This is a genomic window from Streptomyces sp. 3-6 (assembly GCF_056323165.1).
This window is the reverse complement of the sequence record NZ_JBWHZP010000005.1, coordinates 57,224-164,279: the sequence shown is the minus strand read 5'-3', so window position 1 is coordinate 164,279 and position 107,056 is coordinate 57,224. Positions and strand designations below refer to the sequence as shown.

Sequence of the window (107,056 nt, the reverse complement as noted above, 5' to 3'; positions counted from 1 at the left end):
CGATCTCGCCGGTGAGGATGAGCGAGCCGTGGTGGCCGGCGAGGTAGTTGTCCATCCACGCGCGGATGTCGTGGCGGAGTTCGCCCGGGTCGGCGAAGGCGGCTGGCCGTCGGTCGAGGAAGGCTTGGAGGCGGTGGGCGACGGCTTCGGCTTGGGCTTCGGCCAGCCAGGCGTCGTGGTCGGTGCTCATGATGCGAACAGGTCCTCCACGGATGAGTTGGTGTAGTCGTCTGCGGTGTGCGTGTCGGCTCGGGAGCCGGTGCCTCCGACGGAGTGCAGCTGGGGCCGCTGCTGCCGGCGCTCGACGGTCCACTTGTGGGCGCGTCGGATCCACTTCTGCCACTCGTCGTTCCAGTTGCTGCGGTGCTGACCGTTGGCGCGGAAGTGGCTGATGAACTGGGCGGTCTCGTAGTCGATGTCGACGAGGTCCGAGTAGCCGTCGCGCTTGGCCCACCGGCGCAGGCCGTCGCTGACCGCGAATCCGCCGTCGAGATCGATGGGGGCGTCGCCGTAAGGCGGCGTGGCGCTCAGCGCGCTACTACCTGAGGTGTCTCCACCCCCCTCAACCACAGCGGGGTTTGGGGCAGGGGTAGGGGTAGGGGCAGGGGCAGGGGCAGGGGAATGCGCGCGTGATGTGCGCGCGCGCCCGCGCGTAGAGGGTTTCGGACCCCCTTCGGCAGGGGGCTGCGAAGGGGTATCGGAGGGGGTTGCCGAGGGGGTTCTGGAAGGGGTTCCGTTACCCCCTGCGGAAGGGTCCGGGCTGGGGGTCCCGAACGCCTTGCGGAGGGTGTTGATGTGGTCGGTCACCTGCTGCCGAATGGACGGGCCTTCGGTGCCGTTGCGGAGCTTGGTCGGATCCGCGCTCAGCTCTTCGAGAGGGATGCGGTCCATCTCCATCAGCAGGGCCTGCTGGAGCTTGCGAGAGGAGATCTCGAGCGCTCCGGACACCATGGCACCCATGACCTTCGGCATCCGCCAGACGCCGTCGTTGCGGACGAAAGAGCGGATGAGGAGTTCTTCGGTGTCGTCGTCGACGACGACGAATCTGGTCTCTTCGAGCCGGCCGATGCGCTTCTCGAGCTCGGCGACCGTGAGGCCGCGGGCCTTGCGCGCCCACCGTCGCAGGGTGAGGTCGAGCAGGCCGGCGTGGTTGAGATTCGGCTGCGAGATGAGGAACAGGTAGAGGCGCTGTTCCTCCTCTTCGAGCGCGATGAAGTCGGCGTCCTCCCAGATGCTGGTGAGGATCCGGCCGTGGCCACGAGCCATGAGTCGTTGTCCTTCGGAAAGAGTGCTGGTTGGGGGTATTTGGGCGCGCGAAACCAGGGCGTCTAAGGCGGCTTGTCACTACCGCCCCGCTCGTAGCCATCATAGCTAAGACAGCGAAGCCGCTGTGGTGTGTGGCGTGACAAATCCGCTACGCTGTTGCCATGACCGCGACCCCCACCGAGCACCGCGCCAAGATCGCCGAAGCCCGTAACGTCCTCGGTGAGGTCATCTCGCGCGCCCGCTTTGGCAATGAGCCGACGATCCTCATCAACCGCGGCAAGGAAGCAGCCGTGATCGTCAGCCACCCCTTCTACGAGCAGGCGAAGCGCGACCGCGCGCTCATCGAGCTGCTGAAGCGGCGCGCCGAGGAGGGGCAGGCCGGCGACACCGCGGACGCCCGACTCAAGGGCGAGGCCCTGCATGTGGCGCTGGCTGCCGCGGAACGCGATATCGACGACTGACATCTCCCCCTCCTCTCTCCTCCGTGGGCCCCGCCGTGTGGCGGGGCCTTTGCCGTGCGGGTCAGGCCGCGGTCTGCTGGGTTGCGGCTTGGCGGCAGGGCGGGCAGACGGGGGTCCGGGTGCGGTAGTGGGCGCGGCGGCCTCGGGGGGTGCCGCACCAGCCGGTCCAGTCGGGCCAGGCGTCGGGGTCGTCAATCTGGTCGTCGTCCCAGGCGCCGACCGGGGCCCAGCGGTTGGAGACGGCGATGAGGCGTGCGGCTGCGGCCCGGTGCTCGGGGACGCCGGCCGTTACCGGGTCGACGTGCCAGAGCTGGTCGTAGAGGGCGCTGACCGCTTTGGCGGTCCCAACCTCGATGAGGTTGCCGACGAAGATCCGGCTGAAGTTGGCGCGGTTCATGCCCATGCGGCGGGACAGCTCGGCCTGGGTCCAGCCCGCGGCGACGAGGGCTTGGAGTCGGCGTCGTGTTCCGGTGCCGTCGATCGGTGTGCGGTCGCTGAGGTTGTCGAGGGTGGGCTGGACGGCGAGGATCTTGCGTGCGGTTTCGGGCCGGACTCGCCGTGTGGGTGGCAGGTCGCGGCGCCGGTCTCCGTACAGGAGCTTGCACACGGCACCGGTGGAGACGCCGGCCAGGCGGGCGACGCGCATCCAGCCGATGCCGAACTCGCCGAGCGCGCGCACGTGAGAGCGGACGGGTTCGGCGTCGACAAACGGCTGCCAGCGCCCGTAGGCCATGGCGCGGTACCGGTTGTTCTCGTAGTCGCGGACCGCCTTGCGGCATGCGAGGCAGCGGCACTTCTCGAGGTGGTACTTGGCGTTGCCGTGCGGGCGGCGGGTCTGGCGGGTCATGCCGCCTCCTGGAGCGCGTGGTGGGTGACGCGTCCGCGGGCGCGGGTGACGGTCCGCTTGTGGCAGCCGAGCCGCATGGCGATTTCGGCGGCGGTCATGCCTGCACGGGTGAGGCGGGCGACCTCGAGCGGGTCGACGGCTTCGCGCCGGCCCGGTCCGCCCTGTCGTCGTTCGCAGGTTTCGGGCTGACAGTTGGGGTCGTCGATGTCGTCCCAGGCGAGGGGCCCGTGCCAGCCCTTGTTGCGGGCGAGGGTGGCGGTCTGCTGGCTCGGGCCGGGGATGGCGGACAGGCGGCGGTACAGGCGGGCGATTGCGGCGGCTTCTGCCGGGGTGACGTACTTGGTGTTGCCGTTGGTGATGTGCTTGATCCGGTCGGCGGTGATGTCGAGTGCGGCGGCGAGGTCGTAGCGCCGGTGTCCGAGGACGCGGAGGGCCTGGAGTCGGCGGCGGGTGCCGGTGGCGTCGATGCGGTGCGTGTTGGGGGGCGGGGTGGTGACGGGGATGGCGAGGATGGCGGCGGCCCGCCACTTCGCGGTCTTTTCCTGGGCGCCGACGTAGACCTGGTGGATGCTGGCGGCTTCGACGCCGCTGGCTCGGGCGATCTGTCGTTGGGTCCAGCCGGCGGTCATGAGGTCTTGGATGCGTTGGCGGGCGGGTCCGGCGTGGGTCATGCGGTAGTGGCCGCGGGCGTGTTCGACCCGGAGCTGCTTGGTGTAGCGGCTGGCGGCTGTGCGGCAGCCGTCCGCCCGGCAGCCGGAGAGGTAGCAGTTGCGGGACGGCGGGTGGGCGGTGGTCACGGGTTCTCCTTCCGGGGTTGGGTGTCGGTGTTCCAGGCGTCCCAGCACTGGTTGAGGAGGTCGTTGTCGGTGCCGGGTTGGGTGGGGATGAGGGGCGCGGTGTCGATGGCGTCGCGGAGCCGGGTCATCTGTGCGCGTTCGCGGGCGATCTGTTGGCGGCGGCAACGGGTGTGGTGCCGGTAGTGGAGGTAGGCGCGGAGGGTGCGGGCCGCGCGAAGGCACGCGACGGCAGCCCAGTAGCCGGTTGTGATGGTCAGGTAGGCGGCGCAGGCGGCCATGAGACCGGCGGAGACCATTGCGGCCCAGAACGCGGCCTCGACGGTGTCGACGGCGTGGTGGGTCACGGCCGCCTCCCGCGGGTGGCGAGCGCGAAGATGACGGCGGCGACACCGATGGTGAGGCCGTAGCAGGCGAGGAACAGGACGGCGGTCACGACGCCTCCCCGAGGTCGAAGGTGAGCTGCTCCTCGCGCGGCGCGGGCAGGTCGACCACGTCCGCTTCGGGGGCCTGTTCGGCTCGGCTGATCGGGAGTGCCAGTTCGCGGGCCAGGTCGTCCATGATCAGGATGGCTTCCCGCAGGTGGTCGGCGATCTCGCGGGCGATCTCTGCCGGGTGCTGGAACTCCGGCTCCGGCACGGCGGGCGTCCTCCGTGCGGGCCAGATGGTCGGCTGGGCGTTGGCGGGCCGGGTGGCGGGGATGGTCACGATGACGGTGGGCACGTCGGTGCCGGACTCCCTGAACGCTCCCTCGGCGACGGCTTCGACGGTCCCGCCGCGGGCTTCGACCAGGGCTCGGAACGCGGCGGTCTTCCTTCCGTGTACGGCAACGGTCCACGACATGACCGAGACGAGGAGCCCGTCGGGCTTGAGGAAGCGAAGGGCGTGTTCGACGTGTTGCATGTCGGTGCCGCGGGTGAACGGCGGGTTCATGACCACGCGGTCGTAGCGGGGCTCGGCAGGCACGGTGAGGAAGTCGGCGACCGTGAGCGTGCGCACGCATCCGGCGTCGGCGAGGACGGCCGCATACCCGGGGTCCTGCTCGATGCAGTCGAGGACCGCGCCCCGCTCGGCTGCCGCGGCGGCGATGGCGCCGGAGCCGGCCGACGGCTCGAGCACCTCCAGGCCCGGCTCGATCGCGGCGAGGTCGATGACCCGCTGGACAATCGCGGCCGGGGTGGGGAAGTACTGGGCTTGCTGCCGCTTCTCCCGCAGCGTCACCACCGTGCCGGTGGCGAGCACGGGGGCGAGCGCGTCGGCGGCGTCGACGGGGAACACGTGCGCCTGGGCGCCGGTCGTCCACCGGCCGCCGACTGCTTCGAGGACCTCGTTGACGCGCTGGTACAGCTTCGGGTCCATGCGCGGGCCGGTCAGCACCAGGTGGGTGCCATCGGTAGCGACGCGGGTTGTCAGCACGGTGAGGATGTCGTCGGTGAGCTTCACGCTGCCCGCCTTTCGGCTGCGCGCGCTGCACGTGCTGCGGCGCGGTCTTCGCGGCGTCGTCGTGCGACGGCTTCGCGGTGGGCGGCGGGGACGCCGATCCACACGTGGACGAGGCTGCGGCGGCAGCGGGCGGACTGCCCGTAGCCGTGGTGGCGGATGATTCCGGCGTCCTGGAGCCGGCCGGGGAGGCCACCCCACTGGCTCTTGGGCGAGGGCGGGTCGGGGAGGTTGTGGGTGCGGCTGATCTCGTCGACGGTGAACGGGCGGCCGGTGTCGGCGGCGGCCACGAACGCGGGCCACACCTCGTCCACCCACGCCTCGAAGTCGTCGACGCGGCGGCGGGACTTCGCCGGGGCCGGGGCGGCTATCTCCGTGCCGTCGAACGCGGGCTGGATGAAGCTCATGAAACGGCGCCTTCCAGTTGGCGGGGGATGAGGGGCCAGGCGCCCTCGACGACGGCGTCGGGGCGGGTCTTCCGGAAGTGCTCCTGCAAGCTCGCGGCCTGTTCTGCGGCCCACCAGATTTGGGCGTTGTGGAGCTCGTCGAGGCTCATGGCGGCGAGCTTCGGGTGGGTGGCGCCCTGCCTCCAGGCGATGCGGCATGCGGCGATCGCGTCGGCGTCCGCGGAGTGCGCCGCGTCGAGAGGGACCCGGTAGTGCTCGCATAGGGCGGTGAGGGTGCGCTTCCCGGGTCGGTACCGGTCGACTTCCTTGTCGATGACGAACGGGTCGATGACCGGGCCTGCCGGGAGCGAGTCCAGGCCGTACCGTTCGGCTTCGCGGTCGAGGAGGGTCAGGTCGTAGCGGGCGTTCATCGCGACGATCGGGATGCCGGACAGGATCACCTGGGTGAGGGCGCCGTGGATTTCCTCGACGGCGAGTCGCAGGGCGACGCCCTGCTTGTGGGCGTGTTCGGTGGTGATGCCGTGGACTGCAGTGGCTTCGGCGGGGATGTCGTGCCCGTCGACGTCGGTCAGCCAGTTCGCTGCCTGGGCGGGCTGCTTGTCGCCGACTTGGATGATGCAGGCGGTGACGATGCGGGCGGTCAAGGGGTCGGGGCCGGTGGTCTCGAGGTCGAAGCCGGCCATGCGGCCGAGGTGCCAGGCCATGACGTGCTTCCTTCCGTGTGGTGTGCTGGGTTCCGGGGGCCGTTCGCATTACGGGTGCGAGCGGCCCCCGATCGAGGTCGGGCTAGGTGGCGGCCGAGGTGCCGTGCTGCTCAAGCTCGGCGTCGGTCATGAGGTCGTGAGGGATGCGGCCGGTGCGGAGAACATCGCGCAGGTCGGCGGCGGCTTTGCGGTAGGCGGGGGCGCGGGTGGCCTGCCGCTCCTGTGCCTCGGTGAAGTGGGCGTAGAAGCCGGTGGGCAGTCCGGCGGAGAGGGCGTCGGCGTGCTCCTCCCAGCGGTCGGCAAGCGTGGCGAGCGCGGTCCGCAGGTCTGTCTCGGCTCGCGTGGGCAGGTCGTAGCCGGGGCCGCTGTGGGTGAGGGCCGCCCGCAGACGGCGCCAAAAGTCGGTCATCGCGTGGTCTCCTTGTCTGGTGGCGGCCGGCCGTATTTCGGGTACGGCCGGCCGCCGTGCGGGGTGGGCTAGAAGGGGACGTGGTCGCTGAGGGCGGGCTGCTGGAGGGTCATCCGCAGGAGGTGGCGGCCGATGTCTCCGGAGAGGTCGAACAGCTCTCGCTTCAGTTCGTGGGCGAGCTCCCGGGCCCAGAGGTGGACTTCCTCGTTGTTGCTCTGGATGAAGGCCTGGGCGATGTGCAGGGAGACGACGGAGAGGGCGGCCTGCTCGGCGGTGACGCCGGGCCCCCACCACGGGCCGGTGGTCGGCTGCTTCTTGGTGTCGCTGTTTGCCTCGCTGTAGGTGGCGGTGTGTCGGGCGGTCCACGGGTCGTTGGCCGGTGCGGTCTCCGGTGCGGCCTGCCCGTGCTTGTCGTGTTCGTCTGCGTGGTTGCGTCCGCAGTCGCCGCGGCGGCGTTCGTCGTTGTTCATGAGGGAGCAGGGCATGCGGCCGGTGTCGAGGAGGTGGCGCAGGTCGCGGATGTTCCGCAGGTAGATGTGCCGGTAGTCGGTGTAGCGGCGGGTGAGGTCGTCGTCGAGGTTGTCGGCCTTGGCTTGGTAGGCGTCGGCGACTTCCTGCCAGCGGTCGATCAGCGTGTCGAGGAGCTCGCGGGACAGGGCCTGCGTGGTGTCGGTCTGGTTGATGGTCATGGGGCCGTGTTCTCCTGATCTGGGCCGGGGCCCCGCTTGTTTGCGGCGAGCGGGACCCCGACCCGCGGGTGTGGGCTACTGGGTGGGGGTGTCGGCCGGCTTCGGCGTGCTACCGCCAACGAGCTCGTCCGCGGTGACGCGGGGGGCCGGGAACTCGTCCTCGGCGGTGACCTCGCCGCGCTGGATCGACTTGTAGATGACGAGCAGCTGGGCGACGTCGTGCTCGGTCCACTTCGCGGACGGCCGGTCGAAGCGGTTCTCGATGCGGTCGACGGTGATGCCGATGCCCTCGAACGTCTTGATGGCGTCGGCGACCCGCTGGGCGAGCGGCTTACCGCCGCCGTCCCGCAGCGTCTGGTTGCACAGCTCCTTCGCTTCCTCGACGAACCAGGGCGGGAGGATCGCGAAGATGGCCTCGCGGACGCGGCGGGCGCCGTTGTTGGCGTTGTTCTCGTAGATGTCCCGCATGTCGGTGAGCTGCTTGGAGCCGTTCTTCGTGTCGCGGCGGTGCGGGACGATGAAGGTTGAGGAGTTGCGGGAGTTGGTCTGGACGTCCCAGGCGAAGGCCTGCATCTCGGACTGGCCGTAGTCGTCGTCGCGGCGCATCTCGACGAGGCCGTACTGCACGTTGCCCCAGACGCGGGCGAGTTCGCGGGCCAGGTGGACGGAGGCTCCCGTGACGGTGGAGCCGCCGCGGGAGTAGCGGAAGAAGGCGCGCTCGGCGAGGCCCTGCTGCTTGCAGGATTCGCGCATCTCGGCGACGGCGGCCTGGATGTTGCGGGGGCACTGCTGGGCGACGACGACGGCGGCCTGGACTTCGGCGGCGGCCCTCGACTGCTCGACCGCGGTGCCCTGCCCGATGCGGGCCGGGGCGTTGTTGGACGGGACGGGGATGGGCTGGTTCACAGGTACTCCTGTTCGTCACGCTTCTCCGCGTAGGGCGGAAGGGGCAGGTAGGTGATGGCGTCGTTGAAGCCGGGCCAGGTGTCGGTGCGCTGGCATTCGGCGTAGATGGACAGGGCGCGGTCGTTGCGGGCCGCGCCGAGCGTGAGGGCGGGGAAGTCGAGCTCGACCAGGTGCACCAGGTAGGGCGCGGTCTTCGCCTGGAACACGAAGATGAACGCGGGCTCGATGTCGCCGGCCAGGCCGAGGGCCTTCACCGCGTCGAGGTACCAGGCGGCCTGGGCGTGGTAGCCGTGCTCGTAGACGGCCCGCTGGAGGGCGGTGGGGTCGACGGCGCGGGCGGTCTTGTAGTCGACGACGACGAGCCGGCCGTTCTCTTGCCGGTGGGGCATCCAGTCGGGGCGGGCTCGCCGCCACACGCCGTGCTTGTTGTCCTGCCAGAACAGGGACTGTTCGGCGATGCCGTTGCCGGGGGCGAACAGCTTGCCCGCGGTGGGGTGCTGGCGGATGGCGTCGGCCATCGCCGTCACCTGCTCGTACTCCTTGCGGAGCAGTGGCGTCTTGCCCTCGTCGTAGGCCAGGTCGCGGAGTTCGCGGGCGGCGACCTTCTTGTAGTCGGGGAAGTCGATCACTTCGAGTTCCGGGCCGTCACCGAGCACCAGCATGTGGGCGGCGTGTCCGATGTCGAACTCACGCTTGTGCGGCTGCTGGTTGTCGCGGTCGTGTTTGAACTGGGCGGGGCAGCCGGGGTCAAGGAGCTTGCGGGCGCCGGAAGAGGAGAGGCTGCCGCCGGGCACGGGGTCGCCGTGGTAGACGTCGATCGGCATGCCCGAGTAGATGCCGGGCTCCGTGACGACCTGCGCGTCGACCTCGACCGCGGCGGTCACTGCTGGTCTCCGTCGGCGCAGGTCTCGCAGAGGCCGGTACGGAGGTCGTGGGGTCCGGTGGTGTCGCCGCAGAGGGGGCAGCCGAGCGGGCCGGTGGTGTTCTGGCCGGTGGCGATGTTCTGGAGGTGGGTGATGCCGTCGCGGTCGTACTTGGCGAGGAGGACGGCGGCCCCGTAGTCGGGGAACGCGGTGGCGAGCTGCTTGGCGGCGGTGAGGTCGGCGCGGTCGATGAGGGTGATCAGGGCGGCGTGCCAGTCGCCGGCGGGGATGCCTTTGTGTCCGTAGTGGAAGAGGACGTGCGCGGCCACGTGGGCCGGGATTGCGGTGGTTTGGGTGGTCATGTCTCCTGCTTTCGGGTGTGGTTGTTGTGGGCCGCCAGCCCTGACCGGGGGGTGGTGCAGGGCTGGCGGCCCCGGATGCCGCGGAACCGGGGGGAGGCTCAACGCGGCTGGTATGGGAGGTGCGGGTCAGGCGGTCAGCGTGATGACCTGCGAGGTGCCGTCGGCGTAGTTCTCGTGTCGGCGGATCTCGCCGCTGTGGCCGAGGACCCGACGCACCGTGGCGTCGATGGAGTCCTGCAGGGCGGCGATGAGTTCGGCGCGCGTGGCGTCGGTGAGGTCGTCGCTGGTGGCGATATGGACGGCGGCCTCCCACCCGCTGGTGGCCAGGCCGTAGCCGAACGTCGGTCCGGGAGTGAGGCGCGCGGTGTCGAGGGCGTTGGACCACTCTTCGGCGGTGACGGGCTTGAGGGTGCTCATGAGTTTTCCTCCGTGGGATGCTCGGGTGGGGTGCCCCGCCGGATTCCGCCCGGCGGGGCGCTTCTCGTGGGCGGTGGGTCAGTTGGCGCCCGCCGCGGTGACGATGCGGTCGTGGGCCTCGTTGAAGTCGTTCGTGTCGAGGCCCATCCACGGCACGGTGCTGTGCATGGCGGTAAGGATGTCCACCGCGCTGTAGCCGTCGGCGGTGTACTGGGCGGCGGCCTTCTCGATGTCCGCGTCGTTGTAGGTGCCGTTACGGGAGACGTCGCCGCGCATGTACTCGGTGTTGATCGGGAGGCAGTCGACGTGGGCGAGCCGGTTGAACAGGGCCCGGTGGTCGACTTCGGCTTCGAGGGTGGCCGGCTGCTGGGTCCAGTCGTGCAGGCTTGCCATGATCTGGGCGCCCTTGAGTGCGTTCTCGCGGCGCATGGACTCGGCGATGCAGCCGCCGGAGTGGTGTCCGATGTTCCAGCGGCAGGGGTTGTTGAGGGCGAGGTCGTGCGGGAGGCGGAAGACGACCAGACCGGGCGCGGCCTGGATGGCGTCGGGCACCTCGTAGTGCTCGCCGTGGCGGCCGAGCATGGTGTAGGTGGTGATCTCGTCGATCATCGGGAATCCCTCCGTGGGATGCTGGTGTCGGATCCCCGGGCGGTCGCTTCGCTCGGGGGTTCTTGGTTGCCGTCCCGGGCCGGCCTTGGTCATCCGGCCCGGGGCGGCGGTTCAGGGGGCCGGGATGGGCTGGGTGTCGTCGTCGGGTCCGATGTGGCCGGGGTCGGTGACGGGGCCGAGGCGTCCGGCTGCGGCGGCTGCCCAGAGGGGGCGGACGTCGATGGGGCCGGTCGCCTGGTCTTCGATGGCGCTGGTGTCGCGGACCATCGGCGGCACGTCGATGCGGTTGGTGTTGGCTTCGGCGGCGAGTTGCGGGCCGAAGCGGGCGCGTAGGGCGAGTGCGTCGTCCCGCCACGTGTCCCGTTCGGCGGTCAGGTCGTCGATGTCGGCCTGCTGCTGGACGACGATCTCTTCCGCTTCGGCCTGCTTGCTGTGGGCTTCGGCGAGCTGCTGGTGGAGGAGGGCGAACGCGTCGTCGGCTCCGGTGATGAGCGTGAGCAGGCGGCGGTTCTCGTCGCGCAGTTCGGCGACCTTGTCGACGGCGCGGCGGCGGCCGGTGCCCTTCAGGGCCGGTATCAGGTCGGTGAAGCTCACTGCTGCTCCTTGCGTGCTCGGATGCGGGCGGAGATGGGTTCGCCGTGGAGGAGGAGGAAGACGGTGGCGGCGGCGATGAACACCACCGCCACGCTGCTCACGGCTCCCCCGTGATGTCGTCGATGGTCATGAGTCCGGTCTCGATGGAGGCGATGAGGTCGGGGTCGGTGATCCAGGCGGGTACGGTCCGGGCCGGCTCGCCCGCCGGTGTCTCCGGGGTGGGCGCGGTCACCGGGTGACCCTCTGCCGCAGCACCTGCCGGTAGATCGAGGCGGTCGCCTTACGCGGGGTCGGGATGAGCGGCCCGTGCCAGGCGTACAGGTCCGGCAGGGACAGCACGCCAGGCTGGAAGAAGCTGCTGCCGCGCATCGTGGCGCCCATCAGCGGCTCGCCCGCCGCGTTGCGGTCGCCGGTCCACTGCCACTCGACACCGGTCACATCCGTGTAGGTGACGGCCAGATCGAAGACGACACCGTCATGCAGGTAGGTGCTCATCGAGTGATCACCCATCCGGGGTCGAGGCGGGCTGCCTCAAGGTTGTGGAGGTAGTCGCGCAGCTGAGGGCCGGTCCAGGTCCGCTCGTCGGGCCCGTACTGGCGGCGGGCCTCGACGTCGATACGGACCAGGGCCTCCTCGACCACGTCAGCGGGTGCGGTCACGGTGGCCATGTCACGCCACCTCCTTGAGGGCCTGGCGCTGCGTCCAGGCGAGGAGTCGGGCGGCGGCCTCGGCGAGGTCTGCGACCGCTTCCGGGCTGGCCTGGGTGACGGTGATCGCGATCGAGCTGCCGGGCTCCCCGATGACGAGGCGGGCCTGCTCCCGGCCGTCGAAGCCGCGGTCGAACTCGGCGCGGACGGGCCCGTCGTTGAGGTCGACGTTGATCCCGCCGTAGATGTCGGCGCTCACGGGGTCTCCTTGGGGGTGGGTTTGGTGGCGCCGCGGGCGGCGCGGCGGGCGAGTTTCCTGCGGCTGCGGGCCGACGACCGGCGCAGCCGGCCCGTCGGATTGAGGCCCACCCGCGGGTTCGTCGGCGCGGGCGACTTGGGCTGGCCGGTCACGACGGCTCCTCAGTGCGGTCGTCGAGCCCGACGTGCCGGTGCACGTCGTAGTCGTCCTCGCCGTAGGCGTAGGGCTCCCACTCGCCCCGGGAGTGCCGCCAGCCGAGGGCCGTTCGCTCGCCGTTGTCGGGGTGCGTGGTGACGGTGTCGACGCGGAACTTCCAGTCGGTGTCGTGCTCGGGGTTGGTGTAGGTGTGGCCGGGCTCGTAGAAGTCAGCGGGCAGCATCCGGGTGTTGTTGGCACGGATTGCGCCTCGTTCGATCTTCGAGGCGAGAATCGAAGCGGTGTCGCCCTGCACGGTCTGGTTGGCGGCCCGGAACTCGCGAGCCTTCTTCACCAGCCACGTGGTGACCTCGGTGAGGACTTCGGCACGGTCGACGGCGCGGGCCTCCAGATCGGCGACGCGGGCAGTGGCCCCGCCCAAGTCCGAGTCCAGGCGGGCGATCTCCTCCGTCGCCTCCCTGAGCGAGGTGCGGCAGCGCTCCCAACCCGCCACGGCGGCGGCGTGGTCCTGCCCCTTCGCCGCGAGGTCGGTCTCCAGCTCGGCGACCCGGGCGCGAGCCCTCGTGAGTTCCGCGTGCATCGCGTGCAGACGGCTCTCCAGATCGGCCGTCACCTTCGTGGCGTCCCACCGCGAAGACCTCATCCGCTGGACCTCGGCCAGCAGGGCGGGGACGTGGTCGGCGACGGCGTGCGCGGTGCAGCAGGCGAAGCCGAGATCCGGGTGTGCCTCGTAGGCGGCCAGATCCTGCGCCATCTTCGAGATCGCGGCACCGTTGACCTTCACAGCGAGCCTCCCGCGTCGTGGCGGGCCCACATCTCCCGGTCGGCGGCGTGCGCCTCCCAGTACGTGTAGAGCAGCTCGTCCAACGCCTGCTCCTGCTCGCACTCGGGCAGCCGCTTCAGGGCCAGCCGGCCGATCTCCTCGACCTCGAACCCCTCGGGGCGGGTCGCCAGCAGGGTTTCCTCCGCCGCGCGGAACATGGTCTCCAGCGGCGACAGCATGCGGACCTGGGAGGTGATCCGGTCGAAGTCATCCAGCGGGAAGCCGGGCGTCAGGTCACTCATGCCGCACCGCCCTGGCCGTCGCGGGGCTGGATGACCATGTTGTTCTTGTCGGCCCACGTGCGGGCCTGCTTCTCGCTGGACTGCTTGCAGAACTCGATGAAGTCCGCGTAGCCGTAGGCGACGTACTGGATGGAACCGAAGTGGAGGACCGCCTCGGTGTTGCCGTTCGCGTCCACCTCGACGTCCAGGCCGTGCGTGGCGGCGAACTCCCTCACAGCCTCGTTCGTGGTGAGGGGCAGCAGGAAGCGCTCGGACATCGGGGTCGAGACGTCGGGGTGCTGCTCCAACCAGTCGGTGAACTTCCGCAGGCTGGCGATGTAGGCGTTCCGGTCTGAGATCATGGACACGGTGGTCCCTTTCGTTGCGTGCTCTGGATGGGGATCACGAGGCCGGTCCCGTAGGCGCGGGGTCGGCCTCACATGCGCTCAAGCAGCAGCGCGGGCCGGCTCAGGCGGCGACGGGCTTGGCGTACTTGTGGGGCACGCGCTCGCCCTGGCTCTGCACCCAGCGGATGTGGGCGGCCGTCATGCGCGGCGACTTGCCGATGTACGTGTGCGGGATGCGGCCCTGCTGGATGTTCTCGACGACCCAGTTCTCGGTCTTGCGGAGGGCCTTAGCGGCTTCCTCCGGGGTGAAGCACTGGATCTCCGGGTCGACGGCCGCCTGCCTCACGGCGAGCAGCTCGGTGACTGCGGCGAGCTGCTCTACCACTGCGGCGAACTGGAGGATGAGCGCCGGTTCGTCGACTGGCTGCCGGCGGGACTCAGTGGGGGTGTTGTCGTTCGGGGGTCCCAGGTTCTTCCTGGTCACGGGGTCTCCTTGTGGGTTATGGCAGTGATGGGCACGTTCAGACGTTCGGCGTAGAGGTGGAGGGTCCGGTCGCCTGCTCCCTGTTGGTCGCGTTCGACCCGGGAGAGGTAGCCGGGGTTTCGGCCGATGTCTTTGGCGAGCTGCTGAAGGCTGATCCCCCGTGCCTCGCGGATGGCCTTCATTGCCGCTCCGTTGGGTCTCACAGGACCCAACGTAGACCCATTTAGCGGCAGCAGGCAAGACGTTGGTCCGGGTTTATTGGGTGTTTCTCTGGCTTCATTGGGTGTCCGTTGGGGCGTGAGCGGCTAACCCGTGGCCAGGGGTGCACGGCGTGCACCGGCGCACTCACGTTGCGGAGGCGCAACGAGGGGCTAACAAGGCAACAAAAATGCGCCCTCTAAGACCGATCAATCCTGGTCAGTTGGGGGATGTGCTAGGTGCGCGTTGCCAAACCGTGCGGCATGATGGGGTGCCATGACAGAGGACCGGACCAACCTGCAATGGCCGCGGCTCGCCACCGCCATCCGCGTGGCCCGCGAAGCCCGCGGCCTCACGCAGTTCGCCCTCGCAGAACTCGCCGACATCAGTGAAAGCACCGTCCAGAACCTCGAGGACCCCAGCCGCCGCCCCAGCCGCATCCCGCCCTCACTCGCCAAGGTCGAACCCCACCTCGGCTGGGCAGCCGGCTCCGGCAGTGCCATCCTCCACGGCGGCGAAGCCGCCCCCACACCGCCCCCGCATCAGAGCGCAGCCGACCGGGCCGCCAGCAAGGGCACGCTGCGCGACAAGCTCCCCCTGCGCGTCGTCGACGAACTGGAGAGCGACGACCCCCTGCTTGAAGCGCAAGTCATCCAACTCCCCGGAGCCAAGGGAGTCCGCATGACCGTCGTCGTCCATGGCCAGCCCGACGCCACACCCGAGCAGATCCAAGAAGCGCTCATCGCGTGGCGCAAAGCCGAACGAAACCTCCACCGCCTCCCTGACCTGGACGACGAACCCAAGAAGGCCAACGGGGCGTAACCGAATCCACACTTGTCGCGTTCTTTCCCTCCCGCCGCGGCCGGACATGTGCTGTCATTAACTGACCACAATGGGGGGCGCCCGCGGTGGTATTGGGGGACACCTATGCCCGTGCGGGTAGTGTCAGTTTCACGCATGCCTCACAACGTGCGCATCTGGGTCGAAGACTGCGCCGACAGCCGCTTCAACGTCTACATCGACAGCCGCCTCGTCACACCCGAAGGCGCACAAGCACTAGAGAAGATCCTCACCGCCACAGTCCGCGGATGGCGCCGGCTCGACGACATCACCGTCTACCGGGCCCTTCGGACAGTCACCGGCTGACGGCCGCAGGCATCCGAGGCGACCATGGCATACGGCGAGAAGCGGGGCTACGACAAGCGAGCCCGCAAGTGGCGGTACCGAGGCCGATACAAGCTCCCCAACGGCAAGTGGGGGTCGGTCTCCAAGGACGAGAACGGGCAACCGTTCTACAGCGAGCGGGCAGCCGAGCAGTACGCGCACGGCCTCGAGGTCGATGTGCGCCGCAAAACGTTCATCAACCCGAACGACGGCCGCATCACACTGGCCGACTGGACCGAGCGGTGGATGACGACCCTCGACCTGGCCCCGCTCACCCTCAGGGAGTACCGGCTCCGGCTCAAGAACCGGATCCTGCCCGAGTGGGGGTCAGTGCCGATCAAGGACATCACCCCGTCAGCGGTAACCGCGTGGACCCTCAGGCTGCGCGACAAGGAAGGGCTGTCGAAGAACTCCGTCGAGGGCATCGTCTCGGTGTTCCGCATCCTGATGGAAGACGCAGTCGCCGAGCGGCTGCGCGCCGACAACCCGGTCGTCGCGGGCCGGAACCGACGGCGTGGGCGGTTCCAGCCGAGAGTCAGAGTGGAGAGGTCGATTGCCACGCCGCGGCAGGTTCTGCTGATCGCCCTGAACGGGCTGGCCCTGCGCGGCCTCAACGAGTACGCCCTCGTGCTGGCGACCGCGTACACGGGGCTGAGGATCGGCGAGGTGGCCGGCCTGCACCGCGACCAGCTGGAGCTGGAGGACACCGGCCGCGGGGCGCGCCTGCACTCGGTCGAGCAGGCCCAGTACGTCGACGGTGAGTTCACGCAGATCGGCAACAAGTACGACTCGGGTCGTGGCCTCATCATTCCGCCGTTCCTTGCTGAGCTCCTGCGGCAGCTCATCGAGTCTCGGCCGGACAGCGAGTGGGTGTTCACGGCGCCGAAGGGCGGCCGGCTGCTGCGGGGTGGGGACTGGTATGCGGGGACCTGGCGTCCGATGGTGGCCGGCCGGGCGCCCCGGCCTGTCGTCCGTGGGGCGAAGGAGCGGCCGGGTGTGCGTCCGGTGCTGGGGGTGGAAGGGCTGACGCCGCACGGGCTGCGGCACAGTCAGAAGGTGTGGCTGGACGAGGGGAGGCATCCCCGGGTGGCTGTTGAGGCTCGGATGGGGCATGAGCTTCAGGGCATTGAGGGGGTGTACTCGCATGTGACGCTTGCTATGGAGCGGGCGATCGCGGACCATCTGCAGGAGTTGTGGGAGGCGTCGCAGCGGGTTGTGGTGGACCGGCGGGAGTTCGGTCCGTATCCCCCGCTGACGCCGACGAAGGACCAACTCCGTAAGCGTCGATACCGGGAGAGAAGTCGATCTCCCATTAGTCTCCCAGACGTGGTTAGTTCTTGATCAGTTCGGCGAAGGCGGCCCTCTCGGTGATCCGGGAGGGCCGCCTTCGTGGTGCTGATCTACGCGTGTCCTGCTGGTGTGACGGGTCAGCGGATGGGCATGCCCGACAGGGTGCGGGCGATCACCAGGCGCTGGATCTCGCTCGTGCCCTCGAAGATCGTGTAGATGGCGGCATCGCGGTGCATCCGCTCGACCGGGTACTCCCGGGTGTAGCCGTTGCCGCCGAGGATCTGGATCGCCTGGGCGGTGACCTGCTTGGCGGTCTCGCTGGCGAACAGCTTGGACATGGAGCCCTCCGCGGCCGTGAACGGCTTGCCGTTGACGGCCATCCAGGAGGCGCGCCACACCAGCAGGCGGGCGGCGTCGATCTGGGTGCGCATGTCGGCGAGCTGGAAGGCGACGCCCTGGTTGTCGATGATCGGGCGGCCGAACTGCTCCCGGGTGGTGGCGTACTCCAGGGCGACCTCGTAGGCGGCGCGCGCGGTGCCCACCGCCATGGCGCCGACCGCGGGGCGGGACGCCTCGAAGGTGGCCATCGCGGCGTTCTTGACGCGCTCGCCGCCCTGCTTCGCCTTCTCCCGGGCGCGGGCCAGGCGCTCGTCCAGCTTCTCCTTGCCGCCGAGCAGGCAGGAGCCGGGGACGCGCACGTCGTCCAGGACCACCTCGGCGGTGTGCGAGGCGCGGATGCCGTGCTTCTGGAACTTCTGGCCCTGGGAGAGGCCCGGGGTGCCCGGCGGGATGATGAAGGAGGCGTGGCCCTTGGAGCCGAGGTCCGGGTCGACGACCGCGACGACGACGTGGACGTTGGCGATGCCGCCGTTGGTGGCCCAGGTCTTGGTGCCGTTGATCACCCACTCGTCCTTGGCCTCGTCGTAGACCGCGCGGGTGCGCATGGAGGCCACGTCGGAGCCGGCGTCGGGCTCGGAGGAGCAGAAGGCGGCGACCTTGACGTCGCTGGCGTCGCCGTACATCTGGGGGATCCAGGTGCCGATCTGCTCCTCGGTGCCGTTGGCGAGGACGCCGACGGCCGCGAGGCCGGTGCCGACGATCGACAGGGCGATGCCCGCGTCGCCCCAGAACAGCTCCTCCATGGCCATGGGGATGCCGAGGCCGGTGGGGTCGAAGTACTGCTGGGCGTAGAAGTCGAGGGAGTAGATGCCGACCTTGGCGGCCTCCTGGATGACCGGCCAGGGAGTCTCCTCACGCTCGTCCCATTCGGCGGCGGCGGGGCGGATGACGTCGGCGGCGAAGCCGTGCAGCCAGTCCCGCACCTCCTTCTGTTCGTCGTTGAGTTCCATGGTGAACTCGGCCATGACTCCTCCAGCGGCGGCACACGTACGATGTTACTTGCGGTAACCGCAGTCTGTTACCGGGCGGTAGGGAATGTCAACTCCCCGGGACCGCCCGCATCCCGTCCGGGGCCCCGGACACCGTCAGTGCTAGTTTGCGCAGGCGTCACCGAATCAGCACGGGTGGGGAGAGCTCATGAACACCACACAGCGGACCGGCCAGCAGCGGTCCGCCGACCGCCGCCGGCGCGAGCTGCTGGAGGCCGCCGACCGGGTGGTGCTGCGCGACGGCCCGGGAGCCTCGATGAACGCCATCGCCGCCGAGGCCGGCATCACCAAACCGATCCTCTACCGGCACTTCGGTGACAAGGGAGGACTGTACGCCGCCCTGGCCAAACGGCACACCGACGCGCTGCTGTCCTCGCTGCGGGCCGCGCTGGACGCCCCCGCCGACCGCCGCCAGCGGGTCGAGGCCACGCTGGACACCTACCTCGCGGCCATCGAACTGCGCCCCCAGGTGTACCGCTTCCTGATGCACCCGGCGGAGGGCACGCCCAGCGAGCAGGGCTTCGACGTCGGCAAGCACTCCGCGCCACTGCTGCGCCGGATGGGTGAGGAGCTCGCCCAGGTCATCGAGGAACGGCTCGACCTCGGACCGGCCAGCCACCAGCTGGCCCGCGTCTGGGGCCACGGCATCGTCGGCATGATGCACGCGGCCGGGGACTGGTGGCTCGGCGAACGCCCCTGCACCCGGGCCGAGTTGGTCGCCGCCCTGGCGGACCTGCTGTGGGGCCGGCTGGCGGCGGCGGGCGACCGGGTCGGCGGACCCGGCTTCTGACGGCTCAGCGACCGCTCCAGGGCGCCCGCGCGGCCCGCCGCAGCAGCCGGCGCCGGCGCCACCCCGTCAGACGGTCGGCGTAGACCCGGCCGTCCAGGTGGTCGCACTCGTGCTGGAGGCAACGGGCGAAGAACCCGGTGCCGTGGACGGTGACCGGTGCGCCGGTCACCGTGAACCCCTCGACGACCGCGTGGTCGTGGCGCTCGGTGCCGGCCTCCAGTCCCGGCAGGGACAGACAGCCCTCCGGACCGCGCAGCACCACACCGTCCGCCGTGGTCAGCCGCGGGTTCACCACGTGGCCCAGGTGCCGGACGTCCTCGTCGTCGGGACAGTCGTAGACGAAGACCCGCAGCGGCTCGCCGATCTGGTTCGCGGCCAGGCCCACCCCGTGGGCGGCGTACATCGTGGCGAACAAGTCCTCCACCAGGCGGGCCAGTTCGGGACCGAAGTCGGTGACCTCGCGGCACGGGGCGTGCAGCACCGGGTCGCCGAGCAGGGTGAGGGGCCGCACGCGCCCCCGGACGCCGGGGATGGAACCGTGTCGCATGGCGGCAAGGGTACGGTCCTTGCGGCAACGCCCGTCGTACGGCGGTGCCGCCGTTCTGGAGCGCGGAGCGATCTCGATAGGCTGAGGCCCACACCACGTGGCCGTCCCCCACCGGCGCGGCGCGTACGCAAGGAGGATCGAGAACTGATGGCAGGCAACTCGGACCCGCTCACGCCGCGGGCCAAGCTGGCCGTGACCGCCGGCAAGGCGGTCGCGGCCGCATCGCGCGCCGCCGGGCGGGGCAGCGGTTCGGTGATCGGCGGCCGGGTGGCGCTGAAACTCGACCCCGACCTCCTGGCCCGGCTCGCCCAGCACCTGGAGGTGACCCTCGTCTCGGCGACCAACGGCAAGACGACCACCACCCGGCTCATCGCCGAGGCGCTCAAGGCGGCCGGCCCGGTCGTCTCCAACGCCCTCGGGGCCAACATGCCGGCGGGCATCACCTCGGCCCTCGCGGCCGGCGCGGAGTCCCGGTTCGGCGTCATAGAGGTCGACGAGAAGTACCTGGTCGGCGTCGCCCAGGCCACCGACCCCAAGTGCATCGCGCTGCTCAACCTCTCCCGCGACCAGCTCGACCGGGCCGCCGAGACGCGGATGCTCGCGGAGAACTGGCGCGAGGGCCTGGCCGGCTCCAAGGCCGTGATCGTCGCCAACGCCGACGACCCGCTGGTGGTGTGGGCCGCGTCCTCCTCCCCCAACGTGATCTGGGTCGCCGCCGGCCAGATGTGGAAGGACGACGCCTGGTCCTGCCCGTCCTGCGGCGGTGTGATGCAGCGCCCCGGCGACGACTGGTTCTGCGGCGAGTGCGGCTTCCGCCGCCCCACCCCGAGCTGGGCCCTGTCCGGCGACCACGTCCTCGACCCGCACGGCTCCGCGTGGCCGATCCACCTCCAGCTGCCCGGCCGCGCCAACAAGGCCAACGCGGCCAGCTCCGCGGCCGTCGCCGCCGTGTTCGGCGTGCCCCCGCAGGTCGCCCTGGAGCGCATGTACCAGGTGCAGGCCGTGGCCGGACGCTACGACGTCGTCCAGTTCCAGGGGCGCGACCTGCGGCTGCTGCTCGCCAAGAACCCCGCGGGCTGGCTGGAGACGTTCTCGCTCATCGACCCGCCGCCCACCCCGGTGATCCTCTCCGTCAACGCGCGCTCCGCGGACGGCACCGACACCTCCTGGCTGTGGGACGTGGACTACACCCGGCTGACCGGCCACCCGATCTGCGTGGTCGGCGACCGGAAGCTGGACCTCGCGGTGCGCCTGGAGGTCGCCGACCAGCAGTTCCAGGTGTGCGAGAACCTCGACGAGGCGGTGCGGCAGTGCCCGCCCGGCCGGATCGAGGTCATCGCCAACTACACCGCCTTCCAGGACCTGCGCCGTCGCGTCGGCAACTGACGTCCCGGCACCCCCGACGCACGACGTACTCACAAGGACAGTGACTTCATGAGCGACAACAGTCTGCGGGTCGTCTGGATCTACCCCGACCTGCTCAGCACCTACGGCGACCAGGGCAACGTGCTGGTGGTGGAGCGCCGGGCCCGGCAGCGCGGGCTCGACGTGGCCCGGCTCGACGTGCGCAGCGACCAGCCGATCCCGACCTCCGGCGACATCTACCTGATCGGCGGCGGCGAGGACCGCCCGCAGCGGCTCGCGGCGGAGCGGCTGCGCCGGGACGGCGGACTGCACCGGGCGGTGGAGAACGGCGCCATCGTCTTCTCCGTGTGCGCCGGCTACCAGATCCTCGGCCACGAGTTCATCAACGACCTCGGCCAGCGCGAGCCCGGCCTCGGGCTGCTGGACGTGGTGTCGGTGCGCGGCGAGGGCGAGCGGTGCGTCGGGGACGTGCTGGCGGACATCCACCCGCAGCTGGGCCTGCCCCCGCTGACCGGCTTCGAGAACCACCAGGGCGTCACCCACCTCGGCCCCACCGCCCGCCCGTTGGCCCAGGTGCGGTTCGGCAACGGCAACGGCACCGGGGACGGCACCGAGGGCGCGTTCAACGACACGGTGTTCGGCACCTACATGCACGGCCCGGTGCTGGCCCGCAACCCGCTGATCGCGGACCTGCTGCTGAAGCTGGCGCTCGACGTCAACGCACTGCCGCCGACCGACGACCGCTGGTACGAGGCCCTGCGCAACGAGCGGATCGCCGCCGCGCAGCAGCCCGCGTAGCCAGGCGCCGTCCGCCTGCTCGGCCCCGCGCCGGGCCCGCCGCACCGGGCCCGTCTGACGGCTGGTCCGCACAGGTGAGCGGAGTCGTCCAGCAGGCGGACGCGCGCTACGGCACGGCCCCCCGGTGGGGCTAGGGTGGCGGGGATCGAACCGGACAGCGCGGTCCGGTCCCGGCCCACTCGAGAAGGTTGTTGCGGGCTATGCGCATTGGTGTCCTCACGTCCGGCGGTGACTGCCCCGGACTGAACGCCGTCATCCGGTCGGTCGTGCACCGTGCCGTCGTCGACCACGGCGACGAGGTCATCGGTTTCCGGGACGGCTGGAAGGGCCTCCTGGAGTGCGACTACCTCAAGCTGGACCTCGACGCGGTGGGCGGCATCCTGGCCCGCGGCGGCACCATTCTCGGTTCCTCCCGCGTCCGCCCCGAGCACCTGCGGGACGGCGTGGAGCGGGCCCGCGGCCACGTCGAGGAACTCGGTCTCGACGCGATCATCCCGATCGGCGGCGAGGGCACCCTGAAGGCGGCCCGGCTGCTGTCCGACAACGGCCTGCCGATAGTGGGCGTGCCGAAGACCATCGACAACGACATCGCCGGCACGGACGTCACCTTCGGTTTCGACACCGCCGTGGGCGTGGCGACCGAGGCCCTGGACCGGTTGAAGACCACCGCCGAGTCCCACCAGCGGGTGCTGATCGTGGAGGTCATGGGCCGTCACACGGGCTGGATCGCGCTGCACTCCGGCATGGCGGCCGGCGCCCACGCGATCGTGGTGCCCGAGCGGCCGTTCGACATCGACGAGCTGACCGCGAAGGTCGGCGCGCGGTTCTCGGCCGGCAAGCGGTTCGCCATCGTGGTCGCCGCCGAGGGCGCGAAGCCGCGGCCCGGGACGATGGACTTCGACGAGGGCGGCAAGGACGTCTACGGCCACGAGCGGTTCGCGGGGATCGCGCGCCAGCTCTCCCTCGAACTCGAGTCGCGCCTGGGCAAGGAGGCGCGGCCGGTGATCCTCGGCCACGTCCAGCGGGGCGGCACGCCGACGGCGTACGACCGCGTGCTGGCCACCCGGTTCGGCTGGCACGCGGTGGAGGCCGTGCACCGCGGTGAGTTCGGACACATGACCGCGCTGCGCGGGACGGACATCGTGACGGTGCCGCTGGCCGAGGCCGTCGAGACGCTCAAGACGGTGCCCCAGGAGCGGTACGCCGAGTCGCAGTGCGTGCTGTAGCCACGGCGCGCGGACGTTGAAGCCGCCCCCGGTCGCAGCCGCGGCCGGGGGCGGTTCTAGTCTGGGTCCGGACAGACAGCGCACAACCCCACGAAACAGGAGCCGGCGGATGGACCACAGCGGGCACGGCATGACGATGGATCTGCCGCCGTTCACGCTGGGACGCGGACTCGCCTGGTCGGCGGACCCCTTCTTCCTCGTCGCCTGCCTCCTGGGGCTGGCCCTCTACGTCTGGGGCGTGGTGCGGCTCACCCGGCGGGGCGACAAGTGGCCGGTCGGGCGGACCGTGTCCTTCGTCCTCGGTGTGCTGAGCGTCGGACTGATGATGTGCACCGCGCTGAACGACTACGGCATGGTCATGTTCACCGTGCACATGGTGCAGCACATGGTGATCAGCATGGTCTCGCCGATCCTGATCCTGCTCGGCGCCCCCATCACGCTGGCGCTGCGCGCCCTGCCGACGGCCGGCCGGGGCCGCACGGGAATCCGCGAACTGCTCCTGAAGCTGCTGCACAGCCGGTACATCCGGGTGATCACCCACCCGCTGTTCACCATCCCGATGTTCATCGCGAGCCTGTACGCGCTGTACTTCACCCCCGGGTTCGACTTCCTGATGGGCTCCCGGGTGGGGCACATCGCGATGATGGTGCACTTCCTGGCCGTGGGTCTGGTCTTCTTCTGGCCGATCATGGGCGTGGACCCCGGCCCGCACCGGCCGAACCATCTGATGCGGATGCTGGAGCTGTTCGCGGGCATGCCGTTCCACGCGTTCTTCGGCATCGCGCTGATGATGGCGTCCACGCCGCTGGTCTCGACGTACGCGAACCCGCCCGCGTCGCTGGGCATCGACGCGCTCGCGGACCAGAACGCGGCGGGCGGCATCGCCTGGGCGTTCAGCGAGGTGCCGTCCGTCATCGTGCTGATAGCGCTGCTGTTCCAGTGGTACGCCTCCGACAAGCGGCAGGCCAAGCGCCAGGACCGGGCCGCCGACCGGGACGGGGACAAGGAGCTCGAGGCGTACAACGCCTACCTGGCCTCGCTGCACGCCCGCGGCGGCTGAGCCCCCTCCCCGCCCCCTGCGCGGGGAGGGGCCCGAGGCGTGCGGGCGGCGCACGGCCCGTCCGGCGACGGGGGCGGACGGGCCGCTGTCCGGCCCGCCGGGCCGCCGGTCCGGCACCGGGCTCGCCGGCACCGCGACGCTGCCCTGCCGCACCGGGACCGTCCGGACGGGGCGCTCGGCGCAGCGGGGCGGCCGGTGCCCGGCGGGGCGATGCGGCCGGTGCCGGGGCGCGACGGTACGAGGAGCAGGTCCCCGGATTCACCCGACCGGGTGAGGACGGTCGCGCTGTCCGCCGCCCGGTCCGGAACGGCCGTCGCGGCCTGCTCGCGGGAGGCGCCGCCGCGGGACCACGGCGTCGCCCCCTCGCCGCACGGTCCGGGGCCCACGTCGGCGACAAAGCGGGGCAAGGCGGCCCGCACGCCGTCGTGCACACCGTGAAGCGGCGGAACGGGGGCACCATGGAGGGAACCGAACCATGAGGAGGGTGTCGCGATGCCCGGTTCTGCGAACGGTTCCACCCAGGTGAAGACCATGGGAGCGCTCACCATCGGCGCGCTCGTCGCCGTGACGGCCTACACGGTGGCGCTCGGCAGCAACGGCTGGCTGTGGTTCGGCTGGGTCGTCCTGGGCGTGATCACGCTCGGAATGGCGGCCACGCGCAGCTGAGGCCCGCGCGTGGCGGAACGGTCCTGCTCACCCCGTCCCCACTCACTTCCGTCCCCGCTCACCTCGTCGCTGCTCACCTCCTCCCGCTCACTTCGGGGCGAGGCGCCCTCCGGAATGGACCCCGGGCTGGTACTTCGGCAGCCGGACGGTGATCTTCATGCCCGCCCCCTCGGCGGTCTCGATCACCAGTCCGTGGTCGTCGCCGTAGACCTGCCGGAGCCGGTCGTCCACGTTGGACAGGCCGATGCCGCCCGTGGAGCCGGCCTCGCGGGCGAGGATCCGGCGCAGCAGCTCGGGGTCCATGCCGGCGCCGTCGTCCTCGATCACGACGAGGGCCTCGGCGCCGGCGTCCTGCGCGGTGATGCGGATGTGGCAGGTGTCGGCCTTGCCCTCCAGGCCGTGCTTGACCGCGTTCTCCACCAGCGGTTGGAGGCAGAGGAAGGGCAGGGCGACGGGCAGCACCTCGGGGGCGATCTGCAGGGTCACGGCGAGCCGGTCGCCGAAGCGGGCGCGCACCAGGGCCAGGTAGTGGTCGATGGCGTGCAGTTCGTCGGCGAGGGTGGTGAAGTCCCCGTGCCGGCGGAACGAGTAGCGGGTGAAGTCGGCGAACTCCAGCAGCAGCTCCCGGGCGCGCTCGGGGTCGGTGCGCACGAACGAGGCGATCACGGCGAGCGAGTTGAAGATGAAGTGGGGCGAGATCTGCGCGCGCAGGGCCCGGATCTCCGCCTCGATGAGCCGGGTGCGGGACTGGTCGAGGTCGGCCAGCTCCAGCTGGACGGACACCCAGCGGGCGACCTCCCCGGCGGCCCGCACCAGCACCGCGGACTCCCGCGGCGCGCAGGCGACCAGCGCGCCGTGCACCCGGTCGTCGACGGTGAGCGGGGCGACGACGGCCCAGCGGACCGTGCAGTCGGGGGTGTCGCAGACGAGCGGGAAGGCCTCGCCGCGGCCGGAGTCGAGCGGGCCGGTGAGGCGTTCCATGATCTCGGCGCGGTGGTGGGAGCCGACGCCGTCCCAGGCCAGGACCCGTTCGCGGTCGGTGAGGCACAGGGCGTCCGTGCCGAGCAGGGAGCGCAGCTTGCGGGCCGCCTTGCGGGCGGTCTCCTCGGTGAGGCCGGCGCGCAGCGGGGGCGTGGCGAGGGAGGCGGTGTGCAGGGTCTCGAAGGTGGCGTGCTCGACGTCGGTGCCGAGACCGGCCAGGCCGGCCGGGCGCGCGGTGCGCCGCCCGAGCCAGAACCCGGCGGCCAGCAGGGGCAGGACGGCGACCAGCAGCCCGGCCAGGAAGCCGCTCACGTGGAGACCTCCGTGCGCAGTTCCTCCGGCAGGTGGAAGCGGGCCAGGACGGCGGCCGTACCGGGCGGTACCCGGCCGGGGGTGGCCAGGGACACCACGATCATGGTGAGGAAGCCCAGCGGCACCGACCACAGCGCGGGCCAGGCGAGCAGCGCGTGCCAGGCGCCCTCCCCCGGGTAGCCGGCCATGGTCGCGGCGACCGCGAGGAAGGCGGAGCCGCCGCCCACCAGCATCCCGGCGGCGGCTCCGGGCGGGGTGAGGCGCCGCCACCAGATGCCGAGGACCAGCAGCGGGCAGAACGACGAGGCCGAGACGGCGAAGGCCAGGCCCACGGCGTCAGCCACCGGCAGTCCGCCCACGAGGAGGCTGCCGGCGAGCGGGACGGCCATGGCGAGCACCGTGCCGAGCCGGAAGTGCCGCACGCCCCGGGACGGCAGCACGTCCTGGGTGAGGACCCCGGCGACGGCCATGGTGAGCCCGGACGCGGTGGACAGGAACGCCGCGAACGCTCCCCCGGCGACCAGCGCGCCGAGCAGGTCGCCGCCCACTCCCCCGATCATCAGCTGGGGCAGGAGCAGGACGGCGGCGTCGGCGTCGCCGGTGAGGGTGAGTTCGGGGGCGTACAGGCGGCCGAGGGCGCCGTAGACCGGGGGCAGCAGGTAGAAGGCGCCGATCAGGCCGAGGACGGCGACGGTGGTGCGGCGGGCGGCGACACCGTGCGGGCTGGTGTAGAAGCGCACCACGACGTGCGGCAGGCCCATGGTCCCGAAGAAGGTGGCGAGGATCAGGCCGTAGGTGGCGTACAGCGGGCGCTCCTCGCGGGACTCGGCGCGCGACGGGGAGAGGGCGTCGTCGGCGCCGCGGCCGGCGGAGGGCACGTCGGTGCCCTCGGCGAAGGTGAGGCGGGTGCCGCCGGCGATGTGGTGGGTGCCCGCGGGCAGGGCGACCTCGGCCCCTGCGTGACGGCGGCCGTCGACCGTGCCGTCGACGGTGACGGTGAGCGGTTCGTCGAGCCGGAGGGTGAGGGCGTCCTCGACCCGGACGACGCGCTGCTCGCGGAAGGCCGCCGGTTCGTCGAAGGCGTGGCGGGGCGCCCCGTCGCCCTGCCAGGCGAGCACCAGGAAGAGGGCGGGGACGAGCAGGGCGGTGAGTTTGAGCCAGTACTGGAACGCCTGGACGAAGGTGATGCTGCGCATCCCGCCGGCGGCGACGATCGCGGTGACGACGACGGCGACGCTCACCCCGCCCAGCCAGTCGGGGGCGCCGGTCAGCACGGTGAGGGTGAGTCCGGCGCCCTGGAGCTGGGGCAGCAGGTAGAGCCAGCCGACGCCGACGACGAAGGCCCCGGCCAGCCTGCGCACCGCCTGGGAGGCCAGCCGGGCCTCGGCGAAGTCGGGCAGGGTGTAGGCGCCCGAGCGGCGCAGCGGGGCGGCGACGAACAGCAGCAGGACGAGGTAGCCGGCGGTGTAGCCGACCGGGTACCAGAGCATGTCCGGGCCCTGGACGAGGACGAGGCCGGCGATGCCGAGGAAGGAGGCGGCGGAGAGGTACTCGCCGCTGATGGCGGCGGCGTTCAGACGGGGGCCGACGGTGCGGGAGGCGACGTAGAAGTCGGAGGTGGTGCGGGATATGCGCAGGCCGAAGGCGCCCACGAGGACGGTCGAGACGAGGACGAGGGCGACGGCGGGGACGGCGTAGCTGGAGTTCACGGCGGACGACCGGGGTCAGCGGTCCTCGACGAGCCGCACGAAGTCGCGTTCGTTGCGTTCGGCGCGGCGCACGTACCAGCGGGCGAGCAGCACGAGGGGGACGTACAGGCCGAAGCCCAGCACCCCCCACTCCAGGCGGGCGTCGGGGGCGGCGGCGAAGACCAGCGGGAGCGGGCCGATGAGCAGCGCCAGCACGGCGAACACGGTCAGTCCGGCGCGCAGTTGGATGCGCATCAGGGAGCGGACGTAGGTGTGGCCGAGGGTGGTCTGCTCGTCGATCTCGGTGCGCGGGCGGTAGTAGCCGAAGGAGCGGCGCGCCCGGCGGGGCGGGCCGGTGACGACCACCCGGCGCTCGGTCGGGTCCTGGGGCATGGCGTCTCCTCCTCCCCTAGCCCGCGGTCCGGCGCATCAGCAGGTCGCGCAGTTCGCGGGCGTGCCGTCTGCTGACCTGGAGTTCCTCGGAGCCGATCAGCACGCTCACGGTACCCGCGTCGAGGCGGAGTTCACCGATGTGGGCGAGGGCGACGAGGTGGCGGCGGTGGATGCGCACGAAGCCGCGCGAGCGCCAGCGTTCCTCGAGGGTGGACAGGGGAATGCGCACCAGGTGACTGCCCCGGTCGGTGTGCAGGCGGGCGTAGTCGCCCTGGGCCTCGACGTGGGTGATGTCGTCGACGGCCACGAAGCGGGTGACGCCGCCGAGTTCGACGGCGATGTGGTCCGGGTCGGGTTCGTGGACCGGGATGCGGGGGGCGCTCTCGCGGGGGGCGGGGACGCGCCGTTCGGCGATCCGGCGGACCGCCTCGGCCAGGCGTTCCCGGCGGACGGGCTTGAGGACGTAGTCGACGGCCTTGAGTTCGAAGGCCTGGACGGCGAAGTCCTCGTGGGCGGTGACGAACACGACGAGCGGCGGCCGGGCGAACCCGGAGAGCAGCCGGGCGAGGTCGAGGCCGTCCAGGCCCGGCATCTGGATGTCGAGGAAGACCACGTCGATGGCGTCGGGCCCGTCGGGGCCGGACTCCAGTGCGCGGTTGATGCGGCGCAGCGCCTCGGTGGCGTCACCGGCGCCCTCGGCGCTGTCGACGCGGGGGTCGGCGTTGAGCAGGTAGAGCAGTTCCTCCAGCGAGGGGCGTTCGTCGTCGACGGCGAGGGCGCGCAGCATGGCCGGGAGTCTAGAGCCGATCGTCACGTCTGGACACGTCCCGGGGCGGACGTATCCGCAGGACAGGGTGGGCCGACGCGGTTGCCGCTCGCGGCGGGCCGGGCTGGATACAGTGCCGCCATGAGCAGCAGGCCCACGCCGTTCGACGACCTCGACCGCAAGATCGTCAATGCGCTGATGGCGAACGCCCGGTCGTCCTTCGCCGAGATCGGCGCGGCGATCGGGCTGTCGTCGACGGCGGTCAAGCGCCGGGTGGACCGGTTGCGGGAGACCGGGGTGATCACCGGGTTCACGGCGACGGTGGAGCCCTCGGCGCTGGGCTGGCGGACCGAGGCGTACGTGGAGGTGTACTGCGAGGGGGCGGCGCCGCCGCGGCGGCTGGCGGAGGTGGTGCGCAACCACCCGGAGATCGCCGCGGCGATGACGGTGACCGGCGGGGCGGACGCGTTGCTGCACGTGCGGGCCCGGGACGTGGAGCACTTCGAGGAGGTGCTGGAACGCATTCGTGCCGAGCCGTTCGTGCGCAAGACGATCAGCGTCATGGTGCTGTCCCACCTGCTGCCGGACAGTCCGGAGGCCGGTGCGAGCCAGCCCGCGCCGGACCACGCAGCAGACGTGCGCCCGAACGCCTGAAGACGCAGCGTTCGTGCGTGGACGCGCAGCCGTTGTCGCTTGTCGGCGTCCCGGCCCGCTTCCTACCGTGGACTCACCCCCGTCGTCACCGTGTGGAAGCGGAGGAAACCCTCTGTGTCCGATCCCCGTGTGCCGAGCCCGCGGCGCTACCTCGTCTGCGAACCCAGACACTTCGCCGTGCGCTACGCGATCAACCCCTGGATGCACCCCGACCGTCCCGTCGACGTCCCGCTGGCGCGGCGCCAGTGGCGGTCGCTGGTCGACGCCTACCGGGACCACGGCCATACCGTGGAGAACGTGAAGCCCGTCCCCGGTCTGCCCGACATGGTGTTCGCCGCCAACGCGGCGGTCGTCGTGGGGGGCAGGGTGTTCGGGTCCCTCTTCCACGCGCCGGAACGCCGTCCGGAGTCGGCGGCCTACGAGGCGTGGTTCAAGGCGGAGGGCTACGAGGTGCACCACCCTGAGTCGGTGTGCGAGGGCGAGGGCGACCTGGTTCCGGCCGGGCGCTGGATCCTGGCCGGCACCGGCTTCCGCACCACGCCCGAGGCGCACCGCGAGGTGCAGGAGCACTTCGGGGTGCCGGTGATCGGCCTGACGCTGGTGGACCCGTACTTCTACCACCTGGACACGGCGCTGTTCGTGCTGGACGACGAGAACGTGGCGTACTACCCGGAGGCGTTCTCGCCGGGCAGCCGCGAGGTGCTCGCCCGGCTGTACCCGGACGCGGTGCTCGCCACCCGCGAGGACGCGATGGCCTTCGGCCTGAACTCCGTCTCGGACGGCCGTCACGTGTTCATCTCGCCCGGGGCGACGGCCCTCGCCGGCCGGCTCGCCGACCGCGGTTACGTTCCCGTCCCCGTCGACCTGTCCGAGTTCCACAAGGCCGGCGGCGGCATCAAGTGCTGCACTCAGGAGATCCGCTCATGACCACTGCCGCCCGCACCCGTTCGTCCGCCGGCCTGATCGGCGCCGAGGAGCCCGTCCTCGCCCACAACTACCACCCGCTGCCCGTGGTCGTGGCCCGCGCGAAGGGCACCTGGGTGGAGGACGTGGAGGGCCGCCGCTACCTGGACATGCTGGCCGGCTACTCGGCGCTCAACTTCGGCCACCGGCACCCGGAGCTGATCGACGCCGCGCACCGCCAGCTGGACCGGCTGACCCTGACCTCGCGGGCCTTCCACAACGACCGGCTGGCGGAGTTCGCGGAGCGGCTGACGGCACTGACCGGGCTGGACATGGTGCTGCCGATGAACACCGGCGCGGAGGCGGTGGAGAGCGCCGTGAAGGTGGCCCGCAAGTGGGCCTACGACGTCAAGGGCGTCCCGGCGGACCGGGCCACGATCGTGGTGGCGGCGGACAACTTCCACGGCCGGACCACGACGATCGTTAGCTTCTCCACCGACGAGGTCGCCCGCGGCGGCTTCGGCCCCTTCACGCCCGGTTTCCGCGTGGTCCCCTACAACGACCTGGCGGCGCTGGAGGAGGCGGTCGACGCGACGACGGCGGCGGTGCTGATCGAGCCGATCCAGGGCGAGGCCGGCGTGATCATCCCGGACGACGGCTACCTGGCCGGGGTGCGGGAGCTGACCCGCCGGGAGAACTGCCTGTTCATCGCGGACGAGATCCAGTCGGGCCTCGGCCGCACAGGCCGGACGCTGGCCGTGGAGCACGAGGCGGTCGTCCCGGACGTGGTCCTGCTCGGCAAGGCGCTGGGCGGCGGCATCGTCCCGGTGTCGGCGGTGGTCGCCCGCCGCGAGGTGCTGGAGGTGCTGCACCCCGGGGAGCACGGGTCGACGTTCGGCGGCAACCCGCTCGCGGCGGCGGTCGGCACGGCGGTGGTGGAGCTGCTGGAGACGGGCGAGTTCCAGCGCCGGGCGGCGGAGCTGGGCGTGGTGCTGCGCGGCGGCCTGGAGTCGCTGGTGGGCAAGGGCGTCGTCGGCTTCCGCTCGCGCGGCCTGTGGGCCGGGGTGGACGTGGACCCGGCGCTCGGCACCGGGCGCGAGGTCAGCGAGCGCCTGATGCGCGAAGGCATCCTGGTCAAGGACACCCACGGTTCCACCATCCGGATCGCGCCCCCGCTCACGATCACCGCGGACGAGCTGTCGGGGGCCCTGGGGACCCTGGAGAAGGTGCTGAGCCGGGGGGCCTGACCCCGGTGCCGACGGGGCGGCGGGCACGGGGCCGGGCGGCCCGCGGGTCCGCCGGTCCCGGCGTATGCGGGCGGTCCCGGCGCATGCGGGCGGGAAGCGGTCCGCACCCCGGAGCTGCTGGTCGGCGAGCCCGTCACCCGAGCCGCCCGGTACACCGCGGGCCCGGCCGGCCCCGGTTCGTCCGGCGCCGCTCACCGATCTGCGAGGGGTCGACGGCGGGGCCACGGACGAGGGCGGGCGCGGACCGCCGACGTGCCGTCAGTGCGCCCGCGTGGTGTCGAGCTCCTGGACGTGCCGGACATTGCCGCGGTCGTCGGCGTCCTCGCTGGGCTCCCCGGCGAACCAGGCGTCGAGGATCTCCTCCAGCAGCGGAGGGGACGTCAGCCGCAGGCTCAGGGCCAGCACGTTGGCGTCGTTCCAGCGGCGCGCGCCGTCCGCCGTGTAGGCGTCGGTGCACAGCGCGGCCCGCACGCCCGGCACCTTGTTCGCGGCGATCGAGGCGCCGGTGCCGGTCCAGCAGCACACCACGGCCTGGTCGGCCGTTCCCGCGGCGACCTCCCGGGCGGCGGCCTCGGAGCAGACCGCCCACTGCGGGTCGTCGCCCGGCTTCAGGGCACCGTGCGGGCGCACCTCGTGGCCGCGCTCCCGCAGGGCGGCCACCAGAGCCCGGGCCACGGGTTCGTCCATGTCGGAGGAGACGGAGATCCGCATACCGTCGAGCCTAACGCCTGCCGCGCGGACCACGCCGGGCCCCGGACCCCGGCCCCCGGCAGGCGGGCGCGCGCCATCCGGGAGGGTCGCGGCGGGCGGTGCCCACGACCGGAGCGGGCGCCTACACCCGCAGCGACCCCGGATCCCGGCACCCCCGCCCCGGCGGAGCGTCCCCGCGTGGTCACCGCGCCGCACCGCACCACCGGCCGGGGCGCGCCCAGCCGCGCCGGCTGCCCCGCGATCCGCGCCACGCGGCACGGCAGGGCACGGCACCACGCCGGACGCCCCCGGCGCGCGCCCGGGCCCGGCCCCCGGGCCCGGTCCGGATACGGCCTCGGGCGCGGAGCCCGCACCGGCATCCGGCGACAGGGAACCGGCCCCCTCCGGCTGCCGCGGCCACCCCTCGGATCCGGTCACCCGTGCGGGAGCGGGTTGCCGTCGGCCCCGGTCCGGCACGAGGCTGTGCCCCGCGGACCACCCCAGCCGCACAAGTCCCCACCGGCACACGCGTGGTCGGGCGTCGTGCCGCGCGTGGGCGGCACCGCGCGCCGCCCCCGTCGGACCTGGTGCCGGGCGGCGCTGCCCGGACCTAGACTGACACCCCGCCACGTGCCGGTCGACCTGCTGGAGGACGGCGGCCCACCGGTCCGCCGGAGCCGAGGAGCGTGCCTTGTTCTACTACCTGCTCAAACACGTGCTGCTGGGGCCGCTGCTCAGACTCGTGTTCCGGCCCCGCATCGAGGGCCTGGAGAACGTGCCCTCGTCCGGTGCCGCGATCGTGGCGGGCAACCACCTGTCGTTCTCCGACCACTTCCTGATGCCCGCCGTGCTGAAACGGCGCATCACCTTCCTCGCCAAGGCCGAGTACTTCACGGGCCCCGGCATCAAGGGCCGGCTCACGGCGTTCTTCTTCCGCAGCGCGGGGCAGATCCCGGTCGACCGCTCGGGCAAGGAGGCGGGCCAGGCGGCGATCCGGGAAGGGCTCGGGGTGCTGTCCAAGGGCGAGTTGCTCGGCATCTACCCGGAGGGCACGCGCTCGCACGACGGTCGCCTCTACAAGGGCAAGGTCGGGGTCGCGGTGATGGCGCTGAAGGCGGGCGTCCCGGTGATCCCGTGCGCCATGATCGGCACGTTCGAGGCCCAGCCGCCGGGCCGGGTGGTGCCGCGCCTCCACCCCGTGGTGATCCGGTTCGGCGAACCCCTGGACTTCTCGCGCTACGCGGGCATGGAGAACGAGAAGGCGATCCTGCGGGCGATCACGGACGAGATCATGTACGCCATCCTCACGCTGTCCGAGCAGGAGTACGTCGACCAGTACGCGGCCGTGGCCAAGGCCGCGGAGGCCGAGCGGAAGGCGGCGGGCGAACGTCGCGCACGGCGGCTGCCGCTGCGCTGAGCGCACCGACGCCCAGCGCACCGACCGCCGAGCGCACCGAGGGGGAGGGACCGGCCGGACCGCGGCCGGTCCCTCCCCCGCCGCGTGCTCCGGGCTGCCCCGTGACCCCGCCACCGGGCAGCCCCGTGATCCCGCCGCTCACGCCCGGCCGGCCCGCCGTGGAGGAACCGCCGGACGCCCGCCGGACACGCCCGGCCTCCCGTGTCCACGGCACTGATGGCGCCCGAAGCGACGGACCCACCCGACCCACCCGACGCACCCGACGCGGCGACCCGCCCGCGGCGGCCGACGCACCCGAACGGTCAGCCGGAGCCGGGTGCCACTGGGATCAGGACGGCGCGGGCCCCCGGTGCTCCGCGGTGATCCCGAAGCGGTGCTGTTCGCTCGGGGCGGACGCGACCTCGCGCACCCCGGACAGCGTGCTGACCACCTGCTCCCCCACCTCCTCGGCGGTCTCCGCCTCCCGCTCCAGTTCTTCGAGACGGCGCAGGTCGTCGGCGGGGACGAGGGCGACCAGGGGCTTGCCGTGCCGGGTCACGACGACCCGCTCGGCGCCGTACACCACGCGGTTGATCAGGTCGGCGAGCTCAGCCCTGGCTTGCGTCACCGGAATCTCGTAGGCCATCCCCCCATCCTAACGGGATGTACGTCCTGTACATTTTTTACTCCCACAGCCTGCCAGGAGGGGGTTCGCCATGACCCTGCCGTCCGCCCGCCACGCCCTGCCGGAGTTCACCGAAGGCACCGCGCCGGGGCACCGGACCACGGATCCGTACACCACGCTGTGCCAGGAGCGGATCGTCTTCCTCCGCCCACCGTTCGACGAGACCGCCGCGCACGACGCGGCGGCGCAGCTGATGCTCCTGGAGCACCAGGCTCCCCAGCGGGACGTCTCGCTGTACGTGAACGCGGCGGGCGGCTCCTTCCACGCCCTGTCGGTGCTCCACGACACGCTGCGCTTCCTCACCTGCGACGTGGAGACGGTCTGCCTCGGCCGGGCGGAGGGCACCGCGGCCCTGCTCCTGGCGGCGGGCACCCCGGGCAAGCGGTTCGTGCTGCCGGGAGCGCGGCTGGTGCTGCGTCAGCCGTCGCTCCCGGAGCCCGTGGAGGGCCGTCCGGACGACCTGGCCGTGCACGCGGCCGAACTGGAGCGGGTCCGGGCGCGCACCGAGGAGATGCTGGTCCGGCACACGGGCCGGAGCGCGGAACAGGTGCGGGCGGACCTCGAGCGCGACCTCGCCCTCGACGCCGCGGCGGCGGTGGAGTACGGCCTGGCGGACGGCGTCGTGCCGGAACGTCGGGGCACGCGGGCCACGTCGTCCGGTGCGAGGTGAGCCGTCCGTGCTGCTTCCCGACCTGCCGCCGCTGCCGGCCCTCACCCGGGCCGAGGCGGAGCTGATCGACCGTTACCTGCAGACCGTCGACCTGGTCGGCCGGATCAACCCGGCCCGCGACGGTGACACCTACGGCGCGCTGCGGGCCGCCCAGGCGCTGGTGGGCGCGGCCGCCGCCCTGCGCGACGCGCTCGCCCTGATGCACCGTCGGGGCGAGAGCGACCTGCACGCCGCCACCCTCGCCCGGGCCCTGAGGGTGCTGGACGGCGAGCGGCGCACCGGACGCGTCACCCTGCCGCCGGTTTCCGGGAGTTGACGCGAGGCCGGGTCCGCCGCGCCGCTCCGGGGCGCGGCGGCTCGGCGGCACGTCGGGGCCGGAGTTGAAACGGACCGAACGGTGTACCCCCAAGCGGCGTAGACGCACCACCGGTTTCCGGCCCGTCCGGCTTGCGCACCACGCGCGGACCGTGGCCGGAATGAGTCGTTCCGCCGCTGGTCCGGGACTCCTCCAGGCCGGTGACGCACCCTCGAACGCACAGGTGTCCACCCGAACGGGTGAGTGGTGAGTAACAACACAAACCCTAGGTTCCGTTGGGAAATCGGGCACGGCATGAGCCAAGATCCCTGACTGACGACAAGACCCCGCCGCCGCGGCGGGGCGATCCGGGCGGACGCCGAGTCCTGCCGCCGCCCGGATGACCGGTCGACACGGAGTGGATCGGCAGGAGTGGAGGACCCAGCACGACGGGTTGCCGGGCCGTCAGGTCCGAGCAGTCCTTGGGGTGAAGCCGCACGCGTGCGGCCGGGCAACTTCGCCAGCCCGAATCCGACAGGTCATCCTTCACAGGCGGCTGACGAAGGGTTGCGCATGTCTGCGCTCAATCGTGTCCCGTCCTTCATGGTCCGGGCCGGCACGGCCTCGGCCCTCACCCTCGCCGCCGTGGGCGGCTCGATCGCGGTCCCGGGCGCCGCCACGGAGGCCGCCGCCGCAAGTCACGGCACCAAGGCCCTGAAGGTGGCCGCCGCCAAGAAGGGCGCGCCCTACCGGTGGGGAGCCACCGGCCCGAACCGGTTCGACTGCTCGGGGCTGACCCAGTACGCGTTCAAGAAGGCCGGCAAGAAGCTCCCGCGCACCGCCGCCCAGCAGTACAACAAGACGCGTCACATCTCCGCCAAGAACCGCAAGGCGGGCGACCTGGTGTTCTTCCACTCGGGCCGCAACGTCTACCACGTGGGCATCTACGCCGGTAAGGGCAAGCTCTGGCACGCCCCGAAGACCGGGGACGTGGTGCGTCTGCAGAAGATCTGGACCGGCAGTGTCTGGTACGGCCGGGTGAAGTGACGCGTGGGGGCGGCGGCATCGGGAGAGCCGCCGCCCCCGCCGCGCCGCGCGGTCGCAGGGCCCGGACCGGCATGAGACGGCCGATGCGGGTTACGCGTTCGGGATGGCCGAGCATCCCCCGTGCACGGCGCGCGGCGAGACCCCGCTGCAGCGCGCCGACCGCAACTTCGTCGAGCTCCTCCAGGAACTGCGGGTGACCCAGACGGGCGTGCAGATCCTGTTCGCCTTCCTGCTGTCGCTCGCCTTCACCTCGCGGTTCACCTCGCTCGACACGGTGCAGCGCGCCACCTACGTCACCACCCTGCTGCTGGCCGTCCTGGCCGCCGCGCTGTTCACGGCTCCGGCGGCGCTGCACCGTTCGCTGTTCCAGCAGGGCGCCAAGCCGCTGATCGTGCAGGTCTCCTCACGGCTGGCGACCTGCGGCCTGGTGGTCCTCGTCTTCGCCTTCAGCGGTGCCGTGATGCTGGTGGTGGACGTGACCACCCACCGGGCGGGCGGGATCGCCGCCGGTGCCGGAACGTTTCTGGTCTGCGTCGGGCTGTGGGGTCTGCTCCCCCGGATGGTGGGCCGCGCGGTGGCCGGGGACGGCCGCACGGGCACCGCGTCGCCCACGCCCCGGGCAGAGCCCCTGCGGGACACCGTCAGGCGGTCGTCCGGCCTGCGCCCGCCCGCCCCGCGCGGGGCGGCCCGGGGTCGTTGACCTCCGCGCGGGAGCGTAGAGCCGCGCCGGGCCGTACCGCGGGGCCCCCGGCCGGCCGCCGGCTACGGTTCCTGCTGCCCCGCCGCCGGGACCGGTTCCGCCGGCACGGCCCAGGGGAGCTCCACGGACACCGTCTTGCCGCCCTCCCCGGTGGGCCGGACCCGCATCCGGCCGCCGCACTCCGCGGTCAGCCACCGGATGATGACCAGCCCGCGGCCGTTGTCCTGCTGGACGGCGGCGGGCAGTCTCCGGGGGAACCGCGGGTGGCTGTCGGTGACGGCGACGTACAGCCGCTCGTCACGGACGAGTCCCACGTCCACCCGGAAGGTCGGCGACTGGCCGAAGGTGTGCTGCACGGCGTTGGTGGCCAGTTCGGAGACGATCAGCCGGACGTTTTCGGCCACCTCCGCGCCGGCCGGCATGCCCCACTGGGCGAGCGCGTCCGCCACATGGGTGCGGGCCGCGGAGACCGAGGCGGGATCGCTCGGCAGAGTGACGGATGATTCCAGGTGGTCTGCCATGGCGCGTCGTCCCTTTCCACGGGACCGCGGTCCGACACGGAGCGGCTGGTTGGAGTACGGTCCCGCACTGGTGCTTCGTCGCCAGACTGCCACCACCGCGGGGTGAAGGGTGCCGATCCACCGGGATATGCATATATCTGTCGCTCGAAGCGGTGAACTCTGCCACGAGCGAGCGTTTTTGGACGGCCCGCGGGGAGTAGGGGGAGACCATGCAGCACGGTCCCGTGGTGCGGCGCCGGAAACTGGGGGCCGAGCTGCGCGCGCTGCGCACCGCGGCGGGCCTCACCAGTGGCGGGGCAGCCGCGCTGGTGGGCTGGCACCAGTCGAAGGTGAGCCGCATCGAGACCGGCACCAGCGGGGTGAAACCGGCCGACGTGCGGCTCCTCCTGGACGCCTACGGGGTGGGCGACCCCCAGCTGCGGGACCTGCTGATGCTGCTGGCCGGCACCGGTGACGCCGGCGGACGGCACCACTGGTGGCACGCCTATCGCGGCGTACTGCCGCCCACCTACCGGGACTTCATCAGCCTGGAGTCGCAGGCCGGCGCCATGCGCACCCTGGAGACCACGGTGGTCCCGGGCCTGCTGCAGACACCGGAGTACGCCCGGGAGGTGACCCGGGCCGCGCTGGAGGGCGTCTCGGAGGAGCGGCTCGACACGCTGGTGGAGGTCCGGCTGGCCCGGCAGGACGTGCTGTTCGCGGACCACCCCTTGCAGCTGCGCGCGGTGTTGGACGAGGCCGTGCTCCGCCGCCGGGTCGGTGGCCCCGGGGTGATGACCCGCCAGCTGAACCGGCTGGTCGAGGCCGCGCGGCTGCCCCACGTACGGCTCCAGGTGCTGCCGTTCACCGCCGGGGCGCACATCGGCGTGACGGGGCCTTTCGTCATCTTTTCGTTCAGGCGCACGTCCGACTTGGATGTGGTGGTCCTCGACCACTTGACGAGTAGCCTCCATCTGGAGCGGAAAGAAGACCTCCGGGCGTACTCGGAGGCCTTCGAGGCCCTGTCGATCCACGCCCTGTCACCCGAGGACTCGTTGGATTTCATCGCCGGGACAGCCGCCGGCGGGTAAGGAGGCACGATGCCCGCACCGCCTCGGACCATTCCTTCCAGCACCTCCCTGCGCGGGGTGAGCTGGCTGCGCAGCAGCTACAGCACGGGCGCCAACAACTGCGTCGAGACGGCCCGGCCGGCCGCCGGCCCCTGGGCCGGACTGCTCGCCGTGCGCGACTCCAAGGACCCCGCCGGACCCGCGCTGTTCTTCTCCCGCCGGAGCTGGACGCGCTTCCTCGCCGGGACCCGCTGACCGGAGCCGCCCCACGGGCGACGCACGGCCGTGTCCCGCCGACTCATGGCCGCGTATCGCCGATGACCCGTACAGCGCGTTCGATCTCCGCCCCGGACAGGTCCGCTCGGGCGGTCAGTCTGAGCCGTGACACGCCGTCGGGCACGGAAGGAGGACGGAAGCAGCCCACGGACAGACCGGCCGCCCGGCAGTCGGCCGCCCATCGCACGGCCTGCTCCGGGGACGGAGCCCGCACGGAGACGACCGCGGCGTCGGGACGCACCGCGTCCAGGCCCGCCGCCGTCAGCCGGGCGTGCAGTTCGCGCGCCACACCGTGCGCCCGCGCGGCGCGGTCCGGTTCGCGCCGCAGCAGCCGCAGGGCGGCGAGGGCCGCGCCCACCGCCGCGGGGGCGAGTCCGGTGTCGAAGACGAACGTCCGCGCCGTGTTGACCAGGTGCTCCGTCACACGGGCGGGTCCCAGCACCGCGCCGCCCTGGCTGCCGAGCGACTTGGACAGGGTGACGGTCACGACGACGTCGGCGGCGCCCGCCAGCCCCGCCGCGTGCGGGGCTCCCCGGCCGCCTTCCCCGACCACACCCAGCCCGTGCGCGTCGTCGAGCACCAGGCCCGCGCCGTGCGCGCGGCAGGCCGCGGCGAGGCCGGCGAGCGGGGCGGCGTCGCCGTCCACGGAGAACACCGTGTCGGACACCGCGACGGCCGGCCCGTCGTGTCCCGCCAGCGCCTTGCGCACGGCCTCCGGGTCCGAGTGCGCCGCCACCTGCGTGGTCCCACGGGCCAGCCGGCAGCCGTCGATGAGGGAGGCGTGGTTGCCGGCGTCGGAGACGATCAGGGAGCCGTGCGGGGCGAGCGCGGTGACCGCGGCGAGGTTGGCCGCGTAGCCGGACGAGAAGACCAGCGCCGACTCGTGCCCGCAGAATTCGGCCAGTTCGCGTTCCAGCTCGGCGTGCAGTTCGGTGGTGCCGGTGACCAGCCGTGAACCGGTCGCCCCGCCGCCCCAGGTGCGGGCGGCCCGCGCCGCCCCCTCGGTGACCTCCGGGTGGCGGGCCAGCCCCAGGTAGTCGTTGCTCGCCAGGTCGACCAGCGGCGCGTCGGCGGGGCGCGGGCGCAGCGTCCTGACGAGTCCGGCCCGGCGGCGCGTACGCGCCTGTTCCTCGATCCAGCCGAACGCCATGGGCCCTCCGGTCCTTTGTAGGCAGTGCACAGACACTAGCGGGAGCGGCCCGGGAGCACCGTGTGGCGATACCCACACGCCCGAGCGGGTCTGTTGTCCGAAGTCTCCTTGGCCCGGGGCGGTCGAGTAGGACAGGATCGGCTTTCATGGACCTGCTGAACACGCTGGTGGACAAGGGGCTTCGGCGCGAGACGCCGACCCGCGAGGAAGCTCTGGCCGTCCTCGGGACGTCGGACGACGAGCTGCTCGACGTGGTGGCCGCGGCCGGGAAGGTGCGGCGGCACTGGTTCGGGCGCCGCGTGAAACTGAACTATCTGGTCAACCTCAAGTCCGGCCTCTGTCCGGAGGACTGCTCCTACTGCTCCCAGCGGCTCGGCTCCACGGCCGGCATCCTCAAGTACACGTGGCTGAAGCCGGACGAGGCGTCGAAGGCCGCCGCGGCCGGTCTGGCCGGCGGGGCCAAGCGGGTCTGCCTGGTGGCCAGCGGCCGCGGTCCGACCGACCGGGACGTCGACCGGGTCTCGGACACCATCAGGGCCATCAAGGACCAGAACGAGGACGTCGAGGTGTGCGCCTGTCTCGGGCTGCTCTCCGACGGCCAGGCGGAACGCCTGCGGGAGGCCGGGGCGGACGCCTACAACCACAACCTGAACACGTCCGAGGCGACCTACGGGGACATCACCACCACCCACACGTACGCCGACCGGGTGGACACGGTGCGCAAGGCGCACGCGGCCGGTCTGTCGGCCTGCTCCGGCCTGATCGCGGGCATGGGCGAGAGCGACGAGGACCTCGTCGACGTGGTGTTCGCCCTGCGCGAGCTGGACCCGGACTCGGTGCCGGTCAACTTCCTGATCCCGTTCGAGGGCACCCCGCTCGCCCGGCAGTGGAACCTCACCCCGCAGCGCTGCCTGCGGATCCTGGCCATGACCCGGTTCGTGTGCCCGGACGTCGAGGTGCGCATCGCCGGCGGCCGCGAGGTGCAGTTGCGCAGCATGCAGCCGCTCGCGCTGCACCTGGCCAACTCGATCTTCCTGGGCGACTACCTCACCAGTGAGGGCCAGGCGGGCCGGGCCGACCTGGAGATGATCGCGGACGCCGGGTTCGAGGTGGAGGGCGCCGACCAGGTGACCCTGCCCGAGCACCGCACGGGCGGCGGCTGCGGCAGCCACGGCGCCGGGGACGTGTGCGGGTCCGCGCCGTCCGGCGAGCCGGCGTCCTGCGGTGCGGGCGGCTGCGGTCCGGACGCCGGGCACGCGTGCGGTGACGCGGCGCCGGAGGCGGTCCCGGCGGCCGAGGAGCCGCGCCCGGATCTGGTCGCCGTCCGCCGACGGGGCGCCGGAACCGACCTCGCTCCCAATGCCTGAGCGGCCGGTCGCCGAGCTGCTGGAACTGGACCGGCGGCACGTCTGGCACCCCTACGGGCCCATGCCGGGCCGTCAGGAACCGCTCGTCGTGGAGTCGGCGAGCGGGGTGCGGCTGCGGCTCGCCGACGGCTCCGGCGAGCTGATCGACGGCATGTCGTCCTGGTGGTCGGCGATCCACGGCTACAACCACCCGGTCCTCAACGAGGCGGCCCGCGAGCAGCTCGGCCGGATGAGCCACGTGATGTTCGGCGGGCTCACCCACGAGCCCGCGGTGCGGCTGGCGAAGCTCCTGGTCGACATCTCCCCCGAGGGTCTGGAGCACGTCTTCCTCGCGGACTCGGGGTCCGTCTCGGTCGAGGTCGCCGTCAAGATGTGCCTGCAGTACTGGCGTTCGCTCGGCCGTCCCGAGAAGCACCGGCTGCTGACCTGGCGCGGCGGCTACCACGGGGACACCTGGCAGCCGATGTCGGTGTGCGACCCCGAGGGCGGGATGCACGGGCTGTGGGCGGGTGTCCTGCCCCGGCAGGTGTTCGCCGGGGCGCCGCCCGCGGAGTACGACGAGGCGTACGCCGAGGAGCTGCGCGAGCTGATCGGGCGGCACGCGGCCGAGCTGGCCGCGGTGGTCGTGGAGCCGGTGGTGCAGGGCGCGGGCGGGATGCGGTTCCACTCCCCCGCCTACCTGCGGGTGCTGCGGGAGGCGTGCGACGAGCACGGCGTGCTGCTGGTGTTCGACGAGATCGCGACCGGGTTCGGGCGCACCGGCGCCCTGTTCGCGGCGGACCACGCGGCGGTGACCCCGGACGTGATGTGCCTGGGGAAGGCGCTGACCGGCGGCTACCTGACGATGGCGGCGACGCTGTGCACGGCGCGGGTGGCCGAGGGCATCTCGCGCGGCGAGGTGCCGGTGCTCGCGCACGGGCCCACGTTCATGGGCAACCCGCTGGCGTCCGCGGTGGCCCGCGCGTCGGTCGAGCTGCTGCTCGGGCAGGACTGGCTCGCCGAGGTGAAGCGGATCGAGGCGGGACTGCGCGAGGGGCTGGCACCGGCGGCGGACCTGCCGGGCGTCCGCGAGGTGCGGGTGCTCGGTGCCGTCGGCGTCGTCCAGCTCGACCACGAGGTCGACCTGGCCGCGGCGACGGCCGCGGCGGTGCGCGAGGGCGTCTGGCTGCGGCCGTTCCGCGACCTGATCTACACCATGCCCCCGTTCGTCACGCACGACGTCGACCTGGCGCGGGTCACCCGCGCGGTCCTGGCCGCCGCCGAGGTGGGCTGAGGTGGCGGTACTGGTGGTGACGGGCACCGGGACGGAGGTCGGCAAGACCGTGGTGACCGCGGCGATGGCCGCCGCCGCGGTCGCGGCCGGCCGGTCGGTGGCGGTGCTGAAGGCGGCGCAGACCGGTGTGCGGCCGGGCGAGCCCGGTGACGTCGAGGAGGTGCTGCGGCTGGCCGGCGCGGTGACCGCGCAGGAGACGGACCGCTACCCCGAACCGCTCGCCCCGGCCACGGCGGCGCGGCGGGCCGGACGTCCGCCGGTGCGTCCGGCGGACGTCGCCGAGCGGGCGGGCAAGCTGGCGGCCGGGCACGACCTGGTGCTGGTGGAGGGCGCGGGCGGCCTGCTCGTCCGGTTCGACCCGGCCGGGGGCACCCTGGCGGACGCGGCCGGGATGCTGGCGGCCCCGGTGCTGGTGGTGGCGTCGGCCGGCCTCGGCACGCTGAACGCCACGGAACTGACGGTGCGTGAGCTGCGCCGCCGGGGCCTGGAGCCGGCGGGCGTCGTCCTCGGCAGCTGGCCCGCCTCCCCGGACCTGGCGGCCCGCTGCAACCTGGCGGACCTGCCGGAGGTGAGCGGGGTGCCCCTGCTGGGGGCGGTGCCGGCCGGCGCGGGCGGGCTGTCCCCCGCCGCCTTCCGGTCGGCCGCGCCCGGCTGGCTGGCGCCGCGCCTGCACGGCACCTGGGACGCGGAGGCGTTCGGGGCCCGCGAGGCTCCCTGAGCCGGCCGGCGGGTCGCGGGCGGGGTGCGGGACGCCCTTCGCGGGGGAGAATTGCGGTACGGGCGCGCGCCGGCCGTGGCCCGGGCGCCCGTCGGCCCCGTCCAGGGAGGTCCTCATGCGCCCACGGTCCGCCGGTTGTCCCGGCCGGCTCCAGGACTGCGTGCACCATCCGTTGTTCGCCCGCTGGTACGCCCGCGCGAGCGTCGCGGCCGAGACCCGCATCGGGATGGCCCGGGTGCGGCGCAGGCTGCTCGCCGGGCTGTCCGGCCGGGTGCTGGAGGTCGGTGCGGGCAACGGTCTGAACTTCGCGCACTACCCCGGCACGGTCGCCGAGGTGGTGGCCATCGAGCCCGAGCGCCGGCTGCGTTCCCTGGCGGTGGAGGCGGCGCTGCGCTCCCGGGTGCCGGTGGACGTGGCGCCGGGCGCAGCGGAGGCGCTGCCGGTCAAGAGCGAGGCGTTCGACGCGGTGGTGGTCTCGCTGGTGCTGTGCAGCGTGCGGGACGTGCCGCGGGCGCTGGCGGAGTTCCGGCGGGTGCTGCGGCCGGGCGGTGAGGTGCGGTTCTTCGAGCACGGCAGCGGCGGCGGCCGGGCGATGCGGTTCACCCAGCGGGCGCTGGACCGGACGGTGTACCCGCCGCTGGCCGGCGGCTGTCATCTGTCGCGTGACCCGGTGGCGGCGCTGCGCGAGGCCGGGTTCGTGCTCGGGCCCTACCGGCGGATGCTGATGCCGGAGGGCGGCCCGGTGCTGCCCGCCTCGTTCTGCTCCCTGGGCACGGCCTGGCGGCCGCCGGCGGACGCGGCGGACGCCACCGCGGGGCCCTCCGGACCGCCGGGCGGAAGCTGACGGGACCGCACCCGACCCGTCCGGACCGGCGCGGGGCACCCGTCCCGGGCGGCCGGTCGGCCCGCCGGCGCACGCCCCCCTCGCCGCGCGGACCGGGAGGACGGCGGGGCGGGGTGGAGCGGGACGCGTGGACCGCCGGCCTCCCGCGTGCGCCCGCCGGGCGCCGGCCGCGACGGGATCCGGCGCACGGCCCCGAGCGCAGGCCGACGCGCCCCGAAGGGATACCGGTTGTGGGCCGCGTCACATTACCCTCGGGCGCACGGCACGTTCCGGTCGAGACGGGTCCCGTGCGTGCGCCCCACCCCGAGGAGGCGGTCTTGTCCACACCTACCGCGGAGCACGCGCCCGGACGGGCGTCGGCCGACGGGGTCGCGGCCCGCGCCCGCGGCCTGACCAAGGCGTACGGATCCGGCGAGACCGCCGTGCTCGCCCTGGACGCCGTCGACGTCGACATCGCGCGCGGCCGGTACACCGCCGTGATGGGTCCCTCGGGCTCGGGGAAGTCCACCCTGATGCACTGCCTGGCCGGGCTGGACACCGTCTCGGCGGGCCGGGTGTGGATCGGGGACACCGAGATCACGGGGCTGAAGGACCGCGACCTGACCCGGATCCGCCGCGACCGGATCGGGTTCATGTTCCAGTCGTTCAACCTCATCCCCACCCTGAACGCGCGGGAGAACATCACGCTGCCGATGGACATCGCCGGGCAGAAGCCGGACGAGCGGTGGCTCCGGCAGGTGATCGACACCCTCGGGCTGCGGGACCGGCTCACGCACCGGCCCGCGCAGCTGTCCGGCGGTCAGCAGCAGCGGGTGGCCTGCGCGCGGGCGCTGGCGTCCCGCCCCGAGCTGATCTTCGCCGACGAGCCGACCGGCAACCTCGACTCGCGGGCCGGGCTGGAGGTGCTGGGCATGCTGCGGGAGGCCGTGGACCGGCTCGGCCAGACGGTGGTCATGGTCACCCACGACCCGGGCGCCGCCGCCCACGCGGACCTGGTGCTGTTCCTGGCGGACGGCCGGATCGTCGACGAGATGGCGCGGCCCACGGCGGAGACCGTGCTGGAGCGGATGAAGCGCTTCGACGTGATCCGCGCCCGGCCCGACGGCGCGGACCGGCCACCGGGACCGGCTGCCGCCGACGGGAGCGCCCCGGCCGGACCGGGACCGGGCGGCGAGGACTGAGCCCGTGCTGAAGGCGACGCTGCGGAGCTTCCTCGCCCACAAGGGCCGGCTGCTGCTGTCGGCGCTGGCCGTCGTGCTGTCGGTGGCGTTCGTCGCGGGCAGTCTGATCTTCTCCGACACGGTCTCCCGCACCTTCGACCGCCTCTTCGCCTCCTCGTCCGCCGACGTCACCGTGACACCCCGGGAGGACCTGGAGTCCTCCGTGCCCACGGGCGCGCTGCGGACCCTGCCGGCCTCGCTCGCCGAGCGGCTGTCCCGGCTGGACGGCGTCGCGGCGGCGCACCCGGACGTGGAGGCCGGCAACGTCACGGTGGTGGACGCCGACAACCGGGCACTGGGGTCGACCACCGGGGCGCCCACCCTGGCCGTGGACTGGCACCTCAGCGAGCACAGCGTGGTGGAGCTGACCTCCGGCCGCGCCCCCCGCGGCCCCGGACAGGCGGTGCTCGACGCGGACACCGCCGACGCCAAGGACGTCGGGATCGGGGACACGCTGACGATCCAGGCCGGGCCCGGCTCGTTCCGGGTGGAGGTCGTCGGCATCGCCACCTTCACCACCACCAACCCGGGCGCGGCCCTGGTCTTCCTCGACCCCGAGGTGGCCGCGGCCGAGCTGCTGGGCTCCGCCGGCCTGGCGACCGCCGTCTCCCTCACGGCCGCGCCCGGCGTCACCGACGAGGTGCTGAAGCAGCGGGTGACCGCCGCCCTCGGGCCCGGTCCCTACACGGTGCGCACGGCCGACGAGACCGCGCGGACGTCCGCGGAGCAGCTCGGCGGCTTCCTCGACGTGATCAAGTACGTGATGCTCGGCTTCGCCGGGATCGCGGTGCTGGTGGGCGTGTTCCTGATCGTCAACACGTTCTCGATGCTGATCGCCCAGCGCACCCGTGAGCTGGGGCTGCTGCGGGCGCTCGGCGCCGACCGGCGTCAGGTGCGCCGGTCGGTGCTCGCCGAGGCCGTGCTGCTCGGCCTGGTCGGGTCGACGCTGGGGCTGGCGGCGGGGATCGGCCTGGCCTACGGCCTGATCGGGCTGATGAGCCTGGTCGGCATGAACCTCGACGCGGCCGAGATGGTCATCGGGTGGTCCACTCCCGTCATCGCCTACGCCGTCGGGCTCGGCGTGACCTTCGTCGCCGCCTACCTTCCCGCCCGCCGCGCGGCGGGCGTGTCGCCGATGGCCGCGCTCGTGGACGCCGAGGTCGCCGGGGTGGGCCGGCCGCTGCGCGCCCGCGCCGTGGCCGGCGCGGTGCTGGGGGCGCTGGGCGTCGCGGCGCTCGTGGGGTGCGCGGTGGCGCGGGAGACGTCCACGGCGGCCCTGCTGCTGGGGGCCGGCGTGTTCCTCACCCTGGTCGCCACGGTCGTCGCGGGGCCGCTGCTGGTGCGTCCGGTGATCCGGGTGCTCGGTGCCGCCTTCCCGGTGCTGTTCGGCGCGGTGGGGCGGATGAGCCGGCGCAACGCCCTGCGCAATCCGCGCCGCACCGGTGCCACGGCCGCCGCCCTGATGGTCGGGCTGGCCCTGGTCGGCGGGATGTCGGTGGCCGGCGCCTCGATGTCCCGGTCCTTCGACGAGCAGATCGACCGGACGCTCGGCGCGGACTTCGTCGTGCAGAACGCCAACCTGCTGCCGTTCACCCCGGAGCTGACCGAGCGGGTGCGCGACACCGAGGGGGTGGGCCGGGTGGTGCGGCAGCGGTTCGCCCCGATGGCCGTGCGGCTGCCGGACGGGGAGCGGATCGAGACGACCGCCGCCGGGTACGACGACGGGGTGGACGAGGTCGCCAACGTGACGTACACGAGTGGTGACACCGCGGCGGCCCTGGCGGACGGGAACCTCGCGATGGACGCGGACTTCGCCGCGGAGCACGGGGTGCGCGTCGGCGACACCGTGCCGGTCGAGTTCCCCGGCGGGCGGCGCGCCGAGCTGACGGTGGCCGCCCTCACCGACCTGGCGGGCGGCGAGGGCTTCGGCATGCGGGGCGGGCTGTTCCTGGGCATCGCCACCGTGGAGCGGTACCTGCCCGGCGGCCAGGACTCCGCCCTGTACGTCAACGCGGCGCCGGGCACGGACGCCGGCACCCTGGGCGACCGCCTGGAGACGGCGCTGGAGCCCTACCCGCAGGTCCGGGCGCGCGATCAGGCCGACTACAAGGAGCTGGTGCACGACCAGATCGCGGTGCTGCTGTACCTCGTCTACGCCCTGCTCGGGCTGGCCATCGTCATCGCGGTGATGGGCGTGGTCAACACGCTGGCGCTGTCGGTGGTCGAGCGCACCCGGGAGATCGGGCTGCTGCGGGCGATCGGGCTGTCGCGGCGGCAGCTGCGGCGGATGGTCCGGCTGGAGTCGGTGGTGATCGCGGTCTTCGGCGCGGTGCTGGGGCTGGCGCTGGGACTGGTGTGGGGGGTGTGCGTGCAGCGGGTGCTGGCCCTGGAGGGTCTGACCGCGTTCGCGGTCCCCTGGACCACCATCGTCGCGGTGGTGGTGGGCTCGGCCCTGATCGGCGTCGCGGCGGCCCTGCTGCCGGCGCTGCGCGCCTCCCGGATGAACGTCCTGGAGGCCATCGCCCACGACTGAGCGCCCGTCGGCGGGCGGCCCGGGCACGGCCGCCGCCACGCGCGGGGCGGCGCGGTCCGGATCGTGGAAAACCCGTCCGCGGGGCCGTCCCGCGTGCTGGGATCGGCCCATGGACGAGCTGCGCGTACGGGCCGCCACGGCCGAGGACCTCGACACCGTGCTGGCCTTCTGGAAGGTGGCCGCCGAGGGCACCAGCATCAGCGACGACCGGCCCGGTGTGGAGCGGCTGATCGCGCGCGACCCCGAGGCGCTGATCCTCGCCGAGCGGGAGGGGGAGGTGGTCGGGACGGTGATCGCCGGTTTCGACGGCTGGCGGTGCCACCTGTACCGGCTGGCGGTCCACCCGGACCACCGCAGGCAGGGCGTCGGTTCCGCGCTGCTCGGCGCGGCCGAGGAGCGGTTCGTGGCGCTGGGCGGCCGTCGGGCCGACGCGATGGTGCTGCGGAGCAACACGACCGCGCAGCACGCGTGGCGCGCGGCCGGCTACGGGCCGGAGGAACGGTGGCGCCGCTGGGTGAAGCCGCTCGGCGCGTGATCCACGACCCGTCCAACCGCCTTTTGCCCATCCTTTACTCTTGGATGGCCACTCGGTCCTCCATGAAAGGTTGTGTGCGTCCGCCCATGGGCGAGCCTCCCTGTCCACGCCGTAGCGCCCGCGCGCGCCGTGGTGCCTCCTCGCGACACCGCGCATCCCTCCCGGTCCTGTCCGACCATGGGACGGAGGTGTCCCGATGACCGAAGTGCTCCTGCTCCTGGTGGCGATCCTGCTCTCGCTCGCCTGCGGCGCGTTCGTCGCGGCGGAGTTCTCCCTCACGACGGTCGAGCGGGGGGAGCTGGAGCGTGCGGTCGAACGCGGTGAGCGGGGCGCAGCGGGCGCCCTCAAAGCCGTACGCAACCTGACGTTCCAGCTGTCCGGCGCGCAGCTCGGCATCACCGTCACCAACCTGGTGGTCGGTATGCTCGCCGAGCCGTCGATCGCGGCGATGATCGCCGGGCCGCTGGAGGACGTCGGGGTCTCCGCCTCGGCGTCCCGCTCACTGGCGCTGGTGATCGGCACCGCCCTGTCGACCGTGTTCCTGATGGTGGTCGGCGAGCTGGTGCCCAAGAACTGGGCGATCTCCTCGCCGCTGACCGTCGCCAAGCGGGTGGGGAACGCGCAGCGCTGGTTCAGCGCCGCCTTCCGCCCCTTCATCACCCACCTGAACAACACGGCGAACCACATCGTGCGCCGCCTGGGCCTGGAACCCGCCGAGGAGCTGGAGTCCGCGCGCGGCCCGCAGGAACTGGCCGCCCTCGCCCGCCACTCCGCCAAGGAGGGCGCCCTGGAGCCGGACACCGCGGAACTGTTCGTGCGCACCCTGAACCTGGCCGACCTCACCGCGGAGAACGTGATGACGCCCCGGGTCCAGGTCGTCGCCCTGGACGTGCGGGCGACCTGCGAGGACGTGGCGAACGCGACGCGCGCGACCGGGCTGTCCCGGTTCCCCGTCTACCGGGACACCCTCGACGCCGTGGTGGGGACCGCGCACGTCAAGGACGTGCTCGCCATACCGGCGGAGCGCCGCGGGCGGGTGCCGGTGTCCGAGATGATGCGCGACCCGCTGCTGGTCCCCGAGTCGCTGACCGTCGACCGGTTGCTGGACCGGCTCTCCGGCCGGCGCACCATGGCCGTGGTGATCGACGAGTACGGCGGCACCGCGGGGGTGGCCACCCTGGAGGACATCGTCGAGGAGGTCGTCGGCGAGGTCCGCGACGAGCACGACCCGCACGAGACCCCCGACCTGGCCCGGGCCGGTGCCGACGAGGAGGGGCACGCCCTGTTCTCGGCGGACGGTTCGGCCCGCATGGACCAGCTCACCCGGGTCGGCCTGCGGGCGCCGGAGGGGCCGTACGAGACGCTGGCCGGGCTGGTGGCCACCCAGCTGGGCCGGATCCCGTCCGTCGGCGACGTGTGCGAGGTCGCCGGCTGGCGGGTCGAGGTGGTCGACGCGACCGGCCGCCGGGCCGCGCGCCTGCTGCTCCACGCCCCGCTCGACGACGCCCGCCTCTCCCCCGACGACGACGGGGACGGCGGGGGCGGCGGTGACGGCCGCGGGGGTCGCGGGGGCCGCCGTGACGGTGCGGACGGGAAACCCGCGCGGGACCGGGTCACGGGCGGGCACGGGCAGGACAAGAAGGGGGCGCGGCGATGACCGCGGTACAGCTGCTCATCGGTCTGGCGACCCTCGTCGTCAACGCCTTCTTCGTGGGCGCCGAGTTCGCGTTGATCTCGGTGCGCCGCAGTCAGATCGAGCCGCACGCCGACCGGGGCGACCGGCGGGCCAAGAGCGTGCTGTGGGGTCTGGAGCACGTGTCGGCGCTGATGGCCGCCGCGCAGCTCGGCATCACCCTGTGCACCCTGGTCCTCGGTGTGGTCGCCGAACCGGCCATCGCCCACCTGCTGGAGCCGGTGTTCGAGGCGGCGGGCGTCCCCCCGGGTGCGGGGCACGCGGTCTCCTTCGTGATCGCGCTGACCCTCGCCACCTACCTGCACATGCTGCTCGGCGAGATGGTGCCCAAGAACATCGCGCTGGCGGAGCCCACCCGCAGCGCCCTGATGCTGGGCCCGCCGCTGGTCGCGCTCTCCCGCGCGCTGCGTCCGGTGATCTTCACCATCAACGCCTTCGCCAACACCCTGCTGCGGCTGCTGCGGGTCGAGGTGCGGGACGAGGTCGTGGCCTCCTTCTCGGACGCCGAGCTGGCCCAGATCGTCAAGGACTCCGGCGAGGCCGGCCTGATCGACGACCGGGCGCGGGAGCGGCTGAACGACGCCCTGGAGCTGGGCCGCCGCCCGGTCCGGGATGTGGTGATGCCGTTGGAGCAGGTGGTCTACGCGCGCCTGGGGGTCACCCCGGAGGGGCTGGAGGAGCTGTCCGTGGAGTCGGGGTTCTCCCGCTTCCCGGTGGTGGACGAGGGCCGGCGGATCGTCGGCTACCTGCACGTCAAGGACGCCCTGGACGCCTCGCCGAGGGACATGCCGTTCCGGCTGCGGGACATGCGCCCCATCGCGCGGGTCCGGGAGAGCACCCCGCTCGACGACGTCATCACGGCCATGCGCGGCAGCCGCACCCACCTGGCCGCGGTGCTCGGCGCCGACGGGAAGCTGGCGGGGCTGGTGACCATGGAGGACGTGCTGCAGGAGCTGTTCGGACAGCGGGCCTGAGCCGCACTGCGGGAGCTGTCCGCACAGCGGGCCTGAGACGTGCTGCGGGAGCTGTCCGCACAGCGGGCCTAAGACGAGCTGCGGGAGCTGTTCGAACAGCGGTCCTGAGCTGCGGGGGAGCCGACCGACCGCTGGGTATGTCGACCGGATACCATCGTCGGGCCATGCAGACGAACCCCTCCCACACCAGCCTGGTCGCGGTCGGCGACTCCTTCACCGAGGGCATGTCGGACCTCCTGCCCGACGGCACGTACCGGGGCTGGGCCGACCTCCTGGCCGCCCGGATGGCGGCCGTCACGCCCGGCTTCCGGTACGCGAACCTCGCGGTGCGCGGCAAGCTGATCCAGCAGATCGTCGACGAGCAGGTGGACACCGCGGCGGCCATGCGGCCCGACGTGATCACGTTGGTCGGCGGCCTCAACGACACGCTGCGACCCAAGTGCGACATGGGGCGGGTCCGCGACCTGCTCACCGAGGCCGTGGAGCGGCTGGCCCCGCACTGCAAGCAGCTGGTGCTGATGCGCAGTCCGGGTCGGCAGGGTCCGGTGCTGGAGCGGTTCCGGCCGCGCATGGAGGCCCTGTTCGCCTGCGTCGAGGACCTCGCCGGTCGGCACGACGCGCTGGTCGTGGACCTGTACGGGGCGCCCGCCCTGTCCGACCCGCGGCTGTGGGACGTCGACCGGCTGCACCTGACGGCCGAGGGGCACCGCCGGGTCGCGGAGGCGGTGTGGCAGACGCTCGGCTACCCGCCCGAGGACCCCGACTGGCGGATCCCGCCGGCGGCCACCCTGCCGCCGGGCTGGGCCTCCCGCCGGGTCGAGGACGTCCGTTTCGCCCGCCGGCACCTGCTGCCGTGGATCGGCCGCCGCCTGACCGGCCGCTCCTCGGGTGACGGCCTGCCGCCCAAGCGGCCGGAGCTGCTCCCGTACGACCTCGGCTGAGCGGCGCCGGGCTCCCACGCAGCGGCGCCGGCCCCCCAAGCAGCGGTGACGGGGCCGACGACGTGCCGCCACGCGGCCAGCCGAGCCACGGCCGAGCCGCCACCGCGGTGCGGCGGGCCGTGCGGGGCCCCGGCGGGCCCCACCGAGTCGCGTCGGGCCGTACCCAGCCGCTTTGGAGGTTCCGCCGAATCACCCCGTGGCGGCTGCCTGCAGGAACCGCCAGTAGACTCCGTGCACGTGACTGCTGCGCCTGCCAAGCCCCGTATCCCGAACGTCCTCGCCGGACGCTACGCCTCCGCCGAGCTCGCCACGCTCTGGTCGCCCGAGCAGAAGGTGAGGCTGGAGCGGCAGCTCTGGCTCGCCGTGCTGCGGGCGCAGAAGGACCTGGGGATCGAGGTGCCGGACGCGGCGATCGCCGACTACGAGCGCGTCCTCGACCAGGTCGACCTGGCCTCGATCGCCGAGCGCGAGAAGGTCACCCGGCACGACGTGAAGGCCCGCATCGAGGAGTTCAACGACCTCGCCGGGCACGAGCACGTGCACAAGGGGATGACCTCCCGGGACCTCACCGAGAACGTCGAGCAGCTGCAGGTCCGGCTCTCGCTGGAGCTGATGCGCGACCGCACGGTCGCCGTGCTGGCACGGCTGGGCCGGCTCGCCGGGGAGTACGGCGAGCTGGTCATGGCCGGGCGTTCGCACAACGTGGCCGCGCAGGCGACGACGCTCGGCAAGCGGTTCGCGACCGCCGCCGACGAGCTGCTGGTGGCGTACGGCCGGGTGGAGGAACTGCTGGGCCGCTACCCGCTGCGCGGCATCAAGGGTCCGGTCGGCACCGCGCAGGACATGCTGGACCTGCTCGGCGGCGACGCGGACCGGCTGGCGGAGCTGGAGCGGCGGATCGCCGGGCACCTGGGCTTCTCCGAGGCGTTCACCTCGGTCGGCCAGGTATACCCGCGGTCGCTGGACTACGAGGTGGTGACCGCGCTGGTGCAGCTGGCGGCGGCGCCGTCGTCGCTGGCGAAGACGATCCGGCTGATGGCCGGGCACGAGCTGGTCACCGAGGGCTTCAAGCCGGGCCAGGTCGGGTCGTCCGCCATGCCGCACAAGATGAACACCCGCTCCTGCGAGCGCGTCAACGGCCTGATGGTGATCCTGCGCGGCTACGCCTCGATGACCGGCGAGCTGGCGGGCGACCAGTGGAACGAGGGCGACGTGTCCTGCTCGGTGGTGCGCCGGGTCGCGCTGCCGGACGCGTTCTTCGCACTCGACGGGCTGCTGGAGACCTTCCTGACCGTCCTCGACGAGTTCGGCGCCTTCCCCGCGGTCGTCGCCCGCGAGCTGGACCGCTACCTGCCCTTCCTCGCCACCACCAAGGTGCTGATGGGCGCCGTGCGGGCGGGGGTCGGCCGGGAGGTCGCCCACGAGGCGATCAAGGAGAACGCGGTCGCCACCGCTCTGGCGATGCGCGAGCAGGGCGCCGAGCGCAACGACCTGCTGGAGAAGCTGGCCGCCGACGAGCGGCTGCCGCTGAGCCGGGCCGAGCTGGAGGCGCTGATGGCGGACAAGCTGTCCTTCACCGGCGCCGCGGGCGGCCAGGTCACCGCCGTGGTGGGGCGGATCGACGCGATCGTCAAGCAGCACCCCGAGGCCGCCGGCTACACCCCCGGGGCGATCCTCTGACCCGCTCCGTGCCCCGTTTCACCCGCGAGGAGCTGGAGGCCGCCCGTGACCGGCTGGTGCCGGACGTGGTCGCGGACGGCCTCGACGTCCTGTTCTGCGGGATCAACCCCGGCCTGATGACGGCGGCCACGGGCCACCACTTCGCCCGTCCCGGCAACCGCTTCTGGCCCGCCCTGCACCGGTCCGGCTTCACGCCCCGGCTGCTGGCGCCCGCGGAGCAGGAGGAGCTGCTGAGCTACGGGCTCGGCATCACCAACGTGGTGGCCCGGGCCACGGCCCGGGCGGACGAGCTGACCACGCGGGAGTACCAGGAGGGCGGGCGGCTGCTCGCGGAGAAGGTGGCCCGGCTGCGTCCCCGGTGGCTGGCGGTGCTCGGGGTCACCGCCTACCGGGTGGCCTTCGACGACCGCGCCGCCCGGGTGGGGCCGCAGGACCGCACGATCGGTGACACCCGGGTGTGGGTGCTGCCCAACCCGAGCGGGCTCAACGCGCACTGGACGCCCACGACCCTGGCGGAGGAGTTCGCCCGGCTGCGGGAGGCCGCGCGGGCGTAGGGCCCCGGGCCCGCCCTCCCCCGGACCGCCCCCTCCCGGTCGGTCAGGCCGGCGGTATGCCGCTGACCACCGCCAGCAGCTGCACCCCGCCGGCCCCGTCCCGGTCGGCGACGGCCACCGCGGCCCACCGTCCCGTCCCCTCGACCTCCCACAGCCACGCCGTACCGGCCCGGGCGCTCAGCCACGCCCAGGGCTCGGGTATCTCCTCCCGCTCGGTCCGCAGCAGGACGGTCTGCAGGTTCCACAGGCCTGGCGGACCCCAGCGCGCGGTCAGCCGTTCCCTGAGGGCGTCGCACTCCGCCTCGACCTGTTCGAGCGTCACCGCCCACGACGCCGGGTCGCCGCGTAGACCCCGGCCACCCGCCAGCACCGTGACGTGGTGTCCCGGTCCCCGGGGACGACCGTGCGACAGGCCGTGGTCCGCCGGGAAGGGGCGGACGCACAGCTCGTCGAGGAGGGCCATGTGCCGGGCGATGTCCATGGGTTCCAGTAAACCCGCCGCCACTGACACTTGGCGGGGCGTCAGCAGGCGGCAGCCCCGGGCCCCGGTCAGGCGTCGCGGCGGCGCAGGCGCCACGCCCCGGCCAGCAGGGCCGCCGCCGTCCACAGCGCGCTCACGGCAAGTCCCGCCCAGGGGCCGAGGATTCCGTCGTAGGACTGGTGGAGGATCACCTGGCCGGCCCGGTCCGGCAGGACGTCGGCGATCGAGCCGGACATGTCGCCGACCACGAAGGACACCATGATGAGGAACGGGATCAGCACGGACAGCGTGGCCACCTGGCTGCGCAGCACCGTGGCGAGCCCGGCGGAGAACAACGCCATCAGCATCAGGTAGACGGCGCAGCCCACCACCGCGCGGACCTGCTCACCGACGGTGAGGCCGCTCGCCGCCGGGCCGAGCCCCGCACGCCCCGCCAGCAGGCCCGCCACCGCCGTGGGCAGGCCCACCAGCAGCACGGGGACGGCGATCGACACGATCTTCGCGGCGTACCACCGGCCGCGCTGCGGTACCGCCGCCAGCGACTGCCGCAGGGCGCCGTCGTGGAATTCCGCCGACACGGCCATGGCTCCGAAGGAGACGGCGGCGATCTGCCCGAACACGACCCCGAACAGGGCCGTGAACAGCGGGTCGAATTCCGGATCCGCCGTCTCGGAGGTCGCGGAGAGCGCCGAGAAGGCCGTGGTCGCGGCGAACATCGCGAAGAGGGCGCCGGGTTGCGAGCGGACGGTGCGGATCTTGAGCCACTCGGAGCGGAGCACGGGTGCGAACGACATGGTCAGACCTCCTGGTGGCGGGCGGCGAACTCGGTCTCGGTCTCGGTCAGGTCGAGGTACGCCTGTTCCAGCGTCCCCTCGTCCGCCGAGAGTTCGAGGATCGGCACCCCCGCGGCGGAGGTGAGGCGGCCGATGTCCTCCACCCGGGCGTCCGGCACCGTCCAGTGCCCGTCCGGGTGGTCCAGGACGTCATGGCCGGCACCGGCCAGGGCGGCTCTGAGCGCGGCCGGGTCGGACGTGCGGACCCGGACCGCGGGCCGCACCCGCCCCTCGATGAAGTCCCGCAGCGGGGTGTCGGCCAGCAGCCGCCCCCGTCCGAGGACGATCAGGTGGTCGGCGAACGAGGCGGTCTCGCTCATCAGATGGCTGGAGACCAGCACCGTCCGTCCCTCATCGGCCAGCCGGCGCAGCAGGGTGCGGATCCACACGATGCCCTCGGGATCGAGGCCGTTGGACGGTTCGTCGAGCAGGACGACCTCGGGGTCGCCGAGCAGCGCGGCGGCGATGCCCAGCCGCTGGCGCATGCCCAGGGAGTAGGTGCGCACCCGGCGGCGGGCCGCCGAGGCCAGACCCGCCTGCTCCAGCACCTCGTCCACCCGGCGGTCCGGGATGCGGTGGCTGGCGGCCAGGACCCGCAGGTGGTCGCGGCCACTGCGGTTGCCGCGCGCGGCCTGCGCGTCGAGCAGGGCACCGACGCGGTGCAGCGGCCGTTCCAGCGTGGTGTAGGGGTGACCGCCCACGGTCGCCGATCCCGAGGTCGGGCGGTCGAGGCCGAGCACCAGGCGCATGGTGGTGGACTTGCCGGCGCCGTTGGGGCCGAGGAAGCCGGTGACGCGGCCCGGCCGCACACGGAAGGTGAGGTGGTCGACGGCTCGCCGGGTGCCGTACTCCTTGGTGAGGTCCTTGACGTCGATGCTGGTCATGGGCTCAGCATGGCCGTCGGCCCGGGGCCGGAGCCTCCCCCGGACGGGGAGATCCGCTCCCCCGTGCGGGGGAGGCGACGGCAGGCGGGCGCCTGCCATGATGCCGGGATGTTCCGCTTCCTGCGTCCGTTCCTGCGCGGGGTCACCTACACACGCCAGCTGCATCTGTGGGTGCCCGCGCTGCCGTTTGCCGTCTGGGCGCTGATCCTTCCCTCGAAGCCCTGGCTGCCCGCCCTCGTGGTCGTTCCGATGGGGCTGGTCCCGGCGGTGCGCAGGCTCGAGGGCGTCCAGGCGCGGTTGCTGCTGACGTCCGGTGAACCGGAGCCGGGCATCTCGCAGGAGCCGTCGGCGACCTGGCGTGACCGGCGGCGCACCGCACTGTGGCTCACGGTGCGGCTGGTCCTGGGGGCGGTGGCGACGATCGTCACGGTGTGGTTGCCGTTGCTGTCCGTGTCGCTGGTCCAGCTGGCCGTGGGGAGCGTGCCCGACGACGTACCCCTGTTGAGGGACGCGTCCCACCACTGGGCGTACGCGCTGCTCGCCCCGATCCCGTTGATCGCGTTCGGCGCGGCCGTGGTGGGGCTGGGCGAGCTGATCACCGCTGCCGCGCGCCGGCTGCTCGGCCCCTCCCCCGCCGAGCGGCTGGCCGCGCTGGAGGCTCGGACCGATCAGCTCCTGGAGCGCACGCGGATCGCCCGGGAGCTGCACGACTCCATCGGTCACGCGCTGACGGTCGCGGTCCTGCAGGCCGGTGCCGCGCGGACGGCGGGCGACCCGGCCTTCACCGAGCGGGCGCTCGGCGCCATCGAGGAGACCGGCCGGGCGGCCCTGGAGGATCTGGAGCGCGTCCTGCGGGTCCTGCGCGAGCCGGACAGGCCCGCCGGCGGCCGCCCGGGGCTCGTGGACGCCGACCGTCTGCTGGAGTCCGCCCGGGCGTCGGGGGCGACGGTCGACGCCGAGGTGACCGGGCCGGTGGAGACGGTGCCGGGGCCGGTGTCGCGGGAGGGGTACCGGATCCTCCAGGAAGCACTGACGAACGTGCTGCGGCACGCCGGCGCGGTCCCCGTACGGGTGCGGATCGGCGTCGCCGACGGCACGGTGTGCCTGGACGTGCGCAATCCGCTGCCGCCGGCCGCTCCCCGCCACCGGGAGGGCAGCGGCCTGCGGGGCATACGGGAGCGCGCCTCGCTCCTGGGCGGCAACGCGTGGACGGGGCCCGAGCAGGAGGACTGGAGGGTGCGGGCCGAGCTGCCCACGGGCTGACCCGTGCGTCCCGGCCGGCGCACCGGTGCCGAGCCGCCGCACCGCGCTCGGACGGCCCGGCAGTTCCCGGGCCCGTGAAGGCCGGTGCCCGGCGGCCCTCAGGTGCGGCGTGGTCCGGGGGGCACTCTAGGCTGTCCGCATGCCGGTCACCGTCCTGCTCGTCGACGACGAACCGCTGGTGCGTGCGGGCCTGCGGGCCGTGCTGGAGGCGCAGCCCGACATCGAGGTGGCCGGGGAGGCCGCCGACGGGGCGGCGGTGATCCCGCTGGTGCGGCGGCTGCGGCCGGACGTGGTGGCCATGGACGTGCGGATGCCGCTGATGGACGGCATCGAGGCGACCCGGACCCTGCTGCGGACCCTCGACGCGCCGCCGAAGATCCTGGTGGTGACCACGTTCGAGAACGACGAGTACGTCTACGACGCGCTGCGCGCGGGCGCCGACGGGTTCCTGCTGAAGCGGGCCCGTCCGGCGGAGATCGTGCACGCGGTACGGCTGGTCGCCGAGGGCGACTCCCTGCTGTTCCCCGCCTCGGTGCGGCAACTGGCCGCCTCCTACGGTGCGGGTGAGCGGGCGGAGGGCCCCCCGTCGTGGTCGGCGCGGCTGACCGACCGCGAGGCGGAGGTGCTGCGGCTGATGGCGCGGGGGCTGTCCAACGCGGAGATCGCCGCCCGGCTCGTGGTGGGGGCGGAGACGGTGAAGTCGCACGTCAGTTCCCTGCTCGGGAAGCTGGGGGCGCGCGACCGCACGCAGGCGGTGATCGCGGCCTACGAGTCGGGGTTCGTGACGCCGGGCTGAGGGAGCGGGCCCCCAGGGGGGGGTGCGGTGCCCGGAGGTCGCCGGGGTGGGCGGCGACGAGTACGATCCGGCCAACACCTGCACGAACTCGGAGGACGGACGGTGGGTCGGCTGACCGGCGGGGACCCGTCGCTGTTGCGGAGGATCAACTCCGCGGTGGTGCTGCACGCGTTGCGGACCACGGACTGCGCGACGCTGACCGAGATCTCCGGTGTCACGGGACTGTCCCGGCCCACGGTCGAGGGCGTCGTGGAGGGCCTGATCGAGGCGGGCCTGGTGGCGGAGAAGGCCGCCGAGGAGGGCACCGCACGACGCCAGGGGCGGCCGGCGCGGCGGTTCCGGTTCCGCACGGAGGCCGGTCATCTGCTGGGGCTGGAGATCGGCCCGCACCGGGTGAGCGCGCTGCTGTCCGGGCTGGACGGGCGGGTGATCGGCGCCGAGGCGGGCGAGGTCCGGGAGACGGCGTCGGCCGACGAGCGGCTGGAGCGGCTCCTGGCGGCCGTCGCCACCCTGCTGCGCCGGGCCGGGGTCGACCGGGACGCGCTGCGCGCCGTGGGCGTCGGGACGCCCGGCATCGTCGAGGCGGACGGCACGGTGCGACTGGGCACGGCGCTGCCGGGCTGGACGGGGCTGGGACTGGGCGAGCGGCTGGGCCGGTCCTTCAGCTGTCCGGTGCTGGTGGAGAACGACGCCAACGCGGCCGTGGTCGCCGAACACTGGAAGGGCTCGGCCACCGACTCCGACGACGTGGTGTTCGTGCTGGCCGGGCTGAGCCCCGGCGCCGGTTCGCTGATCGGCGGACGGCTGCACCGCGGGTACGGCGGGGCGGCGGGCGAGATCGGGGCGCTGCACCTGCTGGGCCGGGAGGTGACCCCGGAGACGCTGCTGTCCACCACCGACGAGCCCCTGCACCCGCTGGACGAGCAGGCCGTCGCGCAGGTCTTCGCCCAGGCGCGGGAGGGCGATCTGCGGGCCGTCGCGGCCATGGAGCGGTTCATCCAGCGGCTGGTGCACGACGTGGCGGCGCTGGTGCTGGCGCTCGATCCCGAGCTGGTGGTGATCGGCGGCTGGGCGGCGGGGCTGGACGGTGTCCTGGCGCCGCTGCGCCGCGAGCTGGCCCGCTACTGTCTGCGTCCGCCGAGGGTGGCGCTGTCGCTGCTGGGCGAGGCCGTGGTGGCCACCGGTGCGCTACGGCTCGCCCTGGACCACGTGGAGCAGCAACTCTTCGCCGTGGAGGGCACGGTGACGGCCCGGCGGTAGGGGGCCGTCAGCGGGTGGGGACGGACGCGTCCGGGACCAGGCGGGACCGGGCGGGACGGGACCAGGCAGGACGGGACCGGGCGGGGCGATCCGCCCGCGTCGCGGTTCGCCCGCGCCGCGGTCCGGCCGTCGTGCGCCCGGCGTCCGTCCTGCTCCCGTCGGCCCCGGTCCCGTGGTGCTCACCGCGCGCGTCCCGCCGCCCCGCCCGGAGGGCGACGGCGGCGTGCGCGTCCCCCGGGGGCGCCGCGGGCGGGCGGCGCCGGGGAGGGGCGTTCAGGAGGCGTGGCGCTCCGGGCCGTGGTGGATCTCGACGCCGCCGGAGTCGCCGAACGTCAGACGGCAGGTGTCGGCGCGGTAGGTCGCCACGGAGAGGGCGGCCGTGCGGCCCCGGGCGACGTAGCGGGTGGTGACCACGAGGACGGGGGCGCCCGGCAGCCGGTCGAGTTCGCGGGCGTCGTCCGCGCGGGCGGAGCCCAGCTCCACGGTGTTCTCCTGCCGCTCCAATTCCAGGCGCTGCAGTTCACTCAGGACCGCCCGCGCGCGGGCCGGGCCGGACGGGGCGTCGATGCCGGACAGGTCGGGCACCGAGGCGGCGGGGATGTACAGCAGTTCGGCGGCGACCGGCTGACCGTGGGAGACGCGGGACCGGCGCACCACGTGCACGGGCTCGTCCCGGCCGGTGACCAGGGCCTCGGCGATCGCGGCCGACGGCACCTCCAGGGCGCTGTCGAGGGCCTGCCAGGCGTCGTCGGGACCGCCGGGCCAGGCGTGCTGAGCGGTGCCGACGGACACCCCCACCCGCGGCGGCGCGACGGTGGTGCCGACGCCCCGGCGGCGCTGCAGCCGGCCTTCGAGTTCGAGCTGTTCCAGGGCCTGCCGGAGGGTGGCGCGGGCGACCCCGAAACGGGCCGCGAGATCGCGCTCGTTCGGCAGGATCTCCCCCACGGAGAACTCGGTCTCCAGGGCCTCGCTGAGCACGGTCCTGAGATGCCAGTACTTCGGTTCCGGCACCGTTTCCAGCTGCGTGGTCCCCACCCTGTCCTCCGCGGTCGCCGTGTGCGGCGGCGTTTTAGCGCCCTTGTTTATTAAAGGTTGTTGCACTTATCAGCGACGATAGGGCGGCCCACCCCCTTGGTCAATACCAATCGGCGCGTCGGCGCGGCCCGGCGGACGGATGGACGGGGCCCGGAAGCCGCGGCCGGAGGGGTCATTCGATGTCGGACAGGGAGCGGAGCTTGTCCGGGTTGCGGATGAGGTAGACGGTCCGGACGCGTCCGTCGGCGACGTCCACCTGGAAGACGGCGTCGAGCCTGCCCCCGGAGAGGACGAGCACCGCGGGGCCGCCGTTCAGTTCCAGCACGCGGACGGTGAGGTCCGGCACGCCCTTCGCCGCGACCCCGGCGAGGAAGCGGGCCACGTGGTCGGCGCCGCGCAGCACCCGCAGGGGGGCGCGCGACCGGCCGCCGCTGTCGCCGATGAGCCGGGCGTCCGGGGCGAGCAGGTCGAGCAGCCCCTCCAGGTCGCCGCCGGCCGCGGCGGCCAGGAACCGCTCGGTGAGGTCGCGGCGGTGCGCGGGGTCGGCGTCGTAGCGCGGGCGGCGCTCGGCGACGTGCTTCCGGGCGCGCGCGGCGAGCCGGCGCACGGCCGGTTCGGAGCGGTCCAGCAGGGCGGCGATCTCCGCGTGCGGGAAGCCGAAGGCCTCGCGCAGGACGAAGACCGCGCGCTCCAGCGGGGACAGCGTCTCCAGGACAACGAGCACGGCGAGCGAGACGGAGTCGGCGAGCACGGCCCGCTCGGCGGTGTCGGGCGCGGTGTCCCCGAACGCGGTGAGGTACGGCTCGGGCAGCCACGGGCCGACGTAGGTCTCGCCGCGTGCCGTGATCCGGCGCAGCCGGTCGACGGCCAGGCGGGCGGTGACCCGCACCAGGAAGGCACGCGGATCACGGACGTCGGACCGGTCGCCGTCCGACCAGCGCAGCCAGGCGTCCTGGACGACGTCCTCGGCGTCGGACACGCGGCCGAGCATGCGGTAGGCGACGCCGAGCAGGAGGGAGCGGTGTTCCTCGAAGACGTCGGTCCGGGTGGCGTCGCTCACCCGGCCATCCCAGCCCACGGAGCGGGCGGTGTCCAGGCGGACCGACCGGCGCGTACGGAGCGGGCGGTGTCCAGGCGGGCCGACCGGCGCGTACGGAGCGGCGCCCGCCGTCGGGACGCTCGGACCCGCTCGGGGCTACCCGTCGGTAGCGATTGCTGACAAGCTGTCTACGGCGTCGAGCGGCGTCCGGGGTCCGGCACCGCGCCCGGGCCGCGCGATCCCAGTCCACGGGTTCCGGCCCACGAGTCCCAGACGAGGAGCACCCTCATGTCCGCGACCGTCTCCTTCCAGGTCACCACCGCGCACGGCCCGCGCACCGTGACCTTGTCCTGTGCGCGCGCCGGTCGCGGGGAGCCGCTCCTGCTGCTGCACGGCATCGGCCACCACCGGCAGGCCTGGGACCCGGTCGCGGACATCCTGGCGACGGAACGGGAGGTGATCGCCGTGGACCTCCCGGGGTTCGGCGCCTCGCCCGCCCTGCCCGACGGTCTGCCCCACGACCTGCCGACCATGACCGCGGTCCTCGGCGCGCTCTGCGCCGAACTGGGGGTCGAGCGGCCCCACGTGGCGGGCAACTCGCTCGGCGGCCTGCTGGCGCTGGAACTGGGCCGGGCGGGACTCGCCCGCTCCGTCACGGCGCTCTCCCCCGCCGGGTTCTGGACCCCGGCGGAACGGCGCTACGCCTTCGGCGTGCTCCTCGCGATGCGGCGCCTCGCGGAGCGGATGCCGCTGCCCCTGATCGAGCGGCTCGCCCGCTCCGCGGCCGGCCGGGCCGCCCTCACCAGCACCATCTACGCCCGCCCCGGACGCCGTGCGCCCGGGGCGGTGGTCGCCGAGACGCTCGCGCTCGCCGGGGCGCCCGCGTTCACCGAGACCCTGCGGGCGGGCACCACCGTGCGCTTCACCGACGACGTGCCCGGCATCCCGGTCACCGTGGCCTGGGGCAGCCGGGACCGGCTGCTGATCCCCCGGCAGGGGGTGCGGGCCAAGCGGATGATCCCGCGCGCCCGGCTGGTGCGGCTGCCGGGCTGCGGTCACGTGCCGATGAACGACGACCCGGCGCTCGTCGCCCGCGTCCTCCTCGACGGCAGCCGCTGAGGCCCGGGCGGGACGGGTCCGCGGCGGGCGCCGGCCGGCGCGAACCCCGGGCGCCGACGTCCGGAGGGCCGGTGGGCCGACGGGCCCGCGGTCCGCGCGAGTGCCCGACGCCCGCGCCCGGACGGCCGGCGGGCCTGCGGGCCGGGTACCGCCCGGGGTGGCGCGATCCGGTTGTTCACGCGGAGTTCGGGTGCGTGCCGCGCCGCCCGCGTACATCTGACGGCGCACACTGACCGGATCCCGGCTCCCGTCCCTGGAGGCGCCTCCATGACACACCGTCAGTTCCCCGCCCGCCGCGCCGTGTTGCGCGGATCGCTCGCGGCCTCGGCGGCCGTGGCCCTCTCCCCCGCCCTCGGGCAGGCCCCGGCCTTCGCCCGGTCCGGACGCCCGCGTGCGCCGTGGGGCGTGCAGAGCGGCGAGGTCACGCACCACTCCGGGCTCGTGTGGGTGCGGTCGGACCGGCCGGCCCGGATGCTCGTGGAGACCTCGGCGACGGAGTCGTTCCGCAACGCCCGCCCCTGGCGCGGCCCGCTGCTCGGCGCCGGGACGGACTTCACCGGCACGACCCGCCTGCTGGGCCTCCCCCCGGGCGAGACGATCCACTACCGGGTGACGCTCACCGACCCCGACGATCCGCGCCGCTCCGGCGAGCCGGTCACCGGTGTCCTGCGCACCGCACCGGTGCGGCGGCGGGACGGCGTCCGGTTCGTCTGGTCGGGCGACCTGGCCGGGCAGGGCTGGGGCATCAACCCGGACGCGGGCGGCTACCGGATCTTCGACGCCATGTCCCGGCTGGACCCCGACTTCTTCCTGTTCAGCGGGGACACCGTCTACGCCGACGGGCCGATCGAGGCGACCCGGACCCTGCCCGACGGCCGCCCGTGGCGCAACGTGACCACCGAGGAGAAGTCCAAGGTCGCCGAGACCCTGGCCGAGTTCCGCGGCGCCTTCCGCTACAACCTGCTCGACGAGAACCTGCGCCGGTTCAACGCGCGGGTGCCGTCGATCGTGCAGTGGGACGACCACGAGGTGCGCAACAACTGGTACCCGGGCCAGACCATCGCCGACACGGACACCCGCTACACGGAGAAGAGCGTCGACGTGCTGGCGGCCCGGGCCCGTCGCGCCTTCGGCGAGTACTTCCCCACGGCGGCGCCCCGGCCGGGCGCCCGCGAGCGCCGGATGTACCGGGTGCTGCGGCAGGGGCCGCTGCTCGACGTGTTCGTCCTGGACATGCGGACCCACCGCAACGCCAACTCCCCCGGCCGGCAGACCGTGGACCCGCAGGGCATCCTGGGCCGCGAGCAACTGGACTGGCTGAAGCGGGAGCTGGCGCGGTCGCGGGCGGTGTGGAAGGTGATCGCCGCGGACATGCCGATCGGGCTGGTCGTGCCGGACACCACCGAGGGCCGGCCGCACGTCGAGGCGGTGGCCCAGGGCGACCCGGGCGCGCCCCTCGGGCGTGAACTGCAGATCGCCGAGCTGCTGCGGTTCGTCAAGCACCGGCGGATCACCGGCACGGTGTGGCTCACGGCCGACGTGCACCACACCTCGGCGCAGCACTACCGGCCCGAGCGGGCGGCGTTCGGCGACTTCGAGCCGTTCTGGGAGTTCGTCTCCGGGCCGCTGAACGCCGGCGCCTTCCCGGCGGTCGCACTCGACGGGACCTTCGGACCGGAACGGGTCTTCGTCAAGGCGCCGACCGCGTCGAACGTCTCGCCCGCCGAGGGGTACCAGTTCTTCGGCCAGGTCGACATCGACGGCGACAGCGGGGAGTTGACGGTACGGCTGCGGGAGCAGGACGGCACCGTGCTGTACACGAAGCGGCTGCTGCCGGGGCGGGTCGGCCAGTAGCGCGGACACCCCGGCCGGGGAGGGGCAATCCGGACACAGGAACTCTTTACTCACCGGTCACAGCGCGTTCGTGATCACGCAACACGCCGGGTTCACGGTGGACGCATGAGTCGAGACATGTCGGATCCGACGTCCCCCGTCCCGCACGGCCGCGCCGGCCGCCCGAACCCGTCGGCCCGCCCCGCCCGTTCCCTGGCGGCGCTGTTCCGCAGGGAACGGGCACGACGCCCCGGTCACGCGCCACCGCCCCAACCGGATACCGGTGGCGCCCGCCCCGAGGGCGCCCTGTGGCGGATGCGGACCACGGTGGAGGACCGGCCGGGGTCGCTGGCCGCGCTGTGCACGGCGCTCGCCGGGCGGGAGGTCGACATCCTGAGCCTGCAGACACACCCGCTGGGCACCGCCACGGTGGACGAGTTCCTGCTGCGCGCCCCGGCCGCCCTGGCCGGGGCCGAGCTGTCCTCCGCGGTGTCGGCCGCCGGGGGCACGGACACCTGGATCGAACGGGCGGACGCGCACGACCTGGCGGACATCCCGACCCGGGTCCTGGCCATGGCCGCCCGCACCGCGCTGGACGCGGCGGAACTCCCCCTGAGCCTGCGCCAGTTGCTGGGCCGCTGCACGATCCGCTCGCTGCCCGCCCCCCGGCCCGGCCACCCGTCGGCGGACGGGACCCCGGCGGAGGACGGGCTGGAAGCCACCGTGATGCGGCTGCGCGCCCCCGACGGGGGCACCATCGTCGTCGAGCGGCCGCATCTGCCGTTCACGCCCACGGAGTTCGCCCGCGCCCGGGCGCTCGTGGACCTGGACGCCCGGCTCGGCCCCCGGCTCCCCGCCGGACGGGACGTGCTGACCCTGGCCGAGGGCCGGGACGTGACGGTGCGCCGGGCCGACACCTCCGACGTGCCGGCCGCGCGGGACATGCACCGGCGGTGCTCGCCCCGGACCCTGCGGATGCGCTACCACGGCCCGGTCGGCGACGCGGACCGCTATCTGCGGCACCTGCTCGGCCCGCGCTTCGGCCGCACCCTCGCCGCGCAGACCGCCTCGGGCCGCATCGTCGGCCTGGGCCACCTGCTGTGGGACGGTGACGAGACGGAGGTGGCGCTGATCGTCGAGGACGCGTGGCAGCACCGGGGCATCGGCCGCGAACTGCTCGGCCGGCTCGTGACGATGGCCGCGGAGGCGGGCTGCGCCCAGGTGTACGCCGTGACGCAGGCGTCGAACACCGGCATGGTCGCCGCCATGCGCGGTCTGGGACTCCCCCTCGACTACCGGATCGAGGAGGGCACCCTCGTCATCACCGCCCAGGTGGACGCCGCCCCGGCGGACCACAGACGCACCCCGCGCGGCGCGGGAGCCGGGGCGGACGCCGGGCGGCCGGGTGCCGGTCCCGGCCGCGGGGAGCGCGTCGGCCGGTCGTGACGCGGGAGGCGGCGGCCCGGTGCGGCGCGCGGCACCCGATGCGGCGCCGCCCGTGGCGTGACGGCCCCGTCGCGGCGCTGTTCGGGCGCACGGGGGACGGCGGGCGGGCCACGGCGGACGGGCCGGGTTCCGGCCGGGTCCCGGCCGCGGATCCGGCCCTTGACGTCCAGGACGCCCAGGACGCCCCCTACGCCCAGGACGGCCACAACGCCCATGCCGCCGACCACGGGCGGGCACGAGGGACGACGCCCACAGCGGCGGGGGACGCGGATGAGGCGAACGGCGGCGGAAGCGGACAGCGGCGGGCGGCCCGGCGGAGTGACCGCCGGGCCGCCCGGAACCCGGTGCGGTGCGCCGGGGCGCTACGCCGGCACCTCCGTGCGCGCCGGCTCCCCCTGGGCCGGCTCGCGCTCCCCCAGGGCCGCGTCCAGGTCGGCCCACAGGTCGTCGACGTCCTCCAGGCCCACCGAGAGGCGCAGCAGACGGTCGCCCACGCCGGCCTCGCGGCGGTCGTCGGCGTCGACGATGCGGTGGCTGATGGAGGCCGGGTGCTGGATGAGCGTGTCCACACTGCCGAGGCTGACGGCCGGGGTGATCAGCCGGACCCCGGCGATCACCGCGTGCGGGTCGCCGTGCACCTCGAAGGAGACCATCGCCCCGCCGATGGACGGGTAGTGCACCCGGGCCACGCGCGGGTCGGCGGCCAGCCGGCGGACGAGTTCCGCGGCGTTCGCGGACGCGGCCCGGACCCGGACCGGCAGCGTGGACAGTCCGCGCAGCAGCAGGTAGCCCGCGAGCGGGTGCAGCACACCGCCGGTAGCGAAGCGCACCTGCCGCAGCCGGCCGGCCGTCTCCTCGTCGCAGGCCACCACGCCGGCCAGGACGTCCCCGTGCCCGCCCAGGTACTTGGTGGCGCTGTGCAGCACCATGCGGGCGCCGTGCTCGGCGGGGCGCTGGAGCACCGGGGTGGCGAAGGTGTTGTCGACCAGCAGCGGCACCGAGCCGCAGGCGTGGGCGACGGCCCGCAGGTCGATCTCGGCGAGCGTGGGGTTGGCCGGCGACTCGACGAGCACCAGGCCGGTATCGGGGCGCAGGGCGTCCGCGACGCCCGCCGGGTCGGTCCAGGTCACCTCGGATCCGAGCAGTCCGGCGGTGAGCAAGTGGTCGCTGCAGCCGTAGAGCGGCCGGACGGCGACGACGTGCCGCAGGCCCATGGCGCCGCGCACCAGCAGGACGGCGGAGAGCGCGGCCATGCCGCTGGCGAAGGCGACGGCGGCCTCGGTGCCCTCCAGGCGTGCCAGGGCGGTCTCGAAGCGGGCGACGGTCGGGTTGCCGAGCCGTCCGTAGACGGGCGGGCCGTCCGGTTCCGCGCCCGTGGTGGCGAACGCGTCGATGCGGGCCGCCTCGGCCCGGCTGTCGTACGAGGGGTAGGTGGTGGACAGGTCGATCGGCGGGGCGTGCAGGCCCTGCCGGGCGAGGTCGTCCCGGCCGGCGTGCACGGCCTCGGTGGCGAGTGCTCTCGGGGTGCCGCGCGTGTGCGCGCTTCGCGTGTCCATGCCCAGGTCCATGGCGGAAGGGTGAACACCGGACGGGCGCGAGGGGCGGTTTCCCGTGCTACGTTCGGTCAGTGGCTGAATCCGTCGTACTGGATCCGGTGGATCTGCACCTGCTGCGGCTGTTGCAGAACGACGCCCGGACGACCTACCGGGACCTCGCCGCGCAGGTCGGGGTCGCGCCGTCGACCTGCCTGGACCGGGTGACCCGGCTGCGGCGCTCCGGCGTGATCCTCGGGCACCGGCTGAAGCTGGACCCCGCCAAGCTGGGCCGGGGGCTCCAGGCCCTGCTGTCCGTCCAGGTCAGACCCCACCGGCGGGAGCTGGTCGGGCCGTTCGTGGAGCGGATCCGGGAACTGCCGGAGTCGCTGACGGTGTTCCACCTGACCGGGCCGGACGACTACCTCGTGCACGTCGCGGTGGCCGACATGACGGATCTGCAGCGCCTCGTCCTGGACGAGTTCACCTCCCGGCGGGAGGTGGCGCGGGTGGAGACCCGGCTGATCTTCCAGCAGTGGGACTGCGGGCCGCTCCTGCCGTCTTCGCCCTCGGCTCAATCGGGGTGACGCGCGGAGGGCGGCGTACCAGGATGGTGTGCATGTCAGAGACCACCCACAGCCCGCTGCCCCGTCAGGTCGCCGACGCCTACGTCGACGCCCTCGTCGCCCTCGACCCGATCACCGGTACCTACCTGGGCGTCCGGGAGAGTTCCTCCCGGCTGCCCGACCTGTCGCCCGCCGGGCAGGAAGCCCTCGCGGACCTGCAACGCGCCACGCTCGCACGGCTGGACGAGGCGGAGCGGCGCCCCGGCGCGGACAGCGGCGTCGAGCGGCGGTGCGCCCGGCTGCTGCGCGAGCGGCTCACCGCCGAACTGGCCGTGCACGAGGCCGAGGAAGGGCTCCGCTCGGTGGGCAACCTGGGCACGGTCGCGCAGTCGGTGCGCGAGGTGTTCACGGTGACCCCGGCGGACACGGAGGAGGACTGGGCCGCGATCGCCGAGCGGCTGCGCGCCGTACCGGCCGCGCTGGGCGGCTACCGGGAGTCGCTGGCGCTCGGCCTGGAGCGGAAGCTGTACGCGGCGCCGCGGCCGACCGCCACGTTCGTCGGACAGCTCACCGAGTGGTCCGACACGGGTGAGGGCCGCGGCTGGTTCGAGGACTTCGCCGCCGCGGGCCCGGACGCCCTGCGCGCGGAGCTGGACGAGGCGGGCCGGGCGGCCACCGCCGCCGTGGTGGAGCTGCGCGACTGGATGCGCGACGTGTACGCGCCCGCCGTGGAGGGCGCGCCCGACACGGTGGGCCGGGAGCGCTACGCCCGCTGGGCGCGGTACTTCAACGGCACGGACCTCGACCTGGACGAGGCGTACGCCTACGGCTGGGCCGAGTACCACCGGCTGCTCGGCGAGATGCGCGCGGAGGCCGAGAAGATCCTGCCCGGCGCCGCGACGCCGTGGGTGGCGCTGGCCCACCTCGACGAGCACGGCCGGCACATCGAGGGCGTCGACGAGGTCCGGGACTGGCTCCAGGGCGTGATGGACCGGGCGATCGAGTCCCTCGACGGCACGCACTTCGAACTGGCCGAGCGGGTACGGCGGGTGGAGTCCCGGATCGCCCCGCCGGGCAGCGCGGCGGCGCCGTACTACACGCCCCCGTCGGAGGACTTCTCCCGGCCGGGCCAGACCTGGCTGCCCACCATGGGCCTGGACCGGTTCCCGGTCTACGACCTGGTGTCGACGTGGTACCACGAGGGGGTGCCCGGCCATCACCTCCAGCTGGCGCAGTGGGTGCACGTGGCCGACGACCTCTCCCGCTACCAGGCGTCGATCGGCATGGTCAGCGCCAACGCCGAGGGCTGGGCGCTCTACGCGGAGCGGCTGATGGACGAGCTGGGCTTCCTCACAGACGCGGAGGAGCGGCTCGGCTACCTCGACGCGCAGATGATGCGGGCGGTCCGGGTGATCGTGGACATCGGCATGCACCTGGAGCTGGAGATCCCGGCCGACTCGCCGTTCCACCCGGGTGAGCGCTGGACGCCGGATCTGGCGCAGGAGTTCTTCGGCGCGCACAGCAGCCGCCCGGCGGACTTCGTGGAGAGCGAGCTGACGCGCTACCTGACGATCCCGGGCCAGGCGATCGGCTACAAGCTGGGCGAGCGGGCGTGGCTGCGGGGCCGGGAGAACGCCCGGGCACGCCACGGGGACGCCTTCGACCTGAAGGCGTGGCACATGGCCGCCCTGTCGCAGGGGTCGCTGGGCCTGGACGACCTGGTGGACGAACTGTCCGCGCTGTAGCGGTACGCACGCGTGCGTCCGGGCCCGCCTCGTCGCGGGCCCGGACCGCTGCCCCCGCGCGCCGGGGCGGCCGGCGGCGTGCGGGGCGCCGTCAGCGCCGGAAGCCGCCCTCGGAGTCGATGACCTGCCCGGTGATCCACTCCGCCTCGTCGGTGGCCAGCCAGGCCAGGAGGCGGGCGGGGTCGTCGGGCCTGCCCCACCGTCCGGCGGGGAAGCGGGCGGCGACCGCGTCGTAGGCGTCACCGGTCAGATAGCCGGTGTCCACCGGGCCGGGGTTGACGGTGTTGACGGTGACCGCGTGCGGGGCGAGCGCGGTGGCCAGCGAACGGGTGACGGAGGCCAGCGCGCCCTTCTGGAGCGCGTAGGCGATCTCGTCCGGCATGCCGCCCGCGATGTCCTGTCCGGAGGTCATCATCAGCACCCGGCCGCCGGGCGTGCGGGGCGGCAGGGCGGCGCGGTGCCGGGCATGGGCCTGGACCAGGAGCAGGACCGAGCGGGTGTCGACGGCCCAGTGCGCGTCGAGCATCGCGGCGTCGACGGTGTCGAGGTCGCCGTCCGAGCCGCTGAGGGCGTGGTTGGCGACGAGGATGTCGAGTCGTCCGCCGAGTGCCTCGGTGGCGCGGGCGTGCAGGGCGGCGGGGGCCGCCGGGTCACTGAGGTCGCCGGGCCCCTCGTGCACCGTCGCGTCGGGATCGGCGAGGGCGGCACGGACCCCGGCGGCCACCTCCTCGGGCCGGTCGGCGCCCCACGGCTGGGCGGCGTCGTGCGGCACGTGGTGGTGCAGGTAGACGCTGGCGCCGTACGCCGCCAGGCGCCGGGCCACCGCGTAGCCGATGCCGGCGCGGCGGGCGGCGCCGGTGACCAGGGCGGTGCGGCCCCGCAGCGGCAGGGCGTCGCGGCGCGGGGAGGCGGGGTCGGGATCGGGGTGCGGCAGTCGGGGCATGGTGGCCCATCATGGGGGCCGTCGGGCGCCCGCGCACCCGGGTTTTCCCGCCGGGGCAGGTCCGGGCGGGGTTCGGGTCGTTTCCGGGGCAGGTCCGGGGCAGGTCCGAGCCGGTCCGATGCGGCTCAGGGCCGGTCGAGGCGGGTCGGGGACAGGTCCGGGGCCTGTGCGGGCCCGTTCGGGTCGGCTCCGGCTCGGGCCCGGGTCAGGATGCCCCGCTCAACCGGACAAGGGTCAGCCAGGTCTCCGGGCCGGGTCGCACCTGGGCCGCGCGGACCGTGTAGGGGCCGGGCGGCAGGGGGATGCGCAGGTGGTCGGTGCCGGCGGACCGGGAGCCGGGCCAGGCGGCGTCGAACAGCAGGACCGGGCCGGGCACCCTCCACCGCACCCCGGGCTCCCAGTCCGCCGTCTCCAGGGCCGCCGGGACGCACGCCAGGAGGTCGTCCTCGGTGTCGGCGGCGATCCACCGGACGAGGGTGCGGTGCTCGAGGAGGTAGGCGGTGGCGGCCGGTTCGTCGCCCAGGACGAGGGCGGCGCCGTCCCCGACGGGGAGGAGGCCGACCGGGCCGTCCACGTCGCAGGCCCGGTCGTAGTCCGAGGCCGCCTCCTCGCCGTCGGCGCCCGTCCAGAACGGCAGCACCGCCTCCGGCACCGCGACGAGCGGCCCGCCGCCCGATTCGACCCACTGTGCCGTGCCCGGCTCCGCGTGACGCACCATGCGCCGAACCTACAGGCTCAACTCGCGCCCCCGTCACGGGGGTTCAGCCACCGCCGCGCTGTCGCAGCACCGACCCGGAGCGGGACTTGACGACCTCCAGCTGGGCGTGGATCCGCCGCCGCAGGTCGGGGACGTGGCTCACGATGCCCACGCTGCGGTCGCGTTCGCGCAGGGAGTCCAGGACGTCGAGGACCTCGTCGAGGGTCTGGTCGTCCAGGCTGCCGAAGCCCTCGTCGATGAACAGGGTGTCCAGCCGGACGCCGCCCGCCTCGTCGGTGACGACGTCCGCGAGGCCCAGGGCGAGGGCGAGCGAGGCGAAGAACGTCTCGCCGCCGGACAGCGTCGCCGTGTCCCGCTCCCGTCCGGTCCAGGCGTCGACGACGTGCAGCCCGAGGCCGCTGCGCCCGCGGCCGGCACGGTCGTCGGAGTGGACGAGGGTGTAGCGGCCCGACGACATCCGGCGCAGCCGCACGGTCGCGGCGGCGGCCACCTGCTCCAGCCGGGCGGCGAGCACGTAGGACTCCAGCCGCATCCTGCGGTCGTTGTCCGCGGAGGTGCCCGCGGTGAGCGTGGCCAGCCGGGCCACCCGGTCGTACTCCTCCCGCAGCGGCGCCAGCCGGCGGGCCCCGTCGGCGCACCGGGCGGAGAGCCGGTCGAGTTCGGCGCAGCGGCGGGCGGCGGCGTCACGCGCGGAGGCCGCCTCGCGCACCCGCCGGTCGGCCTCCTCGGCGGCGCGCTGCGCTGCGGCCACGTCGGCCGGCGGCTGTGCGGCGGCAGCCGCGGTACCGGGTTCGGCGAGGACCGCGCGGACGGCGGCCTCCTCGTGCTGCCAGGCGTCGAGCCGTCGTTGCAGCTCCCGGTGGGCGGCGTCGTCGAGGCGGGCGGCGGCGGCGTCCTCGGGGGTGTCGAACCCGGCCCGGTAGGCGGCGTCGGCGAGCCGGGCGTCGGCATCCTTGAGCCGCTGGGCGGTGTCCTCGGCGGTGCGGGCGGCGTCGGCGGCCTCGGTGAGCCGGGCGACGTCCCGTTCCAGTTCGGCGGCGCGTTCGGTGACGCTGCGCGCGGTGCCCCGGGCCCGGGTCAGTTCCTCCTCCAGCGCGGCCCGCTCCCGGTCCAGGCGTTCGCGGTGGCCCACCCGGGACGCCGCCCGGACGGCGGCCTCCTGGCGGGCGGCGGTGCGCAGCGCGTGTTCCCGTTCCGCGCGGCGCAGCTCCTCCTGGGCGGGGTGCAGCAGGGACGCCGCGTCGCGGGCCCGGGCGTACGCGTCCTCCAGCTCGGCGAGGGCATCGGCGAGCCGCTCGACGGGGGTGTCGCCGGCCTCGGCGCGGGCGGCGGCGAGGGCCTCGCGGAGCGTGGACAGCGTCCGTTCGTCCTCCGCGTGCGCTTCCTCCGCGGCGCGGCTGTCCGCGAGGGCGCGTTCCTCGGTCTCCCGGTCGACGTGTCCGGCGTCCCGGCGGGCGGGGGCGGGGTGTTCGGTGGCGCCGCAGACGGCGCAGGGGGCGCCGTCGGTGAGGTGGGCGGCGAGTTCGGCGGCGATGCCGTCGAGGCGCTGCTCCTTGAGGTCGAGCCAGTGGGCGCGGGCCCGGGTGGCGCGTTCGGCTGCGTCCAGGGCGGTGCGGCGGGCGTCCTCGGTGCGGGCGGCCAGGTCGTCGCGCTGCCGGGCGGCGGTCAGCCGCTGCGCGGCGGCGTCGCGCCGGGCGGCGAGGTCGTCGGCGCGGGCGGCGGCCTGCTGGGCGGTGTCGATGGCCTCGCGGAGTCCGTCGCGGGTGCGTTCCCACTGGGCGAGCCACGCCTCGGCCTCGTCCAGGACGTCCGCGTCGGCACGCTCCTGGCGGTCCAGGTCGGAGCGTTCGTCGAGGAGTCGGGTGAGGCGCTGCCCGGCCCGGCGGGCGGACTCCAGTCCGCCCCGTTCCTCGGCGGCCCGCCGGGCGGCTGCCGCGAGTCCGGCCGCGCCCGCGTCGGCGAGTGCGGCGGGGAGCAGGGCGCGGGCGCGGGTTTCGGCGGCGGTCGCGCGGCGGTGGTCGGTGTCGGCGGACTCGCGCAGGTCCAGCGCGGCGGCCACCGTCTCCGCCTTGCGGGCGCGCGCCATGCGCGCCTCGTTCTCCCGGTGGCCGGCGGCCCGCTCCGCCAGCCGGGCGGCGCGTTCGCGGGCCTCGGCGAACCGGCGTTGCAGCCGGTCCCGTTCGCGGCTCTCGTCGAGGGCGTCGGAGGCGGCGGTCCGCGCGGACTCGGCGGCGGCGAGCCGGCAGTGGGCCACGGTGAGCTGTTCGCGCGCGGTGCTGCGGGCGACGGCGGCGGCGCTCAGCACGGCGTCGGCCAGGCCGGGGTCGCCGGGGGTGAGGTCGGGCAGGTCCATGGTGTCGCCGGCGGCCTGCTGCATGCGGTGCGCGTCGGCCAGCAGCGCGGCGTCGCCCTCCCGGACCCGGGCCTCGGTGCCGCGCCGGCGTTCGGCGAGGCGCTTCTCGACCTCGGCGAACCGCCGGGTGTCGAACAGGCGCCCGAGGAGCCGGCCGCGGGCTTCGGCGTCGGCCCGCAGGAAGCGCGCGAAGTCGCCCTGCGGCAGCAGGACGACCTGGCAGAACTGTTCGCGGCTCATGCCGAGGAGCTGGGTGATCTCCTCGCCGATCTCCTGGTGCGAGCGGCTGAGGTCCTTCCAGGTGCCGCCGACCGGGTCGCGTTCGCTCAGCCAGGTCTGGGCCTTGTCGACGGTGGTGCCGGTGCCGCGCTTCTTCGGGCGTTCCCAGGGCGGTTGCCGGGTGACGCGCAGGCGGCGGCCGGCGACGGTGAGTTCGAGGGTGACCTCGGTGCGGGTGCCGGGGTCGGCGTGGTCGCTGCGCAGGGTGGTCCCCTGGCCGCTCTGCCGCGCGCCGGGGACGGCTCCGTAGAGCGTGTAGCAGACGGCGTCGAGCACCGACGTCTTCCCGGCGCCGGTGGGGCCGTGCAGCAGGAAGAGACCGGCGGCGGAGAGGTCGTCGAAGTCGACGCTCTGGGCGGTGCCGAACGGCCCGAAGGCGGTGAGGTCCAGCCGGTGCAGTCTCACCGGGCCACCTCCCCGGCCACGTCGTCCGCGCGCACCGCGTCGAAGGCGTCCCGCAGCACGGCGCGTTCCCGTGCGTCGGGTCCGGCGCCGCGCACGTGGGCGACGAAGTCCTCGGCGATCTCCTGGTCGTCGCGCCCGGCGAGCCGCCGGGCGTAGGACACGTCGGGGTCGTCGGGGGCGCGGTCCGGGTCGAAGACCAGGCTGAGGGTGTGCGGGAACCGTTCGGTGATGCGCGCCATGGGGTCGGCCGGGCGCACCGGGTCGGTGAGGGTGGCCTCGACCCACGCCTCCTCGTGCGCCGCGAGCGCGGGATCGGCGAGCAGGTGGTCCAGAGGCCCGCGGATCCGGGCCAAGGGGCGGGGCACCGGGCAGTCGACGCGCTCGGCGGTGACGGCCCCGTCGGCGTCCAGGTCGACGAGCCACATGCTCTTGCGGTGCCCGGCCTCCGAGAAGGAGTACGGCAGCGGCGACCCGGAGTAGCGCACGCGCTCGGTGAGCGTCTGACAGCCGTGCAGGTGGCCGAGCGCCACGTAGTCCACGCCGTCGAAGACCCCGGCGGGCACGGCGGCGACCCCGCCGACCGTGATGTCCCGTTCGCTGTCGCTGGGCCGGCCGCCGGTGACGAAGGCGTGGGCGAGCACGACGCTGCGGGTGCCGGCCGGGCGGGCCGCGAGGTCGGCGCGGACCTGGTCCATGGCGGCGGACAGCACCGTCTCGTGGGCGGCCTTCGTCACTTGGAACCGCTCCTTCACCAGGGCGGGTTCGAGGTAGGGCAGCCCGTAGAAGGCGACCTCGCCGTGGGCGTCGGACAGCATGACGGGGGTGCCGCAGGCGGACGGGTCGGTGCGCAGGTGGATGCCGGCGCGGCCGATGAGCCCGGCGCCGACCCCGAGACGGCGGGCGGAGTCGTGGTTGCCGGAGATCATCACCGTCGGCACGCCGAGGTCGGCCAGCCGGTGCAGGGCGTCGTCGAACAGCTCCACCGCGGCGAGCGGCGGCACGGCCCGGTCGTACACGTCCCCGGACACGACCACCGCGTCCACGGCACGCTCGCGCGCGGTCTCCACGAGGTGGCGGATGAACTCGGCCTGGGCGTCGAGCATGCCGACGCGGTGGAAGGACCGGCCGAGGTGCCAGTCGGACGTGTGCAGGAATCTCACAGCGCGACTCCGACCCGCATGTCTCCCCCTCCTCGGCCCCGGTGGCCGACACCGGCCCGGCACGGTTCGTGACCGTCGTCGGCCACACCGGCGCCGGCCGGCACCTCATCCGTCACGGGCATCAGTCTGCCACCCGCATCGGACAGCAGACGGCCACGGGGGGCGGACGGCAAACGGAACACGGGGGTCGGACGGCGGACGGCCAGGGGGCGGACGGCGGACGGCCAGCAGGTCGGACGGCGGACGGCCAGGGGGGCGGCCGTGACCCGGCGGTGGGGTGGCCGAGCCGCCTCGACAGGTCGTGGTGTCTGTCGCGTCGGCGATGACGGTACTGCTCGGCGAGGCGGTGGCTCCGGTCCGCGGCCGTTCCCGCCGCCGCGTCCCGTCCGAGGCCGGCCTGCCGCGCATCCGGATGCCACCCGCTGCGGCTCGGTGCTCGCCGCTGCGCGTCCGTACGGGGACGGACGGCCGCGCCGCCGGAGGGACCGGGGCGCGGCCGTGCAGGGAGGGCCGGCCGCGCCGTCGGAGGGGCCGGGCGGGCGGGGCGACGCCGTCGTCCACTCACCGGTCCGCCGCCTCAGGACATGACGAGAGCGGTGGACACGTGGACGCCGGCGCGCGCCGCCCGGCCGGGATCAGCAGACTCCGAGGTCCTCCCAGACGCCCCACTCACCGGTGGTACCGGGCTGCTCGCCCGTCACCCACCACTTGGCCCGCCAGGTGTGTCCGCCGTAGGAGACGGTGTCGCCGCCGGTGTACACGCTCCCGGCGCTCCAGAGCGGCGCGACGCAGTCACCCGGCTCACCGTCACCGCCGCCGTCGTCGCCACCGCCGCCGTCACCTCCGCCGTTGCCTCCGCCGTTGCCCCCGCCGACGTTGACATCGATACAGGCGTAGAAGGCGTTGTCGGTGTCCGCCACGTTCCACACGGCGAGCACCTTCTGGCGGCCGGTGAAGTCACCGAAGTTCACCTGGTGGCTGACGTCGGCGGGAGGCTGGGCGCCACCGCCGTCGAACTCGGCGATCTTCGTGTTGCCGATGTAGTACTGCCAGTTGGCCGTGGCGTGCCGTGCCGTGTGGTGCCAGTTGAAGGTGTGCGTACTGCTGACCGGCGTCACCCGCCAGCCCTTGCCGTCGTCGTCGAGCTCGGCGAACTGAGCGTTTCCGCCACTGCAACTGGTCAGGCCCTTCGGCCCTTCGACGCTCTGCGGCTCGTACTTGATCTGGCCGCAGTCGACGACGCCCGCGGCGCACTGGTCCTGCCGGCTGCCGGGGTCGGTCACCCAGCCGTGGGCGCTGGCCGTACCTGCCGGGAGACTGATGGCGAGCAGGGGAGCCACCAGCGCTCCGATCGCGAGAGCCGCCTTCTTCTTCGTGTTCATGCCATTCCACTTCCTTCGGTCGTCGTCAGGGCAGCCGTTCCGGGAGCGCGGACCGCGCGCATCGGGTGCGGCGGCAGCTCCGCGCCGCCGCGCCGCCCGGTGGGGTGGGGCAGCCGCGCGGGGACACCGGTGCCGCGGCGCACGCCGCTCGACGCCCCGCCTTCCTGCGCACGACGCCGGCCCCCCCCCGCGCTCACTCGCTAAGGTCTAGACCTTCTTGATTCAGGTCTAGACCTTAGCGGTGGATCCGTTTCGGTCAAGGGGTCGAGCACACGAACGCCCAAGCGGGGCGGGCTCTTTCGGATTCGCGTAGGCGACGGGAACTTTCTCGCCCTATTGGTCTAGACAAAGCCCTCGGGCGTGGTTCACTCTTCGACTGCCACACCGCGGCCGCCTCGCTGACGCCCCCCACCCGGCCGCACTCTGAGCCCCGCATCAGCCGAGTGACGCACCGGACGCGCATCCGCCCACACCTCAGCCCCGACACAGCCCCGACACAGCCCATCCGCCGTGAACCTTCCGGACCAAGGTCCCCGAGCCCCGCGGGCCGGTCTTCGCCCCCCACCGCGACGCAGCCTCCGCGAGAGCGCTGCGCGAGACAGAGGAGACACACCGATGAAGGCGCTGGAGAAGAACAGCGAGCACGTGATCGGACTGTTCAGGATCGTCCTGGGACTGCTGTTCGCCAGTCACGGAGCCGCCACCCTGTTCGACGTCCTGGGCGGCCCCCACGGAGCGAAGCCCGACTTCGCCGCGTGGCCCGGCTGGTGGGCTGCCGCCATCCAACTGCTCGGCGGCACACTGGTCCTGTGCGGTATCGGGACGCGCCCCGCGGCCCTCCTCTGCTCAGGATCCATGGCCTACGCGTACTTCGTCGTGCACCAGCCCCATGCGGTCTTCCCGATCGAGAACGGCGGCGAGACAGCCGTCATGTTCTGCTGGTCCTTCCTGCTCATCTCCGCTCTCGGGCCCGGCCGGTGGACCCTGGCGAGCCTGCTCGCCCACCGGGGCGACCCCCACGACCGGACGACGGCGACGACCTGACCGCCCCGAAGGGGGCCTCGCTCGGCTTCCGCCGCCGGTCCGGCAACGGGAGCCCGGCCGAGGGGTGGTGCACGCCATCGCCACGGCGACCGCACGTGGCCTCGCTGGTCGGACGCGCCTCCATGCGCTCCCGCCCCGACGTGGCAGCGGGAGTCATTCCCGGGCAGCGTTCGTTTCGTCGAAGGCCGCGACTCGTCGTGCGCGGCGACCACCGATGAGGTCAGCAGGGGGCGCGCACGCTCACGCGTCCCCGTACGCCTCCCCGCCCACCTCCAGCAGGGCCGTGCCCGCGGTCGCGTCGGCGAGCCAGGCGCGGAAGGCGTCCACGTCGGCGTCCGGCAGGCCGACCTCGATGGTGACGCGCTCGCCGTAGCGCACGTCCCGGACGTCGCGGCCGGTGGAGCGCAGGTCGTTCTCGACCTTGCCGGCCCGCTGGTGGTCGACGGTGACGGTGAGCAGGCGGAACCGGCGCCGGGTGAGGGTGCCGATGCTGTCCAGGGCCTCGCCGACGGCGCCGCCGTACGCGCGGATGAGGCCGCCCGCGCCCAGTTTGACCCCGCCGTAGTAGCGGGTGACGACGGCGACGACGTAGCGCATCTCGCGGCGCAGCAGCATCTGGAGCATGGGGACGCCGGCGGTGCCGCCGGGTTCCCCGTCGTCGCTGGCCTTCTGCACGGAGGCGTCCGCGCCGATGACGTAGGCCCAGCAGTTGTGGGTGGCGTCCGCGTGCTCCTTGCGCACGGCCGCGACGAAGTCCTGCGCCTCCTGCTCGGTGGCCGCGGGGGCGAGCGCGCAGAGGAAGCGGGAACGGTTGATCTCGATCTCGTGCACACCCGCGCGCGCGACGGTGCGGTACTGGTCCTGCATCCGGCCAGCCTATGCGCAGGGTCCCGCCCCGGCCGGACCGGCTACGGCTTCGCTCCCCGGGGGACGGTGAACGAGGTGAGGAGGGCGGACCCGGCGGTCAGGTCGGGCCAGCCGCCGCGCCAGGCCAGGACGGCGATCGCGGAGGTCGGGAACTTGACGCGGACCCGGTCCAGGGTGTCGTCCAGACCGTCACCGGCCACGGTGAGCACGAGGTCCTCCAGACCCGGGTTGTGCCCGATCAGCAGGACAGTGCGGACCTCGTCGGGCACCTCGTGCAGCACGGCGAGGAGTTCCGGCACACCCGCCCCGTACAGGCGCGGGTCGAAGCGGACGGGCGGGGGTGTGCCCCACTGCGCCGACGCCCCCTCCCAGGTCAGGCGGGCGCGGAGGGCCGTGGAGCACAGGGCGTGGCCGGGCAGCCGGCCGGCCTCGGCGAGCGCCCGGCCGGCGGCGGGGGCGTCCCGCCGGCCGCGTGCGGAGAGGGGCCGGTCGTGGTCGAGGATGCCCTCCGGCCAGGCGGACTTGGCGTGGCGCAGGACGAACAGGCGGCGCAGCGGGCCCGCTCCGGATCGTTCGATCATGCCGGTGTTCCCAGGTCGCGGGTGAGTTCCAGGCCGAGCAGGCGGTCGGCGTGGGCGAAAGTCTCGAAGCGGGCGCCGTCCGGCAGGTCGGGCGCGTGCTCCACGTCCCGGAGGACGGCGAGCACGCCCACGGCGTCCAGGTCGTTCTCCCAGGCGGACCGCAGCCGGGCGCGCACCGGGTCGGGAACGGGCCGGGAGGGGTGGCGCGCCCAGTCGGCGACCGACCGACGCCAGTGGGCGAGGGTGCGCGCGGCGCCGGTCACGGCGGCCGGGTCGAGGCGTACGGCGGTGGCCCGCGGGTGGGAGAGGAGGACGAGGCGGAGGGCTGCGAGGTCGGTGAGGCCGGGTGGAACACCGGGGGCGAGGGAGGCGGGGGCGGGCGGGGCTGGGGCGCCCGGACGGGGCCCGGCGTCCGCAGCGTCCCCGCCGACCGGTCCGTCCGCTCCGGCAGGGCGGTCAGGTGCGTCAGGGCCCCCGGGGCTTCCGGAGCTTCCGGAGCTTCCGGAGCTTGCGGCGGTTCCCGAGGCAGCGGAGACCCGGGAGCCGTCGGATGGGTGGGAGACATCGGAGACGGTGGAGCCGCCGTCGGGATCGTGGTGCTCGGTCGGGGCCTCGAAGCCGTCGGCCAGGACGGGCGCAACGGCGACCGGCACTCCGTCGGGGGCCGCACCTCCCTCCGCCACCACGTGCAGGATCTGGGCCTCGCCGAGTCCGGCCTCCGCGTGCCCGTCCTCCTCGAACGGGCGCACCCCCAGAGCGGCGGCCGCCGTCCGCAGCTGCGGGCGGCCCCGATCCCCGCGCAGCAGCGCCCACACCGGGGTGCCGCCGAGCTCCAGGGCACGGACGAGCAGGTCGGCGACGACCATCACCCGCAGGGCGGTGGCGTCGAACCCCTCGGTGTGGGCCTCGACCCGGGTCAGGCCCCGTCGGACGGGGGCGGCGTCGACGAGGTGGCCGGTTCGGGCGTCGGTGATGCGCAGCACGAGGCGAGCGTAGGCGCGCCGGCGGGAAGACGCAGCTCTCTCGCGCACTTCAGGGGCCCGGGCCCGCGCCCTCGCGCGATGGAGCGACCGTGCACCGGGCAGGGCGAGGCCGACCGATCCACCGCGCGAGGCCCCGGAGGTGACGGGCCCGAACCGGCGGTCGATGTCGGATCCGGCCGGCAGTCCGTCGGCCCACAGGGTCCGCTGCCACATCGCGGGCACGTTGCTGGTGGCGACCGCGCCCGGCCACCGGGGGAATCACCCGGCGTCCCACGGTGTTCCGCCGGTGAAGGGGTACCCGCCGGGTGCCCCCGCCATCCTCACCCCGATCCGGAGGTCAACGGTGTACGGCGACGACGCTACCGTCCGCAGGATTCTCACCGAACTCGGCGACACCTGGGCCGTGGTGGGCCTGTCGTCCAACCCCGACCGTGCCGCGTACGGCGTGGCCCAGGTGTTGCAGCGGTTCGGCAAGCGGATCGTGCCGGTGCATCCGAAGGCCGAGACGGTGCACGGCGAGCAGGGCTACGCGTCCCTCGCCGACATCCCCTTCGACGTCGACGTGGTGGACGTGTTCGTCAACAGCGACCTGGCCGGCGCGGTGGCCGACGAGGCGGTCGCCAAGGGCGCCCGCGCCGTGTGGTTCCAGCTCGGCGTCGTCGACGAGGCGGCCTTCGAGCGGACCCGGGCCGCGGGCCTGGACATGGTGATGGACCGCTGCCCCGCGATCGAGATCCCCCGGCTGGGCTGAGGCCGGTCACCCTGACCCGGCGCCGCGGGTCCCCGGGTACCGCGTCCCGGTCGCCCTGGCCCGGCACACGGATCCCGAATACGCGTCGCCGGCCCGCCCGACGGCACCCGTCCGCCGCGCTCCGCGCGTTCCTCGGTCCACGCGCCACCGCCGCCCCGGTACGGCCCCGCGCCGGCCCGGCAGTGCCCTGCCCTACCCGGCCCGCCTCCACGGTGACCCGACGGGGCATCCACCGCAGGACCGGAAGAACTGACAGGGCGTCACGGACCGGTCCGTCCGCTCTGTCGGCTGAAGCGCCCCGGTGTCAGACGACGCCGAGCCCCTCCACGACGGCGGCGCCCGGGAGTTCGGCGAGGGCCTTGCCCGGCACCAGCAGTTTGCCGCGGCGGCGCCCGCTGCCGACGAGCACGTAGGGCAGGTCGGCCACGGCGGCGTCCACCAGCACCGGCCAGTCGTCGGGGAGGCCGAGGGGGGTGATGCCCCCGTACTCCATGCCGGTCTCGCCGGTCGCGGTCTCCATCGGCGCGAACGACGCCTTGCGGGCGCCGAGCCGGCGGCGTACCACGCCGTTGACGTCGGCGCGGGTCGTGGACAGCACCACGCAGGCGGCGAGCGTGGTCTCCCCGCCCCGCTTGCCGGCCACCACCACGCAGTTCGCGGACCGTTCGAGGAGATCCCGGCCGTAGTGCTCCACGAAGACGGCGGTGTCGGCCCAGCGCGGGTCGGTGTCGACGTGGAGGATCTGCTCGGCGGGGACGCTGCCCGTCCAGTTCCGCACGGCGGCGGCGACCGGGGCGGTGAGGTCGTCGAGGCACTCGGTGACGGGCGTGGCGTGGTCGAAGTCTCCGATGGGTGCGCGCATGGCGGCACGGTAACAGCGTGACGACGGCGTTCGGCGGGGTGTCTCAGGGCACGGGCGGTACGGACACCGTCAGCGTCAGGATGATCTCCATCGGCCCGTCGCCCCGGTTGCCGTGGGTGTGCGGGGTGCTCGCCTCGACGGTGGTGCCTGGCCCGATGGGCCGGTGGGCGCCCGGTGGTCGTCGTCGTGGACGGTCGGGGGCAGCTCCCCGGCCGCCGTGACGTACACCAGCTCGACGGTGCCGTCGGGGCGCGGGCCGGAGTCGCCCGACTCGCCCGGCGTCGGCCGCCGGTCCCCGGCCGGCGTCAGCCCTCCAGCTCCAGCTGGGCGGACCTGTCCGCACCGTCCGGTTCCCCCGGTCCGGGCCGCTCCGTCCGCTCCGTCCCCTCCGCGATCGGCTCACCGCGGCGCTGCCCGGCCGCGGCGGTTCCCGGCGCGTCCAGTGCGGCGAGGGCGGCCACGCTCCGCTCGTCCAGCAGGGACAGCGCGCGCAGCTGCCCGGGGGTGACGCCCTCCGGGATGGGGACGGGCGCGGGCGTGCGCAGCGGCGGCTGCCAGCCGTCCCCGGGGGTCCAGCGGCGCACGACGCGGGCCGGGGCGCCCGCGACCACGGCGTGGTCGGGCACCTCGCCGCGGACCACCGCGCCCGCGGCCACGACGACGTTCCGTCCCAGGCGGGCGCCCGGCAGGATCACCGCGCCGGTGCCGATCCAGCAGCCGGGGCCGATCTCGACCGGTTCCATCCGCGGCCACTGCTTGCCGATGGGCTCGTGCGGGTCGTCGTAGGAGTGGTTGGTGGAGGTGACGTAGACGTAGGGCCCGAAGTAGCAGTCGCTGCCGATGGCGACCGTGGTGTCGGCGATGATGTGGCTGCCCCGGCCGAGCACGACGCCGTCGCCGATGCGCAGGATCGGCTCGGGGCCGAGGTCGAGGTCGGGCATGAGGCCCGCGGTGAGGGTGACCTGCTCGCCGACGATGCAGTGCGCGCCGAGGTGGATCCACGGCTCGCCGAACACGGTGCCGAGGGGGAAGGCCAGCCGGGTGCCGGTGCCGAGGGCGCCGAAGCGGAAGCGGCCGGGGTGTTCCGCGGTCACCGAGCCGGTGCGCTGTGCCCAGGCCCAGCCCGCGTGGACCGCCCGCTGCGCGAGGCGGCGCGGCCAGGACGAGAACGTGTTCCTGCTTTTCGGCACGCGCTCACCGTAGTCCGCGTGCGGGCCGGCGGGGGCCCGGGAGACCTGTGATCTTCACCCCACCGGCATGGCGTACGGTGCCCTGCATCACGTGAGCGGAGGGCGACATGAAGCACAGGCCGCTGATCATCGGCATCGGCGACAAGGAACCGGACGTGCACGACGAGGCGTTCGTGGCGCCGACGGCGAGTGTGATCGGTGACGTGACCCTGCACGAGCGGGCGAGCGTCTGGTACGGGGCGGTGCTCCGCGGGGACGTGGAGCGCATCACGGTCGGCGCGCACAGCAACATCCAGGACAACTGCACCCTCCACGCGGACCCGGGCTTCCCCGTCACCGTGGGCCAGCGGGTGTCCGTCGGGCACAACGCGGTGGTCCACGGCGCGACCGTCGGGGACGACTGTCTGGTGGGCATGGGCGCCACCGTCCTCAACGGCGCGGTGATCGGCGAGGGGTCCCTCGTCGCCGCGCAGGCGCTGGTGCCGCAGGGCATGCGGGTCCCGCCGGGCTCCCTGGTGGCGGGGGTTCCGGCGAAGGTCCGGCGGGAACTGACCGCGGAGGAGCGCGCCGGGCTCACGCTCAACGGCACCCTGTACACCGAGCTGGCGAAGGCCCACGGGGAGCAGCTGGACGGGCTGTAGGGCGGACCTCACGGCGGGCTCGCGGGGAGGCCGCACGGCCGGGACCGGTTCCGGCACGGCCCGGGCCAGTTCCGGCACGGCCCGGTTCCGGTAGAGCCCCGCCCCCGGTTGTGTGGCCGTGCCGCCCCGGGGCCGGTGGCCGTGCGTCTGCCCGCGGCTGCGGCCGTGTGCGTGCGGTGGGACGGGCGGGAGGCCGGTTCAGGCGGCTCCGGTCCAGGTCCACTCCGCGACCTCGGGCAGGTCGGTGCCGTGTTCCCGGATCCACGTGTGGTGCCGGGTACGGGCGTCGGCCATCCGCTGGCGGAGGGCGGCGGCACGGACCGCGAGGCCGGGCACGCGGTCGATGACGTCCATGACGAGCCGGTAGCGGTCGAGATCGTTGCGGACCACCATGTCGAACGGCGTCGTCGTGGTGCCCGCCTCCTTGTAGCCGCGCACGTGGAGGTGGTGGTGGCCGGTGCGCCGGTAGGCGAGGCGGTGGATCAGCCAGGGATAGCCGTGGTAGGCGAAGATCACCGGCTTGTCGGTGGTGAACAGGCCGTCGTACTCGAAGTCGGTCATGCCGTGCGGGTGGTCCCCGCGGGGCAGCAGCCGGGTGAGGTCGACGACGTTGACGACGCGGACCGCGAGTTCCGGCAGGTGCCGGCGGAGCAGGTGCGCGGCGGCCAGCACCTCCTGGGTGGGCACGTCACCGGCGCAGGCCAGGACGACGTCGGGCTCGGTGCCGTTCTCGGTGCCCGCCCAGTCCCAGATGCCGGCGCCTCGGGCGCAGTGCACGCGGGCCTCGTCCATGGTCAGCCAGTCGAAGCAGGGCTGCTTGCCGGCGACGACGACGTTGACGTAGTCGCGGCTGCGCAGCGCGTGGTCGGCGACCGACAGCAGGGTGTTGGCGTCCGGCGGCAGGTAGACCCGGACGACCTCGGGGCTCTTGTTGAGCACATGGTCGACGAAGCCGGGGTCCTGGTGCGAGAAGCCGTTGTGGTCCTGTCGCCACACGTGCGAGGTGAGCAGGTAGTTCAGTGAGGGCACGGGCGCGCGCCAGGTCAGGCGGCGGGCGGTGCGCAGCCACTTGATGTGCTGGTTGACCATGGAGTCGACGATGTGCACGAACGCCTCGTAGCAGGAGAACAGCCCGTGCCGGCCGGTGAGCAGGTAGCCCTCCAGCCAGCCCTGGCAGAGGTGTTCGGAGAGGACCTCCATCACCCGGCCGTGTCGGTCGAGGTCCTCGTCGACGTCGAGGGTCCGGGCCTGCCACGCCTTGCCGCTGGCGCCGTAGACCGCCTGGAGCCGGTTGGACGCCGTCTCGTCGGGGCCCACCAGCCGGAAGTCGCGGCGCCCCGCGGTGTCCGCCATGACCTGCTCCAGGAAGTCGCCGAGCACCCGCGTGGGCTCGTGCAGGCTGCCGCCCGGCTTCTCGACGGGCACCGCGAAGGTGTCCAGGGACGGCAGCGGCAGGTCCCGGGTGAGCAGCCCGCCGTTCGCGTGCGGGGTCGAGCCCAGGCGCCGGGCACCCTCCGGAATGCAGGCCAGGACGTCCGGGACGGGGCGTCCCTCGGCGTCGAACAACTCGTCCGGCCGGTAGGACGTCAGCCACGCCTCCAACTGCCGGAGGTGCTCGGAGTTGTCGCGGACGCCGGCCAGCGGGACCTGGTGGGAACGCCAGGTGTTCTCCACCGGCTTGCCGTCGACCTCGGCGGGCCCGGTCCAGCCCTTCGGGGTGCGCAGCACGATCACCGGCCAGCGCACCCGCTCCGTCACGCCGTCCTCGCGGGCGGCCCGCTGCGCCTCGGCGATCCGGTCCAGGGCGCTGTCCAGGGCGGCGGCCATCGCCCGGTGGACGGCGGCCGGTTCGTCCCCGCCGACGTGGATCGGGTCGTGCCCGTACCCGCGCAGCAGCTCGTCGAGTTCGCCCTCGGGGAGGCGGGCGAGCAGGGTCGGGTTGGCGATCTTGTAGCCGTTGAGGTGCAGGATGGGCAGGACGGCACCGTCGTGGACCGGGTCGAGGAACTTGTTGGAGTGCCAGGAACCGGCCAGCGGCCCGGTCTCCGCCTCCCCGTCGCCGATCACGCAGGCCACCAGCAGGCCGGGGTTGTCGAAGGCGGCGCCGTAGGCATGGGCGAGGGAGTAGCCGAGTTCGCCCCCCTCGTGGATCGAGCCGGGCACCTCCGGGGCCACGTGGCTGGGGACGCCGCCGGGGAAGGAGAACTGCCGGAAGAGCCGCTCCATGCCGTCCCGGTCGCGGCCGACGTCGGGGTACGTCTCGCTGTAGCTGCCCTCCAGCCAGGAGTTCGCCAGCACGGAGGGACCGCCGTGACCGGGCCCCCAGATGCACAGGGCGTCCGTGCCGCGCTGCGCGATCACGCGGTTGAGGTGCGTGTACACCAGGTTCAGCCCCGGGGAGGTGCCCCAGTGGCCGAGCAGCCGTGGCTTGATGTGCTCCGGCCGCAGAGGCTCGGTGAGCAGGGGGTTGGCGAGCAGGTAGATCTGGCCCGCGGCCAGGTAGTTGGCGGCCCGCCAGTGGGCGTCCAGGGTGCGCAGTTCCTCGTCGCTCAGTACGGTCCGGTGGCCACGGGCCTGATTCTGGACCTGTCCGGGGTCCTGGAGCCGGCCCTGGTCCTGGCTCTGGTCCTGACCCTTGGCCTGGCCGTGCTTCTGGCTGTGCTTCTGGTCCTGGTGCTCGGGCATCGGTCGCTCTCCCTGGGTGGTCGGCAGGACGGTCGGGCGGGTGAACGGGGCGCGGGCGGGCCCCGCCACGCCTCCGTACGGACGCCTCGGCACCTCGGGCGGCCGTACCTCAGGCGGCCGTGACGGATGCGTCCCTGGCGGGTGCGTCCGTGGCGGGTGCGTCCGTGGCGGGGCGCTTCTGACGGATGCGTGCGTGGCGGGTACCCGGCCTTCCGGGGCGGAGTACCAGCTTCCTGCGTTCTCCCGCGCCGCGCGTTGCGGACGGCGCTGTCCGGCGCAATCCCCCCACCGGGACGGCCGACGGACGGCGGTCGGTCGGGGTCGGCAGCGGTCGGGCGGGGCGGGCAGGCATCGGGTGGAGTGACAGGGGTCGGGCGGACGGCGGCTGCGCCGCCGAGCCGCACGAGCCTCACACCACACCGGGCATGAGGCCGTCCCCGGGCCGCACCGAATCGGAGCCGACGGACCCGGCACGTGGCCTGTGCCGGGTCCGGGGGTGGGCGTGGGTGTGGGTGTGGGTGTGAGGGCGCGTCACTCGTGCGCGACGACGGCGACGGGGGCCACCGCGTGGTGCAGCACGGCATGGGTGAGGGCACCGATCCGTCCCCCGAACGGGCCGCGCCGGATCCGGCGGCCGACGACGACGAGGCTCGCCCCGCGCGACGCCTCCACCAGACGGACCGAAGGGCTGCCACCGATCGGCTCCTCCTCGACCTCCACCTGCGGGTACCGCTCCCGCCACGGTTGCAGCGCCTTCGTCAGCGCCTCCGCCTCGGCGGCGGCGACCTCGTCGTACAGCTCGGGGGCGGCCGGCAGTCCGTGGACGTAGTAGGGCGGCAGGTTCCAGCCGTGCACCGCGTGCAGGCCGGTGCCACGCCGGGCGGCCTCCTCGAAGGCGAAGCCGATCACCGCGTCCTCCGGCCGGGCGGCGTCCACGCCGAGGAGGACCGGGCGGTAGCGGGTGGCGGCCGAGGGGATGCCGGCGGGGTCCGGCTCGTGCTCGTCGGCCGCCTGCTCACCGGCCCGGACCAGGACCACGGGCCGTTCCGTCCGGGCGACGACACCGAGGCCGACCGACCCGACCAGGAAGCCGCCGACCGGGCCGAGCCCCCGGGAACCGAGCACCAGCAGGTCGGCGTCGGCCGCTGCCTCGACGAGCACGTCGACCGCGCGGCCGTCCGTCTGGTCGGCGACCACCTCGATGCCGGTGTGCCGCAGCCGCAGCCCGTCGGCCGCCTCCTCCAGCACGCCCCACCGACCGTCGCTGCTCCCGGTCCGCTCCGGATCCGGGGCCTGGTTCCTGCCGGGGAGCGCGGGGAAGCGGGCCTCCGGCTCGGGCTCCCGGACGTGCAGCACACGCAGCGGCAGACCGCGCAGCCTCGCCTCACGGGCCGCCCACTCGGCGGCGGCCCTGCTCTCGGGCGAGCCGTCGAGGCCGACCGTGATGGTGGGGGACATGGTGTACCTCCTGCTGAGCGGTGATCGTCCCCAGCCTCGTGCACCCGCCCCCAAGGGGCAAGGGCCACAGGTCCCTGACCGGCGCCGGAGGACCCCCACCCCACCCGGAGGCGAGGGCCACGCCCGGACGGACGGGGCACACCGGGAGGATGCGGCACGGCCGGAGGCATGGGGCACGTCCCCGGTCCGGCGTGAGGAGGGGCCGTCCGGCCCATGGACGGGCCGTGGTCACGGGCGGACGCTGGAACGGCAGCGCAGACACCGCCGAAGTCGGCGCAGTGGAAGCCCCCGGGAGGCCCGCCATGTTCGCTCCCCCGTCCCCCAGCATGCCGCGCGCCCTGCCCGCCGAGCAGCGGGCGCGGTTGTTGAGCACCGCCCGCGAGGTGTCCTTCCCGCAGGGCACCCGGTTGTTCGAGGAGGGCGGACGGGCCGACCGGTTCTGGGTGGTCCGCACCGGCACCGTGGAACTCGACATGCGGGTGCCGGGCCGTCGCCCCGCCGTCATCGAGCGCCTCGGGCACAACGAACTGGTCGGCTGGTCCTGGCTGTTCACCCCGCACGTGTGGCACCTGGGCGCCGAGGCGGCCACGCCGGTACGGGCCCACGAGTTCGACGCCGCGTCGGTGCTCGCGCTCTGCCGGGAGGACGCCGGTCTCGGCCGGGACCTCACCCAGTGGGTCGGCAACGTGGTCGCCCACCGGCTGCACGCCGCCCGCGTCCGGCTCCTCGACCTGTACGGCCCCTACGGAGCGGGCACGGTCTGAGCCGGGACCGGACGGAAACGGACGAGCGGACGGCTGGACGGGCGGCGGACGCCACCGGCACGCACCCCGGCTTGCACGCTGTTCCGCACGCGGGCGTTCACCCCGGCGGGTGCGACGGCGCACACCCCGGCACGCACCCCCGGTGGGCGCCCCCGCACGCACCCCCGGCGAGCGCCCCCCGATGACCCGGCAGCCACCGACCGAGCCGACCGGGCCGGCCCAGGCGACCGGTAGGCGGAGGCCGGACTCGGGTAGCCGAACCCGCGGAGGCCGGCCCCACGGAGGCCGAGAGACCAGCCGGACGAGCCGGACGCCCACCCGAGCAGGCCGGACGCCCCGGACACCCACCCGAGCCGGCCGGGCGAGCCCGTGAACACGGCCGCCCGGACGCGGTGGCCGGACGCTGGACGCCGGACGCCGGTGGCAGGTGACCGGACGCCCGTGGCCGGACGCCGGTGGCCGGTGACCGGTGCCCGTCAGCCGTTGGGCCGGAGGGTCCACACGACGGTCATCTCACCGGTCACGTCACCGTCCTCCCGCCGGATGGCGACCGAGACGGGGAATTCCGGGCGCTGTCCGGCGTCGAGCTCCGCCACGACCTCGGCGGCGGGACGGCCCAGGGTCGCGGTGGCGGTGACGGTGCCCATCGCGAGCTTGCGGTAGGCGATCTCGGCGCGGACCGCGAGCGGCACGGCGCGGGCGAGCTGGTCCCCGAAGGCGGCGAGCACGATCGCGCCGCTCGCGGACTCGCCGAGCGTGAACATCGCACCGGCGTGCGGGCCGCCGACGTGGTTGTGGTACTCGCCCTGGTCCGGCAGGGTCACCACGGCTCGTTCCGGCGTGGTCTCGACGAACCGGAGGTTGAGGGTCCGGGCCATCGGAACGGTGGCGGCGAGCATCTCGCCGACGGACATCTGGTCTGCGCTCATGGCCGCAGGTTACCCGCGAGTAGGACAGGTCGCCACAGCCGTCCAGGTCCGCGTCACCGGCAGTTGCTACGTCCCCGTCAAAGGGCAGTGACCGAATCGTGTCCGGAGCGCGGCTAGGGTGGCTGCCCATGTGGCCAGGACAGCAGCCGCCCGGGGGCGAGCAGAACCCGCAGGACAACAACCCGTACCAGCAGCCGGGGTACCAGCAGCCGAATCCGTACCAGCAGCCCGGCTACCAGCAGGCGAACCCGTACGCGCAGCAGTCGCAGCAGCAGCCGTCGTGGAACGCTCCGACCGTGCCCGGCGACCCCAACGCGCCCAAGGGCGGGGACGGGAACCGGACGAAACTGGTGGCGATCATCGCGGCGACCGCCGTGGTGATCACCGCGGGCGTGACCGGATTCCTGGTGCTCGGGGGTGACGAGGACGACACCGCGAAGGACGGCAAGGACGGCAAGCCGTCGGCGAGCGCGTCCGCGGACCCGTCGAAGGAGCCGAGCGCGTCGGCCTCCGAGGACAACCCGCGCGGCGGCGAGGCGGAGAAGGCGACCATTCCGGGCTGGCAGGTCGTCGTGAACACGCGCTTCGGCACGAAGTTCGACGTCCCCGCCGACTGGGAGATCGAGACGCCCGGCACCAGCGTCGGCTTCGAGTGGGAGGACAAGGACGGGGAGTGGGACCGCACCACCGTCACCGCCCCCGCCTACCTCAAGTCCAAGTGGTGCACCACCGACGACGACAAGGACGGCCGTGACGAGGACACCGCTCTCGTCACGGCGGGCACCCGCGGTGAGAACGGCGCCAAGACGACCGACCAGGCGGCGGAGACCCGCGTGCCGTGGTGGATCTTCGGCGGCTACACGCAGCCCGACAAGAAGAGTGTGAAGACGGTCAAGCCGAAGCCGTACACGACGACCTCCGGCGTCAAGGGCAGCGTCGCCACCGCCTACTCCGACGGCACCCCGCAGAAGGGCAAGTGCGACAGCGAGGGCAAGGCGATCACCTTCGCGTTCAAGAACGGCGCGGGCGACTACGTCACCTGGAACCTCTTCGGCGCCAAGGGCGTCAAGGACGAACTGTCCGAGGCGACCATCCAGAAGATCCTGAGCACCGTGCGGCTCACCGAGGAACCCCCGACGGGCACCTGACGCCCGGCGTCCGGATCATGGCCGATCCGCGTCATGCCCGATGGGCGTCATGGCCGACGGGCGGGGCGGGCATTTGGCAACCCGGCCCCGCCCCGGCGATAGTCGCGGGGTGTCCACCACCGCTTCCCGCCGCCGTCCCGTCTGGGCCGGACGCAACTACACGCTGCTGACCGCCTCCGCCGTGGTGACCAGTCTGGGCAGCAACGGCGCCCTGATCGCCGCCGCCTTCGCCGTCCTGGCCGCCGGCGGCGGCGCCGGCGACGTGGGTCTGGTCGCCGCCGCGCGGACGCTGCCCCTGGTGCTGTTCCTGCTGATCGGCGGCGCGGTGGCGGACCGGCTGCCGCGGCACCACGTGATGGTCGCGGCCAACGTCCTGAACTGCGTCTCGCAAGGCGCGTTCGCCGTCCTGGTGCTGGCGGGCGAGCCGCTGCTGTGGCAGATGATGCTGCTCAGCGCGCTCGGCGGCACCGGTCAGGCGTTCTTCGCCCCGGCGGCCGAGGGCATGCTGCTCTCCTCGGTCGACGGGGAGCAGGCCGGGCGGGCCTTCGCGATGTTCCGGATGGCCATGCAGGGGTCCGTCCTCGGCGGTGCGGCGCTCGGCGGTGCCATGGTGGCCGCGGTCGGACCGGGCTGGGTGCTCGTGGCGGACGCCGCCGCCTTCGCGCTGGCGGCGGCACTGCGCGCCTTCCTGGACGTGAGGCACATCCCCCCGCGCGCCCCCGGCGGCGGGCTGCTCTCCGACCTGCGGCAGGGCTGGCGGGAGTTCTCCGGACGTCCCTGGCTGTGGGGCATCGTCGTCCAGTTCTCCCTCGCCAACGCGGTGGTGGCCGCGGCCGACGCGGTCTACGGGCCCCTGGTCGCCCGGGACCACCTGGGCGGTGCCGCGCCGTGGGGACTGGCGCTGGGCTTCTTCGGCGGGGGCACCGTGGTGGGCGCCCTGATCATGACCCGCTGGAAGCCGGTCCGGCTGCTGTTCACCGGCACCCTGTGCGTGTTCCCCCTGGCGTTGCCCTCGGCCGCGCTGGCCGTGCCGGTGCCGGTGGCGGCGCTGTGCGCGGTGATGTTCGTGACCGGGGTGTGCGTGGAGATGTTCGGCGTGTCCTGGATGACCGCCCTGCACCAGGAGATCCCGGAGGAGAAACTGTCCCGGGTCTCCGCCTACGACTGGTTCGGGTCGCTCGCACTGGTTCCGCTGGCGACCGCGCTCGCCGGGCCCGCCGAGTCGGCGTTCGGGCGCCCGCAGGCCCTGTGGGGGTGCGCCGCGCTGATCGTGGTGGTCACCGGGGCGGTGCTGTGCGTCCCGGACGTCCGCAACCTGCGCCGCCGGACCACCGGCGTGGTCACCGAGTCGCCCGCAGCGGACGACCGGCCCGAAGTGGTCGAGAAGGCCTGACGGGGTCGAGATGGCCTTACGCGGTCGAGAAGGCCTGACGGGATCGGGCGGTCGCCCGGCGGGTGTCGGTGGCCCGGGGTGGTGGCAACCCGGGATGTGCGCAACCCCGATTCCGGCAGCCTGAGAAGGACGGTGCCCCGGGACAACCGGTGCCCGGAACCAGCGAATGCCCCGGGACACCGAAGCCTCCCGGCCGGCCGACGCCCCGGTCAGCCGATGCCGAACGCGCCCTCGGGCGGTACCGGTGACGGTACGGCGTCCTCGTCCCGCACCGGGCGGGCGCCCGCCGTGAACCCGCGGAGCGCCTCGCCGTGTTCCACCCGGGCCGGGAACGCGTCCGCCGCGGTGCGCCGGGCCAGCGCGGCGGTGTCCAGGGGGCGGTGGGCCGCGGCCAGCAGGGCGTTGCCGAAGCGCCGCCCGCGCAGCACCCCGGGCTCGGCGACCAGCACCAGCTCCGCGAAGCACGTCGCCAGCGTCGCCAGTTGCGAGCGCAGGAAGGCGAAGGGCGCCCCGTCCGCCAGATTGGCGAGGTAGACGCCGCCGTCGCGCACCACCCGGGCGGCCTCCTGCGCATAGGAGACCGTGGTGAGGTGGGCCGGTACGCGGGAGCCGCCGAACACATCGGCGATCAGGACGTCCGCGGAGCCGGAGGGTGCCGCGCCCAGCCAGGCCCGCGCGTCGGCCGTGTGCACGGTGACCCCGCTGCCCCCGGCCAGCGGCAGGTGCTCGGCGACGAGTGCCGACAGGGCGCCGTCCGCCTCGACCACGTCCTGCCGGGACCCGGGCCGGGTGGCGGCCAGGTAGCGGGGCAGGGTGAGCGCGCCGCCGCCGAGGTGCACGGCGTCCAGCGGGCGCCCGGGCTCGGGGAGCGTGTCCAGGACGTGGCCGATCCGCCGCGCGTACTCGAACTCCAGGTGGCACGGGTCGTCCAGGTCGACGTACGACTGCGGCGCCCCGTCGACGGTGAGCAGCCAGGCCCGCTCCCGGTCGACGTCGGGCATCAGCTTGGCGGTGCCGTGGTCGACGGCGCGGGTCACGGGGATGGGCTCGGTCACCGTCCCATTGTCCCGGCGGCCCGACGGCTCGTCCCCCGGGGCCCGGGTGCCCGCCGGGTACGTGGCCGGCGGCTGCCCGCCCCCGGGCGGGGCGGGCAGCCGTGCGCTCCGTTCAGCCGACCTCCGTCACGGTGCCGGCGCCGACGGTGCGTCCGCCCTCGCGGATCGCGAAGCCGAGCCCCGGCTCCAGCGGCACCTCCCGGCCCAGCTCCACGGTCATGGTCACCGTGTCGCCGGGGCGGGCGACGGCCGTCGCGCCGAGGTCGACGTCGCCGACCACGTCCGCGGTGCGGAGGTAGAACTGCGGCCGGTAGCCGGTGGACACCGGTGTGGTGCGGCCGCCCTCGCGGGCGGACAGCACGTACACCCGGGCGGTGAACCGGCGGCCGGGCACCACGCTCCCCGGCGCGGCGACCACGTGCCCCCGGCGCACCGCGTCACGGGGCACACCGCGCAGCAGCAGCGCCACGTTGTCCCCGGCCTGCGCCTCCGGCATCGGCCGGCCGAAGGTCTCCAGGCCGGTCACCACCGTCTCCACGCCGGCGCCCAGCACCTCGACCCGCTCGCCGACGCGGATCGTGCCCCGCTCGACGGCGCCGGTGACGACGGTGCCCCGGCCGGTGATGGTGAGCACGTTCTCCACCGGCAGCAGGAAGGGCGCGTCGACGTACCGTTCGGGCATCGGCACGTACGTGTCCACGGCGTCCAGCAGCGCGTCGATCGACGCCGTCCAGCGCGGGTCGCCCTCCAGCGCCCTCAGTCCGGACACCCGGACCACGGGCGCCGCGTCACCGCCGTACCCGTGCGCGGACAACAGCTCGCGGACCTCCAGTTCCACCAGGTCGGTGAGCTCCTCGTCACCCGCGTCGGCCTTGTTGAGCGCGACGACGATGTGGTCGACGCCCACCTGACGGGCCAGCAGCACGTGCTCGGCCGTCTGCGGCATGATCCCGTCGAGGGCGGAGACCACCAGGATCGCCCCGTCCAGTTGGGCCGCGCCGGTCACCATGTTCTTGACGTAGTCGGCGTGACCGGGCATGTCCACGTGCGCGTAGTGCCGGGTGTCGGTCTCGTACTCGACGTGCGCGAGGTTGATGGTGATGCCGCGCGCGGCCTCCTCCGGCGCCCGGTCGATGCGGTCGAACGGCACGAAGCTGCCGCCCCCGCGCTCGGCGAGGACCTTGGTGATGGCGGCGGTCAGGGTGGTCTTGCCGTGGTCGACGTGCCCCATCGTGCCGATGTTCAGGTGTGGTTTGGTGCGGACGTACGCCGTCTTGGACATGGCGGTACCTCGAAGTCTCTCGGTGGTGCTGCGTGACGGCCCCGGCGCGGCGGCATCGGCACACGGCGGGACGGGGACCCCGGGAGGAACCGGCCGACCCTCCCCCTGCGGGGTCCGCCGGTCGTTCCGGGGAGGGTCAGCTTCGGGCGCCGTCGGCGGCGGCCAGGAGAGCGTCGACGGCAGCCTTCGGAGCATCCGCGGCGGCGGATGCGGCGAGGAGGAAGGCGTACCGGACCATGCCGTCGATCCTGGCGGACGCGCGGCCCCACGTCGAACGGTTTTCGGACCGGGCCCCGGCGGGACGCCCGATCCGGGTGCACGCGCGGGCATCCGCGAGCGTCGGGTGTCCGAGTCCGGGGCACGAGGGGGTGCGTGCGGGGCCGGGGCAGTAGCGGACGGGCAGCCCCGACGCACGCGGGGGCGGAGGCGAGCCGAAGGCGCGCACCGGACAGGGGCGGGACGGGGACGGACGGCGGGGACGGACGGCCGGGACGGGCGGCGGGGACGGGCGGCGGGGGCGGGGCCGCCCGCACCCTGCTCAGGCGCCGATGTTCTTCAGTGCCTCCCGTACCGACAGCGGCGCGAGGCGGTCCCGTTCGCGGGCGACGAAGGCACGGACCGCGTCCGGGTCCGTCTTGGCGTACTCGCGCAGGCACCAGCCGATGGCCTTGCGGACGAAGAAGTCGGGATGCCCCGCCTGCCGCGCGCAGTAGCCGAAGAGGCGTGCGGTGTCTGTGCGTTCCTTGTAGCGCAGTTGGTGCAGCAGCGCGGTCCGCACGAGCCACAGGTCCTCGTCGACGCTCCAGGCGTCCATCTCCGCCGCCAGGTCCCGGTCGGCCGCGACCAGCGCTCCCACCACGTGGGCGGCGAGCAGGTCGACGGTGTCCCACCACGGGACGGTGGTGAGGAGCTGCCGGGTCACCGGCAGGAAGCCGGAGGAGCAGTGCCGTACGTGGCGCCGCAGGTAGTCGACCGCGAAGTAGTGGTACTCGCGCTCGGGCAGACTCCAGCAGCGCAGGGCGATCTCCGCGCAGTCCGCCTCGTCGGGGCGGGGCAGCCCCTCCACGACGGTGCGGGACAGGGCCCGGCGGACCGGGGTGGTCAGGCCCAGGAAGGGGGCGACGTCCTTCATGTACGCCCGCATCCCGACCGCCCGCTGCGGATCGGCCGCCGTCGGGTAGACGGCGGTGAGCCGGTCCAGCACGGTGTCGGCGAGCGAGCCGGCGGGCACCCGCGAGGCGTGGCTCCCGGCGTCCGGTGCGGAGGCGTTCATGAGACGCACACTACGGCGATCACACCGGCGCGTCGGTTACTGTCACCGAATGCTCGATGCCTCCACCCGCTCTGGCGGCACGGCCACGGCTCCTCCCCAGGCCGTCGGTCCCCACGATCTCGCGATCGCCGTCCCCCTGGCCCCGTCCGCTCCCGCGGCCGGCGCCGCCGCCCGCTGCGCCAGGGTGCTGCTGTCACCGTGGTCCCGGCTGTCGCTGCTCGTGGTGCTGCTGCTGTCGGCGGCCTCCGCGATGCTGCTGTTCGAGCCGCAGCGGCTGCTCACCGACGGCTTTCCGGCGCAGCTCGGCGGGGCGGCGGCCGTGGTGCTGTACGCGGTGGCGTACGGGGTGTGCACGGTGGCGTTCGTGCCGCGTCCGCTGCTCAACCTCGGGGCGGGCGCGCTGTTCGGCACCCAGCTCGGTCTGGGCGCGGCCCTCGGCGGCACGGTGCTCGGGGCGGGGCTGGCGTTCTGCCTCGGGCGGGCGCTCGGCCAGGACGCGCTGCGTCCGCTGCTGCGGGGACGGTGGCTGAAGGCCGCCGACCGGCAGCTCAGCCGCCACGGTTTCCGCTCGATGCTGGCGACCCGGCTGTTCCCCGGGGTGCCGTTCGCGGCGGCCAACTACTGCGCGGCGGTCTCCCGGATGGGCCTGCTGCCGTTCCTGCTGGCGACCGCGCTCGGCTCCATCCCGAACACCGCCGCCTACGCCGTCGCGGGCGACAGCGCCTCGGCTCCCACCTCGCCCGCCTTCCTGATCGCGCTGGCCTGCATCGCCGTTCCGGGCCTGGCGGGGGCGCTGGTGGCGTGGCGCAAGCGGCACCAGCTGCGCGGACGCTGAGCAGCCCGGCGACCGCCGACGGCCTCCGGGCCCCCGGCCCCTGCCCCGGCCGCTCGCCCTCGCCCTCGCCCTCGCGGGGGATCCGCCGGTTCCCTCCCCTGCCCGCGACGCGGCCCGGAGAGGACCCCGCGACGACCCTGCACCTCTTGTTCATTTAAGGGCGTTACGCTGCCCCCGCGGCGCGCCCGATCATCGATCACCGCACCCTGCGGTCCGGCGTGCCCGCTCCGCCCTTTCCACGACCGGCACTTGGACTCCGCTACCTCATGTCTTGGTTTGAATCCCTCATCCTCGGACTCGTCCAGGGGCTGACCGAGTTCCTCCCCATCTCCTCCAGCGCGCACCTGCGCCTGACGGCGGCCTTCTCCGGCTGGGAGGACCCGGGGGCGGCGTTCACCGCCATCACCCAGATCGGCACCGAGGCGGCGGTGCTCATCTACTTCCGCAAGGACATCGGCCGCATCCTGTCCGCCTGGACGCGGTCCCTCACCGACAAGGAGCTCCGCGGCGACCCCGACGCGCGCATGGGCTGGCTCGTGATCGTCGGCTCCATCCCCATCGGCGTCCTCGGCCTCACGCTCAAGGACCAGATCGAGGGGCCGTTCCGCGACCTGCGGATCACCGCCACGATGCTCATCGGCATGGGCATCGTCCTCGGCATCGCCGACCGGATGGCGGCACGCGCCGAGCGCGGCGGCCGGCACCGCGCCGCCCGGCAGCCGAAGGAACTGACGGACCTGACCGTCAAGGACGGCCTGATCTACGGTCTCTGCCAGGCCATGGCGCTGGTCCCGGGCGTCTCCCGCTCCGGCGCCACCATCAGCGGCGGCCTGTTCATGGGGTACCGGCGCGAGGCCGCCGCGCGCTACTCGTTCCTACTCGCCATCCCCGCCGTGCTCGCCTCCGGCCTCTTCGAACTCAAGGACGCCACCGAGGGCGGACACGTCTCCTGGGGCCCGACCGTCTTCGCCACGGTCATCGCGTTCGTGACCGGATACGCGGTGATCGCATGGTTCATGCGCTTCATTTCCACCCGGAGCTTCATGCCGTTCGTCTGGTACCGGATCGCCCTCGGCATCGTCATCATCGCGCTGGTCGCCCTGGGCGTCCTGAGCCCGGACGCGGCCGAACCGGCGCACTGAGGTCGGTGGAGGAAACGTCCCGTCTCCTGGCGGCCCCGGCGGCCCCGGCGGCCGGAGAGCCGGTGGAACGCCGTCCTGCGGCCCGGCTCCCCGTCGCCGCGACGGGGAGCCCCGCCCTGGCCGGCCCCGGGGCGGCCCGTCCCCGGCCGCTCAGCAGCGCTCGCCGTCCTTGACCGCGAACAGGGTCACCATGGTGTCGGTGGGGTGCGTGCCGGCCGCCGGATCCTGGCTGCACACCACCCAGTTGCGGTCGAGGACCTGCAGCCGGTTCTGTCCGCTCGCGTCCTGGTCGTCGAGGGCGTAGAAACCGGCGGCCTGGGCCGCGTCCTGGGCGGCCTGCAGGTCCTGGCCGGTGAAGTCCGGCAGCTGGGCGGTCGTCGGCGCGGCATCGGCACCGGCGTCGGTCCCGTCCGCGGCTTCCGTCTCGCTCCCGTCCTTGTCCGGCTCTCCCTTCTCCGTCCCGGTGTCGCTCGCGTTCCCGGAATCGGTCCGCGGGTCGCTCTCGGGCGTGTCGCCGGCGTCCCGGCCGACGGTGTCCGACGTGGCGGATCCGGCCGCGCCGCTGTCGGTCCCCTCGCAGGCGGTGAGCGTGAGCAGGGCCGTGGCGGCGAGCACGACGGCGACGGTACGGATGCGCATGGTTCGTCCCTCAAGGTGCAGATTCGGCAGGGCGATCAGCGTGACAGGCGTGCGCACCCGGTGAACACGATGTGACGATTCTGTGACGCAGGGTTCGACGTGCACCTGACCGGCCGCCGTGGCACCACTCCTGACGACCCGTCGGCTCCGGAGGCGACGGGTGTCGTAGCCGGCCGGTCCGTGCCGTCGACGCACGCACGCATCCCGCATGCCGTCGCACGACCCGCCCGAAGGCGGACCGCCCCGGACCGCTCGGGCAAGCGGAGCCCGGCGCGCTCGTCCCGCCGGAAAGCGGGCACGGACCGGAGCCGACGGGAGGCGCCGGAGCGCGGGCGTCCTGCGCCGCGTCACCCGTAGCCGTCCGGTAGCGGAGTGTCAGTGCGTGGGCCTAGGCTGTCCGCATGTTCCCCGATTTCTTCACCCCTGGTTCCGTGCGGTCCGCCGACGACGTCAACGAGCAGATCCGTGCGCTGTGGCTGCGTGCGGGCCGCTCGCTGTCGGCCACCGAGCGCGCGGAGTACGAGCTGCTCGTGGTGGAGTGGGCTGCCGCGATCCGCGGAGGGATCGTCGAGGCGGCCTGAGGCCCCGCGCCCCCGCACCCCGCCTCTCGCGTCCGCCAGGCCAAGCGTGCGGGAGGCCCGAGGTCTCCGCCGCCGGGCCCTCCCCCCGCCGTCCACCCCTCCCCCGGCGCCGTACGCGCCCTCTCCCTCTCCGCCGGCTCCGGGGCCTGACCCCTGGCCTCCTCAACTCCCCTGCCGGGACGCCGTCTTCACCGGTCAGCGTCCGCCGGCCACCCGCAGCACCGTCCCCGTCGTGTACGAGGCGTCCGGTGACATCAGCCAGGCCACGGCCGCGGCGATCTCCTCGGACCGTCCGGCGCGGCCCATCGGGATCGCGGCGGCGGCCTGCCGGGCCCGGTCCGGTGCGCCCATCGCGGCGTGCATCTCCGTGTCGATCACTCCCGGCGCCACCGCGTTGACCCGGATCCCGTCCGGGCCGAGCTCCTTGGCCAGCCCGAGGGTCAGCGCGTCGACGGCCGCCTTGGTCGCCGCGTAGTGGACGTACTCGCCGGGGCTGCCGAGGGTGGCGGCGCCCGAGGAGATGTTCACGATCACGCCCTCGCCCCGGGGTGTCATCAGCTGCGCGGCCCGCCGCGCGCACAGCAGCACGCCCATGAGGTTCACGTCGACGACCCGCCGCAGCGTGTCAGTGCCGACGTCGGCGAAGCGGCCCAGCGGTCCGGTCACCGCCGCGTTGTTCACCAGCCCCGTCACCGGGCCGAGTTCCCGCTCCGCCACCTCGAAGAGGCGCTCGACGTCCGCCTCCACGGAGGTGTCGCCCCGGACGGTGACGGCACGCGCGCCGGCCGACCGCACGCCCCGGGCCACGGCCTCGGCGGCCTCGGCGTCGCGTACGTAGCCCACCACCACGTCGTGTCCCTCGGCCGCGAGCCGCAGACTGGTGGCGGCCCCGATCCCCCGGCTTCCGCCGGTGACCACGGTGACGAGTCGTTTCATGTTCCTGCCTCCCGCAGACGCTCGCGTGCAACGGCCCCAGATTCGCAGACCCGGCGCCGCCGCCCCTCCCGAACCCGGGCCACGGGGCCACGACCCACAGGGCGAGCCGGACAACGGGCGACAGGCGACGAAAGTCCGGACGCCCCCTTGGCACCTCACGTCTCCTGGCCAACACTGATCCGATGACCCAGCGTGTGGAGCTCGCGACCGTGAGGGACCGGCTGGCCGTGGACGCGCTCGTCACCGAGTACGCGGTGGCCCTGGACGACGGCGACTGGGAGGGGTTCCGCGGGCTGTTCGCACCGGGCGGGAGGGCCGACCACCGCTCGGCCGGCGGGATCGAGGGCAGTGCCGGGGAAGTGGCGGACTGGCTGGCCGGGTCCCTGACGGCGTTCCCGGTGCGGCAGCACCTGATCGTCAACCGGTCGGTGCGGTTCGGCGTCCGGGAGCTGGACACCGGCGACACGGCCGACGTGCGGGCCGACTACCTCAGCCCGAGGGGAGGCGGCGGCTGGGACGGCCGGGGGGCGGCGGCGCCGGACGTGGTGTGCGGGGGCCGGTACGCCTTCTCCGCGGTGCGCACGGAGGACGGCTGGCGGCTGAGCGAGGTCGTCGTGCGCGAGCTGTGGCGGCGCCTGCCCGGCCGTGGGCTGCCGATGTGATCAACTGAACGGGCCCGCGCCGCCCGGGATCGCCCGCGGGCGCACACTGGGGCCATCACGGGGTAGGGAGCCGCCCATGAAGACGTTCGGTCGCCGGCTCGCCTCCCCGTGGTACCGCTCCGCCGTGGCGGTGGTCGCGGGCGCCGTGCCGGTCCTGGCCTTCCCCGCCCCGGCCCTGTGGTGGTGCGCCGGTGTCGCGCTGGTGCCGTGGATCCTGTTGGCGCGGACCGCGCCGACGGGGCGCCGGGCGGCGTTCGACGGGTGGTGCGGCGGCTTCGGGTTCATGTTCGCCATGCACCACTGGCTGCTGCCGCACCTGCACGTGTTCACGTTCGTCGTCGCGGCGCTGCTCGGGGCGTTGTGGGCGCCCTGGGGGTGGCTGGTGCGCCGGCTCCTGGGCGGTACGCCGTCCCGGGGGCGGGTGGCAGCAGCGCTGGTGGTGCTGCCGTCGGGCTGGCTGGTGATCGAGCTGATCCGTTCCTGGCACGCCCTGGGCGGGCCCTGGGGGGTGCTCGGCGCCAGCCAGTGGCAGGTGGGTCCGGCTCTGCGGCTGGCCTCGGTGGGTGGCGTCTGGCTGGTCAGTCTGCTGCTGGTGGCGGTGAACGTGGCGGTGGCGGTGCTCGTCGCGGTGCGTGCGGCGCGGCTGCCGGCCGTGGCCGCCCTGGCGGCGGTGGCCGCGGCGGGGTCGGCGGCGTGGGTGTGGTCACCGCGGCCGCAGACCGGTGAACGGGTCCGGATCGCGGTCGTCCAGCCGGGGGTGATCGACGGGCCCGCGAGCGCGGACCGCCGGTTCGACCGGCAGGAACAGCTCACCCGCCGTCTGGCGGGCCAGGACGTCGACCTCGTGGTCTGGGGAGAGAGCAGTGTGGGGTTCGACCTCGGCGACCGTCCCGATCTCGCCGGGCGGCTCGCCGCGCTGTCCCGGGGGACGGGCGCCGATCTGCTGGTGAACGTGGACGCCCGGAGGTCCGACCGGCCCGGCATCTTCAAGAGTTCGGTGCTGGTCGGCCCGGAGGGGCTGACCGGCGACCGGTACGACAAGATGCGGCTGGTGCCGTTCGGGGAGTACATCCCGGCCCGCTCGCTGCTGGGCTGGGCCACCTCGGTCGGTCGGGCGGCGGGCGAGGACCGCAGGCGCGGCGCGGAGCAGGTGGTGATGGAGGCGGGCGGCGGGCTGCGGATCGGCCCGATGGTGTGCTTCGAGACCGCGTTCCCGGACATGAGCCGGCGTCTCGCCGAGGACGGCGCGGGCGTGCTGCTGGCGCAGTCCTCGACGTCGACGTTCCAGCGGAGCTGGGCGCCGGAGCAGCACGCCTCGATCGCCGCGCTGCGGGCCGCGGAGACGGGCCGGCCGATGGTGCACGCGACGCTGACGGGCGTGTCCGCCGTGTACGGCCCGGACGGCCGGCGGGTCGGGCCGTGGCTGGGTACGGACGCCTCCGGCACCCACGTCTACGAGGTGGCTCCGGCGCACGGCACGACGCCGTACGTCCGGTTCGGCGACTGGGTGCCGCTCACGGCGCCGGTGGTCGTCGCGGTGTGGTGCGTGGTGGAGGCGCTGCGGGTCAGGCGGCGGAGGGATCGGTCACCGCGCGCACCACGCGCTCGCACAGCTCATGGGTCTCCCACGCGTCCCGCGCGCTGAGCACCCGTCCGGCCCGCACCGCGTCGAGGAAGGCGAGCACGGCCTGCTCGATGCCGCGCTGCCGGGCCACCGGGACCCAGTCGCCGCGCCGCCGCACGGTGGGCTGGCCCTTGTGGTCGATGACCTCGGCCAGGTTGAGGACCTGGCGCTTGGAGTCCTGTCCGGAGACCTCCAGGATCTCCTCGGCGGAACCGCTGAGCCGGTTCATCACCCCGAGCGCGGTGAAGCCGTCGCCGGCGAGCTGGAGGACGACGTGGTGCAGCAGTCCGCCCTCGGTGCGTCCGCGCACGCTCACGTCGTCGACCGTGCCGGGCACGAGGAAGCGGAGGGTGTCGACGACGTGGATGAAGTCGTCGAGGACCAGGGTGCGCGGGTCCTCGGGCAGCCCGACCCGGTTCTTCTGCATCAGGATCAGGTCGCGCGGCAGCTCCGCGCACTGGGCGTACCCGGGGGCGAAGCGGCGGTTGAAGCCGACGGCGAGGCTCACGCCGCGTTCCTCCGCCAGCTTCACGAGACGGGTGGAGTCGGCGAGGTGGTAGGCGAGGGGCTTGTCGACGTACGTGGGGACGCCGGCGTCCAGCAGCCGGGCCACGATCTCCGGGTGGGCCGTGGTCGGCGCGTGCACGAAGGCCGCGTCGAGGTCCTGGGCGAGCAGGGAGTCGAGGTCGGCGTGGCGGCGGTCCGGCGGCAGGTGGAGGCCGTCGGCGACGCGGGTGAGCGTGGCGGGCGTGCGGGTCTGCAGGTGGAGCGTCACGTCGGGCAGGGTGGCCAGCACCGGGAGGTAGGCCTTCCGCGCGATGTCGCCGAGTCCGATGCAGCCGACCTTCACGGGGTGTTCTCCTCTAGCCGTCGCCCGGCGTGGTCTGCGGGGAAGCATACGGCGGCCGGGGCGGGCGCCAGTCGGCGATGCCGTCGAAGGCGCGCAGCAGGAGGCCGGGGGCGGCCCTGGACACCGCGGCCAGGGCGTGGTCGCGCAGCGCGGTGCCGGCCCGGTTGGTCATCAGGTTCAGCCGGGCCGCCCGGACCGCCTGGCGGGCGATCGCGGTGGTGCGGGGCAGCCGGTCTGCCGTGTAGGCGGTGAGGTCGTCGCAGTGGTGGGCGAGGACGACGGCGTCCTCGATGGCCTGGTTGCCGCCCTGGCCGAGGTTGGGCGGCATGGCGTGCGCGGCGTCGCCGAGGAGCGCGACCCGGCCGCGGTGCAGGGCGGGCAGCGGCCGGGCGAGGTGGTGCACGTCGTGCCGGAGCACGTCCTCGGGGCGGACGGCGGCCAGCACGGCGGGCACCGGGTGGTGCCAGTCGCCGTAGAGCCGCAGCAGTTCGGCCTTCTCGTCGTCGGGGGCCCGTCCGCCCGCGGGTGTCCGGGCGGCGGCGTAGGCGTAGACCCGGCCGTCCTGGAGCGGGTGCGTGCCCCAGAGGCGGCCCGGGCCCCACGTCTCGTGCGAGGCGAAGACGGCACCCGGGACGGGAACGAGGACCCGCCAGGTGGTGAAGCCGGCGTAGGCGGGCCCGGGGTGGGACGGGAAGAGCGTGCTCCGTACGCCGGACCGGATGCCGTCGGCGGCCACCACGAGGTCCGCCGTCAGCTCCCCTCCGGGGGTGCTCACGCGGGCCGGCCGGGCGGGGTCGGCCGGGTCGCCGGGGTCCAGGACGCGTGCGTCGGCGGCCGTGCGGACGGCGTCCGGCGGCAGGGTGGCGGCCAGGTGGTCGACGAGGGTGGCGCGGGCCAGGAGGACGAGCGGGCCGCCGAAGCGTTGGCTCGCGGCGGCGGCGCTGGAGCGCACCAGCCACCGCCCGTCCGGGGCGCGCACCCCGCCGTCGCCCTGGAACGCGGCCAGGGCCCGGACGGCGTCGCCGACACCGATCAGGTCCAGGGCGCGCAACCCGTTGGGGGCCAGGGAGATGGCCGCGCCGACGGGAGCGAGCGAGGCGGCCCGCTCCAGGACGGTCACCCGGATCCCGCGACGATGCAGGGCGGAGGCGGCGGTCAGGCCGCCGATCCCGCCGCCGATCACGACGGCCCGCTCGATCCGTGCCATGACTGCTCCTCCCCACGGTGACTACACCTGTAGTGCCCGTGGGGACGACTGTACTACAGCAGTAGTACCGACGGTAGGTTGAGCCCATGTCCGTGAGCACCGCAGGCGCCGCACGCGCCGACCTCGTCGCCGACGCCGCCCTCGCCCTGCTCGCCGAGCGCGGGATGCGGGGGCTGACCCACCGGGCGGTCGACGAGGCCGCCGGGCTGCCGCAGGGCTCCACCTCGAACGTGGCCCGCACCCGGCAGGCGCTGCTGGAACTCGCGGTGCGGCGGCTCGCCGAGCGGGAGGCCCGGGTGCTCGCCCTGGACGCCCTGCCGGACCCCGGGCAGGGCACCGGCGCGGTGGTGGACGCGCTCGCCCTGGCCACCCACCGCGCCCTGACCGGCAACCGCGACCTCACCCTCGCCCGCTACGAACTCGCCCTGGAGGCGACCCGCCGCCCCGAGCTGCGCGCCCACTTCGACGCCACCGGCGCCCGGTTCCGCGACGCGCTCACCGCCCTCGTCACCGCACTCGGTTCCACCGACCCCGGCCGGCACGCGCTCTCCCTGATCGCCTGGGCCGACGGGCTGCTGTTCTCCTGCGTGGCCGGGTCCTTCGGCTCGCACCCGCCCGGTCTTCGGGAACTGCGGGACAGCCTGCGGGAGTTGCTGCAGGGGATGCTCGACGGCTGAAAACCCGTCGTGGCGCGGCCCGGCATCCGTGAGGATGCCCCCATGACGACCGATCGCCGTGAACCCGCCACCGACGCCGACGAACGGGCCATGCTGGAGGGCTGGCTCGACTACCACCGCAGCACCCTGGCCCGGAAGTGCGAGGGCCTGACCGACGCCCAGTTGCGCACCGCGTCGGTGTCCCCGTCCTCACTCACCCTGCTCGGGCTCGTCCGGCACATGGCCGACGTGGAGCGCGGCTGGTACCGCCGGGTGCTGATGGACGAGGACGCCGGACCGATCCACTACAGCGAGACCGACCCCGACGGCGACTTCCGCGTCACCCCGGCGGACACCTGGAAGGAGGCGTACGCGACCTGGCAGGAGGAGATCGCGGTCGCCCGGCGCAACGCGGCCGGCTTCGCGCTGGACGACATGTCGCGCGGCACCGACGCCCGTACCGGCGAACGCTTCAACCTGCGCTGGCTCCACACCCACATGATCGAGGAGTACGCGCGGCACAACGGCCACGCCGACCTCATCCGCGAGGCCCTGGACGGCGCCACCGGCGACTGACGTCAGCCCGGCGCCCGCACGGCCCCCGGAAGGGGCCGGACATCACCCGTGCGGGGCATCCGAGGGCCCGAAGCGTCCCGGGACGGCGCCCGGAGCCAGCAGACTGGCCCGGGTGCATCGAACGACGACGACAGCGGCCCTGCTGCTGACCGTGGCGGTGTCGGCCCTCGCGGGCTGTGTCACGGTCCCGCCCCCCTCCTCCGCCCCCCGGCCGCCGACGGCCCCGTCCGGGTCGGCGGTGCCGCCGGCCCCCGGCCCGGACGGGGTGGTGCGCACACCGGCCGTGCAGGCGCCGGCGCGGGAGGCCCTGGAGATGATCGGACCGTCCGACGCGGAGCGGCCGTCCGCCGCTCCCCCGCGGCCCACCGGCCCCCCGCCCACCGTGCCGGAGCGCCCCGTGCCGTCCCCCGACCGCGACCGGCCCTCCCGCCCGGACCGCCCCGCCCCGGGAGGCGAGGCCGCCGCACCCGGACCGGCCGTCGGGGGGCCGGGGTCGGGGCCGGCGCGCGGCCGGGGTGCGGACGTGTGCGCGCTGGGCAGGACGTACGGCCACTGGCCGCAGGACAGCCCGCAGGCGGCGATCTGCCGGGAGGTCTACGGGCGGTGAGGCGGCAGACGGTGGACGGCCCGTTGCCGCGCGGCGACGGCCGCGGACCCCCGCGACGCGGGCCCGACGGAGGACCGGCGCCCAGCAGGTATTCCGGGGCCGGTGCGCCGGTGCGGTGGCCGGCGGCCCCGGGGTCGGTGCGCGGCCGGATCGGGCGCCGCCGGCGGAGCCGGTTCGCCGGGGTCCCCGGCATCACACGGATCACCGGGACCGTCGGCCCGCTGGGACCACCCGGGACCGTGGGGACGGCGGCAGCCCCGACGCCCCTACCTCCGCTGCCCCGACGCCCCCTACCTCCGCTGCCTCGGCGGCCCGCCCCCGCCGCCGGGAGGGCCGTCGCCCTCCCCCAGCCGGATCTCCAGCCGCCGGATGGCCGCCCGGACGCCGTCTCCGTAGGAGTCGTCGGCCAGGGCGACGGCCGCTGTCCTGGCCCGCCGGAGGTGGCTGCGGGCGGCGTCGGGGCGGCCCAGGCCGGCGTAGTCGGTGGCGAGGCTCAGGTGCAGCGCGGGGTACAGGGCCCGCACCTCGGCCGACGCCCCGGGCACCCCCGGGCCGCTCCGGAGCGCCTCCTCGGCGGCCGTCAACGCCCGCAGGTCCCAGGCCAGTTCGGCTTCGGGGTCGTCCTGGGTGTCGGCCAGGTAGTGGGCCAGGGTGCAGCGGTGCAGCGGGTGCCCGTCACCGATCTCCGCCCACAGGCCCAGCAGCCGGTGGCGCGCCTCCTCGCGGTCGCCCGCGTGGTGCAGCATCACGACTTGCCCGATGCGGGTCAGCACGGCGTCGGCCGCCGCCCGGCCCTGTCGTTCCGCCACCG

117 protein-coding genes and 1 riboswitch (1 of these 118 only partly in view) are annotated in these 107,056 nt (G+C 74.0%); of the genes, 54 read left to right on the top strand and 63 right to left on the bottom strand.

Annotation, left to right across the window (positions count from 1 at the left end):
* Positions 1 to 190: the 5' end (the start) of an ATP-binding protein gene (locus AC02VZ_RS09715; RefSeq protein ID WP_476475119.1), read on the bottom strand. It extends 389 nt beyond the left edge of the window; the window shows 190 of its 579 coding nt (coding positions 1–190); its start codon is at positions 188 to 190; the stop codon falls past the left edge of the window.
* On the bottom strand, positions 187 to 1,266 hold the full coding sequence (locus AC02VZ_RS09710) for a hypothetical protein (RefSeq protein ID WP_476475118.1): 1,080 nt from the start codon (positions 1,264 to 1,266) through the stop codon (positions 187 to 189). The genes AC02VZ_RS09715 and AC02VZ_RS09710 overlap by 4 nt, the downstream gene beginning before the upstream one ends.
* A gap of 161 nt (positions 1,267 to 1,427) precedes the next feature.
* Here AC02VZ_RS09710 and AC02VZ_RS09705 point away from each other — a divergent pair, with 161 nt between their 5' ends.
* Positions 1,428 to 1,727: a type II toxin-antitoxin system prevent-host-death family antitoxin gene (locus tag AC02VZ_RS09705; RefSeq protein ID WP_476475117.1), complete on the top strand. Its 300-nt coding sequence runs from the start codon at positions 1,428 to 1,430 to the stop codon at positions 1,725 to 1,727.
* A 61-nt stretch (positions 1,728 to 1,788) separates the two neighbouring features.
* Here AC02VZ_RS09705 and AC02VZ_RS09700 read toward each other — a convergent pair whose 3' ends face one another.
* From AC02VZ_RS09700 to AC02VZ_RS09585, 24 genes are all read right to left on the bottom strand, one after another.
* The gene (locus AC02VZ_RS09700; protein ID WP_476475116.1) at positions 1,789 to 2,574 is read right to left on the bottom strand and encodes a helix-turn-helix domain-containing protein; all 786 of its coding nucleotides are present in this window, start codon (positions 2,572 to 2,574) and stop codon (positions 1,789 to 1,791) included.
* A complete protein-coding gene (locus tag AC02VZ_RS09695; protein ID WP_432053676.1) occupies positions 2,571 to 3,371 on the bottom strand; it encodes a hypothetical protein in 801 nt (266 codons plus the stop codon). The genes AC02VZ_RS09700 and AC02VZ_RS09695 overlap by 4 nt, the downstream gene beginning before the upstream one ends.
* Positions 3,368 to 3,715, bottom strand: a complete 348-nt coding sequence (locus AC02VZ_RS09690) for a hypothetical protein (protein WP_432053675.1) — start codon at positions 3,713 to 3,715, stop codon at positions 3,368 to 3,370. The genes AC02VZ_RS09695 and AC02VZ_RS09690 overlap by 4 nt, the downstream gene beginning before the upstream one ends.
* An 85-nt stretch (positions 3,716 to 3,800) precedes the next feature.
* Positions 3,801 to 4,811, bottom strand: coding sequence for a methyltransferase (locus AC02VZ_RS09685; RefSeq protein ID WP_432053674.1), 1,011 nt, complete (start codon positions 4,809 to 4,811; stop codon positions 3,801 to 3,803).
* A complete protein-coding gene (locus AC02VZ_RS09680) occupies positions 4,808 to 5,215 on the bottom strand; it encodes a hypothetical protein (RefSeq protein WP_432053673.1) in 408 nt (135 codons plus the stop codon). Before AC02VZ_RS09680 ends, AC02VZ_RS09685 begins: the two co-directional genes overlap by 4 nt.
* Complete coding sequence (locus AC02VZ_RS09675) at positions 5,212 to 5,919, bottom strand: exonuclease domain-containing protein (protein ID WP_476475115.1); 708 nt, start codon at positions 5,917 to 5,919, stop codon at positions 5,212 to 5,214. Before AC02VZ_RS09675 ends, AC02VZ_RS09680 begins: the two co-directional genes overlap by 4 nt.
* Positions 5,920 to 6,001: 82 nt before the next feature.
* Positions 6,002 to 6,328, bottom strand: coding sequence for a hypothetical protein (locus AC02VZ_RS09670; RefSeq protein ID WP_432053671.1), 327 nt, complete (start codon positions 6,326 to 6,328; stop codon positions 6,002 to 6,004).
* A 68-nt stretch (positions 6,329 to 6,396) separates the two neighbouring features.
* Positions 6,397 to 7,017 carry a hypothetical protein gene (locus AC02VZ_RS09665; RefSeq protein ID WP_432053670.1) on the bottom strand — a complete coding sequence of 207 codons (621 nt, stop codon included), beginning with the start codon at positions 7,015 to 7,017 and terminating at the stop codon, positions 6,397 to 6,399.
* Between the two features lie 75 nt (positions 7,018 to 7,092).
* Entirely contained in the window at positions 7,093 to 7,923 is an 831-nt protein-coding gene (locus AC02VZ_RS09660; protein WP_476475114.1) for a hypothetical protein, read from the bottom strand.
* Positions 7,920 to 8,807, bottom strand: coding sequence for a PD-(D/E)XK nuclease-like domain-containing protein (locus AC02VZ_RS09655; protein ID WP_432053668.1), 888 nt, complete (start codon positions 8,805 to 8,807; stop codon positions 7,920 to 7,922). The genes AC02VZ_RS09660 and AC02VZ_RS09655 overlap by 4 nt, the downstream gene beginning before the upstream one ends.
* Positions 8,804 to 9,148, bottom strand: coding sequence for a hypothetical protein (locus tag AC02VZ_RS09650; RefSeq protein WP_432053667.1), 345 nt, complete (start codon positions 9,146 to 9,148; stop codon positions 8,804 to 8,806). The genes AC02VZ_RS09655 and AC02VZ_RS09650 overlap by 4 nt, the downstream gene beginning before the upstream one ends.
* A gap of 126 nt (positions 9,149 to 9,274) precedes the next feature.
* Positions 9,275 to 9,565, bottom strand: a complete 291-nt coding sequence (locus tag AC02VZ_RS09645; RefSeq protein ID WP_432053666.1) for a hypothetical protein — start codon at positions 9,563 to 9,565, stop codon at positions 9,275 to 9,277.
* A gap of 78 nt (positions 9,566 to 9,643) precedes the next feature.
* On the bottom strand, positions 9,644 to 10,174 hold the full coding sequence (locus tag AC02VZ_RS09640) for a hypothetical protein (RefSeq protein ID WP_432053665.1): 531 nt from the start codon (positions 10,172 to 10,174) through the stop codon (positions 9,644 to 9,646).
* A gap of 111 nt (positions 10,175 to 10,285) precedes the next feature.
* Positions 10,286 to 10,768 (bottom strand): hypothetical protein, encoded by a 483-nt coding sequence (locus AC02VZ_RS09635; RefSeq protein ID WP_432053664.1) that lies wholly within the window; start codon positions 10,766 to 10,768, stop codon positions 10,286 to 10,288.
* Positions 10,769 to 10,865: 97 nt separating this feature from the next.
* Positions 10,866 to 11,000, bottom strand: a complete 135-nt coding sequence (locus tag AC02VZ_RS09630) for a hypothetical protein (protein WP_432053663.1) — start codon at positions 10,998 to 11,000, stop codon at positions 10,866 to 10,868.
* Positions 10,997 to 11,263, bottom strand: coding sequence for a phiSA1p31-related protein (locus AC02VZ_RS09625; protein ID WP_432053662.1), 267 nt, complete (start codon positions 11,261 to 11,263; stop codon positions 10,997 to 10,999). Before AC02VZ_RS09625 ends, AC02VZ_RS09630 begins: the two co-directional genes overlap by 4 nt.
* Complete coding sequence (locus AC02VZ_RS09620; RefSeq protein WP_432053661.1) at positions 11,260 to 11,436, bottom strand: hypothetical protein; 177 nt, start codon at positions 11,434 to 11,436, stop codon at positions 11,260 to 11,262. The genes AC02VZ_RS09625 and AC02VZ_RS09620 overlap by 4 nt, the downstream gene beginning before the upstream one ends.
* Before the next feature lies 1 nt (position 11,437).
* Positions 11,438 to 11,674 carry a hypothetical protein gene (locus AC02VZ_RS09615; RefSeq protein WP_476475113.1) on the bottom strand — a complete coding sequence of 79 codons (237 nt, stop codon included), beginning with the start codon at positions 11,672 to 11,674 and terminating at the stop codon, positions 11,438 to 11,440.
* Positions 11,671 to 11,826, bottom strand: a complete 156-nt coding sequence (locus AC02VZ_RS09610) for a hypothetical protein (protein WP_432053659.1) — start codon at positions 11,824 to 11,826, stop codon at positions 11,671 to 11,673. The genes AC02VZ_RS09615 and AC02VZ_RS09610 overlap by 4 nt, the downstream gene beginning before the upstream one ends.
* Positions 11,823 to 12,614, bottom strand: a complete 792-nt coding sequence (locus AC02VZ_RS09605; protein WP_432053658.1) for a hypothetical protein — start codon at positions 12,612 to 12,614, stop codon at positions 11,823 to 11,825. Before AC02VZ_RS09605 ends, AC02VZ_RS09610 begins: the two co-directional genes overlap by 4 nt.
* Complete coding sequence (locus AC02VZ_RS09600) at positions 12,611 to 12,895, bottom strand: hypothetical protein (RefSeq protein ID WP_432053657.1); 285 nt, start codon at positions 12,893 to 12,895, stop codon at positions 12,611 to 12,613. The genes AC02VZ_RS09605 and AC02VZ_RS09600 overlap by 4 nt, the downstream gene beginning before the upstream one ends.
* Positions 12,892 to 13,242 carry a hypothetical protein gene (locus tag AC02VZ_RS09595; RefSeq protein ID WP_476475112.1) on the bottom strand — a complete coding sequence of 117 codons (351 nt, stop codon included), beginning with the start codon at positions 13,240 to 13,242 and terminating at the stop codon, positions 12,892 to 12,894. Before AC02VZ_RS09595 ends, AC02VZ_RS09600 begins: the two co-directional genes overlap by 4 nt.
* A gap of 100 nt (positions 13,243 to 13,342) precedes the next feature.
* Entirely contained in the window at positions 13,343 to 13,705 is a 363-nt protein-coding gene (locus AC02VZ_RS09590) for a helix-turn-helix domain-containing protein (protein WP_432053655.1), read from the bottom strand.
* A complete protein-coding gene (locus AC02VZ_RS09585; protein WP_476475111.1) occupies positions 13,702 to 13,908 on the bottom strand; it encodes a helix-turn-helix domain-containing protein in 207 nt (68 codons plus the stop codon). Before AC02VZ_RS09585 ends, AC02VZ_RS09590 begins: the two co-directional genes overlap by 4 nt.
* 271 nt (positions 13,909 to 14,179) lie before the next feature.
* Between AC02VZ_RS09585 and AC02VZ_RS09580 the strand changes: the two genes are divergently transcribed.
* From AC02VZ_RS09580 to AC02VZ_RS09570, 3 genes are all read left to right on the top strand, one after another.
* Positions 14,180 to 14,725: a helix-turn-helix domain-containing protein gene (locus AC02VZ_RS09580; RefSeq protein WP_476475110.1), complete on the top strand. Its 546-nt coding sequence runs from the start codon at positions 14,180 to 14,182 to the stop codon at positions 14,723 to 14,725.
* Between the two features lie 135 nt (positions 14,726 to 14,860).
* Positions 14,861 to 15,049: a hypothetical protein gene (locus AC02VZ_RS09575; protein WP_432053652.1), complete on the top strand. Its 189-nt coding sequence runs from the start codon at positions 14,861 to 14,863 to the stop codon at positions 15,047 to 15,049.
* A gap of 24 nt (positions 15,050 to 15,073) precedes the next feature.
* Positions 15,074 to 16,408: a tyrosine-type recombinase/integrase gene (locus AC02VZ_RS09570; RefSeq protein ID WP_432053651.1), complete on the top strand. Its 1,335-nt coding sequence runs from the start codon at positions 15,074 to 15,076 to the stop codon at positions 16,406 to 16,408.
* Between the two features lie 86 nt (positions 16,409 to 16,494).
* Here the strand turns inward: AC02VZ_RS09570 and AC02VZ_RS09565 are convergent, their stop codons facing one another.
* On the bottom strand, positions 16,495 to 17,721 hold the full coding sequence (locus AC02VZ_RS09565) for an acyl-CoA dehydrogenase family protein (protein WP_432053650.1): 1,227 nt from the start codon (positions 17,719 to 17,721) through the stop codon (positions 16,495 to 16,497).
* 172 nt (positions 17,722 to 17,893) lie between these two features.
* Here AC02VZ_RS09565 and AC02VZ_RS09560 point away from each other — a divergent pair, with 172 nt between their 5' ends.
* Entirely contained in the window at positions 17,894 to 18,535 is a 642-nt protein-coding gene (locus AC02VZ_RS09560; protein WP_432053649.1) for a TetR/AcrR family transcriptional regulator, read from the top strand.
* A gap of 4 nt (positions 18,536 to 18,539) precedes the next feature.
* Here AC02VZ_RS09560 and def read toward each other — a convergent pair whose 3' ends face one another.
* Complete coding sequence (gene def / locus AC02VZ_RS09555) at positions 18,540 to 19,082, bottom strand: peptide deformylase (protein WP_432053648.1); 543 nt, start codon at positions 19,080 to 19,082, stop codon at positions 18,540 to 18,542.
* Positions 19,083 to 19,229: 147 nt separating this feature from the next.
* On the opposite strand from def, the gene AC02VZ_RS09550 reads away from it, so the two are divergent.
* The 5 genes from AC02VZ_RS09550 to AC02VZ_RS09530 all read left to right on the top strand — a co-directional run bounded on the left by AC02VZ_RS09550 (position 19,230) and on the right by AC02VZ_RS09530 (position 24,197).
* Entirely contained in the window at positions 19,230 to 20,468 is a 1,239-nt protein-coding gene (locus AC02VZ_RS09550; protein WP_432053647.1) for a Mur ligase family protein, read from the top strand.
* A 48-nt stretch (positions 20,469 to 20,516) separates the two neighbouring features.
* Positions 20,517 to 21,245 (top strand): type 1 glutamine amidotransferase, encoded by a 729-nt coding sequence (locus tag AC02VZ_RS09545; protein ID WP_432053646.1) that lies wholly within the window; start codon positions 20,517 to 20,519, stop codon positions 21,243 to 21,245.
* Between the two features lie 200 nt (positions 21,246 to 21,445).
* Entirely contained in the window at positions 21,446 to 22,471 is a 1,026-nt protein-coding gene (locus tag AC02VZ_RS09540) for a 6-phosphofructokinase (protein WP_476475109.1), read from the top strand.
* A 109-nt stretch (positions 22,472 to 22,580) separates the two neighbouring features.
* The gene (locus AC02VZ_RS09535) at positions 22,581 to 23,531 is read left to right on the top strand and encodes a cytochrome c oxidase assembly protein (protein WP_432053644.1); all 951 of its coding nucleotides are present in this window, start codon (positions 22,581 to 22,583) and stop codon (positions 23,529 to 23,531) included.
* 492 nt (positions 23,532 to 24,023) lie between these two features.
* The gene (locus tag AC02VZ_RS09530) at positions 24,024 to 24,197 is read left to right on the top strand and encodes a hypothetical protein (RefSeq protein ID WP_362099162.1); all 174 of its coding nucleotides are present in this window, start codon (positions 24,024 to 24,026) and stop codon (positions 24,195 to 24,197) included.
* A gap of 87 nt (positions 24,198 to 24,284) precedes the next feature.
* Here the strand turns inward: AC02VZ_RS09530 and AC02VZ_RS09525 are convergent, their stop codons facing one another.
* From AC02VZ_RS09525 to AC02VZ_RS09510, 4 genes are read right to left on the bottom strand one after another with little or no spacing between them, the layout of a single operon-like run.
* Complete coding sequence (locus AC02VZ_RS09525; RefSeq protein WP_362099159.1) at positions 24,285 to 25,490, bottom strand: sensor histidine kinase; 1,206 nt, start codon at positions 25,488 to 25,490, stop codon at positions 24,285 to 24,287.
* The gene (locus AC02VZ_RS09520) at positions 25,487 to 27,199 is read right to left on the bottom strand and encodes a sodium/solute symporter (RefSeq protein WP_476475108.1); all 1,713 of its coding nucleotides are present in this window, start codon (positions 27,197 to 27,199) and stop codon (positions 25,487 to 25,489) included. Before AC02VZ_RS09520 ends, AC02VZ_RS09525 begins: the two co-directional genes overlap by 4 nt.
* A 15-nt stretch (positions 27,200 to 27,214) precedes the next feature.
* A complete protein-coding gene (locus tag AC02VZ_RS09515; protein ID WP_362099153.1) occupies positions 27,215 to 27,571 on the bottom strand; it encodes a hypothetical protein in 357 nt (118 codons plus the stop codon).
* Positions 27,572 to 27,587: 16 nt separating this feature from the next.
* Positions 27,588 to 28,358 carry a LytR/AlgR family response regulator transcription factor gene (locus tag AC02VZ_RS09510; protein ID WP_432053642.1) on the bottom strand — a complete coding sequence of 257 codons (771 nt, stop codon included), beginning with the start codon at positions 28,356 to 28,358 and terminating at the stop codon, positions 27,588 to 27,590.
* 120 nt (positions 28,359 to 28,478) lie between these two features.
* On the opposite strand from AC02VZ_RS09510, the gene AC02VZ_RS09505 reads away from it, so the two are divergent.
* The 3 genes from AC02VZ_RS09505 to rocD all read left to right on the top strand — a co-directional run bounded on the left by AC02VZ_RS09505 (position 28,479) and on the right by rocD (position 31,141).
* Positions 28,479 to 28,991, top strand: a complete 513-nt coding sequence (locus AC02VZ_RS09505; protein ID WP_432053641.1) for an Lrp/AsnC family transcriptional regulator — start codon at positions 28,479 to 28,481, stop codon at positions 28,989 to 28,991.
* Positions 28,992 to 29,105: 114 nt separating this feature from the next.
* Complete coding sequence (gene ddaH / locus AC02VZ_RS09500) at positions 29,106 to 29,918, top strand: dimethylargininase (protein ID WP_432053640.1); 813 nt, start codon at positions 29,106 to 29,108, stop codon at positions 29,916 to 29,918.
* Positions 29,915 to 31,141: an ornithine--oxo-acid transaminase gene (rocD, locus tag AC02VZ_RS09495; protein WP_476475107.1), complete on the top strand. Its 1,227-nt coding sequence runs from the start codon at positions 29,915 to 29,917 to the stop codon at positions 31,139 to 31,141. The genes ddaH and rocD overlap by 4 nt, the downstream gene beginning before the upstream one ends.
* Positions 31,142 to 31,399: 258 nt before the next feature.
* On the opposite strand, the gene AC02VZ_RS09490 is transcribed toward rocD, so the two are convergent.
* Positions 31,400 to 31,852, bottom strand: a complete 453-nt coding sequence (locus AC02VZ_RS09490; RefSeq protein WP_476475106.1) for an RpiB/LacA/LacB family sugar-phosphate isomerase — start codon at positions 31,850 to 31,852, stop codon at positions 31,400 to 31,402.
* 670 nt (positions 31,853 to 32,522) lie between these two features.
* On the opposite strand from AC02VZ_RS09490, the gene AC02VZ_RS09485 reads away from it, so the two are divergent.
* Positions 32,523 to 33,248 (top strand): lysophospholipid acyltransferase family protein, encoded by a 726-nt coding sequence (locus AC02VZ_RS09485; RefSeq protein ID WP_432053637.1) that lies wholly within the window; start codon positions 32,523 to 32,525, stop codon positions 33,246 to 33,248.
* A gap of 328 nt (positions 33,249 to 33,576) precedes the next feature.
* Here AC02VZ_RS09485 and AC02VZ_RS09480 read toward each other — a convergent pair whose 3' ends face one another.
* Entirely contained in the window at positions 33,577 to 33,873 is a 297-nt protein-coding gene (locus tag AC02VZ_RS09480; protein WP_476475105.1) for a type II toxin-antitoxin system Phd/YefM family antitoxin, read from the bottom strand.
* A gap of 70 nt (positions 33,874 to 33,943) precedes the next feature.
* Between AC02VZ_RS09480 and AC02VZ_RS09475 the strand changes: the two genes are divergently transcribed.
* From AC02VZ_RS09475 to AC02VZ_RS09460, 4 genes are all read left to right on the top strand, one after another.
* A complete protein-coding gene (locus tag AC02VZ_RS09475) occupies positions 33,944 to 34,582 on the top strand; it encodes an ATP-dependent Clp protease proteolytic subunit (protein WP_476475104.1) in 639 nt (212 codons plus the stop codon).
* A 7-nt stretch (positions 34,583 to 34,589) separates the two neighbouring features.
* Positions 34,590 to 34,898: a hypothetical protein gene (locus AC02VZ_RS09470; protein ID WP_476475103.1), complete on the top strand. Its 309-nt coding sequence runs from the start codon at positions 34,590 to 34,592 to the stop codon at positions 34,896 to 34,898.
* A 381-nt stretch (positions 34,899 to 35,279) separates the two neighbouring features.
* A riboswitch (cyclic di-AMP (ydaO/yuaA leader) is annotated at positions 35,280 to 35,447 on the top strand.
* 3 nt (positions 35,448 to 35,450) lie between these two features.
* A complete protein-coding gene (locus AC02VZ_RS09465) occupies positions 35,451 to 35,924 on the top strand; it encodes a C40 family peptidase (protein ID WP_432053633.1) in 474 nt (157 codons plus the stop codon).
* Positions 35,925 to 36,027: 103 nt separating this feature from the next.
* Entirely contained in the window at positions 36,028 to 36,624 is a 597-nt protein-coding gene (locus tag AC02VZ_RS09460) for a DUF6328 family protein (protein ID WP_476475102.1), read from the top strand.
* Between the two features lie 62 nt (positions 36,625 to 36,686).
* On the opposite strand, the gene AC02VZ_RS09455 is transcribed toward AC02VZ_RS09460, so the two are convergent.
* Positions 36,687 to 37,145, bottom strand: a complete 459-nt coding sequence (locus tag AC02VZ_RS09455) for an ATP-binding protein (protein WP_432053631.1) — start codon at positions 37,143 to 37,145, stop codon at positions 36,687 to 36,689.
* Positions 37,146 to 37,354: 209 nt separating this feature from the next.
* Here AC02VZ_RS09455 and AC02VZ_RS09450 point away from each other — a divergent pair, with 209 nt between their 5' ends.
* Together AC02VZ_RS09450 and AC02VZ_RS09445 are read left to right on the top strand one after the other, a co-directional pair.
* Positions 37,355 to 38,215: a helix-turn-helix domain-containing protein gene (locus AC02VZ_RS09450; RefSeq protein ID WP_432053630.1), complete on the top strand. Its 861-nt coding sequence runs from the start codon at positions 37,355 to 37,357 to the stop codon at positions 38,213 to 38,215.
* A 9-nt stretch (positions 38,216 to 38,224) separates the two neighbouring features.
* Complete coding sequence (locus tag AC02VZ_RS09445) at positions 38,225 to 38,449, top strand: DUF397 domain-containing protein (protein ID WP_432053629.1); 225 nt, start codon at positions 38,225 to 38,227, stop codon at positions 38,447 to 38,449.
* A 43-nt stretch (positions 38,450 to 38,492) separates the two neighbouring features.
* Here AC02VZ_RS09445 and AC02VZ_RS09440 read toward each other — a convergent pair whose 3' ends face one another.
* Positions 38,493 to 39,620, bottom strand: coding sequence for an 8-amino-7-oxononanoate synthase (locus AC02VZ_RS09440; protein ID WP_476475101.1), 1,128 nt, complete (start codon positions 39,618 to 39,620; stop codon positions 38,493 to 38,495).
* A 146-nt stretch (positions 39,621 to 39,766) separates the two neighbouring features.
* Between AC02VZ_RS09440 and bioB the strand changes: the two genes are divergently transcribed.
* From bioB to mug, 12 genes are all read left to right on the top strand, one after another.
* Positions 39,767 to 40,987 (top strand): biotin synthase BioB, encoded by a 1,221-nt coding sequence (bioB, locus tag AC02VZ_RS09435; RefSeq protein WP_476475100.1) that lies wholly within the window; start codon positions 39,767 to 39,769, stop codon positions 40,985 to 40,987.
* Positions 40,980 to 42,260, top strand: a complete 1,281-nt coding sequence (locus AC02VZ_RS09430; protein ID WP_476475099.1) for an adenosylmethionine--8-amino-7-oxononanoate transaminase — start codon at positions 40,980 to 40,982, stop codon at positions 42,258 to 42,260. The genes bioB and AC02VZ_RS09430 overlap by 8 nt, the downstream gene beginning before the upstream one ends.
* 1 nt (position 42,261) lies before the next feature.
* A complete protein-coding gene (bioD, locus tag AC02VZ_RS09425; RefSeq protein ID WP_476475098.1) occupies positions 42,262 to 42,978 on the top strand; it encodes a dethiobiotin synthase in 717 nt (238 codons plus the stop codon).
* Between the two features lie 115 nt (positions 42,979 to 43,093).
* The gene (locus tag AC02VZ_RS09420; protein ID WP_476475097.1) at positions 43,094 to 43,822 is read left to right on the top strand and encodes a class I SAM-dependent methyltransferase; all 729 of its coding nucleotides are present in this window, start codon (positions 43,094 to 43,096) and stop codon (positions 43,820 to 43,822) included.
* A 317-nt stretch (positions 43,823 to 44,139) separates the two neighbouring features.
* Positions 44,140 to 45,003 carry an ABC transporter ATP-binding protein gene (locus tag AC02VZ_RS09415; RefSeq protein ID WP_432053623.1) on the top strand — a complete coding sequence of 288 codons (864 nt, stop codon included), beginning with the start codon at positions 44,140 to 44,142 and terminating at the stop codon, positions 45,001 to 45,003.
* A gap of 4 nt (positions 45,004 to 45,007) precedes the next feature.
* A complete protein-coding gene (locus AC02VZ_RS09410) occupies positions 45,008 to 47,575 on the top strand; it encodes an FtsX-like permease family protein (RefSeq protein WP_476475096.1) in 2,568 nt (855 codons plus the stop codon).
* A 109-nt stretch (positions 47,576 to 47,684) separates the two neighbouring features.
* Positions 47,685 to 48,110 (top strand): GNAT family N-acetyltransferase, encoded by a 426-nt coding sequence (locus AC02VZ_RS09405; protein ID WP_476475095.1) that lies wholly within the window; start codon positions 47,685 to 47,687, stop codon positions 48,108 to 48,110.
* Between the two features lie 196 nt (positions 48,111 to 48,306).
* A complete protein-coding gene (locus AC02VZ_RS09400; protein ID WP_476475094.1) occupies positions 48,307 to 49,767 on the top strand; it encodes a hemolysin family protein in 1,461 nt (486 codons plus the stop codon).
* The gene (locus AC02VZ_RS09395; protein WP_476475093.1) at positions 49,764 to 50,777 is read left to right on the top strand and encodes a hemolysin family protein; all 1,014 of its coding nucleotides are present in this window, start codon (positions 49,764 to 49,766) and stop codon (positions 50,775 to 50,777) included. Before AC02VZ_RS09400 ends, AC02VZ_RS09395 begins: the two co-directional genes overlap by 4 nt.
* 164 nt (positions 50,778 to 50,941) lie before the next feature.
* Positions 50,942 to 51,718: an SGNH/GDSL hydrolase family protein gene (locus AC02VZ_RS09390; protein ID WP_476475092.1), complete on the top strand. Its 777-nt coding sequence runs from the start codon at positions 50,942 to 50,944 to the stop codon at positions 51,716 to 51,718.
* A gap of 237 nt (positions 51,719 to 51,955) precedes the next feature.
* Positions 51,956 to 53,398, top strand: a complete 1,443-nt coding sequence (purB, locus tag AC02VZ_RS09385; protein ID WP_432053617.1) for an adenylosuccinate lyase — start codon at positions 51,956 to 51,958, stop codon at positions 53,396 to 53,398.
* Between the two features lie 8 nt (positions 53,399 to 53,406).
* The gene (mug, locus tag AC02VZ_RS09380; protein WP_476475091.1) at positions 53,407 to 53,952 is read left to right on the top strand and encodes a G/U mismatch-specific DNA glycosylase; all 546 of its coding nucleotides are present in this window, start codon (positions 53,407 to 53,409) and stop codon (positions 53,950 to 53,952) included.
* A 43-nt stretch (positions 53,953 to 53,995) separates the two neighbouring features.
* Here the strand turns inward: mug and AC02VZ_RS09375 are convergent, their stop codons facing one another.
* The 3 genes from AC02VZ_RS09375 to AC02VZ_RS09365 all read right to left on the bottom strand — a co-directional run bounded on the left by AC02VZ_RS09375 (position 53,996) and on the right by AC02VZ_RS09365 (position 56,150).
* Complete coding sequence (locus tag AC02VZ_RS09375) at positions 53,996 to 54,433, bottom strand: hypothetical protein (protein ID WP_476475090.1); 438 nt, start codon at positions 54,431 to 54,433, stop codon at positions 53,996 to 53,998.
* Positions 54,434 to 54,501: 68 nt separating this feature from the next.
* Positions 54,502 to 55,227, bottom strand: a complete 726-nt coding sequence (locus AC02VZ_RS09370; RefSeq protein WP_476475089.1) for an ABC transporter permease — start codon at positions 55,225 to 55,227, stop codon at positions 54,502 to 54,504.
* Positions 55,228 to 55,229: 2 nt separating this feature from the next.
* Positions 55,230 to 56,150 carry an ABC transporter ATP-binding protein gene (locus AC02VZ_RS09365; protein ID WP_476475088.1) on the bottom strand — a complete coding sequence of 307 codons (921 nt, stop codon included), beginning with the start codon at positions 56,148 to 56,150 and terminating at the stop codon, positions 55,230 to 55,232.
* 108 nt (positions 56,151 to 56,258) lie between these two features.
* On the opposite strand from AC02VZ_RS09365, the gene AC02VZ_RS09360 reads away from it, so the two are divergent.
* The 3 genes from AC02VZ_RS09360 (at position 56,259) to AC02VZ_RS09350 (ending at position 59,469) form a co-directional block, all read left to right on the top strand.
* Positions 56,259 to 57,413 carry a sensor histidine kinase gene (locus tag AC02VZ_RS09360; protein ID WP_476475087.1) on the top strand — a complete coding sequence of 385 codons (1,155 nt, stop codon included), beginning with the start codon at positions 56,259 to 56,261 and terminating at the stop codon, positions 57,411 to 57,413.
* Between the two features lie 139 nt (positions 57,414 to 57,552).
* On the top strand, positions 57,553 to 58,209 hold the full coding sequence (locus AC02VZ_RS09355) for a response regulator transcription factor (protein ID WP_476475086.1): 657 nt from the start codon (positions 57,553 to 57,555) through the stop codon (positions 58,207 to 58,209).
* Between the two features lie 102 nt (positions 58,210 to 58,311).
* Positions 58,312 to 59,469, top strand: a complete 1,158-nt coding sequence (locus AC02VZ_RS09350) for an ROK family protein (RefSeq protein ID WP_476475085.1) — start codon at positions 58,312 to 58,314, stop codon at positions 59,467 to 59,469.
* A 273-nt stretch (positions 59,470 to 59,742) separates the two neighbouring features.
* Here AC02VZ_RS09350 and AC02VZ_RS09345 read toward each other — a convergent pair whose 3' ends face one another.
* Together AC02VZ_RS09345 and AC02VZ_RS09340 are read right to left on the bottom strand one after the other, a co-directional pair.
* A complete protein-coding gene (locus AC02VZ_RS09345; RefSeq protein WP_476475084.1) occupies positions 59,743 to 60,504 on the bottom strand; it encodes a GntR family transcriptional regulator in 762 nt (253 codons plus the stop codon).
* Between the two features lie 172 nt (positions 60,505 to 60,676).
* Positions 60,677 to 61,564: an RNA polymerase sigma-70 factor gene (locus AC02VZ_RS09340; RefSeq protein ID WP_476475083.1), complete on the bottom strand. Its 888-nt coding sequence runs from the start codon at positions 61,562 to 61,564 to the stop codon at positions 60,677 to 60,679.
* Between the two features lie 267 nt (positions 61,565 to 61,831).
* Between AC02VZ_RS09340 and AC02VZ_RS09335 the strand changes: the two genes are divergently transcribed.
* The 3 genes from AC02VZ_RS09335 to AC02VZ_RS09325 all read left to right on the top strand — a co-directional run bounded on the left by AC02VZ_RS09335 (position 61,832) and on the right by AC02VZ_RS09325 (position 65,941).
* Positions 61,832 to 62,662 (top strand): alpha/beta fold hydrolase, encoded by an 831-nt coding sequence (locus AC02VZ_RS09335; protein ID WP_476475082.1) that lies wholly within the window; start codon positions 61,832 to 61,834, stop codon positions 62,660 to 62,662.
* Positions 62,663 to 62,929: 267 nt separating this feature from the next.
* Positions 62,930 to 64,516 (top strand): alkaline phosphatase D family protein, encoded by a 1,587-nt coding sequence (locus AC02VZ_RS09330; RefSeq protein WP_476475081.1) that lies wholly within the window; start codon positions 62,930 to 62,932, stop codon positions 64,514 to 64,516.
* Positions 64,517 to 64,633: 117 nt separating this feature from the next.
* Positions 64,634 to 65,941, top strand: a complete 1,308-nt coding sequence (locus AC02VZ_RS09325; RefSeq protein WP_476475080.1) for a GNAT family N-acetyltransferase — start codon at positions 64,634 to 64,636, stop codon at positions 65,939 to 65,941.
* A gap of 362 nt (positions 65,942 to 66,303) precedes the next feature.
* On the opposite strand, the gene AC02VZ_RS09320 is transcribed toward AC02VZ_RS09325, so the two are convergent.
* Positions 66,304 to 67,497, bottom strand: a complete 1,194-nt coding sequence (locus tag AC02VZ_RS09320) for a trans-sulfuration enzyme family protein (RefSeq protein WP_476475079.1) — start codon at positions 67,495 to 67,497, stop codon at positions 66,304 to 66,306.
* 71 nt (positions 67,498 to 67,568) lie between these two features.
* On the opposite strand from AC02VZ_RS09320, the gene AC02VZ_RS09315 reads away from it, so the two are divergent.
* On the top strand, positions 67,569 to 68,060 hold the full coding sequence (locus AC02VZ_RS09315) for an Lrp/AsnC family transcriptional regulator (RefSeq protein ID WP_164337401.1): 492 nt from the start codon (positions 67,569 to 67,571) through the stop codon (positions 68,058 to 68,060).
* A 32-nt stretch (positions 68,061 to 68,092) separates the two neighbouring features.
* Positions 68,093 to 69,784, top strand: a complete 1,692-nt coding sequence (locus AC02VZ_RS09310; RefSeq protein WP_476475078.1) for a DUF885 domain-containing protein — start codon at positions 68,093 to 68,095, stop codon at positions 69,782 to 69,784.
* Positions 69,785 to 69,875: 91 nt separating this feature from the next.
* Here AC02VZ_RS09310 and AC02VZ_RS09305 read toward each other — a convergent pair whose 3' ends face one another.
* From AC02VZ_RS09305 to AC02VZ_RS09285, 5 genes are all read right to left on the bottom strand, one after another.
* Positions 69,876 to 70,727 carry an SDR family oxidoreductase gene (locus tag AC02VZ_RS09305; protein WP_476475077.1) on the bottom strand — a complete coding sequence of 284 codons (852 nt, stop codon included), beginning with the start codon at positions 70,725 to 70,727 and terminating at the stop codon, positions 69,876 to 69,878.
* Between the two features lie 205 nt (positions 70,728 to 70,932).
* Positions 70,933 to 71,445 (bottom strand): immunity 21 family protein, encoded by a 513-nt coding sequence (locus tag AC02VZ_RS09300; RefSeq protein WP_432053600.1) that lies wholly within the window; start codon positions 71,443 to 71,445, stop codon positions 70,933 to 70,935.
* A gap of 43 nt (positions 71,446 to 71,488) precedes the next feature.
* Positions 71,489 to 74,482, bottom strand: coding sequence for an AAA family ATPase (locus AC02VZ_RS09295; protein ID WP_476475076.1), 2,994 nt, complete (start codon positions 74,480 to 74,482; stop codon positions 71,489 to 71,491).
* Positions 74,479 to 75,642: an exonuclease SbcCD subunit D gene (locus AC02VZ_RS09290; protein ID WP_476475075.1), complete on the bottom strand. Its 1,164-nt coding sequence runs from the start codon at positions 75,640 to 75,642 to the stop codon at positions 74,479 to 74,481. Before AC02VZ_RS09290 ends, AC02VZ_RS09295 begins: the two co-directional genes overlap by 4 nt.
* Positions 75,643 to 76,277: 635 nt before the next feature.
* Positions 76,278 to 77,024, bottom strand: coding sequence for a lytic polysaccharide monooxygenase (locus AC02VZ_RS09285; protein WP_476475074.1), 747 nt, complete (start codon positions 77,022 to 77,024; stop codon positions 76,278 to 76,280).
* A gap of 615 nt (positions 77,025 to 77,639) precedes the next feature.
* On the opposite strand from AC02VZ_RS09285, the gene AC02VZ_RS09280 reads away from it, so the two are divergent.
* A complete protein-coding gene (locus AC02VZ_RS09280; RefSeq protein WP_476475073.1) occupies positions 77,640 to 78,068 on the top strand; it encodes a DoxX family protein in 429 nt (142 codons plus the stop codon).
* A gap of 240 nt (positions 78,069 to 78,308) precedes the next feature.
* Here the strand turns inward: AC02VZ_RS09280 and AC02VZ_RS09275 are convergent, their stop codons facing one another.
* Genes AC02VZ_RS09275 through AC02VZ_RS09265 form a run of 3 tightly spaced genes read right to left on the bottom strand, consistent with a single transcriptional unit; the run spans position 78,309 to position 80,499 of the window.
* Positions 78,309 to 78,935, bottom strand: a complete 627-nt coding sequence (locus tag AC02VZ_RS09275) for a YigZ family protein (protein WP_432053595.1) — start codon at positions 78,933 to 78,935, stop codon at positions 78,309 to 78,311.
* A 41-nt stretch (positions 78,936 to 78,976) separates the two neighbouring features.
* Positions 78,977 to 79,516: a SixA phosphatase family protein gene (locus AC02VZ_RS09270; protein ID WP_476475072.1), complete on the bottom strand. Its 540-nt coding sequence runs from the start codon at positions 79,514 to 79,516 to the stop codon at positions 78,977 to 78,979.
* Positions 79,513 to 80,499, bottom strand: coding sequence for a hypothetical protein (locus AC02VZ_RS09265; RefSeq protein WP_476475071.1), 987 nt, complete (start codon positions 80,497 to 80,499; stop codon positions 79,513 to 79,515). Before AC02VZ_RS09265 ends, AC02VZ_RS09270 begins: the two co-directional genes overlap by 4 nt.
* A 343-nt stretch (positions 80,500 to 80,842) precedes the next feature.
* Here AC02VZ_RS09265 and AC02VZ_RS09260 point away from each other — a divergent pair, with 343 nt between their 5' ends.
* Entirely contained in the window at positions 80,843 to 81,250 is a 408-nt protein-coding gene (locus tag AC02VZ_RS09260; RefSeq protein WP_476475070.1) for a CoA-binding protein, read from the top strand.
* A gap of 304 nt (positions 81,251 to 81,554) precedes the next feature.
* Here the strand turns inward: AC02VZ_RS09260 and AC02VZ_RS09255 are convergent, their stop codons facing one another.
* Together AC02VZ_RS09255 and AC02VZ_RS09250 are read right to left on the bottom strand one after the other, a co-directional pair.
* Positions 81,555 to 82,112 (bottom strand): YbaK/EbsC family protein, encoded by a 558-nt coding sequence (locus tag AC02VZ_RS09255; protein ID WP_476475069.1) that lies wholly within the window; start codon positions 82,110 to 82,112, stop codon positions 81,555 to 81,557.
* 305 nt (positions 82,113 to 82,417) lie between these two features.
* Positions 82,418 to 83,302, bottom strand: coding sequence for an acyltransferase (locus tag AC02VZ_RS09250; RefSeq protein WP_476475068.1), 885 nt, complete (start codon positions 83,300 to 83,302; stop codon positions 82,418 to 82,420).
* Positions 83,303 to 83,409: 107 nt separating this feature from the next.
* Here AC02VZ_RS09250 and AC02VZ_RS09245 point away from each other — a divergent pair, with 107 nt between their 5' ends.
* A complete protein-coding gene (locus AC02VZ_RS09245; protein ID WP_432053589.1) occupies positions 83,410 to 83,943 on the top strand; it encodes a gamma carbonic anhydrase family protein in 534 nt (177 codons plus the stop codon).
* Positions 83,944 to 84,141: 198 nt separating this feature from the next.
* Here AC02VZ_RS09245 and AC02VZ_RS09240 read toward each other — a convergent pair whose 3' ends face one another.
* A complete protein-coding gene (locus tag AC02VZ_RS09240; protein WP_476475067.1) occupies positions 84,142 to 86,628 on the bottom strand; it encodes a phosphoketolase family protein in 2,487 nt (828 codons plus the stop codon).
* 531 nt (positions 86,629 to 87,159) lie between these two features.
* Positions 87,160 to 88,086 (bottom strand): universal stress protein, encoded by a 927-nt coding sequence (locus AC02VZ_RS09235; RefSeq protein ID WP_432053587.1) that lies wholly within the window; start codon positions 88,084 to 88,086, stop codon positions 87,160 to 87,162.
* Positions 88,087 to 88,388: 302 nt separating this feature from the next.
* On the opposite strand from AC02VZ_RS09235, the gene AC02VZ_RS09230 reads away from it, so the two are divergent.
* Positions 88,389 to 88,850 carry a cyclic nucleotide-binding domain-containing protein gene (locus AC02VZ_RS09230; protein WP_432053586.1) on the top strand — a complete coding sequence of 154 codons (462 nt, stop codon included), beginning with the start codon at positions 88,389 to 88,391 and terminating at the stop codon, positions 88,848 to 88,850.
* A 476-nt stretch (positions 88,851 to 89,326) separates the two neighbouring features.
* On the opposite strand, the gene AC02VZ_RS09225 is transcribed toward AC02VZ_RS09230, so the two are convergent.
* The gene (locus AC02VZ_RS09225) at positions 89,327 to 89,764 is read right to left on the bottom strand and encodes a DUF4442 domain-containing protein (protein WP_432053858.1); all 438 of its coding nucleotides are present in this window, start codon (positions 89,762 to 89,764) and stop codon (positions 89,327 to 89,329) included.
* Positions 89,765 to 89,907: 143 nt separating this feature from the next.
* Between AC02VZ_RS09225 and AC02VZ_RS09220 the strand changes: the two genes are divergently transcribed.
* Both AC02VZ_RS09220 and AC02VZ_RS09215 read left to right on the top strand, forming a co-directional pair.
* On the top strand, positions 89,908 to 90,927 hold the full coding sequence (locus AC02VZ_RS09220) for a DUF8017 domain-containing protein (protein WP_476475066.1): 1,020 nt from the start codon (positions 89,908 to 89,910) through the stop codon (positions 90,925 to 90,927).
* Between the two features lie 109 nt (positions 90,928 to 91,036).
* Positions 91,037 to 92,320: an MFS transporter gene (locus AC02VZ_RS09215; protein ID WP_476475065.1), complete on the top strand. Its 1,284-nt coding sequence runs from the start codon at positions 91,037 to 91,039 to the stop codon at positions 92,318 to 92,320.
* Between the two features lie 209 nt (positions 92,321 to 92,529).
* Here the strand turns inward: AC02VZ_RS09215 and AC02VZ_RS09210 are convergent, their stop codons facing one another.
* From AC02VZ_RS09210 to AC02VZ_RS09200, 3 genes are all read right to left on the bottom strand, one after another.
* The gene (locus AC02VZ_RS09210; RefSeq protein WP_476475064.1) at positions 92,530 to 93,375 is read right to left on the bottom strand and encodes a spermidine synthase; all 846 of its coding nucleotides are present in this window, start codon (positions 93,373 to 93,375) and stop codon (positions 92,530 to 92,532) included.
* Between the two features lie 112 nt (positions 93,376 to 93,487).
* Complete coding sequence (tuf, locus tag AC02VZ_RS09205; protein ID WP_432053582.1) at positions 93,488 to 94,657, bottom strand: elongation factor Tu; 1,170 nt, start codon at positions 94,655 to 94,657, stop codon at positions 93,488 to 93,490.
* A 538-nt stretch (positions 94,658 to 95,195) separates the two neighbouring features.
* Positions 95,196 to 95,930 (bottom strand): DNA alkylation repair protein, encoded by a 735-nt coding sequence (locus tag AC02VZ_RS09200; protein WP_476475063.1) that lies wholly within the window; start codon positions 95,928 to 95,930, stop codon positions 95,196 to 95,198.
* A gap of 49 nt (positions 95,931 to 95,979) precedes the next feature.
* Here AC02VZ_RS09200 and AC02VZ_RS09195 point away from each other — a divergent pair, with 49 nt between their 5' ends.
* Both AC02VZ_RS09195 and AC02VZ_RS09190 read left to right on the top strand, forming a co-directional pair.
* Positions 95,980 to 96,765, top strand: coding sequence for a TVP38/TMEM64 family protein (locus AC02VZ_RS09195; RefSeq protein WP_432053580.1), 786 nt, complete (start codon positions 95,980 to 95,982; stop codon positions 96,763 to 96,765).
* A gap of 266 nt (positions 96,766 to 97,031) precedes the next feature.
* Complete coding sequence (locus AC02VZ_RS09190; protein ID WP_432053579.1) at positions 97,032 to 97,907, top strand: undecaprenyl-diphosphate phosphatase; 876 nt, start codon at positions 97,032 to 97,034, stop codon at positions 97,905 to 97,907.
* A 150-nt stretch (positions 97,908 to 98,057) separates the two neighbouring features.
* On the opposite strand, the gene AC02VZ_RS09185 is transcribed toward AC02VZ_RS09190, so the two are convergent.
* Complete coding sequence (locus AC02VZ_RS09185; RefSeq protein WP_432053578.1) at positions 98,058 to 98,546, bottom strand: hypothetical protein; 489 nt, start codon at positions 98,544 to 98,546, stop codon at positions 98,058 to 98,060.
* A gap of 401 nt (positions 98,547 to 98,947) precedes the next feature.
* Between AC02VZ_RS09185 and AC02VZ_RS09180 the strand changes: the two genes are divergently transcribed.
* Positions 98,948 to 99,127, top strand: coding sequence for a hypothetical protein (locus AC02VZ_RS09180; protein WP_476475062.1), 180 nt, complete (start codon positions 98,948 to 98,950; stop codon positions 99,125 to 99,127).
* Between the two features lie 195 nt (positions 99,128 to 99,322).
* Here AC02VZ_RS09180 and AC02VZ_RS09175 read toward each other — a convergent pair whose 3' ends face one another.
* Positions 99,323 to 100,063 (bottom strand): SDR family NAD(P)-dependent oxidoreductase, encoded by a 741-nt coding sequence (locus AC02VZ_RS09175; RefSeq protein ID WP_432053576.1) that lies wholly within the window; start codon positions 100,061 to 100,063, stop codon positions 99,323 to 99,325.
* 182 nt (positions 100,064 to 100,245) lie between these two features.
* On the opposite strand from AC02VZ_RS09175, the gene AC02VZ_RS09170 reads away from it, so the two are divergent.
* Together AC02VZ_RS09170 and lnt are read left to right on the top strand one after the other, a co-directional pair.
* Positions 100,246 to 100,725, top strand: a complete 480-nt coding sequence (locus AC02VZ_RS09170; protein ID WP_476475061.1) for a nuclear transport factor 2 family protein — start codon at positions 100,246 to 100,248, stop codon at positions 100,723 to 100,725.
* 76 nt (positions 100,726 to 100,801) lie between these two features.
* Positions 100,802 to 102,370 carry an apolipoprotein N-acyltransferase gene (gene lnt / locus AC02VZ_RS09165; RefSeq protein WP_432053574.1) on the top strand — a complete coding sequence of 523 codons (1,569 nt, stop codon included), beginning with the start codon at positions 100,802 to 100,804 and terminating at the stop codon, positions 102,368 to 102,370.
* Here lnt and AC02VZ_RS09160 read toward each other — a convergent pair.
* Positions 102,291 to 103,199, bottom strand: a complete 909-nt coding sequence (locus tag AC02VZ_RS09160) for a Gfo/Idh/MocA family protein (RefSeq protein WP_476475060.1) — start codon at positions 103,197 to 103,199, stop codon at positions 102,291 to 102,293. The genes lnt and AC02VZ_RS09160 overlap by 80 nt on opposite strands.
* A gap of 13 nt (positions 103,200 to 103,212) precedes the next feature.
* Complete coding sequence (locus AC02VZ_RS09155) at positions 103,213 to 104,406, bottom strand: FAD-dependent monooxygenase (RefSeq protein WP_476475059.1); 1,194 nt, start codon at positions 104,404 to 104,406, stop codon at positions 103,213 to 103,215.
* Positions 104,407 to 104,492: 86 nt separating this feature from the next.
* Here AC02VZ_RS09155 and AC02VZ_RS09150 point away from each other — a divergent pair, with 86 nt between their 5' ends.
* The 3 genes from AC02VZ_RS09150 to AC02VZ_RS09140 all read left to right on the top strand — a co-directional run bounded on the left by AC02VZ_RS09150 (position 104,493) and on the right by AC02VZ_RS09140 (position 106,245).
* Positions 104,493 to 105,083, top strand: a complete 591-nt coding sequence (locus AC02VZ_RS09150) for a TetR/AcrR family transcriptional regulator (protein WP_476475058.1) — start codon at positions 104,493 to 104,495, stop codon at positions 105,081 to 105,083.
* 42 nt (positions 105,084 to 105,125) lie between these two features.
* Positions 105,126 to 105,638 carry a DinB family protein gene (locus tag AC02VZ_RS09145; RefSeq protein WP_432053570.1) on the top strand — a complete coding sequence of 171 codons (513 nt, stop codon included), beginning with the start codon at positions 105,126 to 105,128 and terminating at the stop codon, positions 105,636 to 105,638.
* Positions 105,639 to 105,750: 112 nt separating this feature from the next.
* Complete coding sequence (locus AC02VZ_RS09140; RefSeq protein ID WP_432053569.1) at positions 105,751 to 106,245, top strand: hypothetical protein; 495 nt, start codon at positions 105,751 to 105,753, stop codon at positions 106,243 to 106,245.
* A 290-nt stretch (positions 106,246 to 106,535) separates the two neighbouring features.
* On the opposite strand, the gene AC02VZ_RS09135 is transcribed toward AC02VZ_RS09140, so the two are convergent.
* The gene (locus tag AC02VZ_RS09135) at positions 106,536 to 107,054 is read right to left on the bottom strand and encodes a hypothetical protein (RefSeq protein WP_432053568.1); all 519 of its coding nucleotides are present in this window, start codon (positions 107,052 to 107,054) and stop codon (positions 106,536 to 106,538) included.
* Between the last annotated feature and the right edge of the window lie 2 nt (positions 107,055 to 107,056).

What these genes read in the sequence shown, in the direction of transcription:
- AC02VZ_RS09550 (WP_432053647.1), top strand. Translation starts at nt 19,230, where the DNA reads ATGGCAGGCAACTCGGACCCGCTCACGCCGCGGGCCAAGCTGGCCGTG.
- AC02VZ_RS09375 (WP_476475090.1), bottom strand. Translation starts at nt 54,433, where the DNA reads ATGGACATCGCCCGGCACATGGCCCTCCTCGACGAGCTGTGCGTCCGC.
- AC02VZ_RS09245 (WP_432053589.1), top strand. Translation starts at nt 83,410, where the DNA reads ATGAAGCACAGGCCGCTGATCATCGGCATCGGCGACAAGGAACCGGAC.
- AC02VZ_RS09515 (WP_362099153.1), bottom strand. Translation starts at nt 27,571, where the DNA reads ATGCCCCAGGACCCGACCGAGCGCCGGGTGGTCGTCACCGGCCCGCCC.
- AC02VZ_RS09570 (WP_432053651.1), top strand. Translation starts at nt 15,074, where the DNA reads ATGGCATACGGCGAGAAGCGGGGCTACGACAAGCGAGCCCGCAAGTGG.
- AC02VZ_RS09490 (WP_476475106.1), bottom strand. Translation starts at nt 31,852, where the DNA reads ATGCGGATCTCCGTCTCCTCCGACATGGACGAACCCGTGGCCCGGGCT.
- AC02VZ_RS09240 (WP_476475067.1), bottom strand. Translation starts at nt 86,628, where the DNA reads ATGCCCGAGCACCAGGACCAGAAGCACAGCCAGAAGCACGGCCAGGCC.
- AC02VZ_RS09155 (WP_476475059.1), bottom strand. Translation starts at nt 104,406, where the DNA reads ATGGCACGGATCGAGCGGGCCGTCGTGATCGGCGGCGGGATCGGCGGC.
- AC02VZ_RS09620 (WP_432053661.1), bottom strand. Translation starts at nt 11,436, where the DNA reads ATGGCCACCGTGACCGCACCCGCTGACGTGGTCGAGGAGGCCCTGGTC.
- AC02VZ_RS09255 (WP_476475069.1), bottom strand. Translation starts at nt 82,112, where the DNA reads ATGCGCGCACCCATCGGAGACTTCGACCACGCCACGCCCGTCACCGAG.
- AC02VZ_RS09650 (WP_432053667.1), bottom strand. Translation starts at nt 9,148, where the DNA reads ATGACCACCCAAACCACCGCAATCCCGGCCCACGTGGCCGCGCACGTC.
- AC02VZ_RS09305 (WP_476475077.1), bottom strand. Translation starts at nt 70,727, where the DNA reads ATGCCCCGACTGCCGCACCCCGATCCCGACCCCGCCTCCCCGCGCCGC.
- AC02VZ_RS09335 (WP_476475082.1), top strand. Translation starts at nt 61,832, where the DNA reads ATGTCCGCGACCGTCTCCTTCCAGGTCACCACCGCGCACGGCCCGCGC.
- AC02VZ_RS09370 (WP_476475089.1), bottom strand. Translation starts at nt 55,227, where the DNA reads ATGTCGTTCGCACCCGTGCTCCGCTCCGAGTGGCTCAAGATCCGCACC.
- AC02VZ_RS09465 (WP_432053633.1), top strand. Translation starts at nt 35,451, where the DNA reads ATGTCTGCGCTCAATCGTGTCCCGTCCTTCATGGTCCGGGCCGGCACG.
- AC02VZ_RS09365 (WP_476475088.1), bottom strand. Translation starts at nt 56,150, where the DNA reads ATGACCAGCATCGACGTCAAGGACCTCACCAAGGAGTACGGCACCCGG.
- AC02VZ_RS09275 (WP_432053595.1), bottom strand. Translation starts at nt 78,935, where the DNA reads ATGCAGGACCAGTACCGCACCGTCGCGCGCGCGGGTGTGCACGAGATC.
- AC02VZ_RS09645 (WP_432053666.1), bottom strand. Translation starts at nt 9,565, where the DNA reads ATGAGCACCCTCAAGCCCGTCACCGCCGAAGAGTGGTCCAACGCCCTC.
- AC02VZ_RS09680 (WP_432053673.1), bottom strand. Translation starts at nt 5,215, where the DNA reads ATGAGCTTCATCCAGCCCGCGTTCGACGGCACGGAGATAGCCGCCCCG.
- AC02VZ_RS09420 (WP_476475097.1), top strand. Translation starts at nt 43,094, where the DNA reads ATGCGCCCACGGTCCGCCGGTTGTCCCGGCCGGCTCCAGGACTGCGTG.
- AC02VZ_RS09355 (WP_476475086.1), top strand. Translation starts at nt 57,553, where the DNA reads ATGCCGGTCACCGTCCTGCTCGTCGACGACGAACCGCTGGTGCGTGCG.
- AC02VZ_RS09175 (WP_432053576.1), bottom strand. Translation starts at nt 100,063, where the DNA reads ATGAAACGACTCGTCACCGTGGTCACCGGCGGAAGCCGGGGGATCGGG.
- AC02VZ_RS09600 (WP_432053657.1), bottom strand. Translation starts at nt 12,895, where the DNA reads ATGAGTGACCTGACGCCCGGCTTCCCGCTGGATGACTTCGACCGGATC.
- AC02VZ_RS09190 (WP_432053579.1), top strand. Translation starts at nt 97,032, where the DNA reads ATGTCTTGGTTTGAATCCCTCATCCTCGGACTCGTCCAGGGGCTGACC.
- bioB (WP_476475100.1), top strand. Translation starts at nt 39,767, where the DNA reads ATGGACCTGCTGAACACGCTGGTGGACAAGGGGCTTCGGCGCGAGACG.
- AC02VZ_RS09170 (WP_476475061.1), top strand. Translation starts at nt 100,246, where the DNA reads ATGACCCAGCGTGTGGAGCTCGCGACCGTGAGGGACCGGCTGGCCGTG.
- AC02VZ_RS09700 (WP_476475116.1), bottom strand. Translation starts at nt 2,574, where the DNA reads ATGACCCGCCAGACCCGCCGCCCGCACGGCAACGCCAAGTACCACCTC.
- AC02VZ_RS09360 (WP_476475087.1), top strand. Translation starts at nt 56,259, where the DNA reads ATGTTCCGCTTCCTGCGTCCGTTCCTGCGCGGGGTCACCTACACACGC.
- rocD (WP_476475107.1), top strand. Translation starts at nt 29,915, where the DNA reads ATGACCACTGCCGCCCGCACCCGTTCGTCCGCCGGCCTGATCGGCGCC.
- AC02VZ_RS09430 (WP_476475099.1), top strand. Translation starts at nt 40,980, where the DNA reads ATGCCTGAGCGGCCGGTCGCCGAGCTGCTGGAACTGGACCGGCGGCAC.
- AC02VZ_RS09460 (WP_476475102.1), top strand. Translation starts at nt 36,028, where the DNA reads ATGGCCGAGCATCCCCCGTGCACGGCGCGCGGCGAGACCCCGCTGCAG.
- AC02VZ_RS09330 (WP_476475081.1), top strand. Translation starts at nt 62,930, where the DNA reads ATGACACACCGTCAGTTCCCCGCCCGCCGCGCCGTGTTGCGCGGATCG.
- AC02VZ_RS09195 (WP_432053580.1), top strand. Translation starts at nt 95,980, where the DNA reads ATGCTCGATGCCTCCACCCGCTCTGGCGGCACGGCCACGGCTCCTCCC.
- AC02VZ_RS09300 (WP_432053600.1), bottom strand. Translation starts at nt 71,445, where the DNA reads ATGGTGCGTCACGCGGAGCCGGGCACGGCACAGTGGGTCGAATCGGGC.
- AC02VZ_RS09180 (WP_476475062.1), top strand. Translation starts at nt 98,948, where the DNA reads ATGTTCCCCGATTTCTTCACCCCTGGTTCCGTGCGGTCCGCCGACGAC.
- AC02VZ_RS09455 (WP_432053631.1), bottom strand. Translation starts at nt 37,145, where the DNA reads ATGGCAGACCACCTGGAATCATCCGTCACTCTGCCGAGCGATCCCGCC.
- AC02VZ_RS09535 (WP_432053644.1), top strand. Translation starts at nt 22,581, where the DNA reads ATGGACCACAGCGGGCACGGCATGACGATGGATCTGCCGCCGTTCACG.
- AC02VZ_RS09150 (WP_476475058.1), top strand. Translation starts at nt 104,493, where the DNA reads ATGTCCGTGAGCACCGCAGGCGCCGCACGCGCCGACCTCGTCGCCGAC.
- AC02VZ_RS09285 (WP_476475074.1), bottom strand. Translation starts at nt 77,024, where the DNA reads ATGAACACGAAGAAGAAGGCGGCTCTCGCGATCGGAGCGCTGGTGGCT.
- AC02VZ_RS09235 (WP_432053587.1), bottom strand. Translation starts at nt 88,086, where the DNA reads ATGTCCCCCACCATCACGGTCGGCCTCGACGGCTCGCCCGAGAGCAGG.
- AC02VZ_RS09530 (WP_362099162.1), top strand. Translation starts at nt 24,024, where the DNA reads ATGCCCGGTTCTGCGAACGGTTCCACCCAGGTGAAGACCATGGGAGCG.
- AC02VZ_RS09510 (WP_432053642.1), bottom strand. Translation starts at nt 28,358, where the DNA reads ATGCTGCGCGCCCTCGCCGTCGACGACGAACGCCCCTCGCTGGAGGAA.
- AC02VZ_RS09405 (WP_476475095.1), top strand. Translation starts at nt 47,685, where the DNA reads ATGGACGAGCTGCGCGTACGGGCCGCCACGGCCGAGGACCTCGACACC.
- AC02VZ_RS09450 (WP_432053630.1), top strand. Translation starts at nt 37,355, where the DNA reads ATGCAGCACGGTCCCGTGGTGCGGCGCCGGAAACTGGGGGCCGAGCTG.
- AC02VZ_RS09310 (WP_476475078.1), top strand. Translation starts at nt 68,093, where the DNA reads ATGTCAGAGACCACCCACAGCCCGCTGCCCCGTCAGGTCGCCGACGCC.
- AC02VZ_RS09540 (WP_476475109.1), top strand. Translation starts at nt 21,446, where the DNA reads ATGCGCATTGGTGTCCTCACGTCCGGCGGTGACTGCCCCGGACTGAAC.
- AC02VZ_RS09480 (WP_476475105.1), bottom strand. Translation starts at nt 33,873, where the DNA reads ATGGCCTACGAGATTCCGGTGACGCAAGCCAGGGCTGAGCTCGCCGAC.
- AC02VZ_RS09665 (WP_432053670.1), bottom strand. Translation starts at nt 7,017, where the DNA reads ATGACCATCAACCAGACCGACACCACGCAGGCCCTGTCCCGCGAGCTC.
- AC02VZ_RS09580 (WP_476475110.1), top strand. Translation starts at nt 14,180, where the DNA reads ATGACAGAGGACCGGACCAACCTGCAATGGCCGCGGCTCGCCACCGCC.
- AC02VZ_RS09670 (WP_432053671.1), bottom strand. Translation starts at nt 6,328, where the DNA reads ATGACCGACTTTTGGCGCCGTCTGCGGGCGGCCCTCACCCACAGCGGC.
- AC02VZ_RS09625 (WP_432053662.1), bottom strand. Translation starts at nt 11,263, where the DNA reads ATGAGCACCTACCTGCATGACGGTGTCGTCTTCGATCTGGCCGTCACC.
- AC02VZ_RS09475 (WP_476475104.1), top strand. Translation starts at nt 33,944, where the DNA reads ATGACCCTGCCGTCCGCCCGCCACGCCCTGCCGGAGTTCACCGAAGGC.
- AC02VZ_RS09270 (WP_476475072.1), bottom strand. Translation starts at nt 79,516, where the DNA reads ATGATCGAACGATCCGGAGCGGGCCCGCTGCGCCGCCTGTTCGTCCTG.
- AC02VZ_RS09390 (WP_476475092.1), top strand. Translation starts at nt 50,942, where the DNA reads ATGCAGACGAACCCCTCCCACACCAGCCTGGTCGCGGTCGGCGACTCC.
- AC02VZ_RS09320 (WP_476475079.1), bottom strand. Translation starts at nt 67,497, where the DNA reads ATGGACACGCGAAGCGCGCACACGCGCGGCACCCCGAGAGCACTCGCC.
- tuf (WP_432053582.1), bottom strand. Translation starts at nt 94,657, where the DNA reads ATGTCCAAGACGGCGTACGTCCGCACCAAACCACACCTGAACATCGGC.
- AC02VZ_RS09640 (WP_432053665.1), bottom strand. Translation starts at nt 10,174, where the DNA reads ATGATCGACGAGATCACCACCTACACCATGCTCGGCCGCCACGGCGAG.
- AC02VZ_RS09560 (WP_432053649.1), top strand. Translation starts at nt 17,894, where the DNA reads ATGAACACCACACAGCGGACCGGCCAGCAGCGGTCCGCCGACCGCCGC.
- lnt (WP_432053574.1), top strand. Translation starts at nt 100,802, where the DNA reads ATGAAGACGTTCGGTCGCCGGCTCGCCTCCCCGTGGTACCGCTCCGCC.
- AC02VZ_RS09575 (WP_432053652.1), top strand. Translation starts at nt 14,861, where the DNA reads ATGCCTCACAACGTGCGCATCTGGGTCGAAGACTGCGCCGACAGCCGC.
- AC02VZ_RS09710 (WP_476475118.1), bottom strand. Translation starts at nt 1,266, where the DNA reads ATGGCTCGTGGCCACGGCCGGATCCTCACCAGCATCTGGGAGGACGCC.
- AC02VZ_RS09400 (WP_476475094.1), top strand. Translation starts at nt 48,307, where the DNA reads ATGACCGAAGTGCTCCTGCTCCTGGTGGCGATCCTGCTCTCGCTCGCC.
- AC02VZ_RS09185 (WP_432053578.1), bottom strand. Translation starts at nt 98,546, where the DNA reads ATGCGCATCCGTACCGTCGCCGTCGTGCTCGCCGCCACGGCCCTGCTC.
- AC02VZ_RS09445 (WP_432053629.1), top strand. Translation starts at nt 38,225, where the DNA reads ATGCCCGCACCGCCTCGGACCATTCCTTCCAGCACCTCCCTGCGCGGG.
- AC02VZ_RS09440 (WP_476475101.1), bottom strand. Translation starts at nt 39,620, where the DNA reads ATGGCGTTCGGCTGGATCGAGGAACAGGCGCGTACGCGCCGCCGGGCC.
- AC02VZ_RS09230 (WP_432053586.1), top strand. Translation starts at nt 88,389, where the DNA reads ATGTTCGCTCCCCCGTCCCCCAGCATGCCGCGCGCCCTGCCCGCCGAG.
- AC02VZ_RS09280 (WP_476475073.1), top strand. Translation starts at nt 77,640, where the DNA reads ATGAAGGCGCTGGAGAAGAACAGCGAGCACGTGATCGGACTGTTCAGG.
- AC02VZ_RS09675 (WP_476475115.1), bottom strand. Translation starts at nt 5,919, where the DNA reads ATGGCCTGGCACCTCGGCCGCATGGCCGGCTTCGACCTCGAGACCACC.
- AC02VZ_RS09145 (WP_432053570.1), top strand. Translation starts at nt 105,126, where the DNA reads ATGACGACCGATCGCCGTGAACCCGCCACCGACGCCGACGAACGGGCC.
- AC02VZ_RS09220 (WP_476475066.1), top strand. Translation starts at nt 89,908, where the DNA reads ATGTGGCCAGGACAGCAGCCGCCCGGGGGCGAGCAGAACCCGCAGGAC.
- def (WP_432053648.1), bottom strand. Translation starts at nt 19,082, where the DNA reads ATGCGACACGGTTCCATCCCCGGCGTCCGGGGGCGCGTGCGGCCCCTC.
- AC02VZ_RS09545 (WP_432053646.1), top strand. Translation starts at nt 20,517, where the DNA reads ATGAGCGACAACAGTCTGCGGGTCGTCTGGATCTACCCCGACCTGCTC.
- AC02VZ_RS09705 (WP_476475117.1), top strand. Translation starts at nt 1,428, where the DNA reads ATGACCGCGACCCCCACCGAGCACCGCGCCAAGATCGCCGAAGCCCGT.
- AC02VZ_RS09325 (WP_476475080.1), top strand. Translation starts at nt 64,634, where the DNA reads ATGTCGGATCCGACGTCCCCCGTCCCGCACGGCCGCGCCGGCCGCCCG.
- AC02VZ_RS09225 (WP_432053858.1), bottom strand. Translation starts at nt 89,764, where the DNA reads ATGTCCGTCGGCGAGATGCTCGCCGCCACCGTTCCGATGGCCCGGACC.
- AC02VZ_RS09200 (WP_476475063.1), bottom strand. Translation starts at nt 95,930, where the DNA reads ATGAACGCCTCCGCACCGGACGCCGGGAGCCACGCCTCGCGGGTGCCC.
- AC02VZ_RS09395 (WP_476475093.1), top strand. Translation starts at nt 49,764, where the DNA reads ATGACCGCGGTACAGCTGCTCATCGGTCTGGCGACCCTCGTCGTCAAC.
- AC02VZ_RS09505 (WP_432053641.1), top strand. Translation starts at nt 28,479, where the DNA reads ATGAGCAGCAGGCCCACGCCGTTCGACGACCTCGACCGCAAGATCGTC.
- AC02VZ_RS09565 (WP_432053650.1), bottom strand. Translation starts at nt 17,721, where the DNA reads ATGGCCGAGTTCACCATGGAACTCAACGACGAACAGAAGGAGGTGCGG.